General features: G+C 63.4%; 116 protein-coding genes and 2 pseudogenes (2 of these 118 only partly in view). 48 read left to right on the forward strand and 70 right to left on the reverse strand.

Annotation, left to right across the window (positions count from 1 at the left end; all coding sequences use genetic code 11):
• Both MESAU_RS10540 and MESAU_RS10545 read left to right on the forward strand, forming a co-directional pair.
• Positions 1-50, forward strand: the final stretch of a protein-coding gene (locus MESAU_RS10540; RefSeq protein WP_015316032.1) for a PepSY domain-containing protein. 217 nt of this gene lie to the left of the window's left edge; 50 of the gene's 267 nt are visible here — the last part of the coding sequence; its start codon lies off the left edge, out of view; its stop codon occupies positions 48-50.
• Positions 51-202: 152 nt separating this feature from the next.
• Positions 203-688, forward strand: a complete 486-nt coding sequence (locus tag MESAU_RS10545; protein ID WP_245262999.1) for a cytochrome b/b6 domain-containing protein — start codon at positions 203-205, stop codon at positions 686-688.
• Between the two features lie 57 nt (positions 689-745).
• Here the strand turns inward: MESAU_RS10545 and MESAU_RS10550 are convergent, their stop codons facing one another.
• Positions 746-1741, reverse strand: coding sequence for a helix-turn-helix domain-containing protein (locus tag MESAU_RS10550; protein WP_015316034.1), 996 nt, complete (start codon positions 1739-1741; stop codon positions 746-748).
• 125 nt (positions 1742-1866) lie between these two features.
• Here MESAU_RS10550 and MESAU_RS10555 point away from each other — a divergent pair, with 125 nt between their 5' ends.
• A complete protein-coding gene (locus MESAU_RS10555; RefSeq protein WP_015316035.1) occupies positions 1867-2511 on the forward strand; it encodes a cysteine hydrolase family protein in 645 nt (214 codons plus the stop codon).
• Between the two features lie 67 nt (positions 2512-2578).
• Here the strand turns inward: MESAU_RS10555 and MESAU_RS10560 are convergent, their stop codons facing one another.
• The 9 genes and pseudogenes from MESAU_RS10560 to MESAU_RS10600 form a co-directional block, all read right to left on the reverse strand.
• On the reverse strand, positions 2579-4258 hold the full coding sequence (locus MESAU_RS10560; RefSeq protein WP_015316036.1) for a formate--tetrahydrofolate ligase: 1680 nt from the start codon (positions 4256-4258) through the stop codon (positions 2579-2581).
• Between the two features lie 313 nt (positions 4259-4571).
• Positions 4572-5696, reverse strand: coding sequence for a DUF2333 family protein (locus MESAU_RS10565; RefSeq protein WP_015316037.1), 1125 nt, complete (start codon positions 5694-5696; stop codon positions 4572-4574).
• 103 nt (positions 5697-5799) lie between these two features.
• A complete protein-coding gene (locus MESAU_RS10570) occupies positions 5800-7098 on the reverse strand; it encodes a DUF6638 family protein (protein ID WP_015316038.1) in 1299 nt (432 codons plus the stop codon).
• Between the two features lie 67 nt (positions 7099-7165).
• Positions 7166-7573, reverse strand: a complete 408-nt coding sequence (locus MESAU_RS10575) for an endonuclease domain-containing protein (protein WP_015316039.1) — start codon at positions 7571-7573, stop codon at positions 7166-7168.
• A gap of 69 nt (positions 7574-7642) precedes the next feature.
• Positions 7643-9553, reverse strand: a complete 1911-nt coding sequence (locus MESAU_RS10580) for an AAA family ATPase (RefSeq protein WP_015316040.1) — start codon at positions 9551-9553, stop codon at positions 7643-7645.
• Positions 9554-9577: 24 nt separating this feature from the next.
• On the reverse strand, positions 9578-10723 hold the full coding sequence (locus MESAU_RS10585) for a hypothetical protein (protein ID WP_015316041.1): 1146 nt from the start codon (positions 10721-10723) through the stop codon (positions 9578-9580).
• Positions 10724-10763: 40 nt separating this feature from the next.
• Entirely contained in the window at positions 10764-11852 is a 1089-nt protein-coding gene (locus MESAU_RS10590) for a hypothetical protein (protein ID WP_015316042.1), read from the reverse strand.
• Between the two features lie 318 nt (positions 11853-12170).
• Positions 12171-12560, reverse strand: a complete 390-nt coding sequence (locus MESAU_RS10595) for a c-type cytochrome (protein WP_015316043.1) — start codon at positions 12558-12560, stop codon at positions 12171-12173.
• 130 nt (positions 12561-12690) lie between these two features.
• Positions 12691-13301, reverse strand: a pseudogene (locus MESAU_RS10600) (thymidine kinase).
• A 262-nt stretch (positions 13302-13563) separates the two neighbouring features.
• Here MESAU_RS10600 and MESAU_RS10605 point away from each other — a divergent pair.
• The 3 genes from MESAU_RS10605 to choV all read left to right on the forward strand — a co-directional run bounded on the left by MESAU_RS10605 (position 13564) and on the right by choV (position 16667).
• On the forward strand, positions 13564-14499 hold the full coding sequence (locus MESAU_RS10605; RefSeq protein WP_015316045.1) for a choline ABC transporter substrate-binding protein: 936 nt from the start codon (positions 13564-13566) through the stop codon (positions 14497-14499).
• A gap of 135 nt (positions 14500-14634) precedes the next feature.
• Positions 14635-15489, forward strand: a complete 855-nt coding sequence (gene choW, locus MESAU_RS10610) for a choline ABC transporter permease subunit (protein ID WP_015316046.1) — start codon at positions 14635-14637, stop codon at positions 15487-15489.
• Complete coding sequence (gene choV, locus MESAU_RS10615) at positions 15486-16667, forward strand: choline ABC transporter ATP-binding protein (protein ID WP_015316047.1); 1182 nt, start codon at positions 15486-15488, stop codon at positions 16665-16667. The genes choW and choV overlap by 4 nt, the downstream gene beginning before the upstream one ends.
• A 112-nt stretch (positions 16668-16779) precedes the next feature.
• Here choV and MESAU_RS10620 read toward each other — a convergent pair whose 3' ends face one another.
• Together MESAU_RS10620 and MESAU_RS10625 are read right to left on the reverse strand one after the other, a co-directional pair.
• Positions 16780-18189, reverse strand: coding sequence for an ATP-binding protein (locus MESAU_RS10620; RefSeq protein ID WP_015316048.1), 1410 nt, complete (start codon positions 18187-18189; stop codon positions 16780-16782).
• Complete coding sequence (locus MESAU_RS10625) at positions 18186-18902, reverse strand: response regulator (protein ID WP_015316049.1); 717 nt, start codon at positions 18900-18902, stop codon at positions 18186-18188. The genes MESAU_RS10620 and MESAU_RS10625 overlap by 4 nt, the downstream gene beginning before the upstream one ends.
• Before the next feature lie 272 nt (positions 18903-19174).
• On the opposite strand from MESAU_RS10625, the gene MESAU_RS10630 reads away from it, so the two are divergent.
• From MESAU_RS10630 to clpS, 4 genes are all read left to right on the forward strand, one after another.
• Complete coding sequence (locus MESAU_RS10630) at positions 19175-19474, forward strand: hypothetical protein (RefSeq protein WP_015316050.1); 300 nt, start codon at positions 19175-19177, stop codon at positions 19472-19474.
• A gap of 38 nt (positions 19475-19512) precedes the next feature.
• Positions 19513-19806, forward strand: a complete 294-nt coding sequence (locus MESAU_RS10635) for a hypothetical protein (protein ID WP_015316051.1) — start codon at positions 19513-19515, stop codon at positions 19804-19806.
• 162 nt (positions 19807-19968) lie between these two features.
• Positions 19969-20283: a hypothetical protein gene (locus MESAU_RS10640; protein WP_015316052.1), complete on the forward strand. Its 315-nt coding sequence runs from the start codon at positions 19969-19971 to the stop codon at positions 20281-20283.
• A 129-nt stretch (positions 20284-20412) separates the two neighbouring features.
• Complete coding sequence (clpS, locus tag MESAU_RS10645) at positions 20413-20718, forward strand: ATP-dependent Clp protease adapter ClpS (protein ID WP_015316053.1); 306 nt, start codon at positions 20413-20415, stop codon at positions 20716-20718.
• A gap of 102 nt (positions 20719-20820) precedes the next feature.
• Here the strand turns inward: clpS and MESAU_RS10650 are convergent, their stop codons facing one another.
• Genes MESAU_RS10650 through MESAU_RS10665 form a run of 4 tightly spaced genes read right to left on the reverse strand, consistent with a single transcriptional unit; the run spans position 20821 to position 27740 of the window.
• Complete coding sequence (locus tag MESAU_RS10650; protein ID WP_015316054.1) at positions 20821-22893, reverse strand: membrane protein; 2073 nt, start codon at positions 22891-22893, stop codon at positions 20821-20823.
• Positions 22894-22951: 58 nt separating this feature from the next.
• Entirely contained in the window at positions 22952-25774 is a 2823-nt protein-coding gene (locus MESAU_RS10655) for a DUF4159 domain-containing protein (protein WP_015316055.1), read from the reverse strand.
• Complete coding sequence (locus tag MESAU_RS10660; protein ID WP_015316056.1) at positions 25771-26736, reverse strand: DUF58 domain-containing protein; 966 nt, start codon at positions 26734-26736, stop codon at positions 25771-25773. Before MESAU_RS10660 ends, MESAU_RS10655 begins: the two co-directional genes overlap by 4 nt.
• Positions 26736-27740, reverse strand: a complete 1005-nt coding sequence (locus MESAU_RS10665; protein ID WP_015316057.1) for an AAA family ATPase — start codon at positions 27738-27740, stop codon at positions 26736-26738. Before MESAU_RS10665 ends, MESAU_RS10660 begins: the two co-directional genes overlap by 1 nt.
• A 158-nt stretch (positions 27741-27898) precedes the next feature.
• On the opposite strand from MESAU_RS10665, the gene MESAU_RS10670 reads away from it, so the two are divergent.
• From MESAU_RS10670 to MESAU_RS10680, 3 genes are read left to right on the forward strand one after another with little or no spacing between them, the layout of a single operon-like run.
• A complete protein-coding gene (locus MESAU_RS10670; RefSeq protein WP_015316058.1) occupies positions 27899-28528 on the forward strand; it encodes a DUF1285 domain-containing protein in 630 nt (209 codons plus the stop codon).
• Entirely contained in the window at positions 28528-29160 is a 633-nt protein-coding gene (locus MESAU_RS10675) for a CoA pyrophosphatase (RefSeq protein WP_015316059.1), read from the forward strand. Before MESAU_RS10670 ends, MESAU_RS10675 begins: the two co-directional genes overlap by 1 nt.
• Entirely contained in the window at positions 29157-30419 is a 1263-nt protein-coding gene (locus MESAU_RS10680) for a CCA tRNA nucleotidyltransferase (RefSeq protein WP_015316060.1), read from the forward strand. Before MESAU_RS10675 ends, MESAU_RS10680 begins: the two co-directional genes overlap by 4 nt.
• Before the next feature lie 6 nt (positions 30420-30425).
• On the opposite strand, the gene MESAU_RS10685 is transcribed toward MESAU_RS10680, so the two are convergent.
• The 3 genes from MESAU_RS10685 to hemF all read right to left on the reverse strand — a co-directional run bounded on the left by MESAU_RS10685 (position 30426) and on the right by hemF (position 32271).
• Positions 30426-30611, reverse strand: coding sequence for a DUF1059 domain-containing protein (locus MESAU_RS10685; RefSeq protein ID WP_015316061.1), 186 nt, complete (start codon positions 30609-30611; stop codon positions 30426-30428).
• Between the two features lie 187 nt (positions 30612-30798).
• A complete protein-coding gene (locus MESAU_RS10690; protein ID WP_015316062.1) occupies positions 30799-31059 on the reverse strand; it encodes a DUF1344 domain-containing protein in 261 nt (86 codons plus the stop codon).
• A gap of 297 nt (positions 31060-31356) precedes the next feature.
• Positions 31357-32271: an oxygen-dependent coproporphyrinogen oxidase gene (hemF, locus tag MESAU_RS10695; RefSeq protein WP_015316063.1), complete on the reverse strand. Its 915-nt coding sequence runs from the start codon at positions 32269-32271 to the stop codon at positions 31357-31359.
• 168 nt (positions 32272-32439) lie between these two features.
• Here hemF and MESAU_RS10700 point away from each other — a divergent pair, with 168 nt between their 5' ends.
• A complete protein-coding gene (locus tag MESAU_RS10700) occupies positions 32440-32697 on the forward strand; it encodes a hypothetical protein (RefSeq protein ID WP_015316064.1) in 258 nt (85 codons plus the stop codon).
• On the opposite strand, the gene soxR is transcribed toward MESAU_RS10700, so the two are convergent.
• Positions 32694-33140 carry a redox-sensitive transcriptional activator SoxR gene (soxR, locus tag MESAU_RS10705; RefSeq protein ID WP_015316065.1) on the reverse strand — a complete coding sequence of 149 codons (447 nt, stop codon included), beginning with the start codon at positions 33138-33140 and terminating at the stop codon, positions 32694-32696. The genes MESAU_RS10700 and soxR overlap by 4 nt on opposite strands.
• Positions 33141-33270: 130 nt before the next feature.
• Positions 33271-33729: a tRNA (cytidine(34)-2'-O)-methyltransferase gene (locus tag MESAU_RS10710; protein ID WP_015316066.1), complete on the reverse strand. Its 459-nt coding sequence runs from the start codon at positions 33727-33729 to the stop codon at positions 33271-33273.
• Between the two features lie 284 nt (positions 33730-34013).
• On the opposite strand from MESAU_RS10710, the gene MESAU_RS10715 reads away from it, so the two are divergent.
• The 5 genes from MESAU_RS10715 to MESAU_RS10735 are packed head-to-tail and all read left to right on the forward strand — an operon-like array spanning position 34014 to position 39142.
• Positions 34014-34535, forward strand: coding sequence for a hypothetical protein (locus MESAU_RS10715; protein WP_015316067.1), 522 nt, complete (start codon positions 34014-34016; stop codon positions 34533-34535).
• A gap of 29 nt (positions 34536-34564) precedes the next feature.
• On the forward strand, positions 34565-36451 hold the full coding sequence (locus MESAU_RS10720) for an ABC transporter ATP-binding protein (protein WP_015316068.1): 1887 nt from the start codon (positions 34565-34567) through the stop codon (positions 36449-36451).
• A gap of 10 nt (positions 36452-36461) precedes the next feature.
• The gene (locus MESAU_RS10725) at positions 36462-38345 is read left to right on the forward strand and encodes an ABC transporter ATP-binding protein (protein WP_015316069.1); all 1884 of its coding nucleotides are present in this window, start codon (positions 36462-36464) and stop codon (positions 38343-38345) included.
• Between the two features lie 4 nt (positions 38346-38349).
• Positions 38350-38829 (forward strand): GNAT family N-acetyltransferase, encoded by a 480-nt coding sequence (locus MESAU_RS10730; protein ID WP_015316070.1) that lies wholly within the window; start codon positions 38350-38352, stop codon positions 38827-38829.
• 1 nt (position 38830) lies between these two features.
• Entirely contained in the window at positions 38831-39142 is a 312-nt protein-coding gene (locus tag MESAU_RS10735; protein WP_015316071.1) for a DUF6665 family protein, read from the forward strand.
• 16 nt (positions 39143-39158) lie between these two features.
• Here MESAU_RS10735 and MESAU_RS10740 read toward each other — a convergent pair whose 3' ends face one another.
• Entirely contained in the window at positions 39159-39503 is a 345-nt protein-coding gene (locus MESAU_RS10740; protein ID WP_015316072.1) for a cupin domain-containing protein, read from the reverse strand.
• 315 nt (positions 39504-39818) lie between these two features.
• On the opposite strand from MESAU_RS10740, the gene petA reads away from it, so the two are divergent.
• From petA to MESAU_RS10765, 5 genes are all read left to right on the forward strand, one after another.
• Complete coding sequence (gene petA, locus MESAU_RS10745; RefSeq protein WP_015316073.1) at positions 39819-40379, forward strand: ubiquinol-cytochrome c reductase iron-sulfur subunit; 561 nt, start codon at positions 39819-39821, stop codon at positions 40377-40379.
• Between the two features lie 16 nt (positions 40380-40395).
• Complete coding sequence (locus MESAU_RS10750) at positions 40396-41697, forward strand: cytochrome b (protein ID WP_015316074.1); 1302 nt, start codon at positions 40396-40398, stop codon at positions 41695-41697.
• A gap of 27 nt (positions 41698-41724) precedes the next feature.
• Positions 41725-42597, forward strand: coding sequence for a cytochrome c1 (locus MESAU_RS10755; protein ID WP_015316075.1), 873 nt, complete (start codon positions 41725-41727; stop codon positions 42595-42597).
• A gap of 281 nt (positions 42598-42878) precedes the next feature.
• Positions 42879-43574 (forward strand): acid phosphatase, encoded by a 696-nt coding sequence (locus MESAU_RS10760; RefSeq protein ID WP_015316076.1) that lies wholly within the window; start codon positions 42879-42881, stop codon positions 43572-43574.
• A 225-nt stretch (positions 43575-43799) separates the two neighbouring features.
• Entirely contained in the window at positions 43800-44345 is a 546-nt protein-coding gene (locus MESAU_RS10765) for an adenine phosphoribosyltransferase (RefSeq protein ID WP_015316077.1), read from the forward strand.
• A 158-nt stretch (positions 44346-44503) separates the two neighbouring features.
• Here the strand turns inward: MESAU_RS10765 and MESAU_RS10770 are convergent, their stop codons facing one another.
• The 3 genes from MESAU_RS10770 to MESAU_RS10780 all read right to left on the reverse strand — a co-directional run bounded on the left by MESAU_RS10770 (position 44504) and on the right by MESAU_RS10780 (position 46912).
• A complete protein-coding gene (locus MESAU_RS10770; protein ID WP_015316078.1) occupies positions 44504-44962 on the reverse strand; it encodes a MaoC family dehydratase in 459 nt (152 codons plus the stop codon).
• Positions 44959-45426 carry a MaoC family dehydratase gene (locus tag MESAU_RS10775; protein ID WP_015316079.1) on the reverse strand — a complete coding sequence of 156 codons (468 nt, stop codon included), beginning with the start codon at positions 45424-45426 and terminating at the stop codon, positions 44959-44961. The genes MESAU_RS10770 and MESAU_RS10775 overlap by 4 nt, the downstream gene beginning before the upstream one ends.
• 151 nt (positions 45427-45577) lie before the next feature.
• Positions 45578-46912, reverse strand: a complete 1335-nt coding sequence (locus MESAU_RS10780; protein ID WP_015316080.1) for a uracil-xanthine permease family protein — start codon at positions 46910-46912, stop codon at positions 45578-45580.
• 136 nt (positions 46913-47048) lie between these two features.
• On the opposite strand from MESAU_RS10780, the gene guaD reads away from it, so the two are divergent.
• Positions 47049-48416: a guanine deaminase gene (guaD, locus tag MESAU_RS10785; protein ID WP_015316081.1), complete on the forward strand. Its 1368-nt coding sequence runs from the start codon at positions 47049-47051 to the stop codon at positions 48414-48416.
• Positions 48417-48531: 115 nt separating this feature from the next.
• On the opposite strand, the gene MESAU_RS10790 is transcribed toward guaD, so the two are convergent.
• The 6 genes from MESAU_RS10790 to MESAU_RS10815 all read right to left on the reverse strand — a co-directional run bounded on the left by MESAU_RS10790 (position 48532) and on the right by MESAU_RS10815 (position 52561).
• On the reverse strand, positions 48532-48906 hold the full coding sequence (locus MESAU_RS10790) for a helix-turn-helix domain-containing protein (RefSeq protein ID WP_015316082.1): 375 nt from the start codon (positions 48904-48906) through the stop codon (positions 48532-48534).
• A gap of 4 nt (positions 48907-48910) precedes the next feature.
• Positions 48911-49117 (reverse strand): type II toxin-antitoxin system RelE family toxin, encoded by a 207-nt coding sequence (locus MESAU_RS10795; RefSeq protein ID WP_041163329.1) that lies wholly within the window; start codon positions 49115-49117, stop codon positions 48911-48913.
• A gap of 171 nt (positions 49118-49288) precedes the next feature.
• A complete protein-coding gene (ychF, locus tag MESAU_RS10800; protein WP_015316083.1) occupies positions 49289-50392 on the reverse strand; it encodes a redox-regulated ATPase YchF in 1104 nt (367 codons plus the stop codon).
• Between the two features lie 96 nt (positions 50393-50488).
• The gene (gene pth / locus MESAU_RS10805; RefSeq protein ID WP_015316084.1) at positions 50489-51229 is read right to left on the reverse strand and encodes an aminoacyl-tRNA hydrolase; all 741 of its coding nucleotides are present in this window, start codon (positions 51227-51229) and stop codon (positions 50489-50491) included.
• A 24-nt stretch (positions 51230-51253) separates the two neighbouring features.
• The gene (locus MESAU_RS10810; protein ID WP_015316085.1) at positions 51254-51895 is read right to left on the reverse strand and encodes a 50S ribosomal protein L25/general stress protein Ctc; all 642 of its coding nucleotides are present in this window, start codon (positions 51893-51895) and stop codon (positions 51254-51256) included.
• A 237-nt stretch (positions 51896-52132) separates the two neighbouring features.
• Positions 52133-52561, reverse strand: coding sequence for a MarR family winged helix-turn-helix transcriptional regulator (locus tag MESAU_RS10815; protein WP_015316086.1), 429 nt, complete (start codon positions 52559-52561; stop codon positions 52133-52135).
• A gap of 151 nt (positions 52562-52712) precedes the next feature.
• On the opposite strand from MESAU_RS10815, the gene MESAU_RS10820 reads away from it, so the two are divergent.
• Positions 52713-53570, forward strand: coding sequence for an alpha/beta fold hydrolase (locus MESAU_RS10820; RefSeq protein WP_015316087.1), 858 nt, complete (start codon positions 52713-52715; stop codon positions 53568-53570).
• A gap of 67 nt (positions 53571-53637) precedes the next feature.
• On the opposite strand, the gene MESAU_RS10825 is transcribed toward MESAU_RS10820, so the two are convergent.
• Positions 53638-54879 carry an MFS transporter gene (locus MESAU_RS10825; RefSeq protein WP_015316088.1) on the reverse strand — a complete coding sequence of 414 codons (1242 nt, stop codon included), beginning with the start codon at positions 54877-54879 and terminating at the stop codon, positions 53638-53640.
• 139 nt (positions 54880-55018) lie between these two features.
• Here MESAU_RS10825 and MESAU_RS10830 point away from each other — a divergent pair, with 139 nt between their 5' ends.
• Positions 55019-55915: an AraC family transcriptional regulator gene (locus MESAU_RS10830; protein WP_015316089.1), complete on the forward strand. Its 897-nt coding sequence runs from the start codon at positions 55019-55021 to the stop codon at positions 55913-55915.
• A 79-nt stretch (positions 55916-55994) separates the two neighbouring features.
• On the opposite strand, the gene MESAU_RS10835 is transcribed toward MESAU_RS10830, so the two are convergent.
• The 7 genes from MESAU_RS10835 to MESAU_RS10865 form a co-directional block, all read right to left on the reverse strand.
• The gene (locus MESAU_RS10835; protein WP_015316090.1) at positions 55995-56930 is read right to left on the reverse strand and encodes a ribose-phosphate pyrophosphokinase; all 936 of its coding nucleotides are present in this window, start codon (positions 56928-56930) and stop codon (positions 55995-55997) included.
• 155 nt (positions 56931-57085) lie between these two features.
• Positions 57086-57721 carry a hypothetical protein gene (locus MESAU_RS10840; protein ID WP_015316091.1) on the reverse strand — a complete coding sequence of 212 codons (636 nt, stop codon included), beginning with the start codon at positions 57719-57721 and terminating at the stop codon, positions 57086-57088.
• Between the two features lie 43 nt (positions 57722-57764).
• Positions 57765-58916, reverse strand: coding sequence for a M24 family metallopeptidase (locus tag MESAU_RS10845; protein WP_015316092.1), 1152 nt, complete (start codon positions 58914-58916; stop codon positions 57765-57767).
• Complete coding sequence (gene pgeF, locus MESAU_RS10850) at positions 58916-59710, reverse strand: peptidoglycan editing factor PgeF (RefSeq protein ID WP_015316093.1); 795 nt, start codon at positions 59708-59710, stop codon at positions 58916-58918. Before pgeF ends, MESAU_RS10845 begins: the two co-directional genes overlap by 1 nt.
• Before the next feature lie 103 nt (positions 59711-59813).
• Positions 59814-60902 (reverse strand): class I SAM-dependent methyltransferase, encoded by a 1089-nt coding sequence (locus MESAU_RS10855; protein WP_015316094.1) that lies wholly within the window; start codon positions 60900-60902, stop codon positions 59814-59816.
• Entirely contained in the window at positions 60899-61759 is an 861-nt protein-coding gene (gene lgt / locus MESAU_RS10860) for a prolipoprotein diacylglyceryl transferase (protein WP_015316095.1), read from the reverse strand. Before lgt ends, MESAU_RS10855 begins: the two co-directional genes overlap by 4 nt.
• Positions 61760-61904: 145 nt before the next feature.
• On the reverse strand, positions 61905-62147 hold the full coding sequence (locus MESAU_RS10865; RefSeq protein WP_015316096.1) for a BrnA antitoxin family protein: 243 nt from the start codon (positions 62145-62147) through the stop codon (positions 61905-61907).
• 223 nt (positions 62148-62370) lie between these two features.
• On the opposite strand from MESAU_RS10865, the gene MESAU_RS10870 reads away from it, so the two are divergent.
• The 3 genes from MESAU_RS10870 (at position 62371) to MESAU_RS10880 (ending at position 63868) form a co-directional block, all read left to right on the forward strand.
• Complete coding sequence (locus MESAU_RS10870; RefSeq protein ID WP_015316097.1) at positions 62371-62673, forward strand: accessory factor UbiK family protein; 303 nt, start codon at positions 62371-62373, stop codon at positions 62671-62673.
• Positions 62674-62992: 319 nt separating this feature from the next.
• Positions 62993-63493: a type III secretion system chaperone family protein gene (locus tag MESAU_RS10875; RefSeq protein ID WP_015316098.1), complete on the forward strand. Its 501-nt coding sequence runs from the start codon at positions 62993-62995 to the stop codon at positions 63491-63493.
• A gap of 15 nt (positions 63494-63508) precedes the next feature.
• A complete protein-coding gene (locus MESAU_RS10880) occupies positions 63509-63868 on the forward strand; it encodes a tRNA-binding protein (RefSeq protein WP_015316099.1) in 360 nt (119 codons plus the stop codon).
• Positions 63869-63928: 60 nt separating this feature from the next.
• Here the strand turns inward: MESAU_RS10880 and MESAU_RS10885 are convergent, their stop codons facing one another.
• The 4 genes from MESAU_RS10885 to MESAU_RS10900 all read right to left on the reverse strand — a co-directional run bounded on the left by MESAU_RS10885 (position 63929) and on the right by MESAU_RS10900 (position 68003).
• Complete coding sequence (locus MESAU_RS10885) at positions 63929-64951, reverse strand: glycosyltransferase family 4 protein (protein ID WP_015316100.1); 1023 nt, start codon at positions 64949-64951, stop codon at positions 63929-63931.
• Between the two features lie 250 nt (positions 64952-65201).
• The gene (locus MESAU_RS10890; protein WP_015316101.1) at positions 65202-66617 is read right to left on the reverse strand and encodes an ATP-binding protein; all 1416 of its coding nucleotides are present in this window, start codon (positions 66615-66617) and stop codon (positions 65202-65204) included.
• A 146-nt stretch (positions 66618-66763) separates the two neighbouring features.
• Entirely contained in the window at positions 66764-67483 is a 720-nt protein-coding gene (locus MESAU_RS10895; RefSeq protein ID WP_015316102.1) for a response regulator, read from the reverse strand.
• Complete coding sequence (locus MESAU_RS10900; protein ID WP_015316103.1) at positions 67470-68003, reverse strand: MarR family winged helix-turn-helix transcriptional regulator; 534 nt, start codon at positions 68001-68003, stop codon at positions 67470-67472. The genes MESAU_RS10895 and MESAU_RS10900 overlap by 14 nt, the downstream gene beginning before the upstream one ends.
• Before the next feature lie 259 nt (positions 68004-68262).
• Between MESAU_RS10900 and MESAU_RS10905 the strand changes: the two genes are divergently transcribed.
• From MESAU_RS10905 to MESAU_RS10915, 3 genes are all read left to right on the forward strand, one after another.
• Positions 68263-69156, forward strand: a complete 894-nt coding sequence (locus tag MESAU_RS10905; RefSeq protein ID WP_015316104.1) for a branched-chain amino acid aminotransferase — start codon at positions 68263-68265, stop codon at positions 69154-69156.
• 145 nt (positions 69157-69301) lie between these two features.
• Positions 69302-69619, forward strand: coding sequence for a hypothetical protein (locus tag MESAU_RS10910; RefSeq protein WP_015316105.1), 318 nt, complete (start codon positions 69302-69304; stop codon positions 69617-69619).
• Between the two features lie 136 nt (positions 69620-69755).
• Positions 69756-70394 carry an MBL fold metallo-hydrolase gene (locus MESAU_RS10915; RefSeq protein WP_015316106.1) on the forward strand — a complete coding sequence of 213 codons (639 nt, stop codon included), beginning with the start codon at positions 69756-69758 and terminating at the stop codon, positions 70392-70394.
• A gap of 94 nt (positions 70395-70488) precedes the next feature.
• On the opposite strand, the gene MESAU_RS10920 is transcribed toward MESAU_RS10915, so the two are convergent.
• From MESAU_RS10920 to MESAU_RS10930, 3 genes are all read right to left on the reverse strand, one after another.
• Positions 70489-70923: a BA14K family protein gene (locus MESAU_RS10920; protein WP_015316107.1), complete on the reverse strand. Its 435-nt coding sequence runs from the start codon at positions 70921-70923 to the stop codon at positions 70489-70491.
• A 185-nt stretch (positions 70924-71108) separates the two neighbouring features.
• Positions 71109-71321, reverse strand: coding sequence for a cold-shock protein (locus MESAU_RS10925; protein ID WP_008877668.1), 213 nt, complete (start codon positions 71319-71321; stop codon positions 71109-71111).
• A gap of 318 nt (positions 71322-71639) precedes the next feature.
• Complete coding sequence (locus tag MESAU_RS10930) at positions 71640-71852, reverse strand: cold-shock protein (protein ID WP_006202520.1); 213 nt, start codon at positions 71850-71852, stop codon at positions 71640-71642.
• A gap of 584 nt (positions 71853-72436) precedes the next feature.
• On the opposite strand from MESAU_RS10930, the gene MESAU_RS10935 reads away from it, so the two are divergent.
• Positions 72437-72847 carry a Kazal-type serine protease inhibitor domain-containing protein gene (locus MESAU_RS10935; protein ID WP_015316108.1) on the forward strand — a complete coding sequence of 137 codons (411 nt, stop codon included), beginning with the start codon at positions 72437-72439 and terminating at the stop codon, positions 72845-72847.
• Between the two features lie 33 nt (positions 72848-72880).
• On the opposite strand, the gene MESAU_RS10940 is transcribed toward MESAU_RS10935, so the two are convergent.
• The 4 genes from MESAU_RS10940 to MESAU_RS31095 form a co-directional block, all read right to left on the reverse strand.
• Complete coding sequence (locus MESAU_RS10940) at positions 72881-73498, reverse strand: flavodoxin family protein (RefSeq protein WP_015316109.1); 618 nt, start codon at positions 73496-73498, stop codon at positions 72881-72883.
• A gap of 79 nt (positions 73499-73577) precedes the next feature.
• Positions 73578-73826, reverse strand: a complete 249-nt coding sequence (locus MESAU_RS10945; RefSeq protein ID WP_015316110.1) for a hypothetical protein — start codon at positions 73824-73826, stop codon at positions 73578-73580.
• Entirely contained in the window at positions 73823-74092 is a 270-nt protein-coding gene (locus tag MESAU_RS10950; protein ID WP_015316111.1) for a hypothetical protein, read from the reverse strand. Before MESAU_RS10950 ends, MESAU_RS10945 begins: the two co-directional genes overlap by 4 nt.
• A 178-nt stretch (positions 74093-74270) precedes the next feature.
• Positions 74271-74567 carry a hypothetical protein gene (locus MESAU_RS31095; RefSeq protein WP_157163628.1) on the reverse strand — a complete coding sequence of 99 codons (297 nt, stop codon included), beginning with the start codon at positions 74565-74567 and terminating at the stop codon, positions 74271-74273.
• Positions 74568-74780: 213 nt separating this feature from the next.
• Here MESAU_RS31095 and MESAU_RS10960 point away from each other — a divergent pair, with 213 nt between their 5' ends.
• The gene (locus tag MESAU_RS10960; protein ID WP_015316113.1) at positions 74781-76415 is read left to right on the forward strand and encodes a tetratricopeptide repeat-containing sulfotransferase family protein; all 1635 of its coding nucleotides are present in this window, start codon (positions 74781-74783) and stop codon (positions 76413-76415) included.
• A 46-nt stretch (positions 76416-76461) separates the two neighbouring features.
• On the opposite strand, the gene MESAU_RS10965 is transcribed toward MESAU_RS10960, so the two are convergent.
• Together MESAU_RS10965 and MESAU_RS10970 are read right to left on the reverse strand one after the other, a co-directional pair.
• On the reverse strand, positions 76462-76815 hold the full coding sequence (locus MESAU_RS10965; RefSeq protein ID WP_015316114.1) for a DUF1428 domain-containing protein: 354 nt from the start codon (positions 76813-76815) through the stop codon (positions 76462-76464).
• Between the two features lie 98 nt (positions 76816-76913).
• Complete coding sequence (locus tag MESAU_RS10970) at positions 76914-77330, reverse strand: VOC family protein (RefSeq protein WP_015316115.1); 417 nt, start codon at positions 77328-77330, stop codon at positions 76914-76916.
• A gap of 221 nt (positions 77331-77551) precedes the next feature.
• Here MESAU_RS10970 and MESAU_RS10975 point away from each other — a divergent pair, with 221 nt between their 5' ends.
• A complete protein-coding gene (locus MESAU_RS10975) occupies positions 77552-78166 on the forward strand; it encodes a glutathione S-transferase (RefSeq protein ID WP_015316116.1) in 615 nt (204 codons plus the stop codon).
• Between the two features lie 28 nt (positions 78167-78194).
• Here the strand turns inward: MESAU_RS10975 and MESAU_RS31470 are convergent, their stop codons facing one another.
• From MESAU_RS31470 to MESAU_RS11015, 8 genes are all read right to left on the reverse strand, one after another.
• The gene (locus MESAU_RS31470; RefSeq protein ID WP_015316117.1) at positions 78195-78452 is read right to left on the reverse strand and encodes a hypothetical protein; all 258 of its coding nucleotides are present in this window, start codon (positions 78450-78452) and stop codon (positions 78195-78197) included.
• A 32-nt stretch (positions 78453-78484) separates the two neighbouring features.
• The gene (locus MESAU_RS10985; RefSeq protein ID WP_015316118.1) at positions 78485-78793 is read right to left on the reverse strand and encodes a HigA family addiction module antitoxin; all 309 of its coding nucleotides are present in this window, start codon (positions 78791-78793) and stop codon (positions 78485-78487) included.
• Positions 78794-78820: 27 nt separating this feature from the next.
• Positions 78821-79099, reverse strand: a complete 279-nt coding sequence (locus MESAU_RS10990) for a type II toxin-antitoxin system RelE/ParE family toxin (RefSeq protein ID WP_015316119.1) — start codon at positions 79097-79099, stop codon at positions 78821-78823.
• A gap of 79 nt (positions 79100-79178) precedes the next feature.
• Positions 79179-80705: an ABC-F family ATP-binding cassette domain-containing protein gene (locus MESAU_RS10995; protein WP_015316120.1), complete on the reverse strand. Its 1527-nt coding sequence runs from the start codon at positions 80703-80705 to the stop codon at positions 79179-79181.
• A gap of 244 nt (positions 80706-80949) precedes the next feature.
• Positions 80950-81855, reverse strand: coding sequence for a DMT family transporter (locus tag MESAU_RS11000; RefSeq protein ID WP_015316121.1), 906 nt, complete (start codon positions 81853-81855; stop codon positions 80950-80952).
• Between the two features lie 131 nt (positions 81856-81986).
• On the reverse strand, positions 81987-85151 hold the full coding sequence (gene uvrB / locus MESAU_RS11005) for an excinuclease ABC subunit UvrB (protein ID WP_015316122.1): 3165 nt from the start codon (positions 85149-85151) through the stop codon (positions 81987-81989).
• A 117-nt stretch (positions 85152-85268) separates the two neighbouring features.
• Entirely contained in the window at positions 85269-86867 is a 1599-nt protein-coding gene (locus MESAU_RS11010) for a DUF2778 domain-containing protein (protein WP_041163690.1), read from the reverse strand.
• Between the two features lie 520 nt (positions 86868-87387).
• On the reverse strand, positions 87388-88644 hold the full coding sequence (locus MESAU_RS11015; RefSeq protein ID WP_015316124.1) for a hypothetical protein: 1257 nt from the start codon (positions 88642-88644) through the stop codon (positions 87388-87390).
• Positions 88645-88787: 143 nt separating this feature from the next.
• On the opposite strand from MESAU_RS11015, the gene MESAU_RS11020 reads away from it, so the two are divergent.
• Positions 88788-89861, forward strand: a complete 1074-nt coding sequence (locus tag MESAU_RS11020; protein WP_015316125.1) for a CapA family protein — start codon at positions 88788-88790, stop codon at positions 89859-89861.
• A 95-nt stretch (positions 89862-89956) separates the two neighbouring features.
• Positions 89957-90916 carry a DUF3137 domain-containing protein gene (locus MESAU_RS11025; protein ID WP_015316126.1) on the forward strand — a complete coding sequence of 320 codons (960 nt, stop codon included), beginning with the start codon at positions 89957-89959 and terminating at the stop codon, positions 90914-90916.
• A 17-nt stretch (positions 90917-90933) separates the two neighbouring features.
• Here the strand turns inward: MESAU_RS11025 and MESAU_RS11030 are convergent, their stop codons facing one another.
• On the reverse strand, positions 90934-91431 hold the full coding sequence (locus MESAU_RS11030; RefSeq protein ID WP_015316127.1) for a YegJ family protein: 498 nt from the start codon (positions 91429-91431) through the stop codon (positions 90934-90936).
• Between the two features lie 79 nt (positions 91432-91510).
• A complete protein-coding gene (locus MESAU_RS31100; RefSeq protein ID WP_157163629.1) occupies positions 91511-91870 on the reverse strand; it encodes a hypothetical protein in 360 nt (119 codons plus the stop codon).
• On the opposite strand from MESAU_RS31100, the gene MESAU_RS11035 reads away from it, so the two are divergent.
• Together MESAU_RS11035 and MESAU_RS11040 are read left to right on the forward strand one after the other, a co-directional pair.
• Positions 91869-92111 carry a DUF1344 domain-containing protein gene (locus MESAU_RS11035; protein ID WP_015316128.1) on the forward strand — a complete coding sequence of 81 codons (243 nt, stop codon included), beginning with the start codon at positions 91869-91871 and terminating at the stop codon, positions 92109-92111. The genes MESAU_RS31100 and MESAU_RS11035 overlap by 2 nt on opposite strands.
• A 179-nt stretch (positions 92112-92290) precedes the next feature.
• Complete coding sequence (locus tag MESAU_RS11040; RefSeq protein WP_015316129.1) at positions 92291-93913, forward strand: FAD-binding oxidoreductase; 1623 nt, start codon at positions 92291-92293, stop codon at positions 93911-93913.
• Positions 93914-93930: 17 nt separating this feature from the next.
• Here the strand turns inward: MESAU_RS11040 and MESAU_RS11045 are convergent, their stop codons facing one another.
• The 3 genes from MESAU_RS11045 to MESAU_RS11055 form a co-directional block, all read right to left on the reverse strand.
• Positions 93931-94452, reverse strand: a complete 522-nt coding sequence (locus tag MESAU_RS11045; RefSeq protein WP_015316130.1) for a hypothetical protein — start codon at positions 94450-94452, stop codon at positions 93931-93933.
• Positions 94453-94614: 162 nt separating this feature from the next.
• Positions 94615-95745 (reverse strand): hypothetical protein, encoded by a 1131-nt coding sequence (locus MESAU_RS11050; protein WP_015316131.1) that lies wholly within the window; start codon positions 95743-95745, stop codon positions 94615-94617.
• A 6-nt stretch (positions 95746-95751) separates the two neighbouring features.
• Positions 95752-96186, reverse strand: a complete 435-nt coding sequence (locus MESAU_RS11055; protein ID WP_015316132.1) for a hypothetical protein — start codon at positions 96184-96186, stop codon at positions 95752-95754.
• Positions 96187-97063: 877 nt separating this feature from the next.
• Between MESAU_RS11055 and MESAU_RS11060 the strand changes: the two genes are divergently transcribed.
• Entirely contained in the window at positions 97064-98002 is a 939-nt protein-coding gene (locus MESAU_RS11060) for a diacylglycerol/lipid kinase family protein (RefSeq protein WP_015316133.1), read from the forward strand.
• Positions 98003-98345: 343 nt separating this feature from the next.
• Here the strand turns inward: MESAU_RS11060 and MESAU_RS11065 are convergent, their stop codons facing one another.
• The 3 genes from MESAU_RS11065 to MESAU_RS11075 are packed head-to-tail and all read right to left on the reverse strand — an operon-like array spanning position 98346 to position 102087.
• On the reverse strand, positions 98346-99263 hold the full coding sequence (locus tag MESAU_RS11065) for an NAD(P)-dependent oxidoreductase (protein ID WP_015316134.1): 918 nt from the start codon (positions 99261-99263) through the stop codon (positions 98346-98348).
• Complete coding sequence (locus MESAU_RS11070; RefSeq protein ID WP_015316135.1) at positions 99260-100474, reverse strand: mandelate racemase/muconate lactonizing enzyme family protein; 1215 nt, start codon at positions 100472-100474, stop codon at positions 99260-99262. Before MESAU_RS11070 ends, MESAU_RS11065 begins: the two co-directional genes overlap by 4 nt.
• Positions 100471-102087: a GMC family oxidoreductase gene (locus MESAU_RS11075; protein ID WP_015316136.1), complete on the reverse strand. Its 1617-nt coding sequence runs from the start codon at positions 102085-102087 to the stop codon at positions 100471-100473. Before MESAU_RS11075 ends, MESAU_RS11070 begins: the two co-directional genes overlap by 4 nt.
• 257 nt (positions 102088-102344) lie before the next feature.
• Here MESAU_RS11075 and MESAU_RS11080 point away from each other — a divergent pair, with 257 nt between their 5' ends.
• Positions 102345-103286: a phosphoribosylaminoimidazolesuccinocarboxamide synthase gene (locus tag MESAU_RS11080; protein ID WP_015316137.1), complete on the forward strand. Its 942-nt coding sequence runs from the start codon at positions 102345-102347 to the stop codon at positions 103284-103286.
• Between the two features lie 420 nt (positions 103287-103706).
• Entirely contained in the window at positions 103707-104102 is a 396-nt protein-coding gene (locus MESAU_RS11085; RefSeq protein ID WP_013893544.1) for an acyl-CoA thioesterase, read from the forward strand.
• A gap of 493 nt (positions 104103-104595) precedes the next feature.
• On the opposite strand, the gene MESAU_RS11095 is transcribed toward MESAU_RS11085, so the two are convergent.
• On the reverse strand, positions 104596-104964 hold the full coding sequence (locus MESAU_RS11095) for a winged helix-turn-helix transcriptional regulator (protein WP_015316139.1): 369 nt from the start codon (positions 104962-104964) through the stop codon (positions 104596-104598).
• A gap of 90 nt (positions 104965-105054) precedes the next feature.
• Here MESAU_RS11095 and MESAU_RS11100 point away from each other — a divergent pair, with 90 nt between their 5' ends.
• Positions 105055-105660 carry an NADPH-dependent FMN reductase gene (locus MESAU_RS11100; protein ID WP_015316140.1) on the forward strand — a complete coding sequence of 202 codons (606 nt, stop codon included), beginning with the start codon at positions 105055-105057 and terminating at the stop codon, positions 105658-105660.
• 334 nt (positions 105661-105994) lie between these two features.
• On the opposite strand, the gene MESAU_RS11105 is transcribed toward MESAU_RS11100, so the two are convergent.
• Positions 105995-106516 carry a hypothetical protein gene (locus tag MESAU_RS11105; RefSeq protein ID WP_015316141.1) on the reverse strand — a complete coding sequence of 174 codons (522 nt, stop codon included), beginning with the start codon at positions 106514-106516 and terminating at the stop codon, positions 105995-105997.
• 74 nt (positions 106517-106590) lie between these two features.
• On the opposite strand from MESAU_RS11105, the pseudogene MESAU_RS31805 reads away from it, so the two are divergent.
• From MESAU_RS31805 to MESAU_RS11120, 4 genes and pseudogenes are all read left to right on the forward strand, one after another.
• A pseudogene (locus MESAU_RS31805) lies at positions 106591-106756 on the forward strand (CadC-family transcriptional regulator); the annotation flags it as partial.
• 437 nt (positions 106757-107193) lie between these two features.
• Entirely contained in the window at positions 107194-108120 is a 927-nt protein-coding gene (locus MESAU_RS11110) for a DMT family transporter (protein WP_041163692.1), read from the forward strand.
• A 323-nt stretch (positions 108121-108443) separates the two neighbouring features.
• On the forward strand, positions 108444-109925 hold the full coding sequence (gene eglC, locus MESAU_RS11115) for an endo-1,3-1,4-beta-glycanase EglC (RefSeq protein ID WP_015316143.1): 1482 nt from the start codon (positions 108444-108446) through the stop codon (positions 109923-109925).
• Between the two features lie 34 nt (positions 109926-109959).
• Positions 109960-110800, forward strand: partial view of a type I secretion system permease/ATPase gene (locus MESAU_RS11120; protein ID WP_015316144.1) — the 5' end (the start) only. Its footprint extends 896 nt past the window's final position; the window shows 841 of its 1737 coding nt (coding positions 1-841); the start codon lies at positions 109960-109962; its stop codon lies off the right edge, out of view.

Genomic DNA, 110800 nt, shown 5'->3' on the forward strand with positions numbered 1-110800 from the left:
TCAATCCCAAGACGCTGGAGTCGGTCGGTGCCGATTCCGATGACGGTTGACGGCCATGAACGCCACTGTTTCGACACGAGAAACCTCGGTCGAGTCGACACGAGAAACCTCGGTCGAGTCGACACGAGAAACCTCGGTCGAGTCGACACGAGAGGCCTCGGTCGAGGTCTGGAGCCCCTACGTCCGCCTCTTTCACTGGTCGCTGGTCCTTTGCGTCGCGGTGGCGTGGCTTTCTTCAGGCGAAATCATGAAGGTGCATGAACTGGCCGGCTACAGTGCCGGGGTTCTGATTGCCTCGCGTTTGATCGCCGGTCTGGCGGGGTCGGGATACACGCGCTTCCGTCAGTTTGTGCGTGGACCGCGCGTGGTGAGTTCTTATCTCGCCGACGTGGCGCATGGCGATGAAAAACGCTATCTCGGCCACAACCCCGCCGGCGGTGCAATGGTGCTGGCGCTTCTGGCTTGCGTGGCAGGAATTGCGCTCACCGGCTGGATGCAGACCACCGATGCCTGGTGGGGCGTGGCCTGGGTCGAGGATACGCACAAGATCCTGGGCAATGGTGTCCTGGTGCTGATTGGACTTCATGTCGGCGGCGTGCTGTTCGCCAGTCTGCGTCATCATGAAAATCTGGTTCGCGCCATGATCACCGGCCGTAAACGCGCGGCCTCGCCGCAAGACGTTGGCTGACCGCGGAGAGCGGAAATGCAAGGGCACCCGCAGCGACGCGGCGCCCTTGCCGTTCGATCAAGATGACAGGTCCAGCGCCACCCGTTCGTCCTGATCGACCCGTCTGGAAAACTCGCGCCGATATTGCACCGGCGATGTCCTTAGCCGCGCGGCAAAATGTTGGCGCAAGGAAGTTGCGCTGCCGAAGCCGGCCTCGAAGGCGACCATGTCCATCGGCTTGTCCGTCGCCTCCAGCAGCCTCTGCGCCAGCGCGATGCGCTGGTCGGCCAGCCAGTCGCCGAAGCTGGTACCTGTCGTCTTCTGGAAACGGCGGGTAAAGGTGCGGCGGGTGAGACCGGCCGCGTCAGCGACGCTGTCGAGACTGTGCGGTTCGCCTGATGTCGCGCGCACCATGTCGAGAGCCTGGGTAAAGCGGTCGGCGGCCGGGCTCGGCGCTACCGGGCGTTCGATGAACTGCGCCTGTCCGCCTTGCCGGTGCGGCGAAAGCACGATGTGCCGGGCGAGCCGCAGTGCCGCCTCGGCGCCATAGCGGGCGCGCACGATGTGCAGGCAGCAGTCGAGCCCGGCGGCGACGCCGGCGGAGGTGACGATGTCGCCGCCGTCAACGTAGAGCACGTCCGCATCGACCGAAATGTCGGGATGGAGAGCCTGCAACTGATCCGTATAGGCCCAATGCGTGGTCGCCTTCCGTCCTGAAAGCAGGCCGGCGGCGGCGAGGGCAAAGGTGCCGAGGCAGAGGCCCACGATCAGCGCGCCGCGCCGGTGGGCGCGGCCGAGCGCTTCCTCGAGCGGTTTTGCCACAGGCGCTCCGAGATCCTTCCAGCTCGGGATGATGACGATATCGGCGTCTTCGAGCGCGGCAAGCCCGTGCGGGACCAGGATGCTCAATCCGGCGTCGGTCTGGATCAGCCCTTCCTCCACGCCGCAGACGCGGAAGTCGAAGCGCGGCAGGCCGAGCCTGGTGCGGTCAGCGCCGAACACCAGGCACGGCACGGAGAGATGGAACGGACTGATGCCGTCGAAGGCGAGGACGGCGATGATGGGAGCGGTCATGGGGCGTTTCCAGCGTGAAGGAGGATTGTCCCAATTCTTTCGGATGATGTCAATCGGGCCACTGTTGGGGCCTCGGTCAGCAGGCTATCGTCGGTCCATCGCATTCAAGCCTGAAAGGAAACATCATGTCTGCCCCAGCCAACACCGCGCTGCGCCGCGCGCTGATCGTCGTCGACGTCCAGAATGACTATGACGGCGGCAACCTGGCTATCCAGCATCCGCCGTTCCGCGACAGCGTCGTCAACGTGACGCGCGCCATGGATGCCGCATCGGCAGCAGGCATCAAGGTCGTGGTCGTCAAGCAGATGGCGCCCGAGACGTCGCCGATCTTCGCCCGGGGCAGCCATGGCGGCGAACTGCATCCCGAGATCGCCAGGCGTGGCCGCGACCATTATGTCGAGAAGAATTTGCCAAGCGCCTTCACCGGTACCGACCTCGAGGACTGGTTGCGCGCCAACACTATCGATACGATCGCGGTCGTCGGCTACATGACGCATAATTGCGACCTGTCGACCATCATCCATGCCGTGCATATGGGCTTCGCGGTCGAGTTCCTGTCCGACGCGACCGGTTCGGTGCCTTACGCCAACAGCGCCGGCTACGCCTCGGCGGAGGAGATCCATCGCGTGGTGAGCATCATCCTGCAGTCGCGCTTCGCCGCGGTGCTCAAGACCGCCGAATGGATCGACTGCCTGGAGACCGGCGCGCTGCCGGAACGCGACACGATCCATGCGTCCAACCAGCGGGCGCTGTCGCGCAGCGCCGCGTAGGACGATCCGCAAACGAGAAGGGCGCTGCGGCGATGCGGCGCCCTTCTTGTTCTTGTCGAGATGAAGATCAGAACAGGCCTTCGATCTGGCCGGCCTCGTTGAGGAAGATCTTTTCCGACGACGGCTTGCTCGGCAGGCCAGGCATGGTCATGACCTCGCCGCAGATGATGACGACGAAGCCGGCGCCGGCGGACAGCCTGACCTCGCGCACCGGCACGGTGTGGCCGGTCGGCGCGCCGCGCAGGTTCGGGTCGGTCGAGAACGAGTACTGTGTCTTGGCCATGCAGACCGGAAGGTTGCCGTAACCGGCATCCTCCCAGGCCTTCAACTGGTCGCGCACCGATTTGTCAGCGATGGCTTCCGAGCCGCGATAGATGCGCTGAACGATGGTGTTTATTTTCTCGAACAGCGGCATGGAGTCGGGATAGAGTGGCGCGAACTGCGAGGCGCCGGATTCGGCGAGCGCCACCACCTTGTTGGCAAGCTCCTCGATGCCGGCGGAGCCGTTGGCCCAGTGCTTGCACAGGATCGCTTCCTCGCCCATCGAGGCGACATAGTCCTTGAGCGCCTGAATCTCGGCGTCGGTGTCGGAATAGAAGTGGTTGATGGCAACGACCGCCGGGACGCCGAACTGCCTGATGTTCTCGATGTGGCGTCCAAGGTTCGGGCAGCCCTTCCTGACGGCTTCGACATTCTCCTTGCCAAGGTCTTCCTTCTTGACGCCGCCATTCATCTTCATGGCGCGCACGGTGGCGACGATGACGGTGGCTGCCGGCTTCAGTCCGGCCTTGCGGCACTTGATGTCGAAGAACTTTTCGGCACCTAGATCAGCACCAAAACCGGCTTCGGTGACGACGTAGTCGGCAAGCTTGAGCGCCGTCGTGGTGGCGACGACCGAGTTGCAGCCATGCGCGATGTTGGCGAACGGGCCGCCATGCACGAAGGCCGGGTTGTTCTCCAGCGTCTGCACCAGATTGGGCTGCATGGCATCCTTGAGCAGGACGGCCATGGCGCCATCGGCCTTGAGGTCGCGGGCATAGACCGCCGACTTGTCGCGGCGATAGGCGACGATGATGTCGCCGAGGCGCTTTTCCAGGTCCTTCAGGTCGGTGGCGAGGCAGAGGATCGCCATCACTTCCGAGGCGACGGTGATGTCGAAGCCGGCTTCGCGCGGAAAGCCGTTGGCGACGCCTCCGAGCGAGCAGATGATCTCGCGCAGCGCCCGGTCGTTCATGTCCATGACGCGGCGCCACACCACGCGGCGGGTGTCGATGCCGAGTTCATTGCCCCAGTAGATGTGGTTGTCGATCAGGGCCGACAAAAGGTTGTGCGCCGTGGTGATGGCGTGGAAGTCGCCGGTGAAGTGGAGGTTCATGTCCTCCATCGGCACGACCTGCGCGTAACCGCCGCCGGCGGCACCGCCCTTGACGCCGAAATTCGGGCCGAGCGAGGCTTCGCGGATGCAGACGATCGCCTTCTTGCCGACGCGGTTGAGGCCATCACCGAGGCCGACGGTGGTGGTGGTCTTGCCCTCGCCGGCCGGGGTCGGGTTGATGGCGGTGACCAGGATCAGCTTGCCGTCCTTGTTGCCCTTCACCGACTTGATGAACTCGGCCGAAATCTTGGCCTTGTCGTGGCCGTAGGGCAGCAGATGTTCGGTCGGGATGCCGATCTTCTGGCCGATCTCCTGGATCTGCTTTTTCCTGGCGCCACGCGCGATCTCGATGTCGGACTTCACTTCGGCCATGACGGCGTTCCTCTGGATTGGACGGTGGAGGGGACGGGGTTGATCTTACTCGCAAGAAGGCTGGAGCCGGACGCGCGGGGCATCTAACCCTGTCGCTGCGGCGGCGTCAACTTTCATGCAACTATGTTTCCTATAGAGAAAATTCCTCTGCGGCGGGCCGACCTATTCCCGGTTCTTTATGGCTCCGCTTGCCGCGCCGTATAGAAGCCAGAGCAGGGGCGCTTCCGCCGTCTCAAAACAGCCGCACAATGCACGGAATGCGACAGACGCGACGACGCAAATCCGCCATCGCGAGTGTTGCCGTGGGACAGCGCTACTGCGTCAGCACGTTGCTGATTTCAACCATGTTCGAGCGCACCCGAAGCACGTAGAAGCCCATCGTCGTCAGATGGGTGGGCAGCAGCCAGCCGTCCTCGCGGCCATTGGCGATGATGAAGGGCTGGATGCGCAGGGCCGACACGAACTGCGCGTCCATCGTATCCCACAGGCTCTGCAGGTGCTTTTCCTTGATGACGTCCTCGAAGTCGGCCTGGGCGCCCTTCATCAGGCCGTAATAGGCATAGAGCTGGCCATAGGCGAACCAGTAGCGGTCGTCGGCGCGGGTGTCGAACCAGCCATTGTTGTGGTTCTCGGCACGCTCCTTGAGGATGGCGGAGGTCGAGCCGATGTCACTGGCGATGCGATCGATATACTGCTTCAGATTGTCGGCGCGGGCATCGAAAGTGGCCTGGCAGGTGGCGAGCCGGGCATTGAACGAACGCAGCTTGCGCACGGCGTCGCGATAGTAGCTCGGCGTCGGTGTCTTCGGTCCAAACGGGCTCACGCCGAAATACCAGGTATACTCGTCGAACTGCAGATTGCCACGCGCGTCCTGCAGGTCGGCATCGATCTGCGAGGTGGTGCGCACGCGGCCGAGATTGTCGGCAAGCTCGGTCGCCGTGCGTCGCACCGCCTGGTTGATGCCGCGCTGGAAAGAGGCCTTGTTGTCCATCCACGGGGTGTTGTCCCAGTCGATGCCGAACAGGCCGAGCTTGTAGAGGATCATCGACGAGATCCAGGCATTCTGGTTGACGTTGAAGTCAGTCAGGTCCGCCGCCACCTGGGCGATGCCGGAGTTGCCGCAAGTCTTGGCCGTGTCGGTGCCGGCGCCGGCGGCCACCTGTTCACCGGCGGAAACGTTGCGCTTCTCGAACGTATAGGTGTCCGGGTAGTTCGGGTTGAACCTGTTCCACCACTGGGTGGCGTAGAAGAAGTTGGCGTAAAGGCCGATCAGCACCAGCAAGGCTAGGCCGACGACGGCCTTCAGGATCCAGCCGCGCTGCGTGTACCAGCGGCCGGCCCACAAGAAGGGCCACAGGATCACGCCGATCAGAAGGCCGATGCCGCGGCCGATCCACTGGAACAGCTTGACGAAGAAGTTCACGATCGGGTCGAGCATGGCTGTATCACCCCCTCAGCACGATGCCAAAAAGTTGCAGACTTTTTGGATAACATCATGCACCAAAACAACAAGTTAGAACGGAATGACGGTTCATATCGTTCTAGTCGGTCAGGCCGTAGAGGCGTGTGCGAAACGCCACCTTTTCCTTCAAATATGTGGTTTTCAGAACGTCCACAACATGCGATCGCCAAGCGTCGCTGAAGCCGTCATAGTCCTTGTAGAAGCCGTCCTTGTTGAAGATGTAGCGCGACACGAAGTCCGACGGCACGAAATCCGAGATCAGCCGGTTGGTCAGCCAGGCGTCGGGATGATCAGGCTTGGCGCGGACCACCAGGAAGCGCTGCTGCGGGAAGACGTCCTCGATCTTGAGGTGGCCGAACTGGGCGATCTCGCGCTTGGCGGCGTTGAGGAAGGGAAAATTGCCGTCCCTGGTGATCAGGTCGGCATGGCCCTGGATCCAGGTCTGCAGCCAGACCTTGTCGACGTCGGTCAAATTGCGGTTCGGCTCGGCGTCGCGGATCAGCGCGCGCACGACCATTTCAGCGCGGTGCTCGAGATAGCCCGAGGTTTCGATCCAGGAGGCGCGCGGCAATTCGATGCGCCCGGTGGCGGCCAGGAATTTGAACACCTTGTCGGCGTCCTTGATGGAGAGATAGCTCACCTGCCAGGGCCGCGAGCGGCGGAAACCTGGAGCCGCCGGATCGCTGATCACCGTCGTCATGTCGGGATCGACGAAGACGTAGAGGCCGCCGAAATGGCTGGTCCAGTAGGCGTTGTGGCGGAAGATCACCTGGTCGGGCACCAGCGCGTTCTCCCTGATGTCGCCGCAGACCTTGGCGAGTTCCACCATGCGGGTCAGCATGGCATTGTCGCGCCAGGCGTCGGGCTCCTGCTTCAGCCGGTCGACGAGCTTGCCGAGCTCGGCCGCCTTGCCCAGCACGTCCTCGGCCGACAGCACCTTGAACTCGACCTGGCTGATCGACAGCAGGTCCTCGATGTCGTTGACCTTGGGAACGGAATCCTCCATCTCGCCGTAGATCACGTCCTTGATGGTCAGCGCGTCTATGGCGCGCTGGTTCCTGGACATGAATTCGAACATCAGCTGCGAGGTGTTCGAGAAGGCCGTGTGCACCACCGGCAGGTCGATCTGCGACGGCGTCAGGATGATGAAGCGGCGGTTGACCTCGTTGGGATCCAGATAATCGTAGTCGCCACACTCCTCGGCCACTTCGGGCGAAAAGCCGGTGCGGTCGATCTGGAAACTCTTCAGCTTTGTCGGCTTGAGACCGAAAGCCGCCAGCGCCTTGTTGTAGCGCTGGATGAGATGCGGCTCGTCGACCGTGAGCAGCCGGCCGTAGATGAGTTCGTTGTCGCGCAGGAGATCGGGTTTTTTGCTCATCTTGCCTTCTCCCCGTTCACGGGGAGAAAGTGCCCGAAGGGCGGATGAGGGGCGGCGCAAACGCTCATCATCTCGTCTCCAAGATTGAAGGCAGAAACTTCGCGTCGATGCCAATCATCTTCTTGTTCAGCCGACCATCCACGGCCGCAACGATGGTCTCCAATACGCTCTTTCGGCCGCTCAAAACATCAGCGTGCCAAATCCTCAATACCGACCAACCATTAGCGTTCATCGTTTCGTCCCTGTAGCGATCCCGGGATCCACCTGCATGCTGGCTGCCATCGACCTCCACGACCAGATTAGCCTCACGACAGGCAAAGTCGGCGAAATAGGGCCCGATGGGCAGTTGGCGAATGAATTTGTGGCCATTCAATCGTCGCCCACGCAGTTCATGCCAGAGCTTTTCCTCGGCATCGTTCTCGATTTTCCGAAGCTCGCGGGCTCTTGCCACCTTGGGCTCGTTTCCACCACGCATGGCGCTGCCCCTCATCCGCCCTTCGGGCACCTTCTCCCCGTGAACGGGGAGAAGGAAGAAGAGCTCGCCTCACGCATTCCACAGACCCTTCTTCTTCATCTCCTCCATCTCGCGCGCTGCGCGTTCGCGCAGCCTTGCGTCGCGCAGCAGCTTCTCCACCGCGGCATCGTCGGACTTGTCGGAATAGCGGAACTCGGAATCGGCGTAGCGGTTGATCTCCTGCATGACCATGGCAAGCGAGAACGGCCCGCGCAATTCCTCGATCATCGCCTTCTTGTCGTCGTAGCTCTTGTGCATGAAAGCTTCCGGCTTTTCGAACCAGTCGTCGGGAAGCTCGATGTCCATGGCACGCATCTTGATGGCGTCGGTGACGTTCTTGATGGCGCGGCCGGTGAAGCGCGGCTCGGCATCCTTGATCAGGTGCAGGTAGGTGCCGATGTCGGCCATGGTCTTGGGCGCGCCATTTTCCTTCATGTAGCGCTCGTAGACCCGCACCAGTCCGTCCTCCCGCGGCTTTTCATGCTCTTCATAGGCTTCGGTCACGGCGCGCTGGATCTCCTGCGCGGCGTAGAGTTCGTGCTTGCCCAGGGGGATTTCGTGGTTCTTGCCGGCGAGCAGCACGAAAATGTCGATATAGTCGTCGCGCGTCTGCGGCCCGTCGACCAGCCAGCGGGCGCCGGCGCGCTGGCGCAGCGCATCGTCGACATTCTCGGGATAGTTGGAGAACATGCCGAACGAGCAATTGCCGCGCACCACGGTGGCAGCACCGGCGAAGGCGTCCATCAGCACGCCGGTGATCTCCTGCTGGCCCGCCGAGGCGCGGTCGTCGGAACGGCGGGCGGCCACCTGGTCGATGTCGTCGATGGTGCCGAAGCCGATGACGCGCGGGTTCAACACATTGTTGATGAACTGGCGGCAGTTCTGGCCCGACTTGCCCTGGTAGGATGAAATCTGGTCGACGCCGAAATTTTCATAGGCAAAGGGGTAGCCGGCGACCTGGCAATAGCCGTTGACAAGGCCGGCGATCATCTGGATCAGCGTCGTTTTGCCGGTGCCGGGCGCGCCGTCGCCGATGAAGGTGAACAGGAAGCCGCCGAGCTCGACGAACGGGTTCAGTTCACGCTCGAAATCATAGGCCATCAGCATCTTGGCGAGCTTGACCGACTGGTATTTGGCGATGTGGTTGCCGACGACCTCTTCCGGTTTCTTGAAGGTCATCACCAGCGGCTTGGAGCGCTTGCCCGGCGCCACGTCGAAGCCGTCGAGGGTGAAGTCGTCGGCGTCGATGCGGATATGGGCGTTCTCGAACGGGCCGATGCCGTCGAAGCGGCTTTTGCGCGCCAAAAGCCCGTCGATGGCGACGCGGGCGAAGGCGCGCGCCCTGGTCGTCAGGTCGCCGTCGTCCGTCGAGCCCGCTATCGCCTTGTCGAGGCCGGCCAGGATCGATTTCACCGCATCCTGGGGCGTGTCGAACAGGAAGTCCGGCTCGGGGATATCGTTCGGCGCCTCGCCGTCGCTATCGATGAGCTGGAACAGATACGAGGCGAGGCTGAAGGCCGAAATATAGGCCGAAGCCGACAGCAGTTTCTTGAAGGTGGACGCCTCGTCGCCTTCGAGCGGCGCGCGGGTGTTCCTGGCCTGCAGGCTTTCGAGATCGGAGCCTTCGGCAAAGACGTCCGATACCGCCAGCGCGATCGCCGTGCCGCGCCGGGCGCGAAAGAGCAGCGTGTGCTGCGGGATGGTCAGCAACTGGTCGTCGGGATGAACGGCGCCGACCGTCTTCGACAGCTCGACCTCGCGGGTGCGGCGCACCGAACCGACCGAGACGGTGGAGACGAAGCGGCGGTTGGTGCCGGCCAATGCCGTACCGGATTCGCGCGATGGATCCTCCAGCACGACGATGCGGGTGATGAAGCTCTGCGCGGTGGCGCGGTGTTTTTCGATAGCCGCTTCCGGGATGGTGGTCAGGCCGGTGTCCATGAAGGGTGCTCCGTGGTGTGACGGTCAGACGTCTGAGATGACCTGCCCATTCGATAGGATGTGAACCTTGTAGCCGCCAAAGATCTTCTGTGCTTCGCCGGCGGCGTAAAGCGCCTGGTAGGCTTCGTGCGGGATCAGCGCGTGGTTTTCGTAGCTCGACACGCCTTGGCGGGCGGCTTCCAGGTCGTCGGTGTTGATGAAGAATTCCTGCGTCGTCTTCTCGCTGGAGAACAGGCCCTTGCGGCCGGGCTTCTCGCCCTTGGAATAGACTTCCTGGATGGTCCAGGTCAAAAGCCAGGCATTTTCAGGCTTGCGCACCTTGGCCAGCACTTCCGTCACCGTCGAGTTGTTGTCGGTGATGCCTGCCGAGTAGAAGGGGCCAAGCACCACCCGCCTCAGCTGCTTGGGGTGCAATGGCTCGAAATCCTTGTCGAGATTGACCGCGATGGTCGCCGGCGACAGCGTATAGGCCGAATTCTTCTCGGTGAAATCGTCGAAGCGGTGGGCAAGCTCGGGGTTGAGCAGGCCGTCGACGGGCAGCGGAATGTCGACCTTGTCGTTGAGCTTGCCGCTCCGGTCGACAAGCTGGCGGACCATGCTTTCCGACGAATCCTCCACCGTCACCATATAGACCAGAGGCAGGTTGGCGCTGCCGTCGAAGCTTGCCCAGTGGACGAGGTAATAAGGCCGCGCCGTCTTCGGATTGACCGACACCTTGGCCGTCTGCGCCAGCGTGAACGGACCGAAGGTCTGCTCGCTCTTGACGTCTTCGAGATAGAGCCGCTCGGCCATCGATTTCTGCAGCGCCTCGGGAAACTCCTTGTGGCGCAGGATGAAGTCGGCCATCTCCTCGCGCAGCTCGCCGGCCTGGGGGATGTTGGCGAGCCGGGCTTCGGCCTGCAGGCGGTCGTTTTCCAGTTCAAGCAGGTTCTGGAACACCGGGTAGCCGCTCTCGGCGCGCGAAATGCGGAACGTGTCCATGAAGCCCAGCCGGTTGCGCCAGCAGGAAAAGGACTTGTCGAGCCGAGCGATGTACTCGGCAACGATCTTGGCGACGATGCCGTGTCGGTAAAGCGGCGAGCGGTCGTCGCGCATGAACACTTCAAGGCCGCTGAGCGCGGCCGTGATTGCCGAGAAATACCGCGCCGCGGCGTCGTTTTCGGGGGTCATGCTGTCAGTCCTGGGATTGTCGCACCGGTGTGCGCGGCAATTATGACTGCACGTAGTTGGCCGAATTGTGCTTCTTCAGCACCTCGTCGAAGCGGCGGGCAAAGGCATCGTCGGCCAGCTTCTTGCGGCGCTGGATGTCGGCGCTGGCGACCATGTTCTTCTCGTGCATCTCCAGGAGATCGCCGATGTGCTTCTGCGAGGCGGCGCCGATGCCGGCCATGGTTTCCTCGGCCGTGTTGTCGACCTGGCTGCCCAGCGTGTTGATCTTGTGGGCGACGTCCTGCTGGGCGGCGGTCTTCAGCGAGTCCTCGAGCGCCTTGTAGAGCACGATGCGCTGTTCGGTATCGATGGTCAGCTTGTTGATCAGCGTCGACTGCGCGGCGATCTGGTTGTTGAGCGAATCGACGAAGGTCTGGAACATCGAAGTATAGCGCTCCAGCGTCTGGCTTTCGGCCAGCAGCTCCTGCTCCTTCGCCTGCTTTTCATTGTATTCGGTGGCGAGCTTGGAACGCTCGCCCTCGAGCTGCGTGCGGTCTTTCTGGCTGGTCGAGGCGGCGATCCTGTTTTCGATGTCGAGCAGCATCGGATTGAGCTCCTCGATGCGCTTCTGCACGGTTTCGAGGTTGGTCATGGTGATCTTGCGGCGCTCGATAACCTGCGACAGGCTGGCCTCGGAGGTCTTGTAGCGCTGGTCGAGAATTTCCTTCTGCGCCTTCAATATGCCGACGATGGTATCGGACTTGGCCAGCAGCTCCTGCAGGTTGCCGGCGAGCGACATGTTGCGGACGCGATCGGTGCGCATGCGCTGCTTGCGCTGTGCCGAAAAAACGCCGACGAAGTTTTCCCAGCCGGTATAGTTCTTCATGCTCTCGAACTCGGCGCCGAAGACGTTGGTGGCGTCCTCCAGCCCGATGATCAGGTCGGCGATGTTGCCTTCCATCACCTTCTGCTGCTTCAGTACATCCTCAATGCGGGCGTTCTCGATGTCGAAATTGGCGTCGCCGATCTTCTTGTCGGCGGTTGCGAGCGTGTCGAGCACGGTGCCGGATTGCTCGATCTTGGTGCGCATGTCCTGGACGACCTGCTTGGTCCTGGCAATTTCGGCATCGAAATTCTGCAATGTCGCCATAGGGGCCTCCCGCTTCGGCTTCCGCTCGCTGGTTGCGAACAGCGGCGAATATATGTGGGGTATCAGGGGATTGAAAGACGTGAAGACAGTGCATGGCGCGAAAACAAATATCCGGCCGAACCCTTGAAAGCCAGTGGAGCCGTGGTCATGACGTGATCAACTGGCAGGCCAAGCCTTGTTCAGCTGATTTTGAACTTTGATGCCGGCAAAGCAATCCATCCACGCGGAAGCGAATGGCTCCTAAACTCGACAACAACTGGCCATTTGCAGCCCCACCGGCGGCACAAGTCGGCCCGTCCGACGACGAACGGCGTCTGCTCAGGGTTTGGGGTCGGCCTTCAGATAGGCGACGACGTTGGCGATGTCGTCGTCATTGCTGAGGCCGCCAAAGGCCATCCTGTTGCCGGGCACCTTCAGCTTGGGAGATCTGAGGTATTCGGCAAGATTTGCCTCGTCCCAGACGAGACCGGCAGCACCCGCGCTCTTCATGGCGTCCGAATAACGGTCGAGGAAGCTTTCGGCGGTTCCCGCCTTGCGGCCGACGACGCCCATCAGATGCGGGCCGACCTTGTCGCGGTCGGACGCCGCCTCATGGCAGGCCATGCATCGGTTGAAAACATGTTTGCCCAGCACAGGATCGCCCCCGGCCCGGGCGGTAACGGAGGTGGCAAGCAAAAGAAGGCTGGCGGACAAGACGGCTCGAAGCATGGCTGACCCCGGGAGGCTCTGGCTGAGGGTGGGAAAATAGGGCGCTGACCTTGACAAAGGCACCATAGAACGGCGCGGCCGACAAGAGGTGGCAGCCAGCTACCCACGCCGACGCCTCAGCGAGCCACATTCAGCGGCTGATGAAGCCGATGAAGTCGTCAGGTGCCGCGCGGCCCATTTCCTCTTCCCAATGCCGGCGGCGAGCGAGACGTAGACGTCCTTGCCGATCGCCACCTGTTCGCCCTGCCGGGCCACCTTGCCGTCGGGACCGAGGCGCACGACCATCGTCGCCTTGCGGCCGCAGCGGCAGATGGTGCGCACTTCGCGCAGATCGTCGGCGATCGCCAGCAGCGCGCGCGAGCCGGGAAACAGCTTTCCCTGGAAATCGGTGCGCAGGCCATAGCACATGACCGGGATGTTGAGCCGGTCGGCGATGCGGGCAAGCTGCCAGACCTGCTCCTCCTCCAGGAACTGCGCCTCGTCGACAAAGATGCAATGCACCGCCGTGTGCTGGTGATGCTCGGCGACGCGGGCGAACAGGTCGTCGCCGTCGCGGAACATCTCGGCTTCCGTTTCCAGCCCGATGCGCGACGAGATCAGGCCGGTGTCACCCTTGCGGTAGTGGCCGGCGACGAACAGCATCGTCGTCATGCCGCGCTCGCGGTAATTGTACGACGCCTGCAACAGCATGGTCGTCTTGCCGGCATTCATCGTCGCGTAATGGAAGTAAAGCTTGGCCATGCCGCTCTTTTAAGCCGACTTGCCAGGCCTCGGGGAGGGGCAGGCGCCGCATTCCCCTGAAAAAGCCGCCATTGCCGAGGCAGATTGCGCTTGGGCTCGGCGCGGAAAGCGTCAGCTGTGTCGCTGATTGGCCAGCCAGCGCCGTTGATCGTGATTGTCTTAGCGCTTGAAACCACTCCAGAATGGTGTTTGGCTGACGAAACAAGGCGGGCACAAAAACCGTAACTTCGCTTCGCCAAAGAATCGAAATGGGAGAATACAGATGTCGCGCATGAATTCCTTCGTCGCCGGCCTGGGCCTGGCGGCTTTCCTGTCCACGAGCGCCGCCTTCGCCGGCGATCCGGCAAGCTGCAAGGCGGTTCGCCTCTCCGATGTCGGCTGGACCGACATCCAGGCCACCACCGGGCTGGCCTCGGTGCTGCTCACCGCGCTCGGCTACGAGCCGCAGGTGATCCAGCTCTCGGTTCCGGTGACCTATGCGTCGCTGAAGAACAAGGACCTCGACGTCTTCCTCGGCAACTGGATGCCGTCGATGACCAATGACATCAAGGATTATACGGCCGACGGTTCGGTCGAGACCGTCAGCCAGAACCTGGCCGGCGCCGGTTACGGCATCGTCGTGCCGACCTATGTCGCGGATGCCGGCGTCAAGTCGCTGACCGACCTCGGCAAGTTCAAGGACAAGTTCAACGGCAAGATCTACGGCATCGAGGCCGGCAATGACGGCAATCGCATCATCCTCGACATGATCAAGAACCCGAAGGACAATCTCGACGGGTTCGAGCTGGTCGAATCCTCGGAGGCCGGCATGCTGACGCAGGCCGAGCAGTCGATGAAGAGCAATGAGTGGATCGCCTTCCTCGGCTGGACGCCGCATCCGGTGATGGGCGCCATGAAGATCACCTATCTCGACGGCATGGGCGACAGCGGTTTCGGCGCGGCCACCGTCTCGACCAATGTGCGCAAGGGCTACATGAGCGAGTGCCCGAATGTCGGCAAGTTCATCGCCAACCTGAAGTTCAATCTGGATATGGAAGGCCAGATGATGGACGCCATCCTGAAGGGCAGCGATGCCAACAAGGTGGCAACCGACTGGTTGAAGAAAAACCCGGATGCGGTCAAGCCGTGGATCGCCGGCGTGACCACCTTCGACGGCGGCGACGCTGCGGCGGCGGTCAAGACCGCGCTCGGAAGCTGAGCCGACTTTGATTTCGGCGTGACCGAAACAGAGGGCAGTCTTTGTGGAAAAGGCTGCCCTTTTTCGTATCCTGTGACAAGATGACGTCGCGACAGTACGGGGCCGAAGGCAGAGCTCTGGCAAACGAGGGGTGAGATGGATCCGATTTCCAAGTTCATGGTCGATCACAAGATCCCGATCGGCGCCTGGGGAAAGGCGTTCTTCGGTTTCCTTACCGACAATTTCGACACCGTCTTCAGGGCGTTCTCGAATGGCCTCAATTTTCTGCTCGACGGGCTGGTCAACATCCTGCTGATGGTGCCGTCGGTGCTGCTCGCTTTGGTGATTGCCGTCATCGCCTGGCTGCTGCAGCGTTCGCGGCCGCTCGCCATCGGCGTTTTCATCGGGCTGATCTTCATCATCAACCAGAACCTTTGGAAACAGACGGTGCAGACGCTGGTGCTGGTTGTCGCGGCGGCGGCGGCGGCGATGGCGATCGGCGTGCCGCTCGGCATCTGGGCCGCGCACAAGCCGAAGGTCTATCGCATCATGCTGCCGGTGCTCGACCTGATGCAGACGCTGCCGACCTTCGTCTACCTGATCCCGGTGCTGACGCTGTTCGGTCTTGGCAATGCGCCCGGCCTGATCGTCACCATCATCTTCGTCATCCCGACCGCGGTCCGGCTCACCCATCTCGGCGTCGTCTCGGTACCGAAGTCGATCATCGAGGCCGGCGAGGCCTTTGGCGCCACCAAGAGCCAGCTGTTGTGGAAGGTCGAGCTGCCCTCGGCGCTGCCCACCATCATGGCCGGTCTGACGCAGTCGATCATGCTGTCGCTGTCGATGGTGGTGTTCGCGGCCCTGATCGGCGCCGGCGGGCTCGGCACGGAAATCAACCGGGCGCTCGGTTCGCGCCGCATCGATCTGGGCCTTGAGGCCGGTCTCGCCATCGTCGTGCTCGCCATCGTGCTCGACCGGATGACCCGCATTGGCGTTGGAGGCAAGAAATGACCGTCGCCGTCGATTTCAGGAATGTCGATATCGTCTTCGGCGCCGACCAGGCCGGCTCGCTGGCGATGATCGACAAGGGCGCCACCCGGGCCGAAATCCTCGAGAAGACCGGCAATGTGCTCGGCTGCGCCGGCGCCAGCCTGACCGTGCATGAAGGCGAAATCTCGGTGCTGATGGGCCTGTCCGGTTCGGGCAAGTCGACGCTGCTTCGCGCGGTCAACCGGCTGAACGTGGTGTCGCGCGGCCAAGTGCTGGTGAAGGACGGTGACCGCACGGTCGATGTCGTCACCTGCGACGAGCCGACCCTGCGGCGGCTGCGCCAGAAGCAGGTGGCAATGGTGTTCCAGCAGTTCGGCCTGCTGCCATGGCGCACGGTGGAGGAGAATGTCGGTCTCGGCCTCGAACTCGCCGGCGTGCCGGATGCCGAGCGCAAGGAGCGGGTGCATCGCCAGCTCAAGCTGGTCAATCTCGACCAATGGTCGAACAAATACGCCCATGAGCTGTCGGGCGGCATGCAGCAGCGCGTCGGCCTGGCGCGTGCCTTCGCCACCGAGGCGCCTATCCTGTTGATGGACGAGCCGTTCTCGGCCCTCGACCCGCTGATCCGCACCAAGCTGCAGGACGAACTTCTGCAGTTGCAGGCGGAATTGAAGAAGACCATCATCTTCGTCAGCCACGATCTCGAGGAGGCGCTGAAGATCGGCAGCCACATCACTATCATGGAGGGCGGCCGTATCGTCCAGACCGGCGCGCCGGAAGACATCGTGCTGCGCCCCGCCAACGATTATGTCCGCGACTTCATCGCCAATGTGAACCCGCTCTCGGTACTGACCGCCTGGAACGTGATGCGCGACCGCCGCGATCTCGAACAGGGCAAGGACGGCTGGGTGTGGCTCGACCGGCGCAAGACGACGCGCTTCAAGATCGACGAGCACGGGCTGGTGGCGGCGGCCGAGCGCGACGGCAAGCCGGCCGTATGGGTGTCCTGCGCCGATGTCGAGGGCCAGCCGGAGGAGTTGGCGCAAGTGTTCTGGGCCAATCCCGGCACCTCGCTGAAGACCGTGATGCTGGCCATGCACCGGTCGCAGACCGCACCCGTGGCGCTGTTCGACGACCAGTCGCGCTTCGTCGGCGCGATCGGCATCCGCGACGTGCTGAGCGCGGTGCTGCGGCGCTGATGCATGTCGCCCAAAAATGACCTCGGTTTTGGGAAGACGACATGCACAAAAACGAAGACTGAAGCGCGTCGCCTGATCCGCTTCGACGCGACGCGCTTAAGGCGGCTATGTCCTAAGCCGCCATCGGCAGGCGCAACTCGGTCAGCAGGCCGCCGTCTGGATGGTTGGACAGGCGCACTTCGCCGCCCGCCGCGCGCGCGATGTTGCGGGCAATGGTCAGCCCAAGCCCGAGACCGCCGGTCTGGCGATTGCGGGATTGTTCGAGACGCACGAAGGAGCCGAAGACGGCGTCGATCTGGGCCTGGGGAATGCCCGGTCCCTCGTCACGGATGGCCAGCGTGATCGTGCCGTCCAAGCGGCTGAGGCTGAGATGCGCCTGCTTGCCGTAGGTGACGGCGTTCTGCACCAGATTGGTGACGCAACGCTTGAGGGCCACCGGCCGCGCCATGCAGATCAGGCCGCGCGGGCGGACGTCGTCATTGTCGAAGGAAACCGTCTCGTAGCTGTCGGCGACCGATTCGACGAGCGACCAGAAATCGATCCGTTCGGCCTTCTCTTCCGTGACCTCGAATTTGGCGAAGTCTATCACGGAACTCGCGATGCTTTCGATGTCGGCGAGATCATGGGCGAGCGCCTGGCGCGCCGGTGATCTGCGCAACAGCTCCAGGCGCAGGCGCATCCTGGTCATCGGCGTGCGCAGGTCGTGCGCGAGGGCCGCCGCCAGGTGCTCACGATCCTCGACATATTCGCGCAGCCTCGCCTGCATGGCGTTGATCGCCTTGGCGGCGGCGCGTACCTCGCGGCTGCCGCTCTCGGCGATCGGCGGGCTCTTGAGGTCGTTGCCGATCCGGTTTACGGCGGTTTCCATCATCCGGTAGGGCGCGGTCAGCCGGCGCAGCGACCAGATCGACATGATCACCACCAGCCCCGCGATCAGCGAATAGAGCGGCAGGCTATCGACGCTCAGGATCGGGCCGACGGGCGTGATCGGTTCGGTGAAATTCAGCCATTGGCCGTCGGCGAAGCGCAGCGAAGCCGTCAGCTTGTCGCTCTGGGCGAAATCGGCGGCCAGCACCAGAAGATCCCGCTCCACCTGGCCGATCTCGGGTCCCGGTGCCGCGCCGCCGGCATCGTCGGCTTCGCGCGTCGCCGGATCGCGCCGCACGCGCGCGTCGGTGATACCGAACTTGGACAATCGGCCGACGAGAATGTCTTCCAGTTCGGCCAGTTCGTCGTCGCCGGCGATCGAGGAGGTGACGGCGGGCGTGTCCGAGACGGTGAGCGCGTAGGTGGAGTTGAACAGCCCGGTCGCCGTCGCCTTGCGCTCCTCCGGCGTGGCGTCGTGCATCAGCTGCACGAGCGAGAAGGCGCGGTCGTTGAGGCGGTAGAGGTCGACCACGTCGTTGGCGGCAGCGCGGTCGCGCGATACGATATAAAGCGTCGCGACCTGACTAATCAGCAGGCCGGCAATGACGATCAGCAGCACCCAGACAGGCAAGGTCTGTGGCAGGAAACGTCTCATTCGGATGTCGTCTCGGGCAGGAACTGGTAGCCGCCGCTGCGCACGGTGAGGATCAGTTTGGGCGTCTTGGGATCATCTTCCATCTTGCGCCGCAGCCTGGAGACCAGGATGTCGATGCTGCGGTCGAAGGAATAGTCGCTGTCGCCGCCGGACAGTTCGATGAGCTGATCGCGGGTCAGCACGCGCTGGGCGCTCTTGACGAAGGTCTGCAGGAGGTTGAACTCAGCCATGGTCAGTTCGACCCTGACGTCGTCGGGCGCGGTCAGCCGCCGCCGCGAGCAGTCCATCGTCCAGCCGGCGAAGTGGTAAATCTGCTTGGTGGTGGCGCGCTTGGGCTCGGCGGCGCCATTGCGCCGCAGCACGGCGCGGATGCGGGCCAGCAATTCGCGCGGGTCGAAGGGTTTGGGCACATAGTCGTCGGCGCCCATCTCGAGCCCGACGACGCGGTCGGTCGTCTCGGTGACGGCGGTCAGCATGATGATCGGCGTCGTATACTGGGCGCGGATGTCACGGCACAGTTCCAGCCCGCTCCTGCCGGGCAGCATCACGTCGAGCACGATCAGATCCACCTGCGTGCGGCGCAGGATGGTTTCCATCTCGGTCCCGTCGGCGGCAACCGAGGTGTGCAGGCCCCGCTTCTGGAAGAACTCCTGAAGCAGGTCGCGAATGCCCTTGTCGTCGTCGACGATCAGTATGTGTGTCTCGGATTTCACAGCTGCCCTGTCTGGTTTGCCGGCCACGCCATTCTTGGCTGGTGAGCCACACGATAGAATTCGGGCCGTATGTTGGCCAGTGCCTTGCTTTTCAAGGAAGAATGAATTCCGCCTTCTCCACAACGGCCAGCTTGGCGTGGCCCGGCCAGACACAATCCAGAAACAAAATTCTACAATCGGGAAAAACTCCTGAAAAGGTAGGCCGGCATAACGGTGCCGTGGCGGTCAGGTCATCGGCTGCGACGCTAGTCTCCGGGTTCACGGATAAACCGATGCCAAGATTGTCGATCAGTTTGTTGGGAGTTTTGCTGGGCCTTGGCCTGCTCACTGCCGCTGTCGACCAATCAGACGCAAAGGCGCCGCTGACCCGGAGCGAACGGTGCGCCAATCTCAGCCACCAATTTGATGAAGCCCTCGAAACCCATGCCACGGCAACGCAGGTCACCGCGGCAAAGGCACTTCAGAGAAAGGGTAACCGGTACTGCGCCGCCAAGAAACAGGCGCAGGGCATCCGGATGCTCGCCAATGCTTTGAAGCTGCTTGGAGTGACACCGAACGACCCGGTCCAGTGACGCTCAAAACGACCCGCACAAAAAAGGAAAACGAAGCCATGAAAAAATCCCTCCTGTCCGCCCTTGGTCTCGCCGCCGCTCTCGCCTTCTCGATGCCCGTTCTCGGCAACGCTGCCGCGACCACGACCGCTGCCCCGGCCGCTGCCACCACGACCACCGCTCCGGCTGCTGCCGCGACGACCACTGCTCCGGCCAAGGCTGCTCCGAAGAAGGTCGCCAAGAAGACCGTTTGCAAGGTGACCAAGAAGCACAAGTGCCCGGTCAAGAAGGCCCCCGCAATGGCGGCTCCCGCGAAGGCGGCCCCTGCGAAGGCTGCTCCCAAGAAGCCCTGATCAGCTTCGAGGTTAGTTCTAGCAAGGCCGCCCCAGCCGCAAACCGGCTGGGGCGGCCTTCTGCCAAGGGCATGGTCGATGAGCTGAACGCCGGCGGCTTCCAGCCACGCATCTCGATCGTGCTTAACCCGTTTGCAATGCCGGCCTTGTAGGACAATCCGCATGAAGAAGCGGCTTTCGTCCATTTTTCGCTCCATGGTGATCGGCGGCCTGGTTGCCACCGGCGTCGCCAGGGTGCTGATTCTGCTCACCGCCAGCCCCGTGCCGGACCCTGCAAGCGGGCGCACCGAGCCTTCGCTGTTCGCACCGGCGATTTCCAACAACTGGGATTACATCACGCCGGTGCAGGCATGGCTTTTGATCGTGCTCGCCGGCGTGACGCTGATCTGTGTTGCCGGATGGCCGATCGCGGCATGGCTGGAACGCCGGGCGGATGCCGACCCAACGCGCCGCGTCTTCGGCCGTCAGGGCCGTTGAACCGCGACCGACAATTCCCCACATGATCCCGGAGGACCGGGCCCGCCCGCCGACGGTCCGTAAATGGACGATCACTGCCGCCCGTGGCAAAATGCGGACTTAAGCTGATCGCGAAAACAGTCGGTTCGAATGCCTGAAATCACCACAAAACCGCGCACCAAGGTCAAGCCGCAGACAGAGCGGCCGAAGCTCTACAAGGTCATCCTCGTCAACGACGATTTCACGCCGCGCGAATTCGTGGTCACGGTGCTGAAGGGCGAGTTCAAGCTCTCGGAGGACCAGGCGCACCGGGTGATGATCACCGCGCACCAGCGTGGCGTCTGCGTGGTCGCGGTCTTCACCAGGGATGTCGCCGAGACCAAGGCGACGCGGGCGACCGACGCCGGCAAGGCCAAGGGCTACCCACTGCTGTTCACGACGGAACCGGAGGAGTGAGGAGGGGCTCGTCATAGCCTTGGTTTCGACGATTGGCGAAACCACTCGCGACGGCGTCTTTCTCCGCGTCACTACACGGGGAGAAAGAAAGAGCGCACCGCTCTACCGTCCCTCGCGGTACCACATCGAACCCATCGCCAGGAGCAACAGGCCGAGGCCGAGGAAGCCGCCGAACAGCGGCACGCGCGACACGGCCTTGAGCACACTGTCATCGGTGGTGCGCAGGCCGATCCAGTCGCTGCCCGACGCCTCGCCGGCCGAGCGCACCGGCACGATGGAAGGCAGCGTCACGTCGCTGCCCGCGGCAGACGCCAACCGGCGCACGCTGCCGCCGGTGGCTTCCGCCGGCGCCTTCAGCCGCTCCTGCGTGGAGACGACGTCGGCGAATTCCGGAGCGTTGACCGGTCCGACATGGGCAAGCGCGGTGAGATCGCCATTGGCGACTTGGAAGAGGCCGATCTCGCTGGTCTGGACGCTGCCGAGGAAGACGCCGGGCTCGGACTTGTCGAGCTTGACGGCGAGCGTCTTGCCGGAGGGGGTGATGATCTGCGCCGGGCCGGGATCGTCGGCCATGGTCTGGCGGCGGATCTCCAGCACCATGCCGCGTCCCTCGGCGGTCAGCCGCTCTTCCTCGAGCTCGGGCTCCTTCATCAGCCAGTGGGCGATGCGCCGGTAGAGCTGGACATGCGGGCCGCCGCCCTCGAAGCCGCGCGCCCACAGCCAGCCCTGGTCGGACAGAAGCATGCCGACGCGGCCTTCGCCCTTGCGGTCGAGCAGGAGCAGCGGCCGGTTGTCGGCGCCCTTCATCACCACTTCACCCTGCGGATTCTGCACGCCGATGGTGCGGAACCAGCGGCTCCAGTGCGGCGGCTCGGTGGCCGAACCGTCGAGGCCGCGCGTCACCGGATGACGCTGACCGAGTTCGGTGAGGCGGGGATAAAAGGCCTTGTCGACAACCTCGCCGGTCGGCATGGCCGGCAGCGCCGACATCAGCGGCGTGCGTGCGATCGAAGCCTCGCCGGCATATTCGGGACCGGCGGCGATCAGCAGCGCGCCGCCCTTTTCGACATATTCGGAGATGTAGTCGTAATAGAGGATCGGCAGCACGTCGCGGTGCTGGTAGCGGTCGAAAATGATGAGGTCGAAATCCTTGATCTTTTCGACGAACAGCTCGCGGGTCGGGAAGGCAATCAGCGACAATTCGTTGATCGGCGTGCCGTCCTGCTTTTCCGGCGGCCGCAGGATGGTGAAATGGACGAGATCGACCGAGGCGTCGGATTTCAACAGATTGCGCCAGGTGCGCTCGCCCGCATGCGGTTCGCCCGAAACGAGCAGAACGCGCAGGTTCTCGCGGATGCCGTCGACCAGCGCGATGGCGCGGTTGTTGGTGTCGGTCAGTTCGCCCGGCTCACGGTCGATGGCAAGTTCGATGATGTTGCGGCCAGCACCCGGGATGGTCACCTGCAGCGGCATGGCCTGGCCGACCGTGGCATGCTCGACCGAAACCTGCTCGCCATTGACCGAGACGCGCACATCGACCGGTCCGGTCTCGTTTTCGGTCGAGATGACGCGATAGCTCATGTCGAGCGGCTTGCCGACGAGGCCGAAACGCGGCGCGTTCTCGAAACGTATACGGCGGTCCTTCTCATGGTCGTTGCCGGTGATCAGGGCATGCAGCGGGGCGTTGAACTCGGGCGTGCCCGACGGCGTGTCATGCACCTCGCCGTCGGTGACCATGATGGCGCCGCCGATGCGCGAGGGCGGCACGTCGCGGAAGGCGCCTTCCAGCGCTCCGAACAGCCGCGTTTCCGTGCGCTCCTCGGCGGCGTCGGATTTGCCGGCCTCGACGACACGGACGTCGAACTGCTTGAAGCGGCCAAGACGCTGCTGCAACCCGGCCACGGCCTCGTCGGTCTGTCTGGTGCGGTCGCCAATGTCCTGGCTCTGGCTGCGGTCGACGACCAGCGCGACGACGCTTTTCAGCGGCTCGCGCTCCTCGTTGAGGAATACGGGGTTGAAGAGGGCGGCGGCGAGCGCCAGCAGGGCGACCAGGCGCAGGACCGCGCCGCGCTGGCGAAACCACAGGCCGACGAGCGCCAGCAGCGCCAACGGTACCAGCACCAGGGCCAGAAGCGGCCAGGATAGAAGCGGTTCGAAGGAGATCGACCAGTTCATGCCTCATCCTCCCCGTTGTGGAGAGAGTTGACCCGCCGTGGGGAGTAAGAACGTCATCCTACTGCCCCAGCCGTTCGAGCAGGATGGGAACATGCACCTGGTCGGATTTGTAGTTGCCGGTCAACATGTACATCATGATGTTGACGCCGGCGCGCAGCGCGTAGACCCGCTGCATCGGATCGTTCGGTACGGTCGGCAGCAGCGGATCGCCATTCTCGTCAACCGCCCAGGCGCCGGCGAAATCATTGGCGGTGATCATGATCGGCGATACGCCGTCGCCGGTGCGCACCGGCCGGTTGTCGGCATTGCTGGCATCGAGCGATGCCTCGACCCAGAGCGGGCTGCCGGCGAAGCGGCCGGGAAACTCGGGCAGGATGAAGAAGGATTTGGTCAGCACATGGTCCGACGGCACCGGCTCCAGCGGCGGCACGTTGAGGTTGCCGAGGATGTCGCGCAGCCGCTCGGTCGCCGGGCTGGTGGAATCGGCGCCGATGCCGTTGGCGAACTGATCGCGGGTGTCGAACAGCACGGTGCCGCCCTGCTGCATATAGGCGTCGATGCGGGCGATCGCGGCCTGGCTTGGCATCGGTGCCGCCGGATCGATCGGCCAGTAGATCAGGGGATAGAAGGACAGTTCGTCCTTCGAAATGTCGACGCCGGCCGGCGCCCCCGGTTCCAAGGCGGTCTTCTCGATCAGGAAGCGGGTCAGACCCTCGAGCCCGGCGCGGCTGATCGAATCGACACCCGGGACGCCTGTCAGCACATAGGCGATGCGGGTTTTCGAAATCGCCTCGATAGCAACCTGGTCGCCCGGCTTGGCGTCGTCGGCGCGCGCGACATCGGCATGGCCGAACAGTACGCCAAGCGCGATCAGCACGGCGGCTGTGGTCGCGGCCGCCCCGGCCCGGCGCGGCCGGCGCGAAAACAGGCCGCCCATCCACAACACAGCCAGCGTGTCGAGCAGCATCAGCAACAGAGCCGCCGCGACCAGCGCGCCCTTCAGGTTGCGCGACTCGTCGAAGGCGTACTGGACGGTGGTGACCGGGACCGTCACTTGCGGGCGCGCCAGCGGGGCGAAGGTGCTTGAGGCGTCGAGCAGATTGTGGGCGAAGACGCCGGTTTCCGAGCCGTAGAGGCCAGGCGGGTTCTCGAAGGTGACCGGCAGTGGTCCTGCGCCCGGCACCAGCGGCCGTGCATCCGGTGTCGGCGGCACCAGCGAGCCGTCGGCCGCGATCATCCGATAGGGCGCCAGCGACGTGGCTGCGGCTTCGGCATTGGCGATCGCCGCGCCCTGGTTGCGCGACAATTGCACGATGCGGCGCAGCATCTCCACGAAACTGCCCGAGATCGGCAGGTTCGACCACGTCGCCTCGGGGGTGACATGGAACAGCACCAGCGTGCCCTTGCCCTTCTTCAGCCCGGTCACCAGCGGCGTGCCGTCGGCGAGGGCCGCCCAGGTGCGCTCGACGATGTCGGGTGTCGGTTCGGCCAGCACCTGCCTGGTCACCGTGACCTCGGTCGGCGGCGCCAGGTCGGCGAACGGGCCGGCCTTGGGAAATTCGGTGACCGGCTGCGGCGAGGTCCATGACAGCGCGCCGCCGAGCGAACGCTCGCCGGTGCGCAGGCGGACCGGCAGCAAATCGTCGTCATTGCCGGCGGCGGCCAGCCGCGAGCCGGCGAAACGCACGAGCGTGCCGCCATTGTCGACCCAGTCGACCAGTCTTTGCCGGACCTGTGCGGGAATGGTGCCGATATCGGCCATGACGATCATCGCCGGCTTCTGGTCGAGGATCTGCGGGATGGCGTCGGCGAGATCGGCGCTGGAGGGCTCGACCAGATCGGCGAAAGGCTGCAGCGCGCGCCTGATGTAGTAGAGCGGCGACAGAAGCGGCTGCGCCTGGTCGGCCTCGGCTTGCGACAACAGCCCGACGCGGCGGCGTTTGGAGCTTTCGTCGAGCACGCGCACGGCACCTGCATGCCGTTCGCCATCGAGCGCGATCGACGCGAAGTCGTTGCGCAATTCGAACGGCACCGCCATGGTGCCAGTGGCCGTGGCTTCGCCCGGCGCGAAGGTCAGGGTCGCATCGGCGATGCGGCGGCCCTTGTCGTCGAATGCGCCGGCGGTGACCTGCGCCGGGGCGGGATCGCCGGGCGCGCGGATGGCGGTCAAACCAAAGCCATCAACCTGGTTTTCGGCTAATGTCAGGCCAGTCAACGACAGCCGGTCGGCCACCGCCCAGACGATACGGGCGGCATTTTTCGACAACAGCGTGTTGAAGGCGGCCTCGTCGCCCTTTGCCGCCAGGCCATCGGCCAGCACGGCCACGCTGGCGCCAGGCAAGGTTTCCAGCATGCCGGCGACACGGGCATAGACGGCGGGCCGGTCGGTGGGGATCGGCCGCGGCTTGGCGGCGCGCAGCCGGTCGAGCGCGACGGCGGCATCGAAGGGGCCGATCTCCGCATTGGGCTTTTCGGCGGTGAAGGCGATGATAACAGGCACGCCGTTCGAGCCGGCGTCCTTGATCAGCCGCTCGGCGGTGGCGACGCGCTTGTTCCAGTCGGCGGCACTCGCCCAATCATTGTCGATGACCAGGGCAAGCGCGGCACCCTCGGCCGGCAGCTTTTCGCGCGGGTTGAACACCGGTTCGGCCAATGCCGCGACGACGAGGGCGGCCATCAGCAGCCTGAGCAGCGTCAGCCACCACGGGCTGCGCTGCGGGGTTTCCTCACGCCTCAGCACACGGGCCAGGATCTTCAGCGGCGGGAACACCTCGGTCTGTGGCTTGGGCGGGGTGAGCCTGAGCAGCCACCAGATCACCGGCAGCGCCAGCAGGCCCCACAGCACCATGGGGGCACCGAAGGAGAGCGGCAGCCAGCTCATGCGACCGCCTTTCCAGGCTGATCGCCCTTGGCGATCGGCCTGGGCTGATCGCCGGCAATGATACCGGCATGCCCGCCGTCGGCGGTCATCGCCATGTGCAGGCGCACCAGCGCGTCGGACGCGAGCCGGTCGGTGTGGTTGACGGTAAAGCTCCAGCCAAGCCGCTTGCACCAGCCGGCCAGCTCCTGGCGGCGAGCGGTGTAGAGCAGGCGGTATTCATCGGCCAGCATCTCGGCGCGGCCGGCGGTCAGCTTGTCGCCGGTCTCGGGATCGGTGAACTCGGTGCGGCCGGCATAGGGGAAGGTTTCCTCGGCCGGGTCGGCAACCTCGATCAGATGGGCGCGCACGCCATGGCGGGCGAGCACGTCGAGCCAGGCCATGGTTTCCTCGACGGGGTCGAGGAAATCGCTGGCGATGACGATGTCGCAGAAGCGCCTGATGTTGGAGAGATCGGGTTTTGCCGGCAGTTCGCCGGCGTGCATGAGCTGGGCGGCGATGCGCTCGGCGCCGTTGCGAGCGGTGAATGGATCGGTCAGATCAGGCCAGGCGATGCGTTCGCCGCTGCGTGACAAAAGCTCGGCCATGGCCAATGTCAGCACCAGCGCGCGCGATTGCTTGGAAACGCCGGCTCCCGTCGATTTGTAGAGCATGGATGGCGAGGGGTCGGCCCACAGCCAGACGGTGTGGGCGGCTTCCCATTCACGGTCGCGCACATAGGTGTGGTCGTCGCGGGCCGAGCGGCGCCAGTCGATGCGCGAGGCGTCGCCTTCGACATAGGGCCGGAACTGCCAGAAATTCTCGCCGATGCCGCGCTTGCGGCGGCCATGCCAGCCGGCGATCACGGTGTTGACGATACGGCGCGCCTCGACCAGCAGGTCGGGAACCAGCGAAGCCCGCAACCGGCCTCGGGCGAGCGCATCGCGCGTCGCTGCCGGGGCCTGGACTTCGCCGATACGCGCCATCAAATGCCTTTCACAAGTTTCGCCACCACGTCGCGCACGCTGGTGCCCTCCGCGCGGGCGGCGAAGGTCAGCGCCATGCGATGCTGCAGCACCGGCTCGGCCAGCGCCCTGACATCGTCGACCGAGGGCGCCAGGCGTCCGTCGTAGAGCGCGCGGGCCCTGGTGCACAGCATCAGCGCCTGGCTGGCGCGCGGGCCCGGGCCCCAGGCGACATGCTTGTCCGTGTCGGCATTGCCCTGGCCCGGACGCGCCGAGCGGACCAGGGTAAGGATCGCCTCGACGACGCTTTCGGGTACCGGCATGCGGCGGATCAGTGTCTGGATCTCCTTCAGCCGCGCCGGCTGCAGCACGTTCTGGGCTTTCGCGTCCTCGACGCCGGTGGTTTCCAGCAGGATGCGGCGCTCGGCCTCGATTTCGGGGTAGAGGATGTCGACCTGCATCAGGAAGCGGTCGAGCTGGGCTTCGGGCAGCGGATAGGTGCCTTCCTGCTCCAGCGGGTTCTGCGTCGCCAGCACATGGAAGGGGGAAGGCAGGTCGTAGCGTGCGCCGGCAATGGTGACATGATATTCCTGCATCGCCTGCAGCAGCGCCGACTGCGTGCGCGGCGAGGCGCGGTTGATCTCGTCGGCCATCAGCAGCTGGGCGAAGATCGGCCCGGGAATGAAGCGGAACGAGCGCTTGCCAGTTTCGTCCTGCTCCATGACCTCGGAGCCGAGGATGTCGGACGGCATCAGGTCGGGCGTGAACTGGATGCGGCGCGAATCGAGCCCCAGCACGACGCCCAACGTCTCCACCAGCTTGGTCTTGGCGAGGCCCGGCACACCGACCAGAAGCGCATGGCCGCCGGCCAGCAGCGCCACCAGCGTACGCTCGACGACGTTCTCCTGGCCGAAGATCACCCGGCCAACCCCGTCGCGGATCCTGGAGATGTCGGCAAGCGCCTTCTCGGCCTCGGCGACCATGTCCGTTTCGCTGATCGGGCTTTCCTTGACCATCACGCTCATGCCGCATCGATCCCTTTGGTTGGAAATGCCATGGTTTGGAAATGCTGGCCCGCACCATACCATAGGCTGCCGCGATTCGGCCTCGCGGAGCGCCTATGGTTGAACTTAAATCACAGACTTAGGCTGACAAGCGGAACAACAGTGACTATTTCGTGACGATGAGCGAACACCACGAACATCGCCAACAAAGCCTTACGCAGGCCACCGAGGCTCGGGGCCTCGAGGCGCTGATCTCGCGCGCTGCCCGCGCAGGCAAGGGCGCGGCGCCGGTCGAGCGCTGGAATCCCGACTTTTGCGGCGATCTCGACATGGAGATCAAGGCCGACGGCACCTGGTTCTACCTGGGCACGCCGATCGGCCGCATGCCGCTGGTGCAGCTTTTCTCCTCCGTGCTGCGCAAGGACGCCGACGGCAGGACCTATCTGGTGACGCCGGTGGAAAAGGTCGGCATCCGCGTCGCCGATGCGCCTTTCGTCGCCGTCGAGATGGATGTTTCGGGCGAAGGCGAGGATCAGGTCATCACCTTCCGCACCAATGTCGGCGACGTGATCGAGGCCGGACCGGAGCGGCCGCTGCGCTTCGTCGACGAGAACGGGACCGGCGGGTTGAAGCCGTATCTGCTGGTGCGCGGCAGGCTGGAGGCGCTTGTGGCGCGGCCGGTCATGTACGAACTGGTCGGGCATGGCGAGGAGATCGAAATCGACGGCAGGACGATGTTTTCGGTGCGCTCCAAGAACGCCGTGTTTCCGATCATGCCGGCCGATCAGTTGAAGCGGTTGAGCGCATGATGGACCAGGTATCGCCGGCGCCGTTTTCGTCGGCGGATTTTCGCGCGCGCTTCGCCGCGCAGCCGGAGGCGCATGCTGGCGGCGACTATGGCGATCACCGCTTCAATCCCGGCCATCCGCGCCTCAACCCTGGCAAGCCGCTGCGCAACGCCGCGGTGCTGATCCCGGTGGTCGACCATGACGGCGAGGCGACGGTTCTGCTGACCAAACGGGCCGAAAAACTCCGCGATCATTCCGGGCAAGTGGCTTTCCCGGGCGGCACGATCGATGCGACCGACGCAAGCCCGGAAGCGGCGGCGCTGCGCGAGACCTTCGAGGAGATCGGCCTTGGCCAGGATCGCATCGAGATCATCGGCCGGATGCCCGATTACGTCGCCGGCAGCGGCTACCGCATCGCGCCGGTGCTAGGCATCGTGCGGCCACATTTCCAGCTGACCCTGAACGCGGATGAGGTCGACGCCGCCTTCGAAGTGCCGCTGCGCTTCCTGATGGACGCGGCCAACCACAAGCGCGACAGCCGCATCTGGAACGATCTCGAATGGTTCTTCTACGACATGCCCTATGGCGACCGGCGCATCTGGGGTGTCACCGCCGGGATCATCCGCACACTGTATGAAAGGCTCTATGCGTGAGTGTTTCGATCGCGGGCAGGGCGGACTGGCTCTTCGACAAGCATCTGCAGCGCCTGCTTGGCGCGCTCACCGAAGGCGGTGAAGAGGCGCGCATCGCCGGCGGCGCCGTTCGCAACGTGCTGATGGGCCAGCCTGTCACCGACATCGACATAGCAACCTCTTGCCTGCCGCGGGAAACCATTCGCCGCGCCGAGGCGGAAGGCTTCAAAGCGGTGCCGACCGGTATCGAGCACGGCACCATCACGGTGGTCGCCGATGGCAAACCTTATGAAATCACCACCTTGCGCGCCGATGTCGAGACCGATGGCCGTCGCGCCAAGGTGTCGTTCGGGCGCGACTGGAAGCTCGACGCCGAGCGGCGCGACTTCACCATCAACGCGCTTTATGCGGAGGCCGATGGCAGCGTTGTCGACCTTGTCGGCGGCATCGCCGACATCGAGGCGCGCCGGCTGCGCTTCATCGGCGATCCGGAGGCACGCATCCGTGAGGATTATCTGCGCATCCTGCGCTTCTTCCGCTTCTTCGCCTGGTATGGCGAAGGCCGGCCCGACGCCGAGGGGCTGAAGGCCTGCGCCCGGTTGAAGGAAGGCCTCGCCCAACTCTCGGCGGAGCGCATCTGGTCCGAACTGAAAAAGCTTTTGTCCGCACCCGATCCCTCGCGGGCGCTGCTATGGATGCGGCAGGCCGGTGTCTTGACCGCCGCGCTGTCAGAAAGCGAGAAATGGGGCATCGATGCGATCCACGGATTGACCAGAGCCGAGAAGGATCTGGGCTGGGCAGTGGATCCGATGCTGCGGCTGGAGGCGATGGTGCCGCCGGATGCGGCGCGCATGAAGACGCTTGCGGAGCGGCTGAAATTCTCGACCGCCGAGGCGGATCGCCTGCGCCATTGGTCCATGGCAACCGCCGTCGAACCGAAGACGACCGAGGGCGAATTGGCGAAACGGCTCTATCGCGGCGACCGCCAAGGATTTGTCGACCGCCTGCGGCTTTCGCTCGCCGCGGCGCGGGTGCGGGCCGTCGAAGACAATGAAGCGCTGCTCGAAGCCGGCGGCTTTTCGCGCCTGCTTTCCTTTGCGCTCAAATGGAAAAGGCCCGAATTTCCGCTACGAGGCGCCGATCTGACCGCGCTCGGCGCAACCCCGGGGCCGAAGCTCGGCGAGATCCTCAAGAACCTGGAAGCGGAATGGATCGATGCGAGTTTCACGCCCGATCGCGACGCACTGATCAAGCGCGCCGCGGAGGCACTTGAAGGCTGACGAGGATCAGGCCGCGTCGCGGACCTTCTCAATTCGGGAGCGGATAGCCTCGATCATCGTCTCGCGGATGGTCGTTTCGCCATGTGTCTCACGCATATGCTCGACGGCACGGCGCATCACTTCGGCCTCCTCGCCGGCACGAGTATGCCACTCACAGCCGGGAACCAGCGACCCGCAGTGAAATTCCTTCATCGGATTTCTCCTTTTCCTCCGTGGAGCCTGCGAGGCTCCGGTACTTTTTTGGCTCATGATCCGACTTTTCCGATCATGGGCGGGGGTGAGAACCATAACACAGATGGTGTGATATTGGTTGCGGTCAACGGTGAAAGGGCGGAGCAGCGCTGCTCCGCCCTCTTACGCTAGCCCGGCGGGCAGGCCGTCACTTCACGATCTTGACTGCCTCGGCAACTTTGTCCTTGCCGCTCATGTCCCACGAAATTCTGACCTTCTCGCCGACCTTCAGGCCAGGATCCTTGAAGGTTTGGGGAAGCGTAAAAGACGATCCATTGTCGAGAACCAGGCTCTTGGCCGTCGCATCGAAGCTCTTGACCGTTCCGGTGGTGTGCTTGACGGCGGCGAACGCCACCGAACCGGAAGCAAGAAAGGCAGCCGCGGCAGCGGAAACAATGATCTTTCTCATGCTGATATACTCCTGGGAAAGCGGCCATCCTTTGACGAAGATGATCCGCATCGTCTTCGGGCCGTCCGGTCGCGTCGAGTCGCGGTTCGCCTGTTCCGACGCAATTCCGAAGGGAAAACCGCATTTTCCTGGAATTGCCCTCAGGCAAACCACCGGCGCTTCCCGACCCGAATGCGATAAATAACCCAGCTTTTTCAGATGGATATTAGACGAAAAAGATATTCATTGCGTCACATTCCGCGCCCAGATTCGAACAATGGGACATCAATGCGGCCTCACATCGCGCTCACAATTTTTTTATGGCCAGCGCACCTCCGGCGGCAGGCTGGACAGGATCGAGGCGACATTGCCGCCGGTCTTCAGCCCGAAGATGGTGCCGCGATCGTGAAGAAGGTTGAATTCGACATAGCGGCCGCGGCGAACGAGCTGTTCGTCGCGGTCGCCATCGGTCCAGTTCTCGTTGAAGTTGGCGCGCACGAGGTGACCGTAGACCACGAGAAAAGAGCGCCCGACATCCTGGACGAAGTTGAAATTGGCATTCCAGCCGCCCTTCTCCTCTTCCGGATGCAGGTAGTCGAAGAAGATGCCGCCGGTGCCGCGCGGCTCGTTGCGGTGCGGCAGGAAGAAGTACTCGTCGCACCAAGCCTTGAATTTCGGATAGTCGGCGACGGCGGCATTCTTCTCGCAAGCGAATTGCATGGCACGCTGGAAGGCTATCGTGTCGGGATCGTCCTGCGTGCGGCGGCGGTCGAGCACCGGCGTCAGATCGGCGCCGCCGCCGAACCACTGGCGCGAGGTCACCACCATGCGGGTGTTCATATGCACGGCCGGAACGTTGGGGTTCCAGGGATGCGCGATCAGTGAAATGCCCGATGCCCAGAAGCGCGGGTCTTCCTCGGCGCCGGGCATCTGCTTCCTGAATTCGGGCGAGAACTCGCCATAAACCGTCGAGGTGTGGACGCCGACCTTCTCGAAGACGCGGCCGTGCATCATCGACATTGTGCCGCCGCCGCCCTTGCCGTGATCGCGCTCCCAGGGCGTCTTTTCGAAACGGCCCGGTGACCACGAAGCCAGCGGCCCGCCGAGATCCTGCTCGATCTGCTCGAAAGCGCCGCAGATGCGCTCGCGCAGCGCCTCGAACCAAAGCCGGGCCTTCATCTTCTTTTCTTCGATGTCGGCAGGCAGCCCCGCCGGTATTTCAGGTCGTTCCAAGTGCCGTCTCCGGTTGCGGGGCGGTGAGTCGACAAAAGACTCGTCTTTTCCGGGCGCGATCCCTAATCTCTTAAGGGACAGGGTCAAGTCACTTTGGTTTCGCGCATGATCCTTTCCGAAACCCGATTCCGATTTCGGGGTCATGCGCCAGGTGCAAGGAGTTGTTTCGTGCGCACCCCGGCAAGACCGCCGCTGGATGGCCTGAAGAAAAGGCTCGATCAAAGCCGGGCAGAGCGCGCACGCATGCCGCGCGACGGTTTTTTGCGCGAGACCTTCGTCCTGCCGCGCTCGGACGCCCGTCTCAAGGCCAAGGAATGTTTCGAGCGCTTCCCCAAGCAGGCCTACTGGACCGAGATCGAAAGCTGGTTCGAACGCCCGGGCGATCTGATCGAGTTCACGATAAGGCGGCTGCCGGTTGCGGATTAGCGCTCGACCAGCAGGCGCCTCGCGCCCGTTCCCTCCCTTGCCAGCCGATCCCCCTTATTGCGAAGTGGGCATTTGTCGATCGACATGCAGCCGCAGCCTATGCAGTCGGTCAGGCCGTCGCGCAACTTCTTTAGCTGGCTGATTTTCTGGTCGAGGCTATCGCGCCAAGCCGTTGAAAGCAGATTCCAATCCTCGCGCGTCGGCGTGCGGCCTTCAGGTAATGATTCAAGAGCGGCACCGACTTCCGCGAGCGAGATGCCGACCTCCTGGGCAATCCGGATGATGGCCACCCGGCGCAGCACGTCACGGCCGTAGCGCCGCTGGTTGCCTGCCGTACGATGGCTGCGGATCAGACCGCGGGCCTCGTAGAAATGCAGTGCCGACACAGCCACGCCGCTGCGCGCGGCCACCTGGCCGACCGTCAATTCCGTTACCGGCGCCATTTTCTCACTTTCCGCTTGACCTCAAGTTAAGTTGAGCTTGTAGCCAAGAAAGCCTGACTGTGCAAACCAAAGGAGAAGGCGGATGTGCGCCTGGGCAAAAATCACCGCTGACGGCGCTGCCGGCGATCCCCTATCGGAGTTGCCGGACGGCTTCGCCCGCCACCATGGCGACGGAAAGGGCGACGTTGATGCTGCGCGCGCCGGGCTGCATCGGGATGGTCAGCCGCGCATCCGCCGCCTGATGGACTGGATCCGGCACCCCCGCGGATTCGCGACCGAACAGGAGGATGTCGCGGTCGGTGAAGCTGAAGTCGGTGTAGGGGGTCGTAGCCTTGGTCGACAGCAGCACCATGCGATCCGCGCGGGCCTTGCGCCACTCCTCGAAGGCGTCCCAGTCGACATGCCGGGTCAGGGCAGCCATTTCGAGGTAGTCCATGCCGGCGCGCTTGAGCGCTTTGTCGGAGAGCGGAAAGCCGGCCGGCTCGATGATGTCGACGCCGAGGCCGAGGCAAGCGGCGAAGCGCAGGATTGTCCCGGTATTGCCGGCAATGTCAGGCTGGTAGAGCGCGATGCGGAGACCAGGGTTCACTTCCGCGTCCTTCTAATAAGTGGCAGATCGGCCACAGCAGCCTCCTGGTTTTGGAAATTCCTGGGCCTGCGGGTGGCCATTTTTTTCGAAGTCGGGTATACGACCAGCATTGTCAACCCGAACCGATGGAGGGGTAATTCATGATGGCCATGTACATCCAGCGCCCCACCTGTGGGCTTATTTGCGCCCTGGCGGTTTCGGTACGACGTTTCTCCTGATCTTTTAGACACTTCCGCACCGATTTTCCGCCGAAACCATACCCTGGTCTTCGAAGGAAACCCGCGATGTTTTTCAAGCTGCCGAAGGGGCCGATGGCCCCGTCCCAACGCGTTCCGACTGATCCGCCGCCGATCCCGCGGCACGATGTCGATCATCCTTTTTATCTCTATTTCAACACGGAGGACGGACCGATGTTCGATCCCTACAGAATACCGGGCTCGAGGAGCCTGCAACACCGGAAGGTGGTGGCTTGGGCGCTGTTGATCGGCGACACCTATTCGTCGGCGGTTCATGCCGAAGTACGCCGGCGTCCACATCGCGGCATGCTGCCGGATGTCGATTTCTCGCGCGCGGTACCCGATCCGAGCCGTCCGTCGCTGGTGCGCCGGATCATCCGGCTGATCCGGCCAGGCGCGAAAAACCGGACTGGTGGCGCCATGTCGTCAGGATCGACAAAGGTGGCTGTCGGCGAAAAGCCGGCGAACCCCTATATAGCGCGAAGCAGGGCCGACGCTCCGGATGATTCCGGAGCGTCGGCCCTCGATGCCATGCGGTCCGAGGACTTCGTACGCCGCCAAGCCGCGTAAGCGGAAAACAGATCTCACAGGCGTGACCTATGTTGTTGTTTAGCTGGTTTGAAAGAAAGCTCGATCCGTTCCCGGCCGCGGAACCGGTCGAGCCGCCCAAGACGCTTGTTGCCTTCTGCCTGCATTATACGCGCGGGGCATGGCCCTATATTCTTGTCGATGCGGTGCTGGTCGCGGCCATCGCCATCGCGGAAGTGTGGATGTTCGGCTTCCTCGGCCGCATCGTCGACTGGCTGTCGGGGCAGAACCGCGAGACCTTCCTGCAGACGGAGGGCTGGAAGCTCGCCGGCATGGCCTTCATTGTATTGTTTGCGCTGCCCGGCACGGTCTGGCTGCATTCCCTGCTCAACCAGCAGACGCTGATGGGCAATTACCCCATGCGCATCCGCTGGCAGGTGCACCGCTACCTGCTCAAGCAATCGATGAGCTTCTACCAGGACGAGTTCGCCGGCCGCATCGCCACCAAGCTGATGCAGACCGCGCTTGCCGTGCGCGAATGCGTCATCAAGGTGATCGACGTCCTGAACTACGTCGTCGTCTATTTCCTCGGCATGCTGTTGATCGTCGGTTCGGCCGACTGGCGGCTGGCCGCGCCGCTCGGCGTCTGGATGGTCGGCTACATCCTGCTGCTGCGCTTCTTCATCCCGCGCCTGGGCAAGGTCGGCGAGGAGCAGGCCAATGCGCGCTCGACCATGACCGGCCGCGTCGTCGACAGCTACACCAACATCCAGACGGTCAAGCTGTTTTCCCATTCACGCCGCGAGGCCGCCTTCGCCAGGGAAGGCATGATGGGCTTCCTCGACACGGTCTACCGGTCGATGCGGCTGGTGACACTGCTGTTCAGCTCGCTCTACATACTGAACGCGCTGCTGCTGTTCTCGGTCACCGCCATCTCGCTGTGGCTGTGGATGGGGCAAGTGGTGACGATCGGTGCGGTCGCCGTGGTCATCGGCCTGGTGCTCCGGATGTGGGGCATGTCGCAGTGGATCATGTGGGAAATGTCGAGCCTGTTCGAGAATATCGGCACGGTGCAGGACGGCATTGCCTCGATCTCGTTGCCGCGCCTTGTCGAGGACAGGCCGGATGCCAAGGAGATCATCGTTTCCAAAGGCGATATCCGCTTCGAGGATATCCGCTTCCATTACGGCAAGCAGAAGGGCGTCATCGAAAACCTGTCGCTGGCGGTGAAGCCGGGCGAGAAGGTCGGCATTGTCGGCCGCTCGGGCGCCGGCAAGTCGACGCTGGTCAATCTCCTCCTGCGCTTCTACGACCTGGAAAGCGGCCGGATCCTGATCGACGGCCAGGAGATCGCCGGCGTGAAACAGGATTCGCTGCGCGCCCAGATCGGGATGGTCACGCAGGACACCTCGCTGCTGCATCGTTCGGTGCGCGAGAACATCCTCTACGGCCGGCCCGATGCCACCGACGAGATGCTGCTCGAGGCGGCGCGGCGGGCCGAGGCGATGGATTTCATATCAGGACTTTCGGACCATCATGGACGCAAGGGGTTCGACGCCTATGTGGGCGACCGCGGCGTCAAACTGTCGGGCGGTCAGCGGCAACGCATCGCCATTGCTCGCGTTATGTTGAAGGACGCGCCCATACTTATCCTTGACGAGGCGACGTCGGCGCTCGATTCCGAGGCGGAAGCCGCCATCCAGGAGAACCTCTACAAGCTCATGCAAGGCAAGACCGTCATCGCCATCGCGCACCGGCTGTCGACCATTGCGGCAATGGACAGGCTCGTCGTGATGGACCAGGGTCGCGTGATCGAGGAGGGCTCGCACGAGGAACTGGTCGCCAGAGGCGGGCTCTACGCGCAGCTCTGGCAGCGCCAGTCGGGTGGGTTCCTGCTCGATGACGTCCCTGTCGAAGCCGCCAATGACGCAATAGCAAAGGGGCAAGCCGCAGAATGATGGCCGCCGCATGATGACAGCCGTCTACCGCTGGTTCGAAAACTGGGTCTACCCGTTCAGGGAGCCGGCGAATCTTCGGCCACCGGCCAGCGTCACGGGCTTCCTCTGGCACTATGTCGGGCAAGCGAAGTTCGCCTTCTTCGCCATGCTGGTCATCGGCGGCATCGCGCCGCTGGTCGAGGCCGGGCTGTTCTATTTCGTCGGACGGCTGGTCGATATTCTCGACCAATTGCCCGGCGAGCGAAGCTGGCACGCGCTGTGGACCGCCGCCGGCCCCGAACTGGTGTTCATGATCGCGGTGGTGCTGATCATCCGCACCGTGGTCGTCGCCTTGTCGGCGCTGGTCGACGAACAGACGATCACGCCCGGCTTCTACAATCTGGTGCGCTGGCAGGCGCACCGGCACGTCTCGCGCCAGTCCTACGCCTTCTTCCAGAATGATTTTGCCGGCCGCATCGCGACGAAAGTCTGGCAGGCCGGGCAGGCAACGGGCGACCTGATGGAAAGTTTCATCGAGGTCGTCTGGTTCATGGTCGTCTATACGGCGACGACGCTGGCGCTGGTCGCCGGGCTTGACCTCAGGCTGGCGGCACTCGTGGTGGTCTGGATCACCGCCTTCGGCTTTCTGGCGAAGCGCTATTTGCCGGCAATCCGCAAGCACGCCGAAGCGACGGCGGAGGCGGGCTCCATGATCAATGGCCGCATTGTCGATTCCTACTCCAACGTGCAGACGCTGAAACTGTTCGCGGCCGACGGCGACGATCGCTACATCAGGAACGGCTTCGACATCTATCTCGACGCATTGCGGCCCTTCACCCGCCGCTTGACCGGCGTGCGCATGGCGCTGACGACGCTGTCGGGCATCATGATCACGGCGATCGGCTGCTTTGCCGTTTATCTCTGGGTCGAGGGCTCGATCACGGTCGGGGCGGTCGCCTTCACGCTCAGCCTGGTGCTGCGGCTCAACATGCTGCTCGGCCGGTTGATGATGCAGATGAACGGCATCTTGCGGAATCTCGGCGTGCTGGAGAACTCCAAGGCGCTGATCTCGCAGCCGCTCGGCCTGACCGATGCACCGGACGCAAAGGGACTGGTCGTGGCGGGTGGGCGCATCGACGTAAAAAATGTCGAGTTCCACTACGGCAAGGGGTTTGGGGTGCTGAACGGCATCAACCTTATCGTCAAGCCGGGTGAGAAGGTCGGGCTGGTCGGGCCTTCGGGCGCCGGCAAGACGACGCTGGCGAACCTTATCCTGCGCCTCTACGATCTCGAAAGCGGCCAGATCACCATCGATGGCCAGGACGTCTCTGGTGTGACGCAGGATTCGTTGCGCGCCAATATCGGCGTCGTCAGCCAGGATACGGCCCTGTTCCACCGTTCGCTGCGTGACAACATCAAGCTCGGCATGCCCGACGCAACCGACGCGCAGGTCATCGCGGCGGCGAAAAAAGCCGAGGCCCATGAATTCATCCTGACTTTGCGCGACAACAGGGACCGCCAGGGCTACGAAGCCTTTGTCGGCGAGCGCGGCGTGAAACTGTCGGGCGGTCAGCGTCAGCGCGTGGCGATCGCCCGCGTCTTCCTCAAGGACGCGCCGGTCCTGATCCTCGACGAGGCGACGTCGGCGCTCGATTCCGACATCGAGGCGGCGATCCAGGAGAATCTGACGCGGCTGATGGAGAACAAGACCGTGATCGCGATTGCCCACCGGCTGTCGACGATCGCGGCACTTGACCGCCTGGTGGTGCTCGACGGCGGCCGCATCGTCGAGCAAGGCACACATGACGAACTGGTGGCGCTCGACGGGCTTTATGCCCGGCTGTGGAAGCGCCAGTCCGGCGGGTTCCTCTATCACGAGGAAAGCGTGCTGGAAGAGACGCGGCCGGCGGAGTAGGTGCATGGGTGGATCGCCAGAGCTCAGTCCGGAGATCGGCTACACGCTCAAGCGTTTGCGGCCTACCGTGGCGGCTTTCGACGCGTTGAAGGAAGAGAGCCGGCTGGAAGGCTACTGGATGCTGGTGCGTCTGGACGATGGGTGGGCAAGCGGCCGCAACAAGTTCCTGAAGCGGGGCGAGGCGCTGTTCGGAACCTGGCATGGCGCCGAACTCGCCGGTGTCTGCGGGCTGAACATCGATCCCTATTTCGAGGGCAGGGACCACGGCCGGGTCCGCCACCTGTTCGTCAGCGCGCGTCACCGTCGCGCCGGCCTTGGCCGAACGCTGGTCGAGATCGTGATCGACCGAGCCCGCCAGTATTTCACCGTGTTGAACACCCGCGCGCCGCCAGAAGCCTTCGCTTTCTATGAACGGCTTGGTTTTCAGCGCGTGGAGGGCGAAGAATTCGTTACCCATCGCATGGTGTTCAGGAAAGGGAACTGAAATGTCCTTGCGTCCGCCATCCCATCTTGCCGGCACGTCGGCCGCCGACGCGGCCTTCGACGCGCTTGGCCATGAAATCCTGGCAGAGAAGGCGGCGGCGCTCGGGCGGGCCGGCCAGCGCGTCGAAGAAACCTTGGCGCGGTTGCGCGATAACGGGGACGATGAGTTGCGCCCCCGTCTGCTCAAGGAGGCTGCCGTGGCCGTTCACGCCTATTTCATCCAGCGCGAACTGTGCGGCCTTCGCAAGCATGACGCCGTGATCCGCGAATACAATATCCCCAGGGCGGTTCTAGTGAGGCTGGGCGCCGCGTAAAATCAGTTTTTAGGAATCACTCCAGCCATTCGGTGATGAAGCTGCCGTTTTCGTGAATGTCGGTCGTTTCCAGCGGACCGGGACCGAGATTGGTGAATTTATGCGGCGTGTTGGGCGGCACGATCAGGATCTGTCCCGCCGAAGCCTCGAATTCCTGGTCGCCGACCGTGAAGAGGCCGGTTCCCTCACGGATGATGAAGATCTCCGCATAGGGATGGGCGTGCAGCCGCGGGCCACCGCCGACGTCGGGCAGGTGATTGAAGATCAGGCAGGAGTTTGAGCCGTAGGCACCGCATTGCAGTTCGCCCTTCCAGTGGTCGGAACGAACAGCCCATTGCTCGCGATCGATGACGTGCGCCATGCGAAGGAGGATAGATCACACCGGCGCCCTGTGTCGAGGCAAGCTGGAGCCTTGGATTTTGCTGATATTTCCCGGTTGTTTAGCCGCCTTTTGCAGCCATTCGCCGTCCCGCCGGACACGAGGGGATTTTGTCCCCGCGACAATCTGCCCTTGTGCCTTCACCCGTCTGGACAAAAACGGGCTTCACGCATAAACCGAAGTCCAAATGCCGGAGGAATTCGCTAGCCTGTTCGCCATGCGCTGTCGGGTTGGCGTGATTGAGCGGGGAACAAGGCTCGGCCACCGGCGCGGAAGAGGCGAAAGGATCAGGCACCCGTGAGCGCAACCGACATCCACGATCCCAATCGTCGAGATTTTCTCTACGTCGCCACCGGCATGGCCGCCGTGGTCGGCGCCGGTGCCGTGGCCTGGCCGTTCATCGACCAGATGCGCCCCGACGCCTCGACGCTGGCGCTCGCTTCGGTCGAGGTCGATGTCTCCTCGCTGACGCCTGGCAGCTCGCTGATCGTCAAGTGGCGCGGCAAGCCGGTCGTGGTGCGCAACCGGACCGAGAAGGAAATGAAGGACGGCGAGGCCGTCAGCCTCTCCGATCTCAAGGATCCGATCGCCCGCAACGCCAATTTGCCGTCCGATGCGCCGGCGACCGACGCCAACCGCACCACGCCAGGCAAGGAAGCCTGGATGGTGATGGTTCAGGTCTGCACCCATCTGGGCTGCATCCCGCTCGGCCAGGAAGGCGATTTCGGCGGCTGGTTCTGCCCGTGCCACGGTTCGCAATACGACACGGCCGGCCGCATCCGCAAAGGCCCGGCGCCGGAGAACATGGCGATTCCGGTATTCAAATTCGTTTCCGACACCAAACTCCTTATCGGTTGAGGCAGGGGATATTTCGATGAGCGAGGGACACTCGACCTACACGCCGAAGACCGGTATCGAACGCTGGTTCGACGCCCGCATGCCGCTGCCCAGGATGGTCTATGACAGCTTCATCGCCTATCCGGTGCCGCGCAACCTGAACTATATGTGGACCTTCGGCGGCATTCTGGCGATCATGCTGGTGGCGCAGATCCTGACCGGCATCGTGCTGGCCATGCACTATACGGCCGACACCAATCTCGCCTTCGGTTCGGTCGAAAAGATCATGCGCGACGTGAATTCCGGATGGCTGCTGCGCTACATGCACGCCAACGGCGCCTCGTTCTTCTTCATCGCCGTCTATTTGCATATCTTCCGCGGCCTCTATTACGGCTCCTACAAGGCGCCGCGCGAGCTGCTGTGGATCCTCGGCTGCATCATCTACCTGCTGATGATGGCGACCGGCTTCATGGGCTATGTGCTGCCATGGGGGCAGATGAGCTTCTGGGGCGCCACTGTCATCACCGGCTTCTTCAGCGCCATTCCGCTGGTTGGCGACTGGATCCAGCAGCTCCTGCTCGGCGGCTTCGCCGTCGACAATCCGACGCTGAACCGCTTCTTCGCCCTGCATTACCTGCTGCCGTTCATGATTGCCGGCGTCGTCGTTCTGCATGTCTGGGCGCTGCATGTCGTCGGCCAGTCGAACCCGACCGGCATCGAGGTCAAGTCGAAGACAGATACCGTGGCCTTCACGCCCTACGCGACCATCAAGGACGCGTTCGGCATGATCGTGTTCCTGTTCGTCTTCGCCTACTTCGTCTTCTACCTGCCGAACTATCTCGGCCATCCGGACAACTACACGGTCGCCAACCCGCTTAAGACGCCGGCCCATATCGTCCCGGAATGGTACTTCCTGCCGTTCTACGCAATCCTGCGCGCCATCACGTTCAACATCGGGCCGATCAATTCCAAGCTCGGCGGCGTGCTGTGCATGTTCGGCGCCATCGTCATGCTGTTCCTGGTGCCGTGGCTCGACACCTCCAAGGTGCGCTCGGCGGTCTACCGGCCCTGGTACAAGCTGTTTTTCTGGCTGTTCGTGGCCGATGCCATCCTGCTGGGCTGGCTGGGCTCGCAGCCGGCGGAAGGCAGCTATGTGTTCATGGCGCAGATGGCGACGCTGTTCTACTTCGCCTTCTTCCTGATCGCGCTGCCGGTGCTCGGCTTGATCGAGACACCCCGCAGGCTGCCGAACTCGATCACCGAGGCGGTGCTCGAAAAGAACAAGGGTGGCAGCGGGCATCCGGCGGGCGCCACGGCAGCACCTGAGACCAAGGGCTGAGCGGTAGAGAATCTAAGGGGATTTGGCATGAAAAAGATTCTCACCTCGCTTGCGCTGGTCGGCCTCGTGGCCGCCGGCACCGGAGTTGCAGGCACTTGGGCGTTCGCGGCCGAAGAGGCGCACAACGCGGCGGCACCGACGCATTTCCCGATCAACGAGCCGAAGGAAATGAGCTGGAGCTTCACCGGCCCGTTCGGCACCTATGACAAGGCGCAGTTGCAGCGCGGGCTGAAGGTCTACAAGGAAGTCTGCTCGGCCTGCCATTCGATGAACCTGGTGGCGTTCCGCACGCTTTCGGACCTCGGTTATAGCGACGCGCAGATCAAGACGCTGTCAGCCGAATACACCATCCATGATGGCCCCAACGATGCCGGCGACATGTTCGACCGTCCCGGCAAGCCGTCCGACCATTTCCCGGCCCCATTCGCCAATGAGGAAGCCGCCGCTGCCTCCAATGGCGGTGCGGCGCCGCCGGATATGTCGTTGCTGGCCAAGGCGCGCGGCGTCGAACGCGGCTTCCCGCAGTTCGTCTTCGATATCTTCACCCAGTATGATGCCGGTGGTCCCGACTACATCCATTCGCTCTTGACCGGCTACGACCAGACCCCGCCCGCCGGCATGGTCATCCCCGAAGGCACACACTACAACCCGTACTTCATGTCCGGCGTGTCGCTGAAGATGCCCAAGCCGCTCTCCGACGGCCAGGTCACCTATGACGACGGTTCGCCGCAGACCATCGACCAGTATTCCCGCGACGTGGCTGCCTTCCTGACATGGGCTGCCGAGCCGCACATGGAAGACCGCAAGAAGATGGGCTTCCGCGTGCTGGTATTCCTGCTTCTGTTCGGCGCCCTGGTCTACCTGACCAAGCGCAAGGTGTGGGAAGCCGTCGCGCACTAGGCCTGTTGATCTTCAGGTGAGGCCGGTCTGCAAACAATGGCTTCCTGCGCTTCCGGTGCTCACGTACTTCAAGTACGCTCCGCTCCGGTTCTCGGAAACCCGTTTTCGATTCGGCCTGACCTGAATCTCAAAAGGCCTTGGACCGTTCAGTGCACAACATGGGGCGCCGCGAGGTGCCCTATCTGCTTTTTGAGTGGATTGCGCCTCCACGTCTCGGCGGTGTCACATGGCCGTCACCACACATCGCGATCCTGCGGCGCTCTCATCAAAGGATCACGCCCATGAAAAGATACGCATCGCTTGCGGCAGGCCTGCTGCTGCTCGTCGTTGGTTCCGCGGCCCGCGCCGAAGACGCAAAACCATTCATCACCAACAAGGATGTCGACCTGACGATGATCCTGCCGCCGCCGCCGGCCAATGATTCGGCTGAGACCAAGGCCGAGCTTGGCGAAGTGCTGACCATGCAGGTCACGCGCACACCCGAGATGGAAGCCCGCGCCATCGCCGACGCCGAGGAAAACGTCTGGCGTTTCGCCGATGTCATGGGGCCGAATTTCAACAAGGACAAGCTGCCGAAATTCAGCGCCTTCTTCGATCGCGTGGTGGAGACCGAAGGCGCCGTCGTCGATCCGGCCAAGGATGTCTGGAAGCGCCCGCGTCCGCACCAGCTCAGCGATCTCGTCAAGCCGGTGGTCAAGCTGTCGAGCTCCGGTTCCTGGCCGTCCGGCCATGCGACCGTCGGCACGATGATGGGCATCATCCTGTCCGACATGGTTCCGGAAAGGCGTGCTGAGATCATGGCGCGCGCGGCCGAGTTCGCCCACAACCGCATCGTCGGCGGCATCCACTATCCGTCCGACGTCGAGATGGGCAAGATTTCCGGCAGCGTCATCGCCGCCGTCCTGCTCAACCGGGATGACTTCAAGGCCGAGTACGATGTGGCCAGGGCGGAGCTTCGTTCCGATCTCGGCATGTAGGATTTGGCCGATAGCCATCCGTTCGAGCGGGGCGCCTTCGGGCGCCCCTTTTTCGTGGCTGCGCCCAACAGGAGGAAAATCGCCTGGCTCCCAGCCCGTAGTCAATTCCTTTGCCGGATGCGCTTGTCTCGGTCGCCACATCGCGCTAGCCGTTGTCGGTCGCGCCGGGTTACGATCGGCCCCGCGCCGTTTCACTTTGTCAGCCGGATCATTCGGAGCCGCTTCATGAAACCTTCTCTCGAAGACACGCTGCTGGCCTCGATCCGTACCATCCCGGACTATCCCAAGCCCGGCATCCTGTTTCGCGACATCACCACGCTGCTCGGCAATGCGCGCGCCTTCCGCCGCGCCATCGACGAGCTGGTGCATCCCTATGCCGGGCAGAAGATCGACAAGATCGCCGGCATCGAAGCGCGCGGCTTCATCTTGGGCGGCGCCGTTGCCCACCAGCTCTCGGCCGGCTTCGTGCCGATCCGCAAGAAGGGCAAGCTGCCTTATGAGACCGTGCGCGTCGCCTACAGCCTGGAATACGGGCTGGACGAGATGGAGATGCACAAGGACGGCGTCGCGCCCGGCGAGAAGGTGATCCTGGTCGACGATCTGATCGCCACCGGCGGCACGGCTGAAGCGGCGGTCAAGCTGCTGCGCCAGATCGGCGCCGACATTCTCGCCGCCTGTTTCGTCATCGACCTGCCGGATTTAGGCGGGCGCGCCAAGCTCGAAGCGCTCGGCGTGCCGGTGCGAACGCTGATCGGGTTCGAGGGGGTTTGAGACCGGTTTGCCGAAGGCAAATTGAAAGGTCCAGTGGACCTTTCAAAGATCTCGAACGCCCGGAGCGATAGCGAAGGGCAGGGAGGCAACACGACAACCAGCGCGGGTGCCGCCCTCATCCGCCTTCGGCCACGCCATAAACGGGGCGAAGGAAGAGACTACTCCACCTTCACCAGCACCGCGCTTTCGAACTCCAGCACCTTGCCGCCGGTCGAATCAGTGGCCTCGCAGAGGAGCGCCAGCAACCGCCAGCCGGGGCGGGACGCGATGGGGCGGTGGGACAGCGCCGTGCGCGTGAAGGTGATGGTTTGCCCGGCAAAGACGGGCTTCAGCCACTTCAGGTTCTTGAATCCGGGCGAGGGGCCGAATTCGGGCACCGGGCCGTCCCAGCCTTCGGCGTCCAGGCGGCTCTCCAGGTTCAGCTTCATCCAGGTGGCGGCGGTATGCCAGCCGGAGGCGCAGAGGCCGCCGAGCACGCTCTTCTTCGCGGCCTCTTCGTCGATGTGAAAGATCTGCGGGTCGTATTTGCGGGCGAACGCCTTGATCGCCTCGGGCTCGAATCTGTGCGAGCCCAGCGTCACCGTGGTGCCGATGCGGAAGAATTCGTCGAGCGTCATGCCGCATTCCCCGCGTCGCGCGTCAGGAACATGACGGAGTTCTCGAGCTCGAAGACGCTTTCGCCGCGCTGGTTGACCAGTTCGCTGCGCATGGTCACGAAGCCGAGTTGCGGCTTCGATTTCGACAGGCGCCTGGCCAGAACCACCAGGCTGCCCCGCAGCGTATCGCCGGCGAGCACCGGCTTCTTCCATTTGACCTGATCGACTCCTGGTGCGCCCTGGCAGGTGGAGTCCAGCAGGAAGGCATCGCACAGCATGCGCATGAACATGGCGCAGGTGTGCCAGCCTGAAGCCGAGAGGCCGCCCAGGATACTCGCCTTGCCGGCCCCCTCGTCGAGATGCATCGGCTGGGCATCGAACTCGCTGGCGAACTCGATGATTTCGGCCGCGCTCACCTCTTTCGTGCCGAGGTCGAACGAGGCGCCCTCGACGAAGTCCTCATAGGCCCATGTCTTGCCGGTCATGGTCTGGCATCCCTGCAGAACGCGCGATCCGCATGGATCGGCGAACCCGGATGCAGGCCGCGGGCGATTTGGTCAAGTCCTTTCTGGTGAGCCAGCCGGCGCGATCGGGCCCGCGGCGGCCGTAGGGGCCAGCTGCGGCGCCTCCGATCGGCTAGCGGGCGTTCGGCAGGATCTGGTGCAGGACGATCGCCCAGACGGCGCCGAAGGCAATGGATGAGCCCAGAATGTACTGCACGATATCGGGCAGCGTCTTGACGAAATCCGGCGGTACCAGCGTGGCGAACAGCGCCATCAGGATGGGCAGGCCGATGACCAGCATGTTGCGTTCGGTCAGCGGCGTCCCGCGCACCACCCGAAAACCGTTCATGGCGATGACGACGCAAAGCACTCCGAAGACGCCGCCGATGACCGGCCCCGGGATTGAGGCGATGACCGCCGAAAGCTTGCCGATCAGCCCGAACAGCACCAGGAAGATGCCGGCCGCCCCGAAGGCGGCACGGCTGGCGATGCCGGTGATGGCGATGATGCCGGCGTTGGACGAATAGCCGGTGACCGGCGTGCTGCACAGCAGCGCGCTGATCAGACAGCCAAGGCCTTCGCCCGTGGCGCCCCGGTCGAGCTGCTCGTCCGAGAGCGGCTTGTCGATGACGGCACCGACCGCGAACCAGGTGCCGGTGGTTTCGGCCAGGACGACGATGTAGACGATCAGCATGGTCAGCGTCGCCGACCAGGAGAAGGTGACATCGAGATTGAGGAAGGCGATGCGCGGCATGGAAAACCAGGTCGCGGCGGAAACGCCCGTCATGTCGAGCTGGCCCATGAAGGCGGCGGCCACGCTGCCAGCCACAAGCGCGATGATCACGGACAGCAGGCGCAGCCATGCGCCTTTCGCGCCAAGCGCCATGCCGATCAGCATGCAGCCGACAAGCACCGCCGCGGCGACGAAGGCGAGGACGATGTTGCCGCCGACGGTGGCGGTGCCGTGGACGGCGAAGACGCTCTCCTTCAGTGCCACCGGCATCAGTGCGACGCCGACGACGATGATGATGGCGCCGCCGACGATGGACGGCACGAAGCGGTTGACGAGGCGGTGGAAGAGCTTTGTCGGCGATCCCAGAAGCATGACCAGTATGGCGCCCGGAATGAGTGCGCCGATCACGGCCGACAGGCCCGGCAGGCCGCCGCCGGCGCCAAAGGCAATCGCCAGCACCGCGCCGATCGGGACGAAGGACGGTCCCTGGACGACGGGCAGCCGCATCAGCAACTGCGACTGGATCAGGGTTGCGATGCCTGCCGCCACGAAGGCCGACTGGATGAAGGCGCCGGCGTCGCCGACGCTGAAGGCAAGCACCGACGCGATGATGAACGGCACGATATAGACGTCCATCGCCAGCACGTGCTGGAGGCCGAGCAGGGCGGCCTTGCCCAGGGGCAACGGATCGTCCGGCTGGGCGATCAAACTGATTTCTGGCGCAACGCGTTCCATGATGTCCCCTCTGGAAATCCCCGGCCGATCATGGGATCAGTCGGCGGCAAAGGACAGCGGCGGAAATGTTTGCCAACTGTTTTCTTCTAGGCCACGCATTGGCAGCCCCGCCCGCCAGCAGCACCGGAGCGACGATATGACGGCAGATCCTTTCACGCTGCTCGGCACCGCCTTCCATACGCCTGAGCGCGGCAGGCTGGAGGTGCTGGAGGAGCACCTGTTCTGCGTCGACGCACAGGGGCGCATCGCCGAGATCCAGGCGCCCGGCCACCCGGAATACACGGCCACGATAAGCGATGCTCGCCGGGCGGGCAGGCTGGTGGAACTTGGCGAGGGGCAGTTCCTGCTGCCGGGGCTCGTCGACCTGCACATCCATGCGCCGCAATGGCCGCAGATGGGCAAGGCGCTGGACGTGCCGCTCGAAGTCTGGCTGCGGAAATACACTTTCCCGCTCGAGGCCCGCTATGCGGATTTGGACTATGCTCGTGCGGTCTATGCTGATCTGGTCGACAATCTGCTCGCCAACGGCACCACCACCGCGCTCTATTTCGCCACCGTCCATGTCGAGGCGAGCGTGGCGCTCGCCGAGACATGTCTTGAGAAAGGCCAGCGTGCCCTGGTCGGCAAGGTGGTGATGGACGACCCCGAACAGTGTCCGCCCTTCTATCGCGATGCCGATGCGGCAAGCGCTGTTTCGGATACCAGGCGCTTCATCGAGGCCGTCATGTCATTGGATCCGGGCGAGAGGCCGCTTGTCCAGCCGGTGATCACGCCGCGCTTCATTCCAAGCTGCACCGACGCGGCCTTGCAGGGGCTGGGCGAACTCGCGGAAGAGTTCGGCTGCCACGTGCAGACCCATTGCTCCGAAAGCGATTGGGCAAAGCAGTTCGTGGAAGCGCGCTTCGGCCAAACGGATGCGGCAAGCCTCGATGGTTTCGGCCTGCTCACCCGTCATACGATCCTGGCGCATTCGAACTTCATCGATGGGCAGGACATGGACCTGATCAAGGAGAAGGGCGCCGGCGTCGCTCATTGCCCGCTGTCCAACGTCTACTTCGCCAATGCAGTGTTTCCGCTTCGCGAGGCGCTCGACCGGCACATGCATGTCGGGCTCGGCACCGATATTTCAGGCGGCTACAGCCCATCGCTGTTCGACGGTTGCCGGAACGCGCTGTCGGCCTCGAGAACATTGCAGAGCGGCGTGCATGCCGGCCTGCCGGCAAAGGAGCGCGGCGCGCCCGGCGAGCCGATCACGCATCAGGAAGCGTTCTGGCTGGCGACCGCGGGAGGCGCGGAAGCGCTCGACCTGCCGACCGGCAGTTTTCGCGTCGGACACGAATTCGACGCGCTGCTGATCGACACCAAAGCGAGCGCCTCGAACATCCATGTCAACGGCGCCGACGATACGCTCGACGACGTCTTTCAGAAGATCGTGCTCAATGCGGCACGGGCCAATATTGCCACTGTTTGGGTCGGAGGCCGGGCGGTGGTCGGCTGTAGCTAAGCTACGCTCACTTGTAGTGGCCTCGCCTGCGCGAATAAACATGGCCCTGTGCCGACGTCGGCAGCGCCTGCGAGCATGGAATACGACAGCCCGTTTTCGTCTTTCGCAACGGGCGCTATACGAGATCGTCAACCGAGACATTGAGGGCGGCGGCGATGCGCTTGATCGTGTCGAAGCTACCGTCGCGGGTGCCTGTCTCGATCTGCGAGAGATAGCCTGCGCTGATCTCAGTCTTTTCAGCGAGGTCGCGAGCCGAAATCCCGCGATGCTCGCGCCAGACGCGGATCTTATTCTCGCCGTCCAGGATGCGGTTGACGACGGCGACCGGAATAAGCTCCTCCTCGCCGGCAGTGATCTTTTGCTTGATCTGATCGTAGGTTTGAATGTCGGCCACGTCCTCCGCCGCTTCAACAAGGCTCTCGTAATCAGCGAGTGGCAGAATAGCCATACGGTCGCCATTCGGCGTGGTAATGATGGTGGGCTTGTTCATGTCCTCAGTCCTCGTAGATGCTACCGCGCGGTCCGATCTCCAGAATGTCCATTACCGTGCCTTCCTGATCGAAGATAATACGGTAGTCCCCGACCCTAAGCCTGAAGCCTGGCCGGCCTTTCAGCCGTTTGACATTTTTCGCCAAGCTGGCCGGTTCGGCTGCATATTGGCCGATTTTAGCAGTGATCAGCCGAGCCGTGTTGGCGGGCATCCGCGCGCAAGCTAGAAATTTGCGTTAGCAAATAATGGGACATGGCTTTCATCGGTCTCCACCGGGTGCTGATCGGAGTAAGGCGACTTATGGTCTTCAATACCCCCGCGAAACTCTGCGGCAGGGATGGTGCTGTCCGACTGACGGTTGGGTCGCTCCGCCGCGACCTCCTCAGGTATTGAACTTGAACAGCATGATGTCGCCGTCCTGGACGACGTACTCCTTGCCTTCGTCGCGTGCCTTGCCGGCTTCCTTGGCCGCCACTTCGCCGCCCAGCGTGACGAAGTCGTTGTAGGCGATGGTCTGGGCGCGGATGAAGCCGCGCTCGAAATCGGTGTGGATGACGCCGGCCGCCTGCGGCGCCTTGGCGCCCTTGTGCACGGTCCAGGCGCGCGTCTCCTTCGGCCCAACGGTGAAATAGGTGATGAGCTGCAACAATTCGTAGCCGGCACGGATCACCTTGTTCAGGCCTGGCTCGTCGAGGCCGAGCGAGGACAGGAATTCCATCTCTTCCTCGTCGGAGAGCTGCGCAACCTCGGCTTCGATCGCGGCCGAAATGACGACAGTGCGGGCGCCCTGCGCTGCGGCCATCTGCTCCACGGCCCTGGTGTGCTCGTTGCCGGTGGCCGCGTCCGCCTCGGCGACGTTGCAGACGTAGAGCACGGGATGTGAGGTCAGAAGGTTCAAGCCCTGCAAGATGTGCAGATCTTCCGCCGAGATGCCGTCGAGCAGGATGCGGGTCGGCTTGCCTGCCTGCAGCAGCTCGAGCGCGGCCTCCATCATCGGCAGCACGGTCGTCGCTTCCTTGTCCTTGCTGCCGGCGCGCTTGCGGAACTGGACGATGCGGCGCTCGAGGCTGTCGAGGTCGGCGAGCATCAGCTCGGTCTCGACCGTCTCGGCGTCGGCGACGGGGTCGATGCGGCCCTCGACATGGGTGATGTCGTCATCCTCGAAGCAGCGCAGCACATGCACGATGGCGTCGACCTCGCGGATGTTGGCGAGGAACTGGTTGCCCAGGCCTTCGCCCTTGGAGGCGCCGCGCACCAGGCCGGCGATGTCGACAAAGGAGATGCGGGTCGGGATGATCTCCTTCGACTTGCCGATCGCCGCGATCTTCTGCAGGCGCGGATCGGGCACCGCCACCTCGCCGGTGTTCGGTTCGATGGTGCAGAACGGGTAGTTGGCGGCCTGCGCGGCGGCCGTCCTCGTCAGCGCGTTGAAGAGCGTCGACTTGCCGACATTGGGCAAGCCGACGATGCCGCATTTGAAACCCATTTTGTCCGGTCCTATCGGGAAAAGCGAAATTCGATGAGGCTATGGGCGATAGGGGTTGGGAACGTCAAGTCCCGTGACGCCGCATGCCTCTACGCTTCAGTCCTTGTTGCCGAACAGTTTCTTCAGCATGGCGGCCATGGGGCCGCTTTCCGGCAGCTTGGCGACCGGCTGCTGAGGGCGGGCCTGGCGGACATGACTTTGCTGTTTCGGGCTCGACTGCTTCCGCGCCGGGTTTTCCGGTTCGGCGCCGGTCTTGCCCTGGACGGCGAGGGCGACCTTGTTCATGAAACCGGATTCGTCGCCCTTGACGATCATCGCCGCATTGTCGGCGATCGCGTCGAGCAGCGGGTCGAGCCAGTCGCGCTCGGCCTTGGCGAAATCACCGAGCACATGATGCTGGACCATTTCCTTGACGCCGGGATGGCCGACGCCGATGCGCACACGGCGGTACGCATTGCCGACATGGCCGTCGATCGAGCGGATGCCGTTGTGGCCGCCGGCGCCGCCGCCGGTCTTGATGCGCAGCTTGCCTTCGGCAAGGTCGATCTCGTCATAGAAGACGGTGAGGGCGGAAAGGTCGAGCTTGTAGAAGCGCAGCGCTTCGCCGACCGACTGGCCGGACAGGTTCATGAAGGTCTGCGGCTTGATCAGGATGATCTTTTCGCCGCCGAGCGTGCCCTCGGAAATCAGGCCCTGGAACTTCTTCGACCAGGGTGAAAAGGAATGGCGGCGGGCGATAGCGTCCGCCGCCATGAAGCCGACATTGTGCCGGTTTTCAGCGTATTTCGCGCCCGGATTGCCGAGGCCGGCAAAGACAAGCGCTGTCTTTTCTGGCATCGTCGCCTCCGGGCGTGAAAAGAGTTACTTCTCTTCGGCGGCGGGAGCCGCTTCGGGAGCCGCGGCCTCAGCTGTCTCTTCGGTCTCCGGCTTCATCGCCGACGAACCGGCAACGGTCGCGATGGTGAAGTCGCGGTCGGAGATGACGGGCTTGACGCCGGCCGGCAGCTTGACCGACGAGATGTGGATCGAATCGCCAATGTCGGCGCCGGTGAGATCGACGGTGATGAATTCCGGGATCGCATTGGCCGGGCAGTGGAACTCGACTTCGTGACGCACGATGTTGAGCACGCCGCCCCGCTTGATGCCGGGTGACTTGTCTTCATTGATGAAGTGCACGGGAACATCGACGTTGACTTCGGTGTCCTTGCCGATGCGCAGGAAGTCGACATGGACAGGGAAATCCTTGACCGGGTCGAGCTGGAAGTCCTTCGGCAGGACCTGGATCTTCTTGCCGTCGACATCGATCGTGGCGATCGTGGTCAGGAACCCGCCGCCGTGGATCTTGTAGTAGATGTCCTTGTAGGTGAGCGCGATCGCCAGGGGAGGCTGTCTGTCACCATAGATTACTGCAGGCACTTTACCGTTGCGGCGAACTGCACGGGCGGACCCCTTACCGACCTGTTCGCGCGCTTCGGCCTTGAGCTCGTAAGTATCGTGGCTCATGGCTTTTCCTTTCGCGTGTTATGGAGCGCCTACGGTTGGCAATGTACCAGGCCGTAAACGTCGAAAGCCGCCAGACCTCGATGTCCGAATGCCGGAAACCGCAGCGAGCGGATCTTTGTTCGGGATCACAAGGGGAAGGCAGCCTTCCGCCGCGTTGCCTCCAAGGGTGTCTACGCGGGTGGCGGCTCTATAGCGGAAGGCGGGCAGGCGTGCAAGCGGCGGGTGGGAAGGCCGTTGCTACCGGTCGCCGCTCAACGCGTCGCGCAACGCCTGGACCTGCCGGTTCAGCGTGTCGAGTTCGGCCAGCGTCATGCCCGAGCGTTCGACCAGGGTCTCGTTCAGGCAGTTGCACTGGACGAGCAGCTTGCGGCCGGCCGGTGTCAGGTCGACCTGTACCTGGCGCTCGTCGGTCTGGCTGCGCTGGCGGGTAACCAGGCCGGCCTGCTCCATCCGCTTCACCAGCGGCGTGACCGTGCTCGATTCCAAAGCGAGCCTGTGCGCGATCGTGCCGACAGACATGCCGTCGGCCTCTCCCAGCGCGTTGAGCACGAGATATTGCGGATAGGTGATCCCCATCTCGTCCAACATCGGCTTGTAGGTGCGATTGATCGCCATGCTGGTGGCGTAGAGCGTGAAGCAGAGCTGATTGTCCAGCGGGAGAGGCACGGTGGATTCCTTTGCCGATTAAGCGCACGCATTATGTACCACGGAAAAAGATATCGCGATACATATTTCCATGGACAAGAACCTCGAGCTGGGTTAGCGATATTGGTATCGTGATATTTTTTATCGCGACAGCAATCAAACGGAGATTGAGATGACCTCGCAGACCAAACCAGGCTCAGGCAGCGGCACGATCACCACCAAGGACGGCACGCAGATCTATTACAAGGACTGGGGAACCGGTCAGCCCATCGTGTTCCATCACGGCTGGCCGCTGAGCAGCGACGACTGGGATGCACAGATGCTGTTCTTCCTGGGCCAAGGCTACCGGGTCATCGCCCACGACCGCCGCGGCCACGGCCGTTCGACGCAGACGGATATCGGCAACGAGATGGACACCTATGCCGCCGATGTGGCTGAACTTGTCGCGCATCTCGACCTCAAGGACGCCATCCATGTCGGCCATTCGACGGGTGGCGGCGAGGTGGCGCGCTATGTCTCCCAGTATGGAGCGGGCGGCCGTGTCGCCAAGGCAGCGTTGCTCGGCGCGGTACCGCCGATCATGCTCAAGACCCCAGCCAATCCCGGCGGCCTGCCGATCGAGGTCTTCGACGGCTTCCGCTCCGGCGTCGCCGCCAACCGCGCGCAGCTATATCTGGATGTTCCCGCTGGCCCGTTCTACGGGTTCAACCGTCCGGGCGCCGTGGTCTCGCAGGGCATTATCGACAACTGGTACCGCCAGGGCATGATGGGCGGCACCAAGGCGCATTACGACTGCATCAAAGCCTTCTCGGAGACCGACTTCACCGAAGACCTCGAGAAGATCGACGTGCCGGTGCTGGTCATGCATGGCGACGACGACCAGATCGTGCCGATCGCCGACTCGGCGCTGCTGAGCATCAAGCTGCTCAAGAAGGGCGAGCTCAAGGTCTACAAGGGCTTTCCGCACGGCATGGCCACCACCCACGCCGATGTCATCAACGCCGACCTGCTGGCTTTCTTCAAGGCCTGAAGCCCTCCGCCTGAACAGAAAAAGGCATCCGCCATATGGCGGGTGCCTTTTGCCTGGAACAGATGATTCAAGCGGCCGCTTGCGCCTTCCGGGCTTCCTTCATGTTGGGCAGGAACACCGTCAGCAGCCCCAGGAACGGCAGGTAGGAGCAGATCTGGAAGACAAAGTCGATGCCCTTCATGTCGGCGACGACGCCAAGCACCGCGGCCGCGATGCCGCCGACGCCGAAGGCGAAGCCGAAGAAGATGCCGGCGATCGTGCCGACGCGGCCCGGCACCAGCTCCTGCGCGAAGACGACGATGTTGGAGAAGGCCGACGACAGGATGAGGCCGATCAGCACGGTCAGCACCATCGTCCATTCCATGTTGGCGTAGGGCAGCGCCAGGGTGAAGGGCAGGACACCGACGATCGAGAACCAGATCATCGCCTTTTGTCCATAGCGGTCGCCGAAGGGACCGCCGAGCAGGATGCCCAGCGCCGAAGAGCCGAGGAAGAGGAACAGCATGACCTGCGACATCTGCACCGAAACGCCGAACTTATGGATGGAATAGAAGGTGTAGTAGCTGGCCAGGCTGGCGATGTAGGCGTTCTTGGTCAGCACCAGCAAGGTCAGCACCGCCAGGGCCCACATCACCTTGCGGCGCGGGAAGGGCGACACGAAGCTTGCCGCCTTGCGATTGCCTTGCGCTGCGCGCAGGCGGCTGTACCAGCCGCCGACCTGCCACAGGATGACGATGCCGATCAGCGAGCCGACGGCGAACCAGGCGATGCTGGTCTGGCCGAAAGGCACGACGATGAAGGCGGCCAGCAAGGGACCCATGGACTGGCCGAAATTGCCGCCGACCTGGAACAGCGACTGCGCCAGGCCAAACCGGCCGCCGGATGCGAAGCGGGCGATGCGCGAGGATTCCGGATGGAAGATCGCCGAACCGATGCCGATCAGCGAGGCGCCGATCAGCAGCAGGTAGTAGTGCCCGGCATAGGCCAGCACGACCAGGCCGATCAGCGACGATGCCATGCCCCAGGGCAGCGAGTAAGGCATCGGCCGCTTGTCGGTGACCGCGCCGATGATCGGCTGCAGCAGGGATGCCGTTACCTGGAAGGTGAAGGTCAACAGCCCGATCTGCCAGAAGTCGAGGCCGTAATTGTCTTTCAGAAGCGGATAGATGGCCGATAACAGCGACTGCATGATGTCGTTGATGGAGTGGCAGAGGCTCACCGCCAGGATAACGGTGAAGGCCGTAGCCTGGGCTGACGCGTGACTGGCGGTCGCAGGCGGCGCGACGCTGGTGGCGGTCGTATCGGTCAAGATAGGCTCCGTAGTCTTTTTGGCGGGTTGTTACCGCAGGCGACGTGGCGGGCGCTTCCCGCAGGCAGCCTTATAGTCCGGTTGCCAGGCGACTTCTTTCGTGGTTTGGTCCAATAGTTTCGCAAGTGGGCCATCTCGAATGCCAAAAACCAGGGAAATTTTCGGCGCCGGCCACACCGACCTCGAGCAATTGCACGGGCTGCGCTGGCAGTGGCTCGAGCAGGCGGTCGGGCCGGCGGTGGTGCTGCCGACCGAATATCCGGATGGCTACCACGTGCCGCACCACCACCACAGCCGCAGCCAGTTGCTGCATGCGCTGGTCGGCGTCGTGCTGGTGACGACGCGGCATGGGCGCTGGATGGTGCCGCCGGACCATGCGATGTGGATTCCAGCCGGCATCGAACATTCCGTCGAGATGCTCGGCGACGTCTCGATGCGCTCGGTCTATGTCATACCGCAGGCGATCCCAGGCCTGCCGGAGGGCATGCGCGTCGTCGGCGTCACTGACCTGATGCACAGTCTTATCGTGGAATCCGAGAAGCTGCCGCAAGGCGGCGAACTGGAAGGGCGCGGTGGCCTGATCATGAGCCTGCTGCTGCATGAGATCCCGCAATTGCCGGAGCGGCCGCTCGGCCTGCCGTTCCCGTCGGATCCCAAACTGGCGGCGCTCTGCCGGCGTTTCGTCGCCGCACCCTCACCGCACGCGACCATCGACGAATGGGCCGATACCGTCGGCATGAGCCGGCGCTCCTTCACGCGCGCCTTCCAGCGGCAGACCGGCCTGTCGCTGTCGACATGGCGCCAGCAGGCCTGCCTGTTCGCGGCGCTGCCGAGGCTCGCCGATGGCGAGCCGATCACGCGGGTGGCGCTCGATCTCGGCTATGACAGCGTGCCGGCCTTCATCACCATGTTCAAGCGCATGCTTGGCTCCTCGCCGCGCGGCTATATGCGCGGCGCGCGTGATGCCGGCGAAGGCATGCGGCGAGCCCCGGCCCGGTTGGAGGCGCCGACGCCATCGGCCTTGCCGCAGGAATAACTTGGGCCGCAGGGGTAACTTGGGCCGCATGAGCAATTTGGGCCGCAGGGGTAACTTGGGCCGCAGGGATAACTGGTTTTCAGTCGAACAGGCTCGAGACCGATTCCTCGGTCGCTGTGCGCGAAATGGCTTCGCCCATCAGGTCGGCGATCGAGATGACGCGGATGTTGGGTGCGTCGAGCACGCCTTGCGTCGGCTGGATGGAATCGGTGATCACCAGTTCCTGCAGCTTCGAGCCGCTGATGCGAGCGACCGCGCCGCCCGACAGCACGCCGTGGGTGATATAGGCGGTGACGCTGGTGGCGCCGTTGGCTAGCAGTGCGTCGGCGGCATTGCACAGCGTGCCGCCGGAATCGACGATGTCGTCGATCAAAAGGCAATCCTTGCCGGCGACCGCGCCGATGATGTTCATGACTTCCGATTCGCCGGGACGCTCACGGCGCTTATCGACGATGGCAAGTTGCGCGTCGAAACGCTTGGCAAGCGCACGCGCACGCACCACGCCGCCAATATCGGGCGACACGACGACGACATTGCCGAGTTGCTTGTACTTCGCCTTGACGTCACGGGCCATCACCGGCACCGAGAACAGATTGTCGGTGGGGATGTCGAAAAAGCCCTGGATCTGGCCGGCATGGAGATCCAGCGTCAAAACCCGGTCGACACCTGCACGGGTGATCATGTTGGCGACCAGCTTGGCAGAGATCGGCGTGCGCCCGGAAGCGCGGCGATCCTGCCTGGCATAGCCGAAATAGGGAATAACCGCCGTGATGCGCTTGGCCGACGAGCGCATGAAGGCGTCGATCATGATGAGCAGTTCCATCAGGTGATCGTTGGTCGGAAACGAGGTCGACTGCAGGATGAAGACATCCTCGCCGCGCACGTTTTCCTGGATCTCGACGAAGATTTCCTGGTCGGCGAAGCGCCTGACACTGGCCTTGCCCAGCGGGACGTTGAGATAGCGGGCGACCGCTTCGGCCAGCACCCTGTTGGAATTGCCCGCGAAGAGTTTCATGCACCGTTCCTGGTGGAGGACGGAGAAGCCTGGCGGACTCTCCTGCACCTTTTAACCGGGCTTTTAGCGGCCCGCGCGGCTATTGCAAGCGCCGAGATCGTGAATCCGCCGGCTAAGCCTAAGAAAGCTGTTCGGCATCACCGGCTGGCAACACCTCAACTCGCCTTGCCGCTGAGAAAGGCCGCAAACTGGTCGATGGTCTGGTCGGCGATCGCCTGCATGGTGGCTGGCGAGACCGACTTCCAGCTGTCGGCGCCCGCGCTGTCGCGGGAACCGGTGGAAGGCGCCTTCATCTGGCCGTTGATGCGGTGCAGCCGGTTGCCGGAGGGGTCGTAGACATCCCAGACATAGATGACCGTGGTGTCCTTACCCTCCGTCATCGCCGAGAAGTAGCCCTTGAGCACATGGGTCGCGGTCTGGTCCTGGCTGCCGGCCAGCGTGATGCCGCGCTGCCTGGCGCGTGTCTGCAGTTCCGCCGTCAGCGGCGTGGCGGCTTCCACCGAAGCGCCGACGATCGGCGCGATCTGCAGCCGGGTCTTCGCCAGGATGGCGGCGGCCTGGGCCGAAGTGATGGGCGCGGGCGCGCCCGCCGTCGTGGTGGCCGTCGCGGCCGTGGATGGCGCCGGGGCGGGAACGGTGGCGGCAGCGCTGCCTTGCGTGGCCGGTGCGGGCTGCGCCGAGGCCGCCGGCGGGGTGATGGCGGAAGGTTCGAGGACGTCCTTTGCGTTGGTGCAGGCGGTCAAAGCCAATGCCACAAGCAATGACACGGTCGTCACATGCGATCGTCTCATTTGCCTTCTAACTCCTTGGCGAAGAACGCCTCCCATTATGGATTCACTGCACGATCAAGTCGAGATCATGGCGGGACAGCGGCTTCGGCTGGGATTCGGTGGTCAGGTAGGTGCGGCCAAGCGTCATCGCCGTCTCGGTCTCGGAGTCCATGATGATCATGTGGGCAAACAGCGTCATGTTCGGCGCGATCGGCTCGGGATTGCCCTGGTAGAACATCGGCATGTCCATCCAGGACGGCGTGAAGCGGGCGCCGACCGAATAGCCGCAGGCGTTCAGCCGGTGCTTGGTCAGCCCGTGCGCTTCCATGGTGCGGGCATGGGCGTCGAACACATCGCCGAAGCTGTTGCCCGGCGTCATCGCCTTTTCGACGGCCAGAAGTGCCGCGCGTGCGGCGTCGAACAGCTCCTGATGGCGCTTGGAGACCTTGCCGGTCAGCACCGTGCGCATCATCGGCGCATGGTAGTGATGGAAGACGCCGGCCCATTCGAGCGTCAGCTGGTCGTTCTTGGTGAGCTTGCGGCGGCCGGCCTTGTAGCGGCACAGCAGCGCATCGACGCCGGAGCCGATGATGAACTCGTTGGCCGGATAGTCGCCGCCGCCGGCGAAGATCGCGCCCTGCATGGCGGCCAGGATCAGCGCCTCGTCGCCGCCCTGCTTGATCAGCGGCAGGGCCGCGTCCAGCGCGTCGTCGGAGAGATTGGCTGCCTTTTCGGCCTTGGCGACCTCGGCCGGGCTCTTGAACAGGCGCAGCCGCCCGACGATGCCGGAGGCGTCGGCGATCTGGCCGAAGGTCTGCAACTGCTCGTCCAGGCGGCGGCCATTATAGGCGGTCAGGCCGTGAGTGTCGTATTCGACGCCGATGCGGGCGCCGAGCAGGTCGAGTTCGTTAAGCAGGTTGCGCAGGTCGACCGCGGGATTGGCGCCGTCGCGGTCGGTCCACAGCACGATGTTGTCGATGATCGAGGTTTGGCGCGCCTGGCGCAGATCGGCCGAGCGGGTCAGCAGCACCATCGAGCCGTCGGCCTTGACCACCAGGCACTGGAAGAAGCAGAAGCCGAACGTGTCGTAGCCGGTGAGCCAGTACATGCTTTCCTGGGCGAACAGCAGGATGGCGTCGAGCTTTTTCTCGGCCATCTCTATCATCAGCCGGTCGCGCCGCGCGTCGAATTCGGATCGTTCAAAATGCAGCGCCATTATACCTTCTCCAAAACGATTGCCGAAACCTGCCGGCCATAATCGGGCTCCCTGCGGTGCGTGGTGCGCCGGTAGGAGTAAAACAGATCTTCCTCGGCATAGGTGCAGCGGCCAAGGCCATCGGCCGTCACACCAGCCTTGGCCAGCCGGTCGATCGTGTAGCGGTTGAGGTCGAACATCGAATGGCCGGCATGGGCCGAAGGCACGAAATACCGGGCATTTTCGCTGTCGGCCTCGACGAAGCGGGCGACGAATTCGGGCCCGACCTCATAATTTGCAGGGCCGATTGAAGGGCCAAGCACGGCGACGATGTTTTCGCGCCGGGCGCCGAGGCGCTCCATGGCGGCAATGGTGTTTTCGAGCACGCCTGACAAAGCGCCTTTCCAGCCGGCATGCGCCGCGCCGATGATGCGCGCGCCGGCATCCGCGAACAGAACCGGGCCGCAATCGGCGGTAGAGGCGCCGATGGCGATGCCCGGCCGGTCGGTGACGATGGCATCGGCCTTTGGCCGCTCGCCGGCAAAGGGTTCCCTGGCGACGATGACGTCGGGCGAATGGACCTGCCAGGCGGTCAGCAGATGATTTGCGGGCACGCCCATCCAGGCGGCGACACGGGCGCGGTTCTCGGTCACCAGTGCCTGGTCGTCATCCGACCCGGTGCCGATGTTGAGGCCCCGGTAGATGCCCGTGGAGACACCGCCGATGCGGGTGAAATAGCCGTGGCGGATGCCTTGTGTCTGTGCCTTGTCCAGCAGCAGCGACCGAATGGGATCCGGTTTGGTCTGATTGAGCATGCGGGCGTTGTTGTCCGTGTGGGCGGTTTCGTCAAGGAAAAGCGGCCGGCAGTCCGGCGGCTCTTTTACCGGACGGGAGATTGGGAGGGGTAGCGACGAAAAGTCAATCCGCCGTTGCGAAGGGCCTGACGGAGACGTCGCGTGGAACGACGGCGAGGACCTTGAAGAGTTCGCCCATCGCTTGCGGCCCGGCGAGCCGTTCGACGGCATCCGATATCTTGTCGCGTGCCGCCTGGCCGGCATCGGCGCCCAGCTGGCCGGCGCGCTCCAGAATGCCCATGCCGAGCAGGAAATTGCCCTGCGTCGACAGATGGGCATCGAGACCATGCGCGCGCACGATCGCTGCAAGAGCGGCGAAATCGACATGGGACGTAAGGTCTGCCTCACCGGGATTGGCCAGCACATCTTCGTGACTGTGCCGGCGCAAGGCCTGCAGCGTGTCGCCGACACCGGGCCGCAGATGGCCGTAGTCGAGGAATAGCCCGGCGCCGCCATGAGCCGCCATGCGCTCAGCGATCGCCGCCATTAAGGCGGTGCGGGCGGGCGCGATTTCGACGATCGCGCCTTGCGGCGCGTCGGCCGCATCCCTGGGCAGCAGCGTCGGGTCGACCGAGCCGGCGCCGGCGAAGAAGCAAAGATTGTCGGCATCGTCGAGGCCGACCATGCGCTCGCGCCAGTCGGCGCCGGCGCGGATGAACTGGCGGATGGGCACGGCGTCGAACAATTCGTTGCCGACGATCAACAGCGGTTGATGGGGCAGGGTCTCGATCGCTTCATGCCAGTCTATCGCGAAGGGTGTCGCTCCAAGCGTCTGCTTCTGGATCTCGGCCAAGCGCGGACTGGTCTCGATCATGGCGAAGGCGGCGCCGTTGGCCAAGGCCGGATCAAGCCGCGACAGAGTGCGCAGCATGTCCTTCATCAGCGTGCCGCGGCCGGGGCCGATCTCGGCGACGGTGACCGGCATGGGCCGGCCGATCGCCGCCCAAGCCTGGTAAAGCCAGACAGCGACGAGTTCGCCGAACATCTGGCTGATCTCCGGTGCGGTGATGAAATCGCCGGCCGCGCCGAACGGCTCGCGTGTCGTGTAATAACCATCGCGCGGATCGAACAGGCACAGCGCCATGTATTCGTTGACGGGCATCGGACCGACCGCCTCGATCAGGTCGACGATGCGAGCCTTCAGCCGCGTCATGTCGCCTGCGGCTGCGCTTGCGTCACCGGCTTGGCCGTCGCCATCGCCCAGATGCCGGCCAGCACCATCGGCGTCGACAGGATCATGCCCATGGTCAGCCAGTTGGTGCCGAGGAGATAGCCGAGCTGCTGGTCGGGCTCGCGGAAGAACTCCACGAAAATTCGTGACAGGCCGTAGCCGCAGATGAAGGCGCCGCCGACAAAGCGCGGTGTCTTCAGCTTGAGGCGCGAATGGGTAAGAATGCGCAGCACGACAAACAGCACCAGCCCTTCGAGCAAGGCCTCGTAGAGCTGGCTCGGATGGCGGGTGAACGGACCGCCGTTGGGGAATTCGATCGCCCAGGGCACATCGGTGGGCCGCCCCCAGAGCTCGGAATTAATGAAGTTGGCGACGCGCACGAGACCGAGACCGACCGGCACGCCAGCTGCCACGACATCGAACAGCGACCAGGTGCGGATGCCGCGCTTCATGGAAAACAGCGTCATGGCGAGGATGACGCCGAGCAGGCCGCCATGGAAGGACATGCCGCCTTGCCAGACAGCGAAGATGTCGAGCGGATGGGCGATATAGCGCGCCAGGTCGTAGAACAGGACATAGCCGGTGCGGCCGCCCAGAACCACGCCAATGGCCGCCCAGACGATGAAATCGTCGAGATCCTCAGGCTTCATCGGCAGGACGCCGTCGGGCCAGAGTTTAGGATTGGCGGTGAGCCGCTTGGCATACCACCAGGCAAACAGGATGCCGACGATGTAACCGATGCCGTACCAGTGCACCGCCAGCGGCCCGATCTGGACGAGGATCGGATTGATATTGGGAAAAGGCAGCGAAGCCAGCGGCAGCAGGAAATATTCGTTCAACGGGGAGCTCTCGGTTGCGATCGGCGCGGACCATGCGGCAGGGTTTTGGCAGGGTCAAGGCAAGGTCACGGGGGTCAATGGTCCGGGAACAGATTCGGGTCCGGGAACAGATTCGCTTCCAGCTCCGTCGCCGGGGTGGGCGTGCTTACCCCCTGGGCTTGGCGGCCACCACTTCGCGCAAGGCGTCGTTGATCCTGTCCTGCCAGCCGGGACCATCTTCCTGGAAATGATCGAGCACGGCCCGGTCGATCCTGATCGAGACAAGCTCGCGGGCATTCGGTGCGGCGGAGGGTTCGCGAGGCGGGGCCGCGGCCGGTTTCTTGACCGGCTTGAAGACTGCTTCGGCGGCTTCCATCGGATTTGTCGGTCTGCGCGGGGGCGTTGCCATTGGTTGTCCTGATTGAAACGTGCGTGAAGGGAGACGAGGGCCTTACAATAGGCGACTTGCCGCTACCAAGTACAGCTTGGGAGCCGTTCGAGAGGCTCCTGCAGGACCCGCGCCCATCATGCGGGCCGTGCGCCATAGCAGCGCGGAGGCCGCCTCGGACCCCAACGTTCTTGCATTCCTCGCGCCACCTCACTAATTCAAATCAAGCAAGCGAGGATTTGCCATGTCGACCGGACCGAACCGCATTCTCGATGAATTCGCCAAGCTGATGACCGATGCCGCCGGTGCCGCTCAAGGCGTGCGGCGCGAGGTGGAGACGGCCTTCAAGGGCCAGGCGGAACGCATCCTCAACTCCATGGATGTCGTGCAGCGCGAGGAGTTCGAGGCCGCGCGCGAGATGGCCGCCAAGGCGAGGGAAGAAAACGGCAGGCTCGCCTCGCGCATCGAGACGCTCGAGGCCAGGATCGCCGAGCTGACCGGTCAGGCCACACCTGCGGCGCCGGCGAAGCCCAAGCCGAAAAAATAATTCGTTAAACTTTTCCACAAAGCACCAGCCTGAAAATCGCTTTGCCGTGAATCGCTTACCGGCATTGCGTGACTCTTTGTGACAGGCACCTTTCCACATGCGAATGACGCAGTGCGAAAAATTGGGCTGTTCACGCGACTCCCGATCAATAGACTGAATTTGTTGCATGATTCGGAGCAGGGTCATGCAACCGGGCGGTGGGGTTCGGTCTGGGGTCTTTGCGTTGATAAGTCCCGGCCGTCCGAGTTCTAGACAAGATTGTTCGTCGTGTGTGCCCCGCGGAGCGTGTGGCGCTCCCCCTGAACACAGGAAGCATTCCATGGAACTTCTCGAACTCGAATTTTCCCGCGAAATCCATCCGGTGGATGTGATCGAGCAGGTGGCCCACAACAATGACTGGTCCTTCGAACGGGCCGGCGATGACGAAATCTCGATCTCGGTTGCCGGCAGCTGGACCGACTATCACGTCTCCTTCTCGTGGATGGAGGATTTCGAGGCGCTGCACCTTGCCTGCGCCTTCGACATCAAGGTGCCGGAAGCCCGCACGCTGGAAGTGATGCGGCTGTTGTCGCTGATCAACGAACAGATGCTGTTCGGCCATTTCGACCTCTGGGAGCAGGAAGGCGCGATCATGTTCCGCCAGTCGCTGCTGCTCGCCGGCGGGGTCGAACCCTCGAGCCAGCAGGTCGAGGTGCTTTTGTCCTCGGCGCTGGAAGCCTGCGAATGCTATTTCCAGGCTTTCCAGTTCGTCGTCTGGTCGGGAACCTCGGCCAAGGACGCGCTGGCCGGCGTGCTGTTCGAGACCTTCGGCAACGCCTGAGCAGAAGCGTTCGACATGAGTTCAAACAACGAGCGCAAGCCTGAAATCAGCTTTGCCGATTTCGATCGTGTCGACATCCGTGCCGGCACGATCGTCGAGGCCGAACCGTTTCCGGAGGCGCGCAAGCCGGCCTTCAGGCTGAAGATCGATTTCGGGCCTGGGATCGGAGTGAAGAAGTCCTCGGCGCAGATCACCAAATACTATTCGCCCGAGACCTTGATCGGCCGACAGGTGTTCGCGGTGGTCAATTTCCCGCCGCGCCAGATCGGCCCGTTCATGTCGGAAGTGCTGACGCTCGGCTTTCCCGATGAAGAGGGCGCCGTGGTGTTGGGCGCCATCGAGCGCAGGGTGCCGGATGGCGGCAGGCTGTTCTAGGCTTTCCGAGGTCAAACAGAATACCGCCTCGTTCCTTGGCGTCCCCGCCGGCCTGTCGGATCAGGCCGCCAGCTTGCGCGTCGTTCCCAGTGCTTCCCCGACCGCGTCGAGAAACATTTCCGCGCAGGCCTTCCAACTGTAGCGCATGGCGCGCTCGCGGGCCTGGTCGCGGCTGACGTCGAGCGCGGCCAGCGCGGCCTCGCGCAAATCGGTGGAAACAGCACCGCCGACACCATCACCAACGATGTCGATCGGCCCGGTCACCGGGTAGGCGGCGACCGGCGTGCCGCTGGCCAGCGCCTCGATGATGACGTTACCGAAAGTGTCGGTGCGGCTGGGAAAGACGAAGACGTCGGCGGAGGCGTAGATTTCGGCCAGTTCGTCATTGGGGCGATGGCCGAGGAAATGCGCCTTCGGATATTTCGCCTTCAGCTTGGCAAGCTCGGGCCCTTCACCGACGATCACCTTGCTGCCGGGCAGGTCTAGGTCGAGGAAGGCCGACAGGTTCTTTTCGATGGCGACGCGGCCGACACAGAGGAAGACCGGGCTGGGGAAGCCGAGGTCCTTGCGCTTGTCGGGCCGGAAATGCTCGGTGTCGACGCCACGCGTCCAGGGCCTCAGCTTGTTGAAGCCGCGCGCCGTGAGATCGTCGGCGAGCGACTGGGTGGCGACCAGCGTGCCTTGGCCCGAATTGTGGAAATCGCGCAGCCAGCGATAGGCCCAGCTCTCCGGTACCGGCAGGCGGGCGCTGAGATATTCGGGAAAGCGGGTGTGGTAGCTGGTGGTGAACGGCCGGCCGGCATTGCGGCAATGGCGCCGCGCCATGATACCCAGCGGTCCCTCGGTGACGATGTGAATGTGGTCGGCCTTGTAGCCGTCGATCAGGCGCGCGACATGGCCGGGCGTGGTCAGCGCCAGGCGGATGTCGGGGTAGGTCGGCAGGGGCAGGGTGCGAAAGATGTTCGGGGTCAGGAACTCGACCGCGACGTCGAAGGATTTCAGGGTCTCGGTGAGCCGCTCCAGCGTGTGGACGACGCCGTTGACCTGCGGGCGCCAGGCGTCGGTGACCATCACTATGCGCATGGCGGCCCTTTGCTCCGGAGGTCGGCGGTTGCCTTGAAACGATGCCGGAACGGCGACCATGCGGCCGCCCTCGCTTCGCTCCAGCGCACCCTGACGGGTACGGGGTCGAAGTGAGGCGGCAAGGACGAATCAAGTGCGGTCGCGCGCTTCATGCGCGCTCTTGACCATGGTTTCATGACGGGCGGATGAAGCAGACCGTGATCCCGAAAAGTCGAAAGCGGTTTTCAGGCAAGATCATGCCAAATAGAAATCAGGCCGGAACCTTGATCACCGCGCGCAGGCCACCCATCGGGCTGTCGTCGAGCGTGATGTCGCCGCCATGGCTGCGGGCGATGTCGCGGGCGATCGACAGACCGAGCCCGGTGCCGCTGGCGTCGAGATTACGGGCTTCGTCGAGCCGCACGAAGGGCTTGAACACGTCTTCGCGCCTGTCGGCCGGAATGCCTGGCCCATTATCGTCGACGGTGACCAGAAGCGAGCCGCGGCCGTGGTCGGCGGTGACCTCAACGGTGCGGGCATAGCGGAAGGCATTGCCGATGACGTTGGACAGCAGCCGCGCGAAGGCATTCGGCCTGACATGCACGGTCGGATCGCCGGAAAGCGTCGTCGACAGCCTGCATTTGCGCAAGTTCGCTTCTTCGCCAAGCTTCTGGAAATAGGCTTCCAGATCGAAACGTCCCGGGTCCTCCGAGGCCTCGCCCTTGGCAAAGGCGAGATAGCCTTCCAGCATCGACTGCATGTCCTCGATGTCCTGGTCGAGCGCCGCCTTGGTCTCGGCCTTGCCGCCGGCCAACGCCAGCTGCAGCTTGAAGCGAGTAAGGATGGTCCTGAGATCATGGCTGACACCGGTCAGCATGGCCGTGCGCTGCTCGATCTGGCGCTCGATGCGCTCGCGCATCTGGATGAAGGCAAAGCCGGCGCGGCGCACCTCTTCGGCCCCGCGCGGGCGGAAATCGCGCGGCATCGGCCGGCCCTTGCCGAAGCTTTCGGCGGCCTCGGCAAGCGCCAGGATCGGCCGGATCTGGTTGCGCAGGAAGGGGATGGCGATCATCAGGAGCACCAGCGAGGTGCCGACCATCCAGATCAGGAAAATGTGGGTGTTGGAGGCATAGGCCTGGCTGCGGCGCACGAAGACGCGCAGCACCTTGTTCTCGAGCTGGACGCGCACTTCGATGATGTTGGAATTGCCGACAGTGTCGATCCAGAAGGGGCGGTTGATCTGCCGGGTGATTTCGGCGGAGAGAACATCGTCGAGGATAGAGAAGAACGGCTTTGGACCGGGCGGCGGCAGCGGATCGGGCGGCAGGAGATCGACCTTCAGCTGCATGCGATCCTGCGCGATGCGGATGATGTTGGCGTAGTCGGCGTCGTGTGGATAAGTCTCGATCAGGTCGATGATGGCGGCGATGTCGCGCACGGTGGCCTGCGACAGGCGTTGCGTCACGGTTGCCCAGTGGCGTTCCATGAAATCGAAGGCGACGACCGACTGCAAAAGGATCATCGGCGCGATGACGATGATCAGCGAGCGCGCATAGAGGCGCTTGGGCATGTAAAGCGAAACCAGGCGCCAGAACCGGTTCCAGATGCGCGGCACCGCCTTGAGCGACCGTGTGGCGCGTGCACTCAAACCGTCATTGTCCGGCTGTTCCAGTTCCGTGGTCGCCATTGGCTCTTTTCATCCGTCGGCGGTATTGGGTCGGGATGACGTTTGGCTGAATCGTCATCCTGATCCAACTCTTTGTTGGAGCATGATCTTTTCCGAAAACCGGTTCCCACTTTTCGGGACCATGCACTTGGGCCGCCGCCGGCATTCTATTCCACGCTGAGCCGATACCCAATACCGCGCACGGTCTGCAGCCAGACCGGATTGGACGGATCGCGCTCGATCTTGCGGCGCAGCCGGTTGATCTGGACGTCGATGGTGCGCTCGCCGACTTCCGAATCGTCGCCGACGAGTTCGTGGCGGGGGATGGTTTCGCCGGCGCGCGCGGCGAAGATCGCCAGGATCTCCTGTTCGCGGTCGGTCAGTTTCAGCGCCTCGCCGCCGCGCTTCAGTTCGCGCCTGGCGATCTGGAAGGTGTAGGGGCCGAACACCAGCTGCTCGACCTTGGGCGTCGCCGCCGGGCCGCCACGGCGCAGGATGTTGTTGATGCGCAGGATCAGCTCGCGCGGGTCGAAGGGTTTTGGCAGGTAATCGTCGGCGCCGGCTTCGAGCCCCGAGATGCGGCTGTCGGTCTCCGACAAGGCCGTCAGCATCAGGATCGGCACGTTCTTCTCGGCGCGCAGCGCCTTGGTGAGATCGACGCCACTTTGTCCCGGCATCATCACGTCAAGCACGAGCAGGTCGAAATCGAGGCCGGCGAGCTTGCGGCGGGCCTCGCCGGCATTGCCGGCGACGGTGACGCGAAAGCCGTTTTCGGTCAGATACTGCTTGAGAAGATTGCGAATGCGGGTGTCGTCGTCGACCACGAGCAGATGTGGTGCGTCGTCATCCGGTGCGGCCGCGGTGTCGACCCTCTCAGTGCTCTCCATGGCTTTTCCCTGACATTTTTGCGGACCCAACGTCGATCTGAGCTCTCAGTTCCGGATTGACCATTGCTTCGAGGAAGCGTTCCACCAAGGTCCGTTCGGTGGCGCCGGAATCTTCCAATGCAGCACGGATGCGGCGTGACTGTGGCCGCGCCAGCGCCAGCGCCAGCGCACGGCCCTTGGCCGTCGGATAGAGTTCGCGCTGGCGACGGTCGCGCGGGCCCTGCAACTGCACGACGTGATCGGTGTCGATCAATTGCTTCAGCACACGCGCCAGGCTCTGCTTGGTTATCTTCAGCACGTCGAGCAATTCGGCGACGGTCAGGCCCGGCCGGCGGTTGACGAAATGCAGCACGCGGTGGTGGGCGCGGCCGAAGCCGTAGTCGGCCAGGATTTGATCGGGATCGGAAGTGAAGTCGCGATAGGCGAAGAAGAAGAGTTCGATGATGGCGAAGTCGATGCCGTCCTCGCTGGTGATTGCGGTCCTGATCGGTTTTCCGGCAGCTGGGCTTTTGTCCGTCATCATTTCTCCATGGGAACAGGAGATTATGTCAGTACTATTGACGTAATTTCCCTGCAATGGTAATTTTTGACAAGCTTTTGGGCGGATTGCGAACGAAAAGGCGAGGCAAGCCGGTTTTTCCGGAACTTCCTGAGTTTGCCAGGGCGCGATTATCCGCTTACGCTTCCAGACACCGGCCGGCGTCTCCAACCACATGGCGCTGCCAAAAGAACACGCAACGACACTAGGATATGCGGGTCGCGACCCGCGGGAGGTTACCATGGCATCCGTTCCCTTCGATCAACTGGACGGCTTCATCTGGATGAATGGCGCGTTCGTCCCGTGGGGGGACGCCAAGATTCATGTGCTGACCCACGGCCTGCATTACGCCAGCGCGGTCTTCGAGGGTGAGCGCGCCTATGGCGGCGAGATCTTCAAGCTCAACGAGCATACGGAACGCCTGCATGAATCGGCACGCCTGCTCGGCTTCAAGATTCCCTATTCGGTGGCCGAGCTCAACGACGCGTCGACCACGCTCCTGAAGAAGCAGGGCTTCCAGGACGCCTATGTCAGGCCGATCGCCTGGCGCGGCAGCGAGCAGATGGGTGTTTCGGCGCAAAACAACCGCATCAACGTCGCCATCGCCATTTGGCAATGGCCGAGCTATTTCGACCCGGCGCAGAAGCTGAAGGGCATCCGTCTCGATGTGGCGGAATGGCGCCGGCCCGATCCGCGCACGGCGCCGTCGCGGTCGAAGGCCGCCGGCCTCTACATGATCTGCACCATGTCCAAGCATGCCGCCGAGGCCAAGGGCTATGCCGACGCCATGATGCTCGACTGGCGGGGCCAGGTCGCCGAAGCGACGGGCGCCAACATCTTCTTCGTCAAGGACGGCAAGATCCACACGCCCAAGCCCGATTGCTTCCTCGACGGCATTACCCGCCGCACGGTCATTGGACTCGCCAAGGATCGCGGCCTGGAGATCATCGAACGCGCCATCCTGCCGGAAGAACTGGAAGGGTTCGAGCAGTGCTTCCTGACCGGAACGGCAGCGGAAGTAACCCCGGTTTCGGAGATCGGCCCTTACCGATTCGAAGTCGGCGAGATCGCCAAGAATCTCATGAACGACTATTCTATCGCCGTTCAACCCAAGCATGCTATCGCCGCAGAATAACGATAGTCACAGCTTTTCGCGCAAGCAGGGGCGGTTTTCGGGCCGCCCCTTTTATTTCAGCGTTTCTGCATTTGACTTTCCTCCAATTCGGCGTCTCATGATGGTGTCGGCCCGGGAGGCTGGCAGCTATGGAGGGACTAATCATATGGACATGAACACGCTTCTTCCGATCATCATTCAGATCATCACAGGCATCATTGGTGGTCAGGCGGTCGGCGCGGCGATCAAGACGGCGGCAATGGGTCAGCTTCCCAAAATCCTGGGCGGAGCCATCGGCGGTGTCGGCGGCGCGGCGATCCTCGGCAGCCTGCTTGGCGGCGGTGCGATCAGTCCTGACGCGGCCGCGGCGGCGACCAGCGGCCTGGGCAGCGCGCTCAACCTGCAGAACATCGTCGGTGGCGCCGGCGGTGGCGCGATCCTGACCGGCATTCTCGGCGCGGTCATGGGCGCCATGAAGAAATAAGCCTGCCGATCTCGGGCTTCGCAGAATGGGCGGCTTCGGCCGCCCATTCCTTTGGAGACGCACTGTTTGGCCTTCCGGCTGTGGACGGTTTTGAGCGATGCCTCTACATGATCGCTGACACAGCGAAAGGACGATCATGGGTCAGCTCAATGCCGGCATCGTGCCGGTCACACCGTTCCAGCAGAACTGCACCATCCTGTTCGACATGGAGGACAAGCATGGCGTCGTCGTGGATCCGGGCGGCGACATCGACAAGGTGCTGGCAACGTTGAAGGACAACGCGATCGCGGCCGAGGCGATCTGGATCACCCACGGTCATATCGATCATGCCGGCGGCGCCATGGAACTGAAGGAAGCACTCGGCGTCGAGATCATCGGCCCGCATGAAGCCGACAAGATGCTGCTCGACAATCTGGAAAACCAGGGCAGGCGCTACGGCATCGGCGGTGTGCGAAACTGCGTGCCTGATCGGTTCCTCGCCGAAGGCGAGACGGTGTCGTTCGGCGGCCATGTGTTCGAGGTGCTGCATTGTCCCGGCCACGCACCGGGCCACGTCGTCTATTATAACCGCGCCGCCAAATTCGCCCATGTCGGCGATGTTCTGTTTCGCGGCTCGGTCGGCCGCACCGACCTGCCCGGCGGCGACCATGCGGCCCTCATCGCCTCGATCAAAAACAAGCTGTTGCCGCTCGGCGACGACATCGGCTTCATCTGCGGCCATGGCCCCGGCGGGCGTTTTGGCGAGGAACGGCGAACCAACCCGTTTTTGACCTGAATGAGATGAGGACCGCTGCCGGAAGCCCAACAAACCGACAACAAAAAAGCGCTGGCCTCGGGGTCAGCGCTTTTTTGTTTGGGGCAGGGAAGCCTCAGTTTGCGGTGCAGAAATGCTGTTCGCCGTCGCTGCCGGTGAAGGTGCCGGTACGGGAATTGAAGGTGCGGTAGCGGTCCGAGCAGTACTCGTACCAGCCGCGCGTCCACGGTTCGGCGTAACGGTCGGCATAGACCACCTGCGGTTCCGCGTAGTAGCGGCGGACCGGGGCAGGGCGCACCCGCACGTCACGATCGTAGTAACCGTCATCGTAATAACGGTCGGAATCGGGTGGTGGCCGGTCATTGGCCAATGCGCCACCGATCAATGCGCCGGCGGCAAGGCCGAGAACGCCGGCTGCCACGGCATCGCCATGGCCATGGCCGTGATGGTGCCAACGGCGCCAGTCATCGGCATTGGCCGCCGAGAAGGTCCCCAGCGTGGTGGCGACCACGGCTGCGGACAGCACGGCTGTCTTGAAAATGCGGTTCATCTTGGTCTCCTTCGTACCGGACCGTGCAGTTTCTTGCAGGGGATGCAGTCCGGCTTTACGAATGACTAATATGGGACCGTGGCTGAACGGGGGCTGAACGAAAATTTGGCCGCACGCATTCTTTCACCGCCTCAAAACCGCACCTTTCGGCGCGGACCTGACTGTGGAGCCGGTCCGAAGCCGGCTCAGCCGACCGACAGGTTGACGGCCTTGGGTCCCTTGCCGCGCTTGTCCGGCTCGGTGTCGAATGTCACTTTCTGCCCATCTTCGAGACCGGGGAGACCCGACGCCTGCACGGCCGAAATATGGACGAAGACATCCTTCGCGCCATCATCCGGTGTGATGAAGCCGAAGCCCTTGGCATGGTTGAAAAATTTGACGGTGCCGGTCTGCGGCATGGGAAGCTCCTTTGATCCCATAAACTCCAGTCTCGGGCCGGCAAATGCCCGAATGCAAATTTGTCCTTTATTTTAGCGCTATCGGCAAGAGAAAGTTTTGCTGGCACTTAAAGCACGTCGCTTTAAGTGCTTGTTTTGATGCGCGTCATTGGCCCGGACCCGGGATGAACTTCCGGATGAGATGAGTCTGCGCTGCGCGGCGGACATGAAAAAGGCGCGCCGAAAACCGCCGCGCCTTTCAAAAACCCGTCTGCCTGCCCAGGTGCTGGTCAAGCTCCTCGTTCGCCCATCCGCCTGGGATGCGCGCGCGCCGATCGCTCAGGCTGCGCGCAGGTTGACCGCCTTCGGGCCCTTGCCCATGCGGTCCGGCTCGACGTCGAAAGTGACCTTCTGGCCATCGACGAGCGTGCGCAGGCCCGAGGCCTCGATCGCTGAAATGTGGACGAACACGTCCTTGGCGCCGCCGTCGGGCGTGATGAAACCGAAGCCTTTGGTCGCATTGAAGAATTTAACGGTGCCGGTCTGGGCCATTGGGGAAACTCCTTCACCCGTTCAGTCTTGGTGGTCCTGCCCGCCACCTGGCGTCGAGGGCAGTTCCTGGTGGTTGCTTTCGGCAGTCATGCATTGGCGCATGGTCAAACCCCCCGCCGAAAAACGGGGCCGTCAGAGATTCACAGTATCGGGGAAAGGTCGTCCAAAACGTTCCGCTCTCCGGGTCGCAAATGCCCGAACACAGAATTTATCGCACGGAAACGTGAAGGTTGCAAGATAGCGCCGCGGGCCGCCGCCCTTGGCGCATCCCGACGCAAAAATCGACCGATCAAAGCGTCGACCGGCCGCAAATAGGCTTCGTTGGCGGAAGGGTCATCGGCCCACAGCACCGGTCATGGATGGGCCAGGAGCGACGATTGCCGGGGACGCGGCTGGGGCCCATCGGTTCGGGTGTCGTTCTCTTACAGAAGCCGCAAACAAGGGTTGCAATTGGCGGTGGAATGACGACGATCACGCCATTGGGTGACTGATCCAAATCTTGTTTTGATCGATATCATCATCAACGAACCGCCACGCAGTCTTGGGCGGTACGGACCGGGACGGGGATCGAGGGAGAGACGATCATGAGGTTTCTTGCGGCGATCTTTTCACGGCAGGTTTTTGCCGTCCTTTTCCTGTCGGCAATTCTTGCCGCCTGCACGGTCGTCGTCGATGACGGACCTGGGCCGCGACCGCGTCCGCCGCGCCCTGAACCGCAATTCTGCACCAAGCAATACGAGCCGGTCTGCGCCCGGCGCGGCGGAGATCGCCAGACCTTCGCCAATGCCTGTCTGGCCGATCGGGCGGGTTACCGCATCGTGCGTGACGGCGCCTGTCACGGCGGTGATGGCGGTGATGGCGGTGGCGAGAAGACGTTCTGCACCCGCGAATATGCTCCGGTGTGCGCCCGCCGGCATGGAGAGATGCGCACCTTCCCCAACGCCTGCGAGGCGCGGGCCTCGGACTACCGCATCGTCGGCGAGGGGCCGTGCTGAGATTCTGCCGTCTCCCGCATGAGGGGAAGGCCATTATTTGTCCACGCCAACATAAGCTTTGCTCTTGAGCAGGCCGGCCAGATGAGCAGCGTTTGAGGCCGCCATTTCGATGGCTTCGGTAACCTTGGCGGGGGTTTTCGGCAGGTCGACGTAATTGACGTCATGCATGGCTTCACCGACCCAGTAGACGCCGCCATTGGCGGGAATGGTGAAGCCGACATCGTTCAGCGCCTGGAAGCACTCCGCATGGCAATGATGCGCGCCGTCCTCGTTGCCGACGATCGCCACTAGGGCCACCTTGCCGGCGGCCGGCATGCGGCCCTTGTCGTCGGTCTCCTCGAGAAAGGCGTCCATCCGCTCCATGACGCGCTTGGCGACGCTCGATGGTTGGCCCAACCAGATCGGCAAGCCGAGAATGAAGATATCGGCGGCCAGGATCTTTTCGCGCAGGCCAGGCCAGTCGTCGCCCCTGCCCATGTCGGAGAGCACGCCAGGCTTGATGTCATGATCAAGCGTGCGCACGACCTCGCCTTCCACGCCATGCGGTTTGAGCGCCGCGAGCAGATCGGCGATGATCTTGTCGGTGGACGATTTTTCCTTGTCGCCGGATGCTTTCAGCGAACAGTTGAGGGCAAAGGCGGTGAGGGACATCGCAAAACTCCTGCATCTGGTGTGCAGGCTCAACGCCGCGAGGCGTTTGCGGTTGCGCGGTGTGTCGGCTGGCCTCCGCTCAGCTGGCCGGATTGTCGGCCAGTTCGAGATTGTCTTCCGTGGTGACCCGTTCGTGGGTCTCCTGGTCGCTGCGGATGCGGTATTGCGGGGAACCGTCCTTGACCGGCAGCCTGCTCTTGATCTCGAACAGTTCCGCGGCCTTGTTGACCAAGCCGGTCCGGCTTTTCATCCGCACGGTCTGGCCGATGGCGAAGAGATGCGAGGGGGTGTCGGTGCGCGGTCGCGCATTCTGTTGAAAACGGATCATGCTGCATTCTCCCGGTCGCGCACCAGCGCGGTTTCGAGGTCCAGGTGGTCGATGGCGACGAGCTGGCTGGTGAGCGGGTTGTTCACCGCCTTTGCCGGCAGATGGATGAAGGTGGCGACGCGGCGCCAGGCAAGCCGCGACATGCCCTCGATCAACTCCTCGTCGTGATCGATGTCGTAGTCGCCGGCCGGCAGTTGTCCTTCCAGGCCACCGAGCATGAATGGCGCGGTGAAATGGGCGATGGAACGGGTGGTGCGGTCGGGCATTGTCCTGGCCTTTTGGGATGAGATTGGCGGGTCGAGAACCTCTGACGCCGCGAGATGCCAATTCTGGCCCAAACCATATGTGATATATAACGGAAATCGGCGCTCTATTCAAGAATAATAACGGAATTCCTTGCTTCGATTTGAAAAATAGACGGATATTAATTTTAGAATAAATCTGCTATGGCTGCGGATATCTTCGAAAATTTCTTGGAGACGTTCCGAGTTTTTCCTCGGCGCTTATGTTTTTATTTTTCAAAGGGGATAAAGCCATGGATTCAATCAGAACTTCGAAAGGGAAGAGCATGGCGATCAATCCGATCGTCAGGTCAATCGCCACGTACCCCATTGGCGCTGCCGGAAAGCCGATGGCCGTCCAGTCGGCGCGGCTGACCATCAGAAGGGACGAGGCGGCAAGGCGAACGATCTCCGATACCGATGGAACTGTGAGGCGGGCCAGGCAGGTTGCAGAGACCAATCGCCTGATTTGATCGCTTTCGCCGCGACGTGAGGCGCAGAATCAAGCAAAGCCTTGAACCTGTAACGCCGATGGCCTAGATCGCGGCAGGCGCACGAACACGGTAGGTGTCCCATCAACAGAGATCAGAGAAGAGCGGCGGGTGCGGGGACCAAGCCTGGCGCGGCCAAGTCTGGCGGGGGAGGACAGCCGCCGCTGGGCCTCGACCAGTATGTGCAGCAGGCATTGCAACTGCACCAGGCCGGGCGCCGGCAGGAGGCCGAGGCGATCTACCGCCAGGTGCTGACGCGTCAGCCCAAACACGCGGCCGCGGCGCATTTCCTGGGGTTGCTGCTGCACCAGACGGGGCGCAGCGAAGAAGGCATGGATTTCCTCGAACAGTCGGTTCAGCTGCAGCCGACCAATCCCGACTTCCTCAACAATCTCGGCACGGTGATGCGCGATCTGGGCCGTGTCGCGGCGGCGATCGATTTCTTCCGCGGCGCGGTGGACCTGCGGCCGGAGCAGCTCGCGGCGCGCGACAATCTCGGCTCGTCGCTTAAGCAGATCGGCCGGTTCGACGAGGCCGAGGACATCTATCGCGGCACGGTGCAGCGCAATCCATTCCACGTGCGCGCCCGTATCGGGCTTGCCGAAACCCTGCAGGAAGCCGGACGCCTCGACGAGGCGCTGGCTGTCTTCCAGGAGGCACTGACCATCCGGCCTAGGGATGCCGACCTGCTGCACGGACTGGGCGTCGGGCTGATGGAAAAGGGCAAGCTCGACGAGGCGACCGGCCTGTTCCGGCAGGCGGTGGCGATCCAGCCCGGCATGGCCCGCGCGTGGCTGATGCTGACGCAGGTCAAGCGCCAGAAGGAGCGCGATGCCGAAATGGCTGGCATGGAGGCGCAGCACGCCAAGGCGCCTCAGGACAGCCTGGCACGCATGCAGCTGTCGTTTGGCCTCGGCAAGGCCAATGACGATCTCAAGGATTATGGCAGGGCCTTCGACTATTTCGCCGAGGGCAATGCCATCCGCCGCAAGGGCATCGACTACGACCCGGTGAAGACGCGCGCCGAATTCGAGGCAATGAAGACGGTGTTCGATGCCGGTTTCTTCGAAAAGCACAGACCGAGCCCGATTGCCGACGACGCGCCGATCTTCGTCGTCGGCATGCCGCGTTCGGGTACGACGCTGGTCGAACAGATCATCGCCAGTCACCCCCAGGTCTATGGCGCGGGTGAGCTCAGCATCCTGAAGACGGCGGTCGGCAAGCAGTTCCCGTCGAACATGCCGGGCGGCTTCCCCTGGGGCGTGGCCGACACGGACGATAGGGATTTCGCCGAGGCGGGGCAGGCCTATCTGGACATGCTGCATGCCCGATATCCGCATATGCGCCACGTCACCGACAAGATGCCGGGCAACTTCCTGCTTGTCGGCTTCATCCACATGATGCTGCCGAAGGCCAGGATCATCCATTGCGCCCGCGATGCGGCGGCGACATGCCTGTCGATCTACAAGGTGCATTTCCGCGGCGACAGCCACCGCTATGGCTATGAGCTCGGTGAGCTCGCCGATTTCCACAATCTCTACACCGACATCATGGCGCATTGGCACAAGGTGCTGCCCGGCGTCGTGCACGATGTGCGCTACGAGGATTTCGTCGCCGACCAGGATGGGCAGAGCCGGGCGCTGATCGACTATCTCGGCCTGCCATGGGACGATGCCGTGCTGTCGTTCCACGAGACCGACAGGCCGGTGCGCACGGCGTCGGCCGCGCAGGTGCGCCAGCCCATGTACCAGGGCTCGGTCGATCTGTGGAAGCGCTATGGCGACAGGCTGAAACCACTGCTGGATAAGCTCGGATAGGCCGATAGCGCGGTAAGGCCGGCCTGCGAACGGCGGTCGAGCCGTCTCAAAGTTCCATGAAGGGCTGGAAGCCGCCGAAGATCATGCGCTTGCCGTCGAACGGCATCGTGGCCATATCGCGCTGCAGACGAGGGTCGGCCATCACCTTGGCCATCACCGCATCGCGATCCTGCCTGGATTTGTATACGGCCCAGGAGAAAACGACGATCTCATCATCCTTGGCCTGAACGGCACGCGGAAACGAGGTGATTTCGCCATAGGGCACGTCGTCGCCGATGCATTCGACATAGGCGAGCGCGCCATGTTCCATCCATATGGGGCCTGCGAGGTCGGCGAGCTTTTTATAGTCATCGAGATTTGCCTTCGGCACGGCAAGCACGAAGCCATCGACATAGGACATGGTGGTCTCCTCTTTGCTGAATTCGAACGCCGGGTCGGCGGGAATACACCCGGCGCGATTGGGCGCATCCCCTCGGCGAGGGGCGCGCTCGCTAAAGCCTATTCCGTCGGTGCGTTCATTGCCCATGCGACGCCGAAGGGATCCTTCACCTGGCCCCAGCGGTCGCCCCAGAACATCACCTGCAGCGGCGTGACGGCCTCGCAGCCGGCGTCGACGGCGCGCTTCCACCAAGCGTCGATATCATCCTTGCCGAGATGGAGCTGCAGCGTATAGCCCTGTGCCGCCTGGTGCGGATGGCCGTGTTCCGGATAGGCGTCGCCTAGCATCAGTGTCGAGCCGTTGATATAGAGATGGATATGCATGGTGCGGCCTTTTTCGTCCGCCGGGTAGGCAAAGACTTCCTCGGCCCCGAAAGCCTTCTTGTAGAACTCGGCCGCCTTGATGGCACCGTCGACCTGAAGATAGGGGGTCAATCCGCCAAGCACTTTTGGCCGGGGTCGGGTCTGGTCGGTCATTGCATGTTCCTCTTCACGTTTGTTTGGTCTTGCGCACCACAGGACGGATGAGACGACGGCAATCCTACAGGACGCCGAAAATTTTTGGCCGGGCGACAACCGATGGGTTGGGAAGGCGTGCAACGAACTTGCGTCGGCGGCTTCCAATCAGAGCGCAATTCTCTCGGCTCCCAAGCTAAAAGAGTTGGATTGCGCGCCGCCTACTCAGCCCGGAGACGACAATGATCCTCTATTATCAGACCCACTCACCTTTCGCGCGCAAGGCGCTGGTCTTCGCGCATGAGGCAGGCGTCGCCGATCAGCTCCAGGTCATTCATCACGAAACCAGCCCGACCTTGCACAACGCCAGTGTCCACGCCGAAAACCCGCTAGGCCAAGTGCCGGTGCTGCTGCGTCCGGGTGCGCCGGCGATCTTCGATTCCGACGTCATCTGCGCCTATCTCGATACGTTGCATGATGACCGGAAGTTGCTGCCGCAGGTCGGCGAGGCACGCTGGCAGGCGTTGCGGCTGCAATCGGCCGCCCAAGGCCTTGCGCAGACGGGCATCGCCTTGCGCTGGGAGACGGAAAGGAGACCCGAACAGCTGCGCTATGATGCTCTTGCCGAAGGATATCGGCAGAAGATCGAGGCGACCTACGACTGGGCCGAGGGCGCCCTTGACGACGAGGCGCCGCTCCATGTTGGACATATTGCGCTAGCCACCACGCTGTCCTGGATGGCGTTCCGTCATCTTCCGTCGTTTGGTTCGCGGGCGCGGCTGACGCGCTGGTTCGAGGCTTTCGAAAGGCGTGCGTCGATGCGTGCGACGCCGCTTTCGGGCGATACACATGATTGATTCGCGCTCGCCTGAGAGGCGGCGAGCGTCAACGGTTGTTCCGCGTGTCGAGGATTTCCGGAAAGCCGATATCCTTGCGCAGCGCGGCAGGCAGCGACAGCAGGATGCGTTCGCTGCGGTGACGGGCGCGCGCCGCGGCATACCGGGTTGCGATGCGGCCGATGGATGACAGGACGGACATGACGAATTCTCCCTGGTTTGGCGCCGGCATCATCGTGTCGGCATCCCAAGGACGGGGCCGCAACGGGCGATCCGACAGATTGCCCGGAAAATTTTTTGTCAGCATTTACATCTCGTTCAGGCGTCGCCGAGGAGAGCCTATGCGACCTTGAGCGTGGGAATAGCCGAAACATCGACCTCACGCTCGGCGTGCCAGGCATCGAAAGCCGCCTGCATCCGAAGCCAGATCGCGGCGCCGTCGCCGAACAGCTTCCCAAGGCGAGCGGCCACCGCCGGCGAAACCGGCTTCCTTTCGCGGATAATGTCATAGAGCTGCTGCCGGGATATCCCGAGCAGATTTGCAATTTCCACCTTGGTCTTTCCAGTTGCCGGGATAATGTCCTCAAGCAGCGCTCCCGGGTGGGAGGGGCAACGCTCGATCGGACGCGTCGGCTCGTGCACGGTCATACGTCGAACTTCTCCAATCTGGCCGCCTCAGTGATATTGCTCGAAATCGACGCGGGCGGCGTCGTTACCGTCGAATTCAAATGTAATGCACCACGGACCATTGACGTGGACCGTGTAGCGGATGGGATCGAGGCCTTTCAGCGAATGGAAGTCGAAGCCGGGAAGGTTCATCTCCTCCGGCTTTTCCGATGCTTCCAGGCGGTCAAGCCGAACAAGGATGCGCTTGTGCATCTTGGCATCGATCTTGCCGGTTTTTCCGGTTTGAAAAAGGTCGGACAGCGCCTTGTTCTTGAACGATTTGATCATGACATATGTAAACAGATCGCTTACACAAATCAAGAACCCTGTAAGCAAATAATTTACAGGCATGCCGATCTCCCGCCGCTCAGCCGGTTCCCTCAGCCACCTCGCGGAAGAAGCTCTCCGGATCCTCGACTTCGGTCAGCTTCCGCTTCTCGATCAGCCAGAAGCGGTTGCCGATGGCGCGGATGAAGGAGCGGTCGTGCGAGGCGAGCAGACAGCTTGCCTGGTGCTTCAGCAACTCTTCCTCCAGCGCTTCCTGGCCGTCTATGTCGAGATGGTTGGTGGGCTCGTCGAGCAGATAGAAATTGGGATTGGCGAGCCTGAGCGCCAGCATCATCAGCCGTGCCTTCTGGCCGCCCGACAGAACACCGATCTTTTTCTCCTGCATCTCGATGACCACGCCGGCGCCGGCAAGCAGCGAGCGGGCGCGCTGTTCGCCGACATCGTAACGGCGCGAGACCATCGCCAGCGGCGTGTCGTCGCCGCTGATGCCCGACAGCGCCTGGTCGCTGTAGCCGAGCACGGTGGACGGCGTCACCTTCACATTCCGCACCGTGTCCGGCTCGAGGATGGCGTTGCGGATCATGGTGACGAAGCGCGACTTGCCGACGCCGTTGCGGCCGAGCAGCACGATGCGGTCGCCCTGGCAGATGTGGCGCTTGCCGGTCCTGAACAGCAGCGTGCCGTCGGGCGTTTCGACCGCCACGTCGTCAAGCGTGATCAGCACCTTGGCGTGGGTGCCGCGATTGGCGAGTTTGATCGCGCCCGCCGATTTCTCGCGATGAGCCGGATTGGCGGCCTCTTCCAATTTTTCCGCGCGCTGGTTGAGTTGCTTGGTCTTGACCGTCAGCAGGTCGCTGCCGGAATTGATGCCGATATTGTTGAGCTTGGCCGCCTGCCGGCGCAATTGCTGCGCCACCTTCATGTCGCGCTGGAACTTTCGTTCGGTCGACGCGTCAACCTCGTCCAGCGCCTCCCTGGCGCGGGAATAGGGGAGGGAGAACACCGGCGACTGTTCCGGGCGCAGGAACAGCGTCCGGTTGGTGGTGGCGTCTAGGAAGGCGCGGTCATGGCTGGCGATGATGACGGGCACCTCGCGCGGCAGCGCGTTGAGCCAGGTTTCCAATTGGCTGATGCGGGCAAGGTCGAGATGGTTGGTCGGCTCGTCGAGCAAAAGCATGTCGGGATCGGTGACCCAGACGCGGGCGATCAGCGCCAGCCGCTGCCAGCCGCCGCTCAGTGCCTGCATTTCTCGCCCGCGCATCGGCTCGGGCACGTCAAGCGAATCGAGAACCACATCGACGCGCCACATCTCGCTGTCGGCCTGTTCGGGCGGTAACGCCTCAGCCACAACCTCGTAAAAAGTGCGGCCAAGCAGGGCAGGGGCAACGGACTGCTCGACATGGCCGACACGCAGACCGCGCGTGCGGCTGATGTCGCCTGTCGTCGGTTCCAGTTCGCCGGTCAGGCATTTGAGCAAGGTCGACTTGCCGCGGCCGTTGGCGGCGACGATGCCGAGCCGGTCGCCGTTGCCGATGCTGAGGTCGAGATTGGAAAAGAGCGGCGCACTCATGGTGACGCCGAGGGATTTGAAGCTGATCAGGGCCATTTTGATTTCTCTGGTCTTGCCGGAATGCCGGCTCATGCACTTTGACGGTGCGCGTGCCGGCCATCAGGCCAGGCGTTGCACACCACGAAGGGCAGACCAAAAATCGAAGCGGGAAAACCCGGACCGTCCCTGGTCAGCCCTGCAAGCTGGCTCGCAGGGCGGAAATCGGGCCACGCTGACGATGGTGACGATAGAACGTAAACACGTGAGCCCTCCTTTCGAGACGTTCAAGTGTGACGACTGGCTACATCAAAGGCGAGGCTGATGGCAAGGCCGCCGCTTTCAAGCGGCGCGGGAAGGGGTCCAGCACCAGTATGCAGCCGCCGATGATTGCCACCGCGCCGAAGCCCTGGATCAGGGTCAGCGACTCGCCGAGCACAATCGTTCCAGCCAGCACCGCGATCGTGGTCACGGCGAATTCGACGCTGATGGTCCTGGTGGCTCCGATGCTGGCCACCAGCCGGAAATACACGACATAGGTCAATGCGCTCATCACGCAGGCCAGTATGGCCAGGTAGAGGAAGTCGACAGGGCGCGGCATGGCCGGCACCGGCACGGCGAGCAGCAGCGGCAGCGTCATCAGGCCGCCGAACAGGAAGGCGGCGCTGGTGAGTTCCAGCGAGCCGGCCGAGCGCAAATGGCGATTGGCGTAGTTGCTGCCGAATGCCGCCGAGAAGGAACTGAACAGCGAGGCGGCACAGCCGATCGCAAAGGATGCGGTGACCGGAACGGCGGGGAAACCGACCAGGACGATGATGCCGGCAGCGCCGAGCAGCAGTCCGGCCAGGCCGCGAACAGCGATGCGCTCAAGCCCCCAGAGCTGGCCGATGATCATCGAGAACAGCGGGATGGCGGCAACCAGGATGGCCGCCATCGCCGTGCCGATGCGCGGCGTGGCATAGGACAGGCCGATCAGCTGCGCCGCCACCGTCGTCGCGCCGACCATGGCGAAATGCCGCCAGCCGGCGCTGAAATCCAGCCGTCGCCGCGTCGCGGCGGCAAGCAGAAAGAGCGTGATGCCGGCGATCAGCGCGCGCAAGGTGACCGCGCCGACCCAGCCAAAGGCATGTACCACCTTGAGCAGCACCAGGAACGACAGTCCCCAGGTGACAGCCAGGAAGACGTAGGCGGCGATGTCTCTGGGTTTCATGGGGGAGTTGGCTGATGGTTTTCGGAGCGGAAGAGCAGAATTGAAAGGCCCGTATAGGTTCGTCCCACGACTGGCAAGGCGGCAAGAAAAGCTGATCTATATTGGAGGGACAGCGGGGGCGCGAAGAATTGCTACCGTCCGGGCCTGCCTGTCTTGCCCGGCCGGCGCTTTTCGCGGCGGGCGTCGCCTTGGTCCTTGTAGGAGCCGATGCCGGAGCGTTGACGGACGATAGGCTTGTCGGCATCGCCGCGATCCTTCGCGCCCCTCTCTGTCCTGCCGGACATCTCCTCCACGGGGGAGATTGGCTGTGGCTTCGCCGGCACTTTTCCTTCTACCGGTTTTTCGGTGCGGCGCACCGTCATCTCGTCGAGCGAGTTCTTCTTGAACAGCGGCTTGGTCGCATCGCCGGGGATGCCGAAGTCGGAGCCATGCGCTTCTTCCGCCGACTGCTTCTTGAACAGCGACCGCGACACCGCGCCTGACGGCGTCGGCATGTCGGTGCCAGGCCCCATGTCGTCCAGTGACGGCTTGGCGAACAGTGGCTTCTTCACCGGCACGGCGCCGTCGGCGCCCATCTCGTCGAGATCGGGCTTGCGGAAGAGGTTCGGCCTGGCGGCCTTGGCTGCCTCTTCGGCGGCGCGTGCCTGATCGAGCTTGCGGAACCGTTCCTGTTCCTCCAATGTCCGATGCTTGGCCACGCCCTTGTTGTGCTTGCCCTTTTCGCGGCCAGAGGCCGGACTTTGGCCTTCCACCTCGCGCGCCAGCGGATCGTCGGAGATCGACAATTCCATCTCGTGCAGCCGCTTGATCTCGTCGCGGATGCGGGCCGCCTTTTCGAAGTCGAGATTGGCGGCGGCGTCGCGCATCTGCTTGTCCAGCGCGTCGAGATGGGCCTTGAAATTGTTGCCCATCATGGCGCCGGCGCTGTCGGTGAACTGCGAGATGTCGGCGCGAACATGGTCCTTCTCGTAGACCGAGTCCAGAATATCGGAGATGCGCGACTTGACCGATTCCGGCGTGATGCCGTTGGCGGTGTTCCACTCCATCTGCTTCTCGCGGCGCCGGTTGGTCTCGGCCATCGCCCGCTCCATCGAACCGGTGACTTGGTCCGCGTAGAGGATGACCTTGCCGTCGACATTGCGGGCGGCACGGCCGATGGTCTGGATCAGCGAGGTTTCCGAACGCAGGAAACCTTCCTTGTCAGCGTCGAGAATGGCGACGAAGCCGCATTCGGGAATATCGAGGCCTTCGCGCAAAAGGTTGATGCCGACCAGCACGTCGAAGGCGCCGAGGCGCAGGTCGCGCAGGATCTCGATGCGCTCCAGCGTGTCGATGTCGGAGTGCATGTAACGCACGCGCACGCCCTGCTCGTGCAGGTATTCGGTCAGGTCCTCCGCCATGCGCTTAGTCAGCACGGTGACCAGCGTGCGGTAGCCGGCCTTGGTCGTCTCGCGGATCTCGCCGACGACGTCGTCGACCTGGGTCTTGGCCGGACGCACCTCGACCGGCGGATCGATGAGGCCGGTCGGTCGGATGACCTGCTCGGCGAACACGCCGCCGGACTGCTCCATCTCCCAGCCGCCGGGCGTTGCCGAGACAGCGACCGAAAGCGGGCGCATAGCGTCCCATTCCTCGAAGCGCAGCGGCCGGTTGTCCATGCAGGAAGGCAGGCGGAAGCCGTATTCGGCAAGCGTCGCCTTGCGCCTGAAGTCGCCGCGATACATGCCGCCGATCTGCGGCACGGTGACGTGGCTCTCGTCGATGAAGACCAGCGCATTGTCTGGAATGTACTCGAACAGCGTCGGCGGCGGATCGCCCGGCTGGCGGCCGGTGAGGTAGCGCGAATAGTTCTCGATGCCGGCGCAGGAGCCGGTGGCTTCCAGCATTTCGAGGTCGAAGCGGCAGCGCTGCTCCAGCCGCTGCGCCTCGAGCAGGCGGCCGGCGCGCTCGAGTTCCACCAGCCGGTGCTTGAGCTCTTCCTTGATCGACTTGATCGCCTGGTTGAGCGTCGGGCGCGGCGTCACGTAGTGCGAGTTGGCGTAGATCTTGACGCTCTTCAACTCGCCGGTCTTCTGGCCGGTCAGCGGGTCGAACTCGGTGATCGCCTCGATCTCGTCGCCGAACATCGAGATGCGCCAGGCGCGGTCCTCAAGGTGGGCCGGGAAGATCTCGATCGTGTCGCCGCGCACGCGGAACGAGCCGCGCACGAAATTGATGTCCTGGCGCTTGTACTGCTGGGCAACGAGGTCGGCGAGCAGAGCGCGCTGGTCGAGCCGGTCGCCGATCTGCATCTGGAAGGTCATCGCCGTGTAGGTCTCGACCGAACCGATACCGTAGATGCAGGATACGGAGGCGACGATGATGACGTCGTCGCGCTCGAGCAGCGAACGCGTCGCCGAATGGCGCATGCGGTCGATCTGCTCGTTGATCGAGGATTCCTTCTCGATGAAGGTGTCGGTGCGCGGAACATAGGCTTCCGGCTGGTAATAATCGTAATAGGAGACGAAATACTCCACCGCGTTGTCGGGGAAGAATTTCTTGAACTCGGAATAGAGCTGCGCGGCCAGCGTCTTGTTGGGCGCCAGGATCAGAGCGGGGCGCTGCGTCTCCTCGATCACCTTGGCCATGGTGAAGGTTTTTCCGGAGCCGGTGACGCCGAGCAGCACCTGGGTGCGGTCGTTGTTGTCGACGCCCTCGACCAGATCCTTGATGGCGGTCGGCTGGTCGCCGGCGGGCTCGAAATCCGACACCATCTTGATGGCGATGCCGCCTTCGGATTTTTCCGGCCGGGCAGGGCGGTGCGGCGTCCACAGCACGCCGTCCTTGTGCAGCGGATTGCCGGATTCGATTAGCGCCGAGAGCGCGGCCACCGTGGCGGTGACGCCACTGGACGACATCGTCTCGGCTTCTTCCAGCGAGATGTCGAGCCCGGCGACCGGATTGAGGCCGGCCGCCGTGCGTTCGCGGGCCGACGCGGCGCCGCCCATCGAGGTGCCGCGCGCGGTGCGGCCCGGCGCGGCGGAGCGCTCGGGTATTTTCTTCGGCGGCTTGGCGCCGCCGCCTTTGCCCGCGGCGCTTCCTTCCCGTTCAGCCTCCTGCTCGATCTGCTCGGCCCAATCGGCGATCGAGCCGGTCAGCGGCGTGCCCGACAATTCGGCCTGCGGCATCTCGGCGAAGCCGCCTTTGTGCAGCGGTTCCGAGGCGTCGAGGAAATCGGTCAGCGGGCTGCGCCGCTTCGGCGCGGCGCGGTCCTCATTCGCCGTCGGCGGCGTTCTTTTATCGGGGGATTTGGCCATGTCCCGAATATGGGATTTCTCGGCCAAAATGGAAAGAGCGCGATGAGGACGGGCCGGCGGTCGCGTCAGGCTCCTGACAGAAGGCTGTCAGGAGGTGGCGGACGGTTTCGCCTTATCTCAAGCGCCGCTTCCGTTCGACGCGACCCGGGTCGCCGATCCGTTCAGGCGATCCACCACGACGAGGCGGGTGACCTTGCCCTTCTTGAAGGCGGCGAGGAAGCGGGAATAGTCCCTGAAGACGACGCAGCCATTGGATTCGGCGCGACCGCCCCGCAGCATGTAGGTATGCGCGAGCAGGCCGTTGCGGTTGTATTTGTTGCCGCCGCTCGTCGGGGTCAGGCGGATCGCCTCGACGCCGTGGAAGCGGGATTCGCGCAGCGACAGATTGTAGGTGTTGGGCGGCGTCGGGCCACGGTCCTTGACGTGGACATAGCGCGGCTGGTCGACCATTGCGCCGAGGCCGGAATGCGCCTCGAGCCGCTGGCCGTCGGGCATGTAGACGGTCTTGGCACTGATGTCGTAGACGGCGACGCCATGGCCGGCGCCGCTTCCGGCGCTCGGGCCGTTGAACAGGTTCCTGAACGCCTGGCCGAGGCCGCCCGAAGGCGTGTCCGGCTTGGCATAGGCCAGCACGTCGCCACCATCACGGGTCCGGCCTTGCCGGGCCGGCTGCCTGGCTTGCTGGACGGGCTTCGGCTGGGGCGCCGGCTTCTGCTCCAAGGTCCTGGGCTGTGCGGCCGGCTTGTCCTCTTCCACGATCCGGGGTTGCCGCGGCGCGTCATATTGCGGGCGGCGGGTCGGCAGCGGCACGTCGTCGGTGAGCGCATCCGGCAGCGAAGCGGCGTCGCCCGGCTGTTCCTGCTGGGTCTCGACAGGCGCCACCGCGACATCGGCGGAGGATTCGGTCATCGGCAGCGGCGAGGCGAAAGCTTCGTCCTCGACCGGCATCGACTCGACCAGGGCAAGCGCCAGCTGCGCGTTGTCGGGCGTTTCCGACTGGGCAAAGCCCATCGGCGCCGGCGCGGTCTGCACGACGGAACCCGTTTCGGCGCGGGCGAAGCGTTCCGCCGCCGGAGCCGGCATGTCGTTGGACAGGCTGGCCATGACCTGGACGGACGGCACGAGGGACGCCTCGGTGATCCGTGGAGTGGCGCTGGAAATCACTGGATGGGTGCTGGCCGCGGTCGCAGGCTTTCCCGCGCCGGCGAAGGCAGCGGCGAGCTTTGTCGGCGACAGCGACGCTTCCATCAGTTCGAAGCGCTGCTGCGATTTCGACTTCGCCGGCGTTGGCTTGGCCTGCGCCACCAGGCGCCCGGATTTCTCCGCCTTGGAGGTTATCGCGGCCAGCTTGAAGCAACTGGCACCGCACTGTACGGCATGGTCGTGCAGCGCCTGCGCGCCGCCATGCGCATTGGCTGTCATGAAGGGCGCCGAAGAGCTGAGGAAATGCTGCTTCAGCGGATCGGCGAGAGCGAGCGTGCCCGGCATGGACAGCGTCTGCGGCAGGCCGACCGACGTGACCGAAAGCGAGGCACCGACAGAGCTAAGGCCGGCCATGGTGCCGATCAGCCATAGGCCGACGGCGGCGCTGACGCCCGGCACCGCAATCCAGCGGACAACCCGTTCAGGGGTGAAGGATGAGGCACGTGGCGCTTCGAAGGCGGTCTCGCCGCTGCAACGCCTGTCCCCGACAATTTTACGACTCAACAACGCCATGCAACCAATCTTGCTCCAATCGGCTCCCACGTCCGCGGCTGTGATAGCCGCGACGACCATTCTGTGAGTGATCCCAGGTGGTCCCCGACGCGTTTGCCGCGCCTGTCGTTAGTTGCCGATTGCTTCAAAATATGGACAAAGTTGGTTAACCAATCCCTCTCAAAACCAATCGAGAGACGTGGACTTTGTGCCGAAAAAGGCTCGTCCACGACCATGCACGCGGTATTGCAGCCCTTCCAAGGCTTTTTTGCTGCCTGTTTTTGCCGGGCGAGTCAAGCGAAACAGCCTTCGCTAATCCTCGCAAAAGGCGATTCGGCGCTTCCGGGACAGTGAGGCACGCCAAATGCCTGTCGGCCGGGCGCCCCAACGCCGGTTCTTATTGTCGACGGCTCCATGACGGCAGGGCACCATTGATGTCGGTGCAGGCGGCCGCCATGAGCACCGTCGCCAGGGAGCTATTTCTAGGCGCTGTCCGTGATTCTCTACTTTGGATTAGTCGAAGTTCGGCTGTCCGCGCCGCTCAGTTGAACCACAGTGCGAACGTCAAAAACCCGCCACCTGCAAACTCGCGCTGAATCTGGTCGAAATCCTCGGTGGTCAGGATCTTGCCGCTCTCCAGATAAGGCGCGATGCCGGGACCGGTGATCGAGAGTACGAGGTCGAAGGGTTTAGGCTCGTCGAAGAAGCGCTTCATGTTGATGCCTTTGCCGGTGATGCGGAAGTGCGGCAGCAGCGCGCGGCCTTCGAGCAGGTCCTCGGCCATCGTCAGGGTCGCGAGCCAGGCCTGCACCTGCTCCTCGCCGACTTCGAGGCCGGTGAGCGGGTTCTCGCCCTTTTGCTGCGGGCCGGGCAGCCATTCGCGGTCATTGTCGGTCTCGGCGCGGATCGCCTTCCAGTCCTCGCGCGACAGCCGGATCATTTCGAGCAGCTCCTGGCGCGCCGCCTTGCGGCGTTCCGGTTCGACAACCGGCCAGTTGACGAGATGCACCATCGAGATGAAGTCGGCGATGCGCCATTCCGAGGAGAAGATGCTCGAGCCCATCTCGCTTGGCGGCGGCACGAGGATGTCCTGCAACGGCAGCTTGGCGCGCGGAAACAGCATGTGGAACGAGCCGTCGAACGTGCCCTTGAAATCATGCGCCAGCCAGAAATCGGCCTGCGCCATCAGGAATTCGGCATAGCCTTGCAGCCAATAGCCGTCGGCGCGGTCGAAGCGGAAGGTGAGCGCAGGGGCTGTATCGCCCTGGGAGATGCCGCCGCGCGACAGCGCCGCCATGATCGCCGCCATGCTTTCATCCGGTGCGATGGTGCCGTCCTCGTTGAGGTCGATGCCGACATGGGTGAGGTCGATGACCATGCCGATATCGGCATCGGCCGGCACCGAACCAAGCGTGGTGGCGGACTTTGCCAGCCGGTCACGGAAGGCCACCAGTATGGCGCGGAACTCTTCGTAGGTCAGCGGCTCGGGATTGGGGTTCGCCGGTACCGGCAGCCGCATCAGCGGCAGCATGAAGGATTGCGGGCTCTCGAACCCATGGCGATGCAGGCCGCTGGCCAGCAGTTCCAGCGCGGTGAAGAACTCGCCGGCGCCGGCGGCATAGGCTGACGCTGGATCTTTCGGCGCGGCCGCTTCCAGTGTCGACAGCGCGCCGTCGCGCGCGGCCACGGTCCTTGCCTCGAACAAAGCTGTTGCCGCTTCGGGCATGGCCGCCGATGCGGACGACAGCGGCACGAGCACAATGAAAGCCGATGCCAGCAGGCTTGCTATTCGTGTCATCTTTTCCCTCCCATTTGTCGCGGCGACCATACACAGATTTACGACGCCGCGCCTGTCGATGCCGGCACGCTGTCCACATCGTTGCATGAATGTCGCCGGGCACGCTTCAACCGGTCCGGCGGACGGTCTACAGAAGGCCAACGATGAGGCGTGCCGTGTCGAACTATCCGCTCTCCTACGAACTGTCCTGGCTGCCGCGTTTCCTGAAACCGTCGCTCGGCGGTGACGTCACCGGATTTGCGCCGGCGGCCGGGACGCTGATGGACCCGCTACCGAGACAGATGGTGCGGCTGGCCTTCATCGGCGACATCTCGGCGGTAGCCAACCGGAGCGCGCCGGACTGCGATCCGGCGATCAAGGCGCTGCTGGGCACGGCCGACCTGGTGATCGGCAATTGCGAAAGCCCTGTCGTCGACAGGCCGAGCGCCGTGCTGGGGACAAAGCTCGGTACGCATCATGCGATGAGCGAACGCTTTCTGGCCGAGGCACTCGCGGCGGTTGGCATCAGGCGCGAAAAACTGGTCCTGTCGCTGGCCAACAATCATGTGTTCGACCAGGGCGTCGCCGGTTTCGACGCGACGGTCGCGGCGTTGAAGCGGCTCGGTGTCGGCACCATCGGCCTCGTCGCCAAGGGTCCGGTCGAACGCTTCGCTGCCGGGCCGCTCGCTCTCGGCTTCGCCGCTTTCACGCTCTGGCGCAACGCCGACGAGAGACTGTTTGCCGACCGCGTCTCGATGGAAGGCGATCCGGCGCGCTGGCCGCGCGAGGCTAGTGCTGGGGTCGATCTCCTCTGTGCCGTGCCGCACTGGGATTGGGAGTTCCGGCATTTTCCGCGCGCCGCAACCCGGGCACTGGCGCGGAGGCTGTCCGGACAGGGCGTCGGTCTGATCGCCGGCCATCACGCGCATGTCGTTCAGCCGGTGGAGCGGATCGGCGGGACGGTGATTGCCTATGGACTCGGGGATTTCCTCGGCACCGCTTTTGCCCGCCAGCCGTGGCCGGGGCGGATTGGTGGGATTTTCATCGTGGACGTCAGCGCCGATGCGGAGACGCGCGGCGCTGTCGCGTCCTACTGGTTTCATCCCTTTGTGCGCTTGCGTGCGGGAGACCACGAACGGCTGCTGCCGGTCGAGGCATTGGACGAGCCCATGCGGCAAAAAATCGAGGGCCGCCTGGACGCGATCTTTCCTGCTTCCCTTGTGGACGCGTCGCCCTGACCGCGTGACAGGTCCACGACAGGGCAGGGGTAAGCGCTGGCGACTTTCCCGCGAAAATGGCTATCATGCGGCAACACTGGCGGCGGGGATTGGCGATGGAGACAGCGGATTTCATGCCGGGCGCGGCTGCTATCGCAGCCATTAAGAAAGACATCGAGGTCTACGAAGCGAAAAGGGCCTCGGTGGCACGCGCGGCCAAGTGGCGCGCACCGTTGTTCGTTGGCCTGGTGGTCGTCTTCGTGGCGCTCATTGCGTGGCTGTTCAACAAGGTCGCCGATCCCAACGAGCAATGGTTCTCAACGCCGCACGTATTTCTGTACGTGGTCGGCTTCGTGGTGGCGGTCGTGCTTTATTTCCGGGCGATCAGGCCGGCGGCGAGGCTGCAGCAATCGTTTCGCCAGACGCTGATGCCGATCATCTTCGGCTTCATTGGGGATATGCGCTACCAGCATGACGTGACGCCGCATTCTTTTGACCGATTGCCGCGCGAGACCGTCGGCGGTTTCACCATGAGCCGCTTCGACGATATCATCTCCGGACGATATGACGGATTTGCGTTCGAACTGTACGAAGCCGACCTATGGGACGGGGGCGCCACCAAGAACAAGGCCACCACATTCAAGGGCGTCGTCGTCGCCTTCGAAACCATCGAGCCGTTTCCAGGAATACTGGTCGCGGCGCGACGTGCCAGTGGCGTGATCGGCTTTTTCCGCGGCATGTTCGCGCCCAGGATGCAGGAACTGCCGTCCGGCGTGCCGGAGCTCGACGCCGCCTACGAGTTCCGCACCAACAATGTCGAGGCGGCGCGGCCGCTGGTGACCGGCCGGCTGGCGCAAGCGCTGAAATGGCTCGGCGAAACCTGGCCGGACGAGCCCGCGCGCGTCGCGCTCAACGGCAGCGATGGTTTTCTGCTCCTGCCGCAGCCGAAGAATTTTTTCGAGCTACCTGATATTTCGGTGCCGCTCGACTACGCCAGCCATGTCGCACCGATGATTTCGGACCTGGGTGCCATGCTGGCGACCGCGGCACTGGTGCGCAAGATCGGCGCAAGCTAGTCCGGTTGGGCAAACGATCAACAATCGTAACCGGATTTGTCGCGCAGGTAGTCCGCTTCTTCCTTCGACATCCTCTTGAACATCACACACACGGTGAAGCTCCCTACTTGCCGCCCGTCGTGTCTATATCCCCAGTCCGAAATATCGTCCCTGGTGAATTCTATCTCCTGGCCGAGGACGACATTGCGCACAGCTGCCGGTTCGTTTGCCAATATGCCGACGAACCCCGTTTCGGTACGCTGGAACGGGATGACCCAGAAGTGCTCGCTGATATCCCCATCGCGCACCTCGACCTTCAATTTGAACCTGTCCGTCCCAGAGGGCGGCGTTCCGGCCAGGGCCAGGAACTCATCCAGGCTGGCAAGAGCCTTTGCAGTCGCCGTCGCCATCTCGGGGTCGTCCGTAGCAAACATAAGCGCTTTGTCATCGTTCGGAATCGCGGCTTGCGCGCCGGCCGATCCCGGAGCACACGCCAACATCATCAAGGACATCATGGACCGGACTGCAAGCTTCATGGAAAGGCCCCCTCATGGTAACGGCGCACCATCCGGCATCCGTTCCAGATTTGCAACCGGAGCGCGAGTTTTCTCCATTTCAATTGGCGATCTGAACTGATCCATGACACAAAATGTGTATCGACAACCGCTCGGCGGTCTGTTTCGTGATGCTGCTCGAGACGGATTGCGGCGGCCTCGCCGTGATCGCAACCGCTCGCCACAATCCCTCTAAACGACTCTTTTCGCGAACGGAAATGCGCTCGCCGGGGGAACCGAAGCGGCCCGGAATGATGTCGGCCGCAGACAATATGTCGGAATTAAGCTTATGATATCCTTTGCGAAAATTCACCCAACGTGATTTGCCGATGATAGCTGTTTCGTTCCAGTTTCGGGCCGTTCGGTGCTGCCCTCTCCCAAGCGGTACCGGAAAACCGAAACAGCACGGAGTGATATCCATGAAGAAGACCCTCGCAACCACCGCCGCTTTGCTCGCCTTCCTCGGCACGGCCTATGCCGCGACCGTTCAGGGCACCATCCAGGCGGTCGATCCGACAACCAAGTCGGTCACCCTCGACGACGGCAAGATCTACCAGTTGTCGCCCGATGCGTCGGTCGGGAAACTGAAGGTCGGCGCCAAGGTGGCGGTGACCGTCGACGACAAGACCGGCATGGTGACGTCGATCAAGAAGGCCTCATAGAGACTGCCGACCGGACTTTGAGACCCTTGATCCAATCTGGCCGGTTCCTTGGGAACCGGCCATTTTCATTGGGTTGGACACTCACCGCCAGGCGACGACGGTGGCGGAACGCCGTTGCGGCAGCGCCGCTATGGTTTTTGCCAAAAGGCCGCGCTATTCCTTGGCTGCGGGGGGATCCGATGGCCGAGGAACAAAAGGGATTGCGCCTGTCGCGGCGGCTGCTGCTGGGGGCGGCTGTTTTTGGCGGCGCCGTGCTGTGGGGCGGCACCACCGTGGCGCGGCTGGCGCGAGGCCCGTCAGGGCCGAAGAACAGCGGACGCATCGCCGATGTAGACGGCATCGCACTGCCGCTGAAGCCGATCGGGAGCCCGCCCGCCTTCGATCCGTCGCTGCCCTGGCTGGCCAAGGGCGGCGACATCAACGATGCCAGCGGTCTGTCGAGGACGCCGATCTATGGCGTCGTCGAGGTCAGCGAGGAAGAGCATATCGCCAAGGCGCTCGCCTTCGCGCGCGCCAACGGGCTGAAAGTGTCGCTGGCGGCCATCCGCCATTCGATGGGCGGGCATGCTTTCGACGACAATGCGCTGGTCCTGGATATGAGAAAGTTCAACAAGGTTACGGTGGACGCCGCGGCCAAGACCATGACCTTGCAGCCGGGCGCGTGCTGGCACGACATCCAGACCATGCTGCATCCGCGCTTCGCGGTGAAGGCGATGCAGTCGACCGATATCTTTTCAGTCGGCGGCTCGCTGTCGGTGAACGCGCATGGCATGGACCATCAGGCGGGCTCGGTAGCCGGCTCCATCCGCTCGATGCGGGTGATGCTGGCGGACGGGTCGGTGACCATCTGCTCGCCAACCGAAAACATCGAGCTGTTCCGACATGTCGTCGGCGGCTACGGTCTGTTCGGCGTGGTGCTGGAGGCGACGCTCGATATCGTCGACAATGCCGTCTACCGCACCTCGCGCGAGATCATCAAATCCGACGATTTCCCGAAATTCTTCGCCGAGGTGCTGGAGCCGAACAAGGACATTGGCCTGTTCTACGGGCACCTGTCGACGGCGCCGGGCAATTTCCTCGAGGACATGATCGTCTACCGCTACGATAGAGTGGCGGAGCAGCCGCCGGCCGACCAGCCGGCGCTTGGCGAACCCGATGGCGTCGGCCTGAAGCGGGTGATCATGAACATGGCCAAATGGGGCAGCGCGTTCCAGGAACTGAAATGGTTCACCGAAAAGACGCTGGAGCCGAAATTCGAGAGTTGTACGGTGCCGCGTAGCTCGGCGCTTGCCCAGGGCGAGGCCTGTCTCGTCACCCGCAACAACCCGATGCACGATTCGGTGCCGTATCTGTTCAACGACCTCGTGAATGAGACCGACATACTGCACGAATATTTTATTCCACGCGCGAGCTATAATCCATTCATCGCGGAAGCGCGCGAGATCCTGCGCAACCAGGATCTGCCGGTGCTCAACGCCTCGGTGCGCATCGTCCACAAGGAGGACGTGGCGCTGACCTACGCGCCGGAGCCGGCCTATTCGCTGGTGCTCTACATCAACCAGCCGGCCGATGCCGATGGCAATGCCAGGATGCGGGCGCTGACGCGGGCGCTGATCGACGTGACGATCAAGCATGGCGGGCGCTTCTTCCTGCCCTACCAGCTGCACTACACGGCCAAGGAATTGCTGGCGTCCTATCCCGAACTGCCGGCCTTCCTGACGGCAAAGCGGCACTATGACCCGGCGGAATTGTTTTCCTCGACCTTCTACCGTGCCATCAAGGCGCTGAGCGGGACGGTGTAGACGGCACGCGGGCCGTCCTACAGGCCCGTCGGCATCAGCCCCGCCAGCCAGTTCACGGAGCGCTTTGCCGCGTCGGCGGTTGCCGAGGCGGCGCGGCCGAGATCGGTCTTGACCACGGCGTAGCCGTTCTTCGTGCGATAGAGCACGCCGGTTCCGCCGTCGACCACCTGTTCATAGGCGACGGGCCGGGCAGCGGCCGCGTCCAGGGCCGTCGTGGGCGAACCGACCGGGACGCTCGGCCGATGGCTGAGTTCCGGCGGCAGCGGGCTTTCCGTCCTGACGGTCCGGCTGGCGGGCTTCAGTTCCGGGCCCGACGCGATCGCGGCCAGGTGCAGGGAGGACGCCGAGCCCTTCGCGCGGCAGATGCCGGACACCAGCGGATAATTGAAATTGCGCTCGTGCAGGATCTGGCTCTTCATCGCCGCTTCGCAATCGGCGATGGTCGACCACTTGGCCGGCGTCTCGCCGATATATTCGCACAGCTTGGCGTCGCAGTCGCAGCCGACAATGGTCATGGCGACAAGGGCGGTCTTGATCACGGTCTCGTCCCTTCGAGATGCCCCCCGGCAGCCCAGTCAGGCATGTCGCGCCTTCAGGCCGACATGCGATCTTCCATTGCGCGCGAACAAGGCGGGATTTTGCCGCGATTGTGGAATGAGCATGACGGCTCGCCGATCCTGGCCAGGCGTGGCTGAAAAGCCTCAGTAGTCGTAGACGTGTTCGAGCCTGGCGCCGGCCTTGATCAGCGACGGCAGCACCAGATGCAGCTTGCGCACGGCCACGACCATGCCGGTGCGGCGTGTCGAGGGGTCCGCCGGCAGCGGATAGCTGAACAGGATGCGCATGCCTTCGGGAATGGCGATCGTATCGGTCGACAGCACCGTGACCATGATCTCGTCATTGCCGCCGATCTCGACAAAGGAGACACCCTTGTCGATCAGCCGCGGGATCATGTCGGTGAACACCTGGTAGCGCCTGGTGACGAAGACGGTGCCGTCCGCGCCGTAATCGCGTTCCAGCAAGGTGTCGGGCTCGTTGCGGGTGGCTTCGCCGACCGGCCCCCTGGCCCAGACATGGACATCGAGGAAGGCTGGGTCGGAGGTCGCGGCAAGCGCCTTGGTGATCAGGTCGGCATAGCCTTGCTTGATGGTGTCGGCGAGACCGAAGGCAAGCTTGCGTTCGCTGGTGCGGACGGAACTGTCATCAGGCGCCGGCTGCACCGCGAACAGCCCGGCGCGCTTCTCGGCATAAGGGAACTGGTACCACGGCACCTGATCGAGGAAAGAGGCATACTCCGCGGCCATCTTGGCCTGGTAGATGTCGGCCGCCGTGCGCTTGGCTGACGTCGCCTCGGTGATGCGACCGACCGTGTTCTCATAGGCCCATTGCAGGATATGCTCGATCGAATGGCTGGTGCCGATGATGACCAGCATCTGGTGGTTGGCGTAGTTGAACCTGTAGGGAGAACTGGCGCGGATCACCGTGGCATAGTCTTGCCAGAAGCGGCCGACATAGGACCAATAGGGAAAGCCGCTCGGCTGGTCCTTGGCGACGAAACCGGCATATTCGCGCGCGGCGTAGACGATCGCCCATTCCGGGTAGGTGAGGAAGGTCGACTCCTCCGGCCGCTGGTAACCGGGGATTTCGGCGCGCACCTTGTCGGCCAGCGCCTTGGGCGGCGCGCCGTCGGCAATGCCGGGCAGCGGCGTCCTGTCGAGCGCCGGCGTCGTCAGGAAGCCATAGGCCAGCCCGGCGATCGGGATCAGGATGACGATGACGATCAGCCAGAGGATCGCCTTGACGATGCGCTTTATCAAGCGGAACAGGAACATGGCCCGTCAGGCCGTGGCGAAGTGGTCGTAGATGCGCTTCGACAGCCAGAAGCCGATATAGACGGCGATGCCGCCAATGACGATGTGCGGCAGGTTGGCGAAGAAGCGGGCAGGGAATTCGATGTCGTTGAGGGAGTGGAAGCCGTTGATGAAGATACCGGCATCGAGGCAGCCTGAGCCGGTGATCAGCCCGAGCACGCCGTCGAACAGGTAGACCGAGCCGAACAGCTTGAAATAGAACACCGCCTGGCGATGCGAGATGAAGGCGGCGGCCAACGCCCAGACGCCGGAGAAGGCGTGCAGCAGGTCGTCGTACCATTGCAATGAGAACAGGCCGAACAGATTGCCGTCTGCATCGTTGAAGGCCGGAATGTAGCCGATGGCCACGACGCCGAAGAACAAGAACGCGTAGGCGACTGCAAGCTTCTGGATCAGCGTCATGAAGTATCCCCCTTCTACGAGCCCATTTGTAAACGCTACTCTGCCAGCCGCCTGACGCGGTTTTCTGCGCTTCCGCGTTCTACTGCACCGCAGTAGAACTGTGCTCACGGACCCAAAGGTCCGCTGTGCTTCGGTTCTCGAAAACCACGCCATCCGACTCGGCAGAGCGCGTTTTCAAACGGGCTCTGACGACGTCGAACGTTAGCTGATTTTGCCGCCGGTTGCAGCCCCAACCGGAAACACCGTAAAAATTGCGTGGGAGAGCCAAAAGACAGTCGGCGCCGGGATTTCTCCCAGCGCCTCCCTGTCAGATCAGGACACGGTCGCGGCAGCAACTTCCGTAAAGTCGTCGCGCCATGCCGGCCTTGATTTTGACGGTCCTGCCAGAAGCCACCCGAGAGCAGCATCCGTTCCAGACCACGCCGGTCTTGGCCCTCGCGGGCCTTTGCCCTGCGTGCCATCGAAGGTTTTTGCCGTCCTTCATGGCAGCATCGGTCCGCCGTCGGCGTTGGCACGCTTTCCGCGGCCCCGTAGGTCTCGGCTTCCGTCCCTTGAACAAGCAAGCCTGCTCTCGTTCCGGGCCGTACGGGCCTCAGGAAATCCGCCTTTCACTTCGCCTTTCGGCTTGATGATCGGTAGCCGCCTGAGATGGGTTCAATTTACGCCGGGTAAGGGGTTTGGGGAATGGCCGCGCCCCTGTGGATAGCGGGATTATCGGGGACCAATGCCAGAAACCAGGGAAGTTCAAGCGCGAAGGCCTTAGACAGCCTGCCCCCGCGCTTTTTGGGCCGAAAGCGCCCTTGCTCCGCCGGCCGGTACGAGTTTGAATGCCGGCAAAGGATCGGGCATCCAGGTCCGGCGCCGGGGAGGGCGAAACTTGAAGGTCGGGGTGGTGCTCAATCCGATTGCCGGCGGCGGCCGGCTGAAACGGCATTGGCCTGACGTCGCCGCCGCGCTGAAAAAACACTTCGGCGATTTCGAACTGCGCGAGACGCAGGCCGAAGGCGACGCCGAGCGGCTGGCGCTCGATCTCGCGGCAAACGGCTTCGACCTGGTGATCGCGGCCGGCGGCGACGGCACGGCGAGCGAGGTGGCCGACGGCTTGCTGCAGGCCCGCGAGGAGGGCGGCAGGACGACCGAGCTTGGCCTGCTGCCGTGCGGCACCGGCATCGACTTCGCGCGCGGGCTCGGCCTGCCGAAGGAGATCGGCGCGACGCTGGAACGGATTGCCGGGGCGAAGGCCAGGGCGGTCGATGCCGGCCGCATCTGCTATATCGACGACCATGGCGCGCTGGCCAGCCGCCACTTCATCAACATCGCCAGCCTTGGCCTGTCGGGCGCCACTGATCGCGCCGTCAATGCCGACAAGCGCAAGGGCAGGATGTCGGCCAAGGCGCTGTTCCTGTGGCGCACCGTGGTCGAGTTCATCCGCTACCGCTTCCAGGACGTGCGGATCACAGTCGACGACGGCACGCCGGTCGAGGCGCGCATGGCGCTGGTGGCGGTGGCCAATGGCAAATTCTTCGGCGGCGGCATGATGATCGCGCCCGATGCCGAACTGACCGATGGACGGTTCGACATCGTCATCCTGCGCGCGGCGGGCAAGCTGAAGCTGATCTGGGACATCCGCCTGCTCTATGGTGGGCGGCACCGCAACCATCCAGCGATCACCATCCTGCGCGGCAGGAAAGTGGTTGTCGAACCGCTCGGCGACGTCGAGAAGAATGGCGCGCTGGTCGACATAGACGGCGAGTCACCGGGGCGCATACCCGCCACCTTCGAGATCCTGCCTGGTGCGTTGCTGGTGAGATATTGAATCAAGGCACAGCCCGGCGGTGGAGCGTCTCAACGTCGTCATCCCAGGGCGAAGCAGGAGCGAAGCTCCGTCGCGGAGACACTGGGATCCATGCCGTGATATTGGCCGAAGAGTGCGGCGGAGCCGAAATCAGCACCGTTGCAGCGCCTTGATGTTACGGGATGGATCCTCGGGTCAAGCCCGAGGATGACGAAAGGAAGGGGTGTCTCCCGCCAATCGCCGAGCCATGCAGTCCGATCGAAACTCTCGCCCGAGAAACCGGTCGAGATGTTGCAGCTCTGATTCAAGTTGTTGCCGCTATGATTCTAGATGCTCGCCCAACATCTTGATTTTATTTGCTAGTTCATATTTCCAGCCTGGCCGGAAAGCCCGGCGCGCGCAGGTCGGTGCCGACGGTATCTTCAAGCAATTTGACGATCTGGGTCGACCAGGCATCGCCGCCATAAGCCGCCTTGCCTTGCTCGAAGATCGCGTTGACGCGCGACGCCAGATCGAGCGGCACGCCGGATTGTTCGGCCATGGTCAGCGCAAAGCCAAGGTCCTTCAGCGCAAGGTCCATGGTGAAGCCGATGTCGTAGGAGCCGTTCAGCACCAACTGGCTTTCGGTCTCGTGGACGAAGCTGTTGCCTGAAGACGCGACGATGGCGTGGTAGGATTGCGCGAGGTCGAGCCCGCCTTGCTTGGCCAGCATCAGCGCCTCGCCGGCGGCGACCAGATGGATGAAGGCCAGCATGTTGGTGATAACCTTGATCACCGCCGCCGAGCCGATCGGGCCCATCAGGAACGACTTGGCGCACATCGCTTCGATGGCCGGGCGGTGACGCTCGTAGAGGGGGACGTCGCCGCCGACCAGCGCGGTGATCTTGCCGGCCGCCGCCAGATGCACACCGCCGGTGACCGGGCATTCCAGCGTCTCGATCCCCTTGGCCGAGGCGAGGGCGGCCAGCCGCAAAATCTCGTCGCGGCCGTTGGTCGACATCTCGATCCAGGTGCCGCCCCTGGGCAGCCCTTCCAGCAATCCGCCCGGGCCGCCCAGCACCGCCTCGCTGACTTTTGGCGAAGGCAGGCACGTGATGGCATTGCCGGCCCGCGCCGCGGCTTCGGCCGGGCTATTGGCGGCCGTCGCGCCGAGCGCGACAAGGCGCTCGACGGCGGCGGGGTCGCGGTCGACGACGGTGACGTCAAAGCCGTTGCGGATCAGGCTGGCGGCAAGATTGCCGCCGAGATGGCCAAGGCCGATGAAGGCGTAGCTTTCGCTCACGGCATCAGCGGCGTCTGCATCATCTGCAGATGCAGGTCCTTGCCGGTGTAGGGATGGGCGTCGCAGACCGCCTCGTTCAACTCGACGCCGAGGCCCGGCTCCTTCGACGGGATGACGTTGCCGTCCTGCCATTCGATCTTCTTCTTCAACAGCGTGGCGTGGAAACCGTCCCACTGCTTCAGCGATTCCAGGATCAGGAAGTTGGGCAGCGTCACCGCGAGCTGGATGTTGGCGGCACCGACGATCGGCCCGCAATAGCAGTGCGGCGCGACCTGGATGTGATAGGCCTCGGCCATGGCCGCGATCTTCTTGGTTTCCAGAATGCCGCCGGAGCGGCCGAGGTCCGGCTGCAGGATGGTGGCGGCGCGGTTCTCGATGACACGGGCGAATTCGGATTTGGTCGTCAGCCGCTCGCCGGTGGCGATCGGGATCGAAGTCGCGCGGGCGACCTGCGCCATCACTTCGGGCATGTCGGGCGGCACCGGCTCCTCGAACCACAGCGGATCATAAGGCTCGATGGCGCGCGCCATGCGCAGCGCGCCCGATGCCGTGAACTGGCCGTGCGTGCCGAACAGGATATCGGCGCGGGTGCCGACCGCCTCGCGGATCGCCTTGATCATGCGGGTCGAGACATCGATGTCCACGAGGCGCGGTTGGTGGCCGTCGAAGGCGGTGTAGGGGCCGGCCGGGTCGAGCTTGACGGCATTGAACCCCTGCTCGACATATTCGAGCGCGCAGGCCGCCGCCATCTCCGGGTCGTTGTAGACATTCCTGCCATCCGGCGCGTCCTCGGAATGGACGCTGCCGGTGTGCGGATAGAGATAGGTGTAGGAGCGCAGCGTCTCGTGAACTTGGCCGCCAAGGAGCTTGTAGACCGGCTTGTTGGCTTCCTTGCCGACGATGTCCCAACAAGCCATTTCGAGTGCGGAAAAACAGCCCATGCCGGTCACGTCGGGGCGCTGGGTAAAGCCGGAGGAATAGGCGCGGCGGAAGAAGTTCTCGATGTCGTGCGGATCGTGGCCGATCAGATAGCGCTCGGCCATGTCCTCGACGAGCTTGGCCGTGACATGGGCGGAGAAGGTGGCGTTGTAGGCCTCGCCATAGCCGACCACGCCGCCGTCGGTGGTGAGCTTGACGAAGATGAAATACTTGCCGCCGATGCCGGGTGGCGGGTTGCCGACAACCCAGGTCTTGACGTCGGTGATCTTCATGTGTGGTCCTCCAGAACCAGTTCGGCGCCCTTCCACCCGGTCATGACCGAGGCGGCGTTGGTGTTGCCGGTGATGTTGTCGGGAAAGATCGAGGCGTCGATGATGCGCAAGCCTTCGAGCCCGTGCACCGTGAGGCGCGGATCGACGACGGAGCGCGAGGGATCGGGTCCCATGCGGCAGGTCGAGACCGGGTGATAGACGGTGCCGGAGCGTTTCCTGAAATCGGTGATCAAGTCGGCGTCGGACCGGATCGACGGACCGGGCAGCACCTCTTCGGCGATGATCTCGGCCATGGCGGGCATCGAGGCGATCTTGCGCACGAATTTCACCGCCGACAGCATTTCCTCGACATCCGCATTGGTCGAATAGGCGTTGGCGACGATCTTGGGATAGTCGAGCGGATTGCTGGAGCGGATCATGATCTCGCCCCGGCTCGATGGCCGGCAGTTGGACAGGCCGATGGAGAAGCCCGGCCACGGATCCGGCGTCAGGATCGGACGCTCGCCGTTCTTCGGGATGAGGGTCGAGAAGGCCTGGAAATAGAGCTGCATGTTGGGGCGGGAGAAGGCCGGATCGGTGCGGAAGAAGCCGCCGCCATGGTTCATCGACAGCGACAGCGGCCCGGAGCGGGTCAGGATGTACTGCATGCCGACCAAAAGCTTGCCCCACCAGGGACGCAGGATCTGGTTCAGCGTCGGCAGCTTGCCCTTGAAGGTGTAGTTGATGCCGACATGGTCCTGCAGATTGGCGCCGACATTCTCGTTGGCATGCACGACCGGGATGCCCAAGCCTTCAAGCAGCGCCGCCGGGCCGACCCCGGAGAGCTGCATGAGCTGCGGCGAGTTGATCGAACCCGCGGACAGGATGATTTCGCGGCCGGCGCGGGCTGTCCTGGTCTGACCGTTCTGCAGATACTCGACGCCGACGGCACGCTTGCCTTCGAACAGGATGCGGCTTGCCAGCGCGTTGGTCTCCACGCGCACATTGGCGCGCTTCATCGCCGGGCGCAGGAAGGCACGGGCGGCCGACATGCGGCGGCCGTTCTTGGTCGAGATCTGGTAGATGCCGACGCCTTCCTGGGCAGCACCATTGAAATCGGGGTTGAGCGGCAGGCCGGCCTGCTGGCCTGCGGTGAGATAGCGCTTCGTCAGCGGGTGGACGGCATCGGTGGTGTCGCTGATGTGCAGGGGACCGCCGCTGCCGCGCCATGCGTCGGCGCCGGCTTCATTGTCCTCGAGTGCCTTGAAGGCCGGCAACAGATCGTCATAGCCCCAGCCGGGATTGCCGGCGGCGCGCCAGTCATCGAAGTCTTCGCGCGCGCCTCTGATCCAGACCATGGCGTTGATCGAGCTCGACCCGCCAAGCAGCTTGCCGCGCGGCCAGTGGTCGATATTGCCGCCAAGGCCGGGATCCGGCTCGGTCTTGTAGTTCCAGTTCACCGTGGGATCGAAGAAGGTCTTGCCGTAGCCGAGCGGCATCTGCACGTAGAAGCGCCGGTCGCTGCCGCCGGCTTCCAGCACCAGCACCGAGAAGCGGCCCGAAGCGGACAGTTTGTCGGCCAGAACCGAGCCGGCCGAGCCGGAGCCGACGATGATGAAGTCATAGGTCTGCATGATGAAAATGGCGGCTCCGGAAATCTGGCGCAGCCTAGACGCCATGGGTTCGCCGCGTCGCCGCGCCTTCCGGCATCGGTTGTGAAAAAAGCGACTGGTATACCGGCCGGCTTTCGGGGAATGCCGACAATCGCGCTTGATATGCATGGGGTCGACGGACTATGCGGATAGCATCATTTCGGCATGATTTTTTCCGATAAGTCTGCAACTTTTCGGAATCATGCCCCTGGCCACTCCGCGCAAAGGCAGGAGAACCCATGCGTGTCCTGTCGGATGCTTTCATTCCCGAACTGCCGGGCTATTACAAAGGCAAGGTCCGCGAGAATTACGACCTGGCCGACGGCAGGCGTATCATCATCGCCACCGACCGTCTCAGCGCCTTCGACATCATCCTGACCTCGATCCCGTTCAAGGGAGAGATCCTCACCCGGACGGCGCGGTACTGGTTCGAGGAAACCGCCGACATCTGCCCGAACCATGTGCTGGAATATCCCGACCCCAACGTCGTCGTCGGCACAAGGCTCGACATACTGCCGGTCGAGATCGTCGTGCGCGGCTATCTGGCGGGGACCACCAGCACCTCGATCCTGACCCGCTACCGACGCGGCGAACGGGACATGTATGGAATGCGCCTGCCAGACGGCCTGCGCGACAATGAGAGGCTGGCCGAGCCGGTCATCACGCCGACCAGCAAGGCGGCCGACGGCGGCCATGACGAGCCGCTGTCCAGGGCCGAGATCCTGGAGCAGGGCCTGCTCACGCAGGAGCAGTGGGACACGGTTTCGGATTATGCCTTGAAGCTGTTCGCCCGCGGCCAGGCGCGCGCAGCCGAACGCGGCCTGATCCTGGCCGACACGAAATACGAATTCGGCACAGACAAGGACGGGACGATCATTCTCGCCGACGAAATCCACACGCCCGACAGCAGCCGGTACTGGATCGCGGCGAGCTACCAACAGGCGCTGGCTGATGGCACGCGGCCGGAGAGCTTCGACAAGGATTTCATCCGCTCATGGGTGACGGCGCGCTGCGATCCCTACAAGGACCCGATCCCGAGCATTCCGGACGAGATCGTCGAACAGGCCTCTGGGGTGTATGCCCAGGCTTACGAGGCGATCACCGGCAAGGCATTCGTTCCAGACATTTCCGGGCATACGGTTCTCGACCGCATCCGCGCCAACCTTGCACGTTATTTCTGAGAGGTGCGATCTCCAGGAACCGCGTTCCTCGGCGATTGGGAGGACCTCCCTGACACCCGAAGCCGCTGAAAATCAGGCACAACCGGGGAATGCCAATTCCACGCCGAGCCGTCGACCCCACTCCGTCGCCGCTTTGCGGCGCCACCTCTCCCCCGATCGACGGGGTAGAGGAAGGGACGCTAGCCTTGCCCGGCCTGGCTCCTTCCTCTCCCTCCGGAGGGGGAGAGGTAGCGCTGCGAAGCAGCGACGGAGTGGGGAAGCCCGTTCCAGAACCCGAAGCCGCTGAAAATCAGGCACAACCGGGCGAATGCAGGGTTAGCCTATGGCCTTGGGGCGAGGAAACAGCAGCGGCGGCGCGTTGACCTATTCCCGTAGCGGCGATACGGGATCGATGACCATCACTGCTTGAGGATTCTGCCCATGGTGCAGTACGCGGACGGACGGCCGATCGGAGACCTGACGCTGCGCACCCTGGCCATGCCTTCGGACGCCAATGCCGCAGGCGACATTTTCGGTGGCTGGGTGATGGCGCAGATGGATCTTGCCTGCGGCATCCGCGCCGCCGAGCGGGCCAGGGGCCGCGTGGTGACGGCGGCGGTCAAGGAAATGTCCTTCGCCAAGCCGATGAAGATCGGCGACACGCTGTGCATCTACACCCATGTCGAACGCGTCGGCCGCACCTCGATGACGCTCAAGGTCGAGGCCTGGGCGCAGCGCTATCTTTCCGACCTGATGGAAAAGGTGACGCACGCCGATTTCGTCATGGTGGCGCTCGACGGCGAGGGCAAGCCGAAGGCGGTTCCGGCCGAGAGCTGATTCGACACCGCCAAGCCGGGGGCATTTGTAACATCGCCCGAGTGAAGCGATGCGTTCAGCGACATGCTGCCGTTGCCTTCCACGCGCAATTCTCCCGGACACCGGAGGAAGACAATGCGTCAACACCTGTTGAACGGCTGGCTTGCGGCGGCTCTCGTGGCCCTTGTCTGCCTGCTCGGCATAACCGCTTACGCCGAAGTCAAACAGGACCTTGGGCGCACCGCCTGCCTGCATGACACGACGGATGCGAAGCAGCGAACAGCGACGTGCACGATCTGCAGCCAGACGCCTTGCTTGGCGCGAAGGGCCTGACTGGCTGCCGTTGGAATGTGTGTTACCGTCGAGAGGGGGCCGGGCGCGTCGGGCCGGCATCGAGCGCCATGGACTGTTTCCAAGTCGCCTTTAGGTCCAGTCGCTTTCAAGGAGCCGTGACTTCGCTTGGGCAGCTAGAGCCGCTCAGTGCAGGTCCCGAATCCCTTGCCGCGCATGGGCTTCAGGCGTGCATGTCGTCGAATCTGGCGCGTGCCGACTGGACACGCTGGGTGTTCTTGCGGGCCCATTCGCCGAGCGCGCCGACCGGCACCAGCAACTCGTGACCGAGCTCCGTCAGCTCGTAATCGACGCGCGGCGGAATGGTTGGAAACACCTTGCGGGTGATGAAGCCGTCACGCTCCAGGCCGCGCAAGGTGGTGGTCAGCATCTTCTGGGAGATGCCGCCGACGGCGGCGCGCAATTCGTTGAAACGCAGCGGTCCGCCGCCCAGCTTGCCGACCACGAGCACGGTCCATTTGTCGCCGACGCGCTGCAGGATTTCCGACACGGCGCGGCAGTCCTCGGTGTTATGCGGGTGCCTCAGTAACAAAAACGTGCCTCCTTGCGCATCAAATTGTCAGTATCACATATAGCGCCGGTATCCAAACGATACCAAAAATTCCCGCAAGGAGAGCCCCTTATGTCCAAGCCCAAAATCGCCATTGTCATCGGTTCGACGCGCGCTGCCCGCTTCGCCGACGTGCCGACGCAGTGGATCGCCAAGATCGCCAAGGCACATGCCGACATCGATGTCGAAATTGTCGATCTGCGCGACTTTCCGCTGCCCTTCTTCGATGAGGTCGCGTCTTCCGCCTGGGCGCCGTCGCAGAACGAAGTCGCACAGCGCTGGCAGAAGAAGGTCGCCGGATTCGACGGCTTCATCTTCACCGCCGCCGAATACAATCACGGCCCGACGGCCGTGCTGAAGAATGCGATCGACTACGCCGCCAACGAGTGGAACAAGAAGCCGGCCGGCTTTGTCGGCTATGGCAGCGTCGGTGGCGCCCGCGCCGTCGAACAGCTTCGTCTCCACGCCGTCGAATTGCAGATGGCGCCGGTCAAGTCCGCGGTCCATATCGCCTGGGGCGATTTCCTGGCCGTGCGCCAGGGCGAGAAGAAGCTCGAAGATCTCGAGCACCTGAACCAGGCCGCCACCGCGCTGGTCAACGACGTCGCCTGGTGGGCCAAGGTGCTGAAGGCCGCCCGCGCCGCCGATGCCGTCGCCGGAGAAGCCCAGGCGGCCTGATCCGCCGGATCGGATTGTCCTCCCAAGGGATATGGGGCGGCGCTTGCGTCGCCCTTTTTTCGCGTTCCTGCAAGGAGTTGCGGCTGCGCGAAAGATCTGCATGCAACGCCGCGCCGCCCCTCAGCGCCTCGCAAGCAGGTGAGGGTGCCGCAGACACAGCGCTCTTGCGAAGGCGCCCGTCCCGGGAGCCACGTGCTCGTCCTTTGCCCGAAGAGGGCGGCTCGACCGGCAAGGTCGTGCTGATGCCTTAGTTCCCGAAGCTGCTCGTCGGCAGACTGCCACCTCAAAGGGCGGTCGTCGGTCCAGGTCGGGTCGGCTCCGAATATCGAACGGCTCAAATACCCGCGATCGCGAAAAGCCAGGCCAGGATGTCGAACAACAGAAGGACCAGCGCAATCTGCAATGCCACCCGAAGCCGCTGGATAATGCGCCAGTTGCTGACCATGTCCGCCTTGATGCGAAGGGCGAGCGCGCGCTGCATGGCCGACATGTTTGCTGGCCTGTCGCCGTCGACATATTGATGGAGCAGCTCTTCTGGGTCGAAGCGGAACGTGTATTTGTGGTAGGGCCAAAGCAAGAAGACGATCAGCCCGCCGATGACGAACAGCAGAACCACCGCGATCCAGTCCCAAAGCCCAAGCCCGTCGGAAAGCGCCCTTCCGCCAAGCAGCGAGTTGGCGAACGCAGTGGCGAAGATGAGGCTGCCAGCGCGGGCGTTCATGTTCTCGACGAGGTTCTGCTGGTGATTGAGGCCTCTCACTGCCTCCTGATAAATGAAGGCAAGGCGGGGATCGCCGTCGGCAAGGTCGCTCGCGACTGCTGTGTTGCTGTCTGCTCTATTGGCAGATTCGTTCATAAGGGTGCTCTATAGCGCGCCAGTGCTGCGTCATCCTAACTCAAATCTCTTGCCGCCAAAACGTTGGCCGTACAGGACAGCTCCTCGACTCTTCCACCGGCCTCCATTTATGGGCCGACTGTTTTTGACGGCACTCTGGCGGAGATCTTTGATCTCCAGGATCAGATCGCCTCAAACATAGTCGGCGCAATCACGCCGAAGATCGAGGAGGCTGAAATCGAACGTGCCAAGCGCAAACCGAGATCTTTGCGCTCGCAGCCAAACTACGCGAGCGCGATGCGTGTCGCGATGGCAAGTCATGCCTTGGCGGGACAGCTTTCTGAAGCGGAGAAGATGCGCGCCTGCGCGAACTCGATCCCACATTGCGGCTTTCGGACCTCGCGGAGGTGCTGCCCCGTTTCAACGGGTGGAAGACCGCGACAACTATATCGAGGGCCTTCGGAAGGCGGACTTGCCAGAATAGCGCAAAAGCCGGTCCGTCATGCCATGGCCGAAACTCGATGCTCAGATATCCGCTTTCGCGGTCACGCGCCGCTAGACAAGCCGGCAATGGTTGGCGGGCTCGCTGCGAGCTTTCCCAGCCATTCCACAAGTCGCCATGGTTGGACCGCCATATCGGCGGGGCTGCCATCTGGCCCCGCCGGTCCGCCCTGATATATCCGGCTGCGATCCGTCACATGAGGGGCCTCGTGAAGTCATCCAGCCTGGCAGGCGCCGTTTCTCCCATGATCCCGGTGCTTGTCTGCGCGCTTGGCATCTTCCTGCTGTCGGGGATGGACGCGGCGATGAAGGTCCTGGTCCTTGCCGTCGGCGTCTACAACACGGTGCTGTGGCGCAGCATGCTCGCGACCGTGGTTGCCGGCGCCGGCTGGTCGGCGGGACCGCGCACGCTGCCCAAGCCTTCCGTGCTCAGGCTGCATGCGCTGCGTGCCGCGGTCGTCGGCTTTGTCCTGCTGTCCTTCTTCTGGGGGCTTGCCAGGCTGCCGCTGGCGGAGGCGATCGGGCTCAGTTTCGTGGCGCCGCTGTTCGCCCTGCTGCTGGCGGCGTTGCTGCTCGGCGAACGCATACAGCGTCAGGCGATCTGGGCTTCGCTGGCCGGCATTGCGGGCGTCGCAATCATCGTCGGCGGACAGTTCGGGCAGACAAGCCATGCCAGGGATGCCTTGCTCGGCACGGCGGCGGTGCTGGTGTCGACAGGGTTCTATGCCTACAATTTGATCCTTGCGCGGCAGCAGGCGCTGGTGGCCAAGCCGATCGAGATCATGCTGTTCCAGAACCTTTGCGTGGCGGTCTTCCTTGGTCTCGCTGCACCCTGGCTGGCCATTGCCCTGCCGCGCGAGCTCTGGCTTCCGCTCGCCGGGGTGACGGCGCTGTCGCTCGCCGGCCAATTCCTGATGAGCTGGGCCTATGCGCGTGCCGAAGCGCAGTATCTGATTCCGACGGAATACTCCGCCTTCATCTGGGCGATCGCACTTGGCTGGTTTTTCTTCGACGAGGCGGTGACCTGGACCACGCTGGCGGGAGCGGGTCTCATCGTCACCAGTTGCCTGATCGCGGCACGCTCAAATCCCAGGCTTGCCGAGCCGATCGAAGCCGCTCTCTGATGGCCTAAGCTTCCCGCCCACCATGCGCCGAGGAGGGAGGCTGATGGGCTCGGAGGGGTAGCCGTCATCTAAGTAGATCATTCATCTAAGTAGATCCTTTGCAATTTCTAGTTTATACACCATTTTACTAAATATCTTTGCTTAAGCGCCGCTCTTTTCCCGGACAATAAGTATATGTCTTCCGAAAGATCGATGTTATGGTGGATTGTGTAATGATTCCCCGGAACGAAATCGTTCCTTTCAGCATTGATCCGACGTGGCCATCCGGAAGTCCGTAAGCGAACGGTTCGAGGCGGCCATGCCTCACGAGGAGGATGTATCCGATGAGCTTCTTCGTCAACGCCGTGGGTGTTCCTCTTCCCTATAGCGGTACGTCCAACCACTGGTTCTCGGCGCCTGGTGCCGGGCCGGACTTGTATGGCAGCGCGGGAAATGACTCGTTTTACGGAGCGGGCAATCTCAACGTCACCATGCATGGCGGCACGGGCGATGACATCTATTACCTCTATGGGGCGGGCAACAAGGTGGCCGAGGGCGCCGGGGCAGGCATCGACACGATCAGCACGTGGATGAGCTACAAGCTCCCCGCCAATGTCGAGAACCTCATCGTCACAAACCCCAACAACTACGCTTTCGGAAACGGCTTGGACAACATCATCACCGCCAAGGCTGGGCACCAGACGCTGGACGGCGGCGCGGGAAACGATGTTCTGATCGATGGCGGCGGTGGCTACGACACGTTCGTCATCTCGAAAGGCAACGGCAGCGACCTGATCGCCAATTTCGCCGCCACCGACACCGTCCGCCTCAATGGCTATGGTTTCACGTCGTTCGATGCCGTTCACTCGAACCTGATCCAGGCGGGATCGAACGTGCTGCTGAACCTCGGATCCGGCGAGATCCTCGAGTTCAAGGACACGACCATCGACAAGCTGCAGCCCAACCAGTTCGAATTGCCGATCGACATGTCCGGCATGAAGCTGTCCTTCAGCGACGATTTCAACGCGCTCAATCTTCACAACGCTCAGGGCGGCACGTGGGATACCAACTTCTCATGGGGAGCGCCGAACGGCAGCACATTGACCAGCAATGGCGAGCTGCAATGGTACATCGACGCCAATTACGGGCCGACGAGTTCCGTCCACCCGTTCAGCGTGAATAACGGCGTGCTCACCATCACCGCCGCGCAGGCGCCGGCCGACATCAAGCCCCTGATCAACAACTACGAATACACGTCAGGTATCCTCAATACGCACAGCACCTTCTCACAAACCTACGGCTATTTCGAAATGCGCGCCGACCTGCCCGAGAACGCCGGCGCCTGGCCCGCCTTCTGGCTGCTGCCGGCAGACGGCTCGTGGCCGCCGGAACTGGATGTGGTGGAAACGCGCGGGCAGGACCCGAACTCGTTGATCATGACGGCGCATTCGAATGAAACGGGAACTCACACCAAGGTGACGTCGACGGTAAACACCATGGATACCGCCGGCTTCCACACCTATGGGCTGCTGTGGACGCCGGACAAGCTCGTCTGGACTTATGACGGTGTCCAGGTCGCGGAAGCGGCGACGCCATCCGATATGCACAAGCCCATGTACATGCTGGCCGATCTCGCGGTCGGCGGTCTTGCCGGCGCGCCTCCCGATCATCTGGCGACGCCTGCCGAGATGAAGATCGACTATATCCGCGCCTATACGCTGGACAACGCGCCGGCGAGCGCTTTGCACACCACCACCAGCACCGCCACGCATAGCATCGCCAGCAGCACGCTGCACGGCGGTTCCGAATTCGGGGGCCACGCGTAAGGGCCGGGATCATGCAGCGGCGGGAAATGCGGAAATGACTGGACCGTCCGGCCTGCGTCCGGTCTTCCTGCGCGCTATCGCCGATGTCGGCGTCTTCTCGCTGCTGATCAACATTCTGCTGTTGGTGATTCCGCTCTACCTGCTGCAGGTGTATGACCGCGTGCTGCCGTCCTCCAGCGTCGAGACGCTTGTCTATCTGTCAGCTATCGCGGTGCTCGCGCTCGCCTTCCTCGGGCTGCTGGACGCGATCCGCGCCGTCTACACGCAGCGCGTCGCGGCGACCGTCGACCGCAAGCTGGGTGCCAGCACCTTCGCCGTTTCGCTCGGCGCGAGATATGCCGGCGGCCTGTCGCCGCTGCGCGATCTCGCTTCGGTCTGCGCCTTCATCAGGTCACGCGGCGTGGCGGTGCTGTTCGACCTGCCTTTCGCCCCTGTCTTCCTCGCCTTGCTCTATCTCATCCATCCGGTGCTGTTCTGGGTGACGGTCGCCGGCGCGGTGCTTCTGCTATTCCTCGTCGTGGCCAACCAGCTTGCGATCGGCAGGAACGATGCCTTGTCCGCGGAGCGTTCGGCGTTGGCCAGCCAGGCGGAACAGGCCTTTGCCCGCAATGCCGAGACGCTGCGCGCCATGGGCATGGTGCGGAATGCCTCGCTGGTCTGGGGACGGCACGTGGCGGCGGCGCTCACTTTCCATGACCGTTCCTCGAGCGCCAACGCGATCTTCAGCGGCGCCTCGCGGGCGCTGCGCATGATGCTGCAACTGGCGATCCTCGGCGCCGGCGCATGGCTGGTGCTGCAGGGGCAGATGACGGCTGGCATGATCTTCGCCTCCTCGCTGGTGTCGTCGCGCGCGCTGCAGCCGCTCGACCAGCTGA

It is taken from the genome of Mesorhizobium australicum WSM2073 (assembly GCF_000230995.2).
Lineage (GTDB): Bacteria > Pseudomonadota > Alphaproteobacteria > Rhizobiales > Rhizobiaceae > Mesorhizobium > Mesorhizobium australicum.

Excerpts from the sequence above, each read along its gene's own strand:
- MESAU_RS10565 (WP_015316037.1), bottom strand. The coding sequence starts at position 5,696 with ATGCTCGACCCGATCGTGAACTTCTTCGTCAAGCTGTTCCAGTGGATC.
- MESAU_RS10870 (WP_015316097.1), top strand. The coding sequence starts at position 62,371 with ATGTCGACCGGACCGAACCGCATTCTCGATGAATTCGCCAAGCTGATG.
- MESAU_RS10605 (WP_015316045.1), top strand. The coding sequence starts at position 13,564 with ATGTCGCGCATGAATTCCTTCGTCGCCGGCCTGGGCCTGGCGGCTTTC.
- MESAU_RS10665 (WP_015316057.1), bottom strand. The coding sequence starts at position 27,740 with ATGAGCGTGATGGTCAAGGAAAGCCCGATCAGCGAAACGGACATGGTC.
- MESAU_RS10795 (WP_041163329.1), bottom strand. The coding sequence starts at position 49,117 with ATGCCCGCCAACACGGCTCGGCTGATCACTGCTAAAATCGGCCAATAT.
- MESAU_RS10895 (WP_015316102.1), bottom strand. The coding sequence starts at position 67,483 with ATGGAGAGCACTGAGAGGGTCGACACCGCGGCCGCACCGGATGACGAC.
- MESAU_RS10830 (WP_015316089.1), top strand. The coding sequence starts at position 55,019 with ATGCCAAAAACCAGGGAAATTTTCGGCGCCGGCCACACCGACCTCGAG.
- MESAU_RS10580 (WP_015316040.1), bottom strand. The coding sequence starts at position 9,553 with ATGGACACCGGCCTGACCACCATCCCGGAAGCGGCTATCGAAAAACAC.
- MESAU_RS10630 (WP_015316050.1), top strand. The coding sequence starts at position 19,175 with ATGCCAAGATTGTCGATCAGTTTGTTGGGAGTTTTGCTGGGCCTTGGC.
- MESAU_RS10595 (WP_015316043.1), bottom strand. The coding sequence starts at position 12,560 with ATGCTTCGAGCCGTCTTGTCCGCCAGCCTTCTTTTGCTTGCCACCTCC.
- pth (WP_015316084.1), bottom strand. The coding sequence starts at position 51,229 with ATGCCAGAAAAGACAGCGCTTGTCTTTGCCGGCCTCGGCAATCCGGGC.
- choW (WP_015316046.1), top strand. The coding sequence starts at position 14,635 with ATGGATCCGATTTCCAAGTTCATGGTCGATCACAAGATCCCGATCGGC.
- eglC (WP_015316143.1), top strand. The coding sequence starts at position 108,444 with ATGAGCTTCTTCGTCAACGCCGTGGGTGTTCCTCTTCCCTATAGCGGT.
- MESAU_RS10620 (WP_015316048.1), bottom strand. The coding sequence starts at position 18,189 with ATGAGACGTTTCCTGCCACAGACCTTGCCTGTCTGGGTGCTGCTGATC.
- MESAU_RS10990 (WP_015316119.1), bottom strand. The coding sequence starts at position 79,099 with ATGATCAAATCGTTCAAGAACAAGGCGCTGTCCGACCTTTTTCAAACC.
- MESAU_RS10730 (WP_015316070.1), top strand. The coding sequence starts at position 38,350 with ATGGGTGGATCGCCAGAGCTCAGTCCGGAGATCGGCTACACGCTCAAG.
- MESAU_RS10790 (WP_015316082.1), bottom strand. The coding sequence starts at position 48,906 with ATGAACAAGCCCACCATCATTACCACGCCGAATGGCGACCGTATGGCT.
- MESAU_RS10755 (WP_015316075.1), top strand. The coding sequence starts at position 41,725 with ATGAAAAAGATTCTCACCTCGCTTGCGCTGGTCGGCCTCGTGGCCGCC.
- MESAU_RS11010 (WP_041163690.1), bottom strand. The coding sequence starts at position 86,867 with ATGGCGTTGTTGAGTCGTAAAATTGTCGGGGACAGGCGTTGCAGCGGC.
- MESAU_RS10995 (WP_015316120.1), bottom strand. The coding sequence starts at position 80,705 with ATGGCCCTGATCAGCTTCAAATCCCTCGGCGTCACCATGAGTGCGCCG.
- guaD (WP_015316081.1), top strand. The coding sequence starts at position 47,049 with ATGACGGCAGATCCTTTCACGCTGCTCGGCACCGCCTTCCATACGCCT.
- MESAU_RS10865 (WP_015316096.1), bottom strand. The coding sequence starts at position 62,147 with ATGGCAACGCCCCCGCGCAGACCGACAAATCCGATGGAAGCCGCCGAA.
- MESAU_RS11015 (WP_015316124.1), bottom strand. The coding sequence starts at position 88,644 with ATGACACGAATAGCAAGCCTGCTGGCATCGGCTTTCATTGTGCTCGTG.
- MESAU_RS10570 (WP_015316038.1), bottom strand. The coding sequence starts at position 7,098 with ATGAGCAAAAAACCCGATCTCCTGCGCGACAACGAACTCATCTACGGC.
- MESAU_RS11030 (WP_015316127.1), bottom strand. The coding sequence starts at position 91,431 with ATGAAGCTTGCAGTCCGGTCCATGATGTCCTTGATGATGTTGGCGTGT.
- MESAU_RS10880 (WP_015316099.1), top strand. The coding sequence starts at position 63,509 with ATGAGTTCAAACAACGAGCGCAAGCCTGAAATCAGCTTTGCCGATTTC.
- MESAU_RS10670 (WP_015316058.1), top strand. The coding sequence starts at position 27,899 with ATGAGCGAACACCACGAACATCGCCAACAAAGCCTTACGCAGGCCACC.
- MESAU_RS10560 (WP_015316036.1), bottom strand. The coding sequence starts at position 4,258 with ATGGCCGAAGTGAAGTCCGACATCGAGATCGCGCGTGGCGCCAGGAAA.
- MESAU_RS10985 (WP_015316118.1), bottom strand. The coding sequence starts at position 78,793 with ATGACCGTGCACGAGCCGACGCGTCCGATCGAGCGTTGCCCCTCCCAC.
- MESAU_RS31470 (WP_015316117.1), bottom strand. The coding sequence starts at position 78,452 with ATGCTGACAAAAAATTTTCCGGGCAATCTGTCGGATCGCCCGTTGCGG.
- MESAU_RS10575 (WP_015316039.1), bottom strand. The coding sequence starts at position 7,573 with ATGCGTGGTGGAAACGAGCCCAAGGTGGCAAGAGCCCGCGAGCTTCGG.
- MESAU_RS10890 (WP_015316101.1), bottom strand. The coding sequence starts at position 66,617 with ATGGCGACCACGGAACTGGAACAGCCGGACAATGACGGTTTGAGTGCA.
- MESAU_RS11025 (WP_015316126.1), top strand. The coding sequence starts at position 89,957 with ATGGAGACAGCGGATTTCATGCCGGGCGCGGCTGCTATCGCAGCCATT.
- MESAU_RS10685 (WP_015316061.1), bottom strand. The coding sequence starts at position 30,611 with ATGAAGGAATTTCACTGCGGGTCGCTGGTTCCCGGCTGTGAGTGGCAT.
- MESAU_RS11100 (WP_015316140.1), top strand. The coding sequence starts at position 105,055 with ATGTCCAAGCCCAAAATCGCCATTGTCATCGGTTCGACGCGCGCTGCC.
- MESAU_RS11035 (WP_015316128.1), top strand. The coding sequence starts at position 91,869 with ATGAAGAAGACCCTCGCAACCACCGCCGCTTTGCTCGCCTTCCTCGGC.
- MESAU_RS10875 (WP_015316098.1), top strand. The coding sequence starts at position 62,993 with ATGGAACTTCTCGAACTCGAATTTTCCCGCGAAATCCATCCGGTGGAT.
- MESAU_RS10910 (WP_015316105.1), top strand. The coding sequence starts at position 69,302 with ATGGACATGAACACGCTTCTTCCGATCATCATTCAGATCATCACAGGC.
- MESAU_RS10810 (WP_015316085.1), bottom strand. The coding sequence starts at position 51,895 with ATGAGCCACGATACTTACGAGCTCAAGGCCGAAGCGCGCGAACAGGTC.
- MESAU_RS11110 (WP_041163692.1), top strand. The coding sequence starts at position 107,194 with ATGAGGGGCCTCGTGAAGTCATCCAGCCTGGCAGGCGCCGTTTCTCCC.
- MESAU_RS10660 (WP_015316056.1), bottom strand. The coding sequence starts at position 26,736 with ATGGCGCGTATCGGCGAAGTCCAGGCCCCGGCAGCGACGCGCGATGCG.
- MESAU_RS11040 (WP_015316129.1), top strand. The coding sequence starts at position 92,291 with ATGGCCGAGGAACAAAAGGGATTGCGCCTGTCGCGGCGGCTGCTGCTG.
- MESAU_RS10835 (WP_015316090.1), bottom strand. The coding sequence starts at position 56,930 with ATGAAACTCTTCGCGGGCAATTCCAACAGGGTGCTGGCCGAAGCGGTC.
- MESAU_RS10550 (WP_015316034.1), bottom strand. The coding sequence starts at position 1,741 with ATGACCGCTCCCATCATCGCCGTCCTCGCCTTCGACGGCATCAGTCCG.
- MESAU_RS11055 (WP_015316132.1), bottom strand. The coding sequence starts at position 96,186 with ATGACGCTGATCCAGAAGCTTGCAGTCGCCTACGCGTTCTTGTTCTTC.
- MESAU_RS10970 (WP_015316115.1), bottom strand. The coding sequence starts at position 77,330 with ATGACCGACCAGACCCGACCCCGGCCAAAAGTGCTTGGCGGATTGACC.
- MESAU_RS11105 (WP_015316141.1), bottom strand. The coding sequence starts at position 106,516 with ATGAACGAATCTGCCAATAGAGCAGACAGCAACACAGCAGTCGCGAGC.
- MESAU_RS10935 (WP_015316108.1), top strand. The coding sequence starts at position 72,437 with ATGAGGTTTCTTGCGGCGATCTTTTCACGGCAGGTTTTTGCCGTCCTT.
- MESAU_RS10905 (WP_015316104.1), top strand. The coding sequence starts at position 68,263 with ATGGCATCCGTTCCCTTCGATCAACTGGACGGCTTCATCTGGATGAAT.
- MESAU_RS10690 (WP_015316062.1), bottom strand. The coding sequence starts at position 31,059 with ATGAGAAAGATCATTGTTTCCGCTGCCGCGGCTGCCTTTCTTGCTTCC.
- MESAU_RS10925 (WP_008877668.1), bottom strand. The coding sequence starts at position 71,321 with ATGCCGCAGACCGGCACCGTCAAATTTTTCAACCATGCCAAGGGCTTC.
- MESAU_RS10735 (WP_015316071.1), top strand. The coding sequence starts at position 38,831 with ATGTCCTTGCGTCCGCCATCCCATCTTGCCGGCACGTCGGCCGCCGAC.
- MESAU_RS10675 (WP_015316059.1), top strand. The coding sequence starts at position 28,528 with ATGGACCAGGTATCGCCGGCGCCGTTTTCGTCGGCGGATTTTCGCGCG.
- MESAU_RS10965 (WP_015316114.1), bottom strand. The coding sequence starts at position 76,815 with ATGTCCTATGTCGATGGCTTCGTGCTTGCCGTGCCGAAGGCAAATCTC.
- uvrB (WP_015316122.1), bottom strand. The coding sequence starts at position 85,151 with ATGGCCAAATCCCCCGATAAAAGAACGCCGCCGACGGCGAATGAGGAC.
- MESAU_RS10945 (WP_015316110.1), bottom strand. The coding sequence starts at position 73,826 with ATGATCCGTTTTCAACAGAATGCGCGACCGCGCACCGACACCCCCTCG.
- MESAU_RS10940 (WP_015316109.1), bottom strand. The coding sequence starts at position 73,498 with ATGTCCCTCACCGCCTTTGCCCTCAACTGTTCGCTGAAAGCATCCGGC.
- MESAU_RS10770 (WP_015316078.1), bottom strand. The coding sequence starts at position 44,962 with ATGACGCTCGACGAATTCTTCCGCATCGGCACCACGGTGACGCTGGGC.
- MESAU_RS11085 (WP_013893544.1), top strand. The coding sequence starts at position 103,707 with ATGGTGCAGTACGCGGACGGACGGCCGATCGGAGACCTGACGCTGCGC.
- MESAU_RS10725 (WP_015316069.1), top strand. The coding sequence starts at position 36,462 with ATGATGACAGCCGTCTACCGCTGGTTCGAAAACTGGGTCTACCCGTTC.
- MESAU_RS11000 (WP_015316121.1), bottom strand. The coding sequence starts at position 81,855 with ATGAAACCCAGAGACATCGCCGCCTACGTCTTCCTGGCTGTCACCTGG.
- MESAU_RS10715 (WP_015316067.1), top strand. The coding sequence starts at position 34,014 with ATGTTTTTCAAGCTGCCGAAGGGGCCGATGGCCCCGTCCCAACGCGTT.
- choV (WP_015316047.1), top strand. The coding sequence starts at position 15,486 with ATGACCGTCGCCGTCGATTTCAGGAATGTCGATATCGTCTTCGGCGCC.
- soxR (WP_015316065.1), bottom strand. The coding sequence starts at position 33,140 with ATGGCGCCGGTAACGGAATTGACGGTCGGCCAGGTGGCCGCGCGCAGC.
- MESAU_RS10900 (WP_015316103.1), bottom strand. The coding sequence starts at position 68,003 with ATGACGGACAAAAGCCCAGCTGCCGGAAAACCGATCAGGACCGCAATC.
- ychF (WP_015316083.1), bottom strand. The coding sequence starts at position 50,392 with ATGGGTTTCAAATGCGGCATCGTCGGCTTGCCCAATGTCGGCAAGTCG.
- MESAU_RS10740 (WP_015316072.1), bottom strand. The coding sequence starts at position 39,503 with ATGGCGCACGTCATCGATCGCGAGCAATGGGCTGTTCGTTCCGACCAC.
- MESAU_RS31100 (WP_157163629.1), bottom strand. The coding sequence starts at position 91,870 with ATGGATATCACTCCGTGCTGTTTCGGTTTTCCGGTACCGCTTGGGAGA.
- MESAU_RS10635 (WP_015316051.1), top strand. The coding sequence starts at position 19,513 with ATGAAAAAATCCCTCCTGTCCGCCCTTGGTCTCGCCGCCGCTCTCGCC.
- MESAU_RS10780 (WP_015316080.1), bottom strand. The coding sequence starts at position 46,912 with ATGGAACGCGTTGCGCCAGAAATCAGTTTGATCGCCCAGCCGGACGAT.
- MESAU_RS10920 (WP_015316107.1), bottom strand. The coding sequence starts at position 70,923 with ATGAACCGCATTTTCAAGACAGCCGTGCTGTCCGCAGCCGTGGTCGCC.
- MESAU_RS10915 (WP_015316106.1), top strand. The coding sequence starts at position 69,756 with ATGGGTCAGCTCAATGCCGGCATCGTGCCGGTCACACCGTTCCAGCAG.
- MESAU_RS10855 (WP_015316094.1), bottom strand. The coding sequence starts at position 60,902 with ATGACGCGGCTGAAGGCTCGCATCGTCGACCTGATCGAGGCGGTCGGT.
- MESAU_RS10840 (WP_015316091.1), bottom strand. The coding sequence starts at position 57,721 with ATGAGACGATCGCATGTGACGACCGTGTCATTGCTTGTGGCATTGGCT.
- pgeF (WP_015316093.1), bottom strand. The coding sequence starts at position 59,710 with ATGCTCAATCAGACCAAACCGGATCCCATTCGGTCGCTGCTGCTGGAC.
- MESAU_RS10775 (WP_015316079.1), bottom strand. The coding sequence starts at position 45,426 with ATGACCGGCAAGACATGGGCCTATGAGGACTTCGTCGAGGGCGCCTCG.
- MESAU_RS10930 (WP_006202520.1), bottom strand. The coding sequence starts at position 71,852 with ATGGCCCAGACCGGCACCGTTAAATTCTTCAATGCGACCAAAGGCTTC.
- MESAU_RS10845 (WP_015316092.1), bottom strand. The coding sequence starts at position 58,916 with ATGGCGCTGCATTTTGAACGATCCGAATTCGACGCGCGGCGCGACCGG.
- MESAU_RS11080 (WP_015316137.1), top strand. The coding sequence starts at position 102,345 with ATGCGTGTCCTGTCGGATGCTTTCATTCCCGAACTGCCGGGCTATTAC.
- MESAU_RS10820 (WP_015316087.1), top strand. The coding sequence starts at position 52,713 with ATGACCTCGCAGACCAAACCAGGCTCAGGCAGCGGCACGATCACCACC.
- MESAU_RS10650 (WP_015316054.1), bottom strand. The coding sequence starts at position 22,893 with ATGAACTGGTCGATCTCCTTCGAACCGCTTCTATCCTGGCCGCTTCTG.
- MESAU_RS10885 (WP_015316100.1), bottom strand. The coding sequence starts at position 64,951 with ATGCGCATAGTGATGGTCACCGACGCCTGGCGCCCGCAGGTCAACGGC.
- MESAU_RS10585 (WP_015316041.1), bottom strand. The coding sequence starts at position 10,723 with ATGACCCCCGAAAACGACGCCGCGGCGCGGTATTTCTCGGCAATCACG.
- MESAU_RS10590 (WP_015316042.1), bottom strand. The coding sequence starts at position 11,852 with ATGGCGACATTGCAGAATTTCGATGCCGAAATTGCCAGGACCAAGCAG.
- MESAU_RS10975 (WP_015316116.1), top strand. The coding sequence starts at position 77,552 with ATGATCCTCTATTATCAGACCCACTCACCTTTCGCGCGCAAGGCGCTG.
- MESAU_RS10765 (WP_015316077.1), top strand. The coding sequence starts at position 43,800 with ATGAAACCTTCTCTCGAAGACACGCTGCTGGCCTCGATCCGTACCATC.
- MESAU_RS11075 (WP_015316136.1), bottom strand. The coding sequence starts at position 102,087 with ATGCAGACCTATGACTTCATCATCGTCGGCTCCGGCTCGGCCGGCTCG.
- MESAU_RS11070 (WP_015316135.1), bottom strand. The coding sequence starts at position 100,474 with ATGAAGATCACCGACGTCAAGACCTGGGTTGTCGGCAACCCGCCACCC.
- MESAU_RS10950 (WP_015316111.1), bottom strand. The coding sequence starts at position 74,092 with ATGCCCGACCGCACCACCCGTTCCATCGCCCATTTCACCGCGCCATTC.
- MESAU_RS10640 (WP_015316052.1), top strand. The coding sequence starts at position 19,969 with ATGAAGAAGCGGCTTTCGTCCATTTTTCGCTCCATGGTGATCGGCGGC.
- MESAU_RS10655 (WP_015316055.1), bottom strand. The coding sequence starts at position 25,774 with ATGAGCTGGCTGCCGCTCTCCTTCGGTGCCCCCATGGTGCTGTGGGGC.
- MESAU_RS10760 (WP_015316076.1), top strand. The coding sequence starts at position 42,879 with ATGAAAAGATACGCATCGCTTGCGGCAGGCCTGCTGCTGCTCGTCGTT.
- MESAU_RS11050 (WP_015316131.1), bottom strand. The coding sequence starts at position 95,745 with ATGTTCCTGTTCCGCTTGATAAAGCGCATCGTCAAGGCGATCCTCTGG.
- clpS (WP_015316053.1), top strand. The coding sequence starts at position 20,413 with ATGCCTGAAATCACCACAAAACCGCGCACCAAGGTCAAGCCGCAGACA.
- MESAU_RS10555 (WP_015316035.1), top strand. The coding sequence starts at position 1,867 with ATGTCTGCCCCAGCCAACACCGCGCTGCGCCGCGCGCTGATCGTCGTC.
- MESAU_RS10720 (WP_015316068.1), top strand. The coding sequence starts at position 34,565 with ATGTTGTTGTTTAGCTGGTTTGAAAGAAAGCTCGATCCGTTCCCGGCC.
- MESAU_RS10750 (WP_015316074.1), top strand. The coding sequence starts at position 40,396 with ATGAGCGAGGGACACTCGACCTACACGCCGAAGACCGGTATCGAACGC.
- MESAU_RS11020 (WP_015316125.1), top strand. The coding sequence starts at position 88,788 with ATGAGGCGTGCCGTGTCGAACTATCCGCTCTCCTACGAACTGTCCTGG.